The following is a 111022-nucleotide window of genomic DNA, read 5'->3' on the forward strand; positions in this document are numbered from 1 at the left end:
CGCCGTGCTCGAACAGGCCCCACCCCTCCGCACCGTCCGGTACGCCGGCGCCGGGCCCGTGCACGGTCGCGCGGCCGACGTGGTCGATCACGCCGAACATCACCCGTCCGGCGACGGCCGGGTCGTCGAGGTCGTAGGTCAGCCGCTCGGTGAAGCCGGCGCCCTTCCACATCCCGTGGGTCCAGTCGGAGTCGCCGCCGTAGCCGCCGCCGACGTGAATCGGCACGGCCAGCCTGGACTCCACCTCCAGCACCAGCTCCTCGCCGGCGGGGGTGGTGCACACGATCGTGGCGCCGGTGGGCACGCGGGTGCCGGGTGTGTAGCGGATCGTGACCCGCGGCCAGCCGAGCTGCTCGACCCGGCCGTCGCGCCACACCCGCGTGCAGTCGTTGAGCGTGCGGAAGCCGTCCGGCGTCTCCTGGATGATCAGCACGACGCAGAACTCCTCGAAGCGCATCGGCACGTAGAGCCACCACATGCCCTCGAACGCCGGGTCGGCGGGCTTGCCCGCCGGCGCCGCCTCCCCGACCGGGCGGATGCCCCACGACCGGTCCCGCGACCCGACCCAGCGGTCCGGGGTGACCGCGAGGTCGGTGCCGTCGACGCTGATCGTGCCCTCCCAGGTGCCGACCTGGGCGAAGCGCTGCGCGTCGAGCGTCGTCCCGCTGCCCTGGCGCATCACGTGCGGCAGCTCCTGGACGACGTCGAAGGAGCCCTCCCAGGACAGGTCGAGCGCGATCCCCTCGGTCTCCTCCAGCACCACCCGCAGCCGGCGCAACGGCTCGGTCACCTCGATCCGGTAGGCCCCCACCTGCTGCGCCATCCGGTCCGCCCCACGCGGGTCGGCGGCGTCGCCCAGGTGCACGGCCGTCTGCTCGTCGCCGCGGCGGAGCAGGACGAAGGCGTCCTTGGTGCCGAGGTTCGAGTAGAAGCCGAGCCCGGTGATCAGGAAGAGGTCACCGGTGCGGTCGTGGGCGTTGAGGTAGCACCGGTCGTAGAAGTTGCGGTCGCTGCTGCCGGCCCAGGCGACGGGGCGCGGCAGCTGGTGGATCGGGAACTCGTCGAGGGGCCCCAGGCCGATGTACTCGTCGTGCAGGCTCATGCGCCCACCTCGTGGAGGAGACGCTCGAAGAGCGGGCGGTGGTGGAAGACCGAATCCGGGTCCTCGGGCACCTCGATCTCGCCGAAGTGGATCTGCCGGGCGCTGGTGCGCAGGAAGACGCACCCCCAGTTGACGGCGGCGTGCACGAGGTACCAGGTCAGGTCGCCCGGGGTGACCCCGCTGACCTCGGCGTACGTCGACACGACGTCCTCGGGCGTCAGGAAGTCCGGCATCCCCGGCAGCCCCAGCATGGTGGCGATCTCCTGGAAGACCTGGTGGGCGAACACCATCCAGGCGATGTCGAGCTCGCGCGGGCCGAGGGTCGCCATCTCCCAGTCCAGGACGGCGACCGGAGCGAAGTCGCGGTACATCATGTTGCCGATCCGGGCATCGCCCCAGACCAGCACCGGCTCGCCCTCGTCGGCGGGCAGGTTGGCCTCCAACCAGGCCAGTCCGCGCTCGACGAGCGGCGAGCGCGGGCTCGCCTGCGTGGTGGTGGTCGCGTAGTCGTACCAGTGGCGCGTCTTGGCGAGGTTGCGGGCGAGCGCCGTGTCCCCGAGGTGGCCGGTCACGCCCGGGTCGAGGAAGCCGAAGGTGCTCTCCGCGTCGGGGATCGCGTGCAGCTTCGCCAGCACCTCGACGCTGGTGCGCTGGAGCCGCGCCTGCTGCTCGGGCGAGGCGTCGAAGAGCCAGTTGTCGCCGAACGGGTAGGGCAGCACGTCCGGGGGCACCGCACCGTCGAGGCGCTCCATCAGGAAGAACGGCGTGCCGAGCACCTCCCCCGTCGGCTCGTTCAGACCGACCGGCGGCACCGGGACGCCGGCGAGCCGGCCGGCGAGGCGCATCGCGTCGTACTGGTCGGTGAGGCGGTACTCGGGGAAGACCGGCAGGTCGCTCGCCGCGGGGGCCACGCGGGCGACGTACTCCCGGGTGGTGCGGGCGCCGTCCTCGGTGCTGGTGACCGCGAGGAGCACGGTCTCGCTCGACATGCCGTTGGTCTGGATGCCCTCGTGCACGGCGACCACCGGTTGGGCGCCCTCGGGCAGCAGCCGGGTCAGCCAGCGGGTGAGCCGCGCACGCATGTCCTCGGCGTCGCGGCTGGACCGCTGCAGGGTCATGTCGGCGGGTGGGGGCTGCTGGGTCACGGCGTCCTCCTGGGGCTCCAGCCTGTTAGAACGTGTTCTAACTTGTCAACGGAGCGTTACGGTACCCTCGGTATCGAAAGAGGGGAAGAGGCATGGCGAACCCGCGCGGGACCGGCCGGCCGCGCGACCCGCGGATCGAGGCCGACGCGCACGCCGCGGTCCGCGCGCTGCTCGTCGAGGGCGGGTACGCCGCCGTGACCGGGGCCGCCGTCGCCGCCCGGGCCGGGACGACGAAGGCCGCCCTCTACCGCCGCTGGCCCGCGCTCCCCCACCTCGTCCACGAGGCCGTCTTCCCCGGCGAGCTCGCGCTCGACCTCAGCCTCGGCGCGGACCTGCCCACCGATCTCGCCGGTGTCGTGCGAGGCGCCCGCGACGCCCTCTGCACGCCGGTCGCCGCCGCCGCGCTGCCCGGCCTGCTCGCCGAGATCGGCACCTTCCCCGACCTGCACGCCGCGATGCTGCAACGCTTCGCCGGCGTCTTCACCGCCCTCGACGACCGGCTCCGGGTCGCCGTCGCGGCCGGCGAGGCGCACCCCGAGGCCCGCGCGGACGACCTGCTCCGGCTGGTCATCGGCGCCGTGATCGCGGGACTGCTGCTCACCCCGGGCGCGCTCGACGACGGCTGGGTGGACCGGCTCACCGGGACACTGGTGCGAAGCCTGCGGTCCTGATCTGTTCAGTTTTTGTTTGTGTTCAACCATTCTGAACGTATCCATGAACTGAACGGACGACCATGAGCCGTATCGACGTCGCCAGCGACGCACTCGCCCGCCTCGGGATCGACCTCGCCGTCGAGAAGGGGGCACCGCCGACCGCGCGCTTCGGCGAGCTGGTCGCGACCCTGACCCGCGGCCGCTCCTCCGCGCAGTACGTCCTCGCGCTCGGGACCGACCTCCGCCTCGACGACATCTCCCGGGCCGGCCGCTCGCAGCACCTCCCCGTGCTGGCGGCGAGCACCCTCGTCCGCCCCAGGACCGCCGACGGGCTCCGCAGAGCCGGGATCCAGTACGTCGACGAGGCGGGCAACGCCTGGCTGGAGTTCGGCGATGTCTTGATCGACATCCGGGGACGGCGGCTGCCGAAGGAGCGCCAGCAGCCGACCACCGGCCACCGGGGGAACCTGTTCAGCGCCGGTCGGTCGCAGGTGATCATGGCCCTCCTGGCCTGGCCCGAGCTGTGGTCGGCTCCCACCCGCGAGGTGTCCGTCGCCGCCGGGGTGTCCACGGGGTTGGCCCACGACGCGCGCCACCTTCTCGCCGGTGCGGGCTTCGGCCCGAGCGCGCCCTCCGCACGCCTCGACGAGCTGCTGGAGCACTGGACAGCCGCCTTCCCCACCGGCTTGGCGCAGCGGCTGTCACTGGCCAGCTTCACCGGAGACCCGACCGTGGTGCACACCCTGGACCACGCGACACCCCTCTTCCTCAGCGGCGAGCGGGCGGCCGAGGATCTCGTGGAGGCCACGACCCTGACGGTGTACGTCGAGGACCTGGACCACCGCCTGCCGATCAAGAACCGATGGCGCTCCGACGGGCCGGCCAACATCTTCGTGCGCCACAAGTTCTGGCAGTCACCACCCGGGGACCGGCCCGAGACCGGTGTCCGGACGGCTCCGTGGCCGCTGGTCTACGCCGACCTGTGCTCGACCGGCGATCCCCGGCTCCACGCCGTCGCGGAGGAGTGGAAGCGGCGCCATGCTGGACCTGCCTGAACCGGGCGATCCGCGGCTGGACGTCCTCACACCGCGGTCGTGGCCGATGCCGTCGAGGTCGCGCCTCGGCTGGGCGCCGACCGGCTGATGGTCGTCGGCGCGCACGCCCGCGAGATCCTCCACCGGTCCCTGGGCCACACCCTTCCCACCCGCGCGACCCGCGACGTCGACCTGGCGGTCGCGCTCTCCACCTGGGACGACTACCGCGCACTGAGCGACGCCTTCCCAGCATCGGGACGAACGGCATCTGCCACCGCATCGGCGAGGTGCCGGTCGACCTCCTCGCCTTCGGCGAGGTCGAGGACCCGGAGGGCACGGTCACTCCACCTGCGAGGGGCGAGGAACCGAGCGTCTGGGCCTTCTCCGAGATCGACGCCACCTCGCTCTCGCTCTCGCTCTCCCTCGGCACCGGCCTGTCGGTCCGGATCCCGACGGTGGCCGGATATGCGGCGGCGAAGCTCGGGGCGTGGCTCGACCGATCGGCGTACGGCGAGCTCAAGGATGCTCGCGACCTCGCCCTGGTGCTCCACTGGTACGCCGAGTCCGAGCCCGTCCAGGACCGGCTCTACCAATCCGAGGAGGGGCACGCGATCCTCGAACGGACGGAGCTCGACGTGCGGAATGCGGCCGCGCACCTCCTCGGCCGCGACATCGCGACCACCATCGGCCGACGCCGACTCCACGAGCTGCTTCAGCGGTGGTCCGCCTCCGACCAGAGGCTGATCGCCCAGCTCACCGTCGAGGACAAGCAGACCTGGTCGCCCCAACGGCGCGCCGCCATCCTCGCTGCACTGACCGCCGGACTCACCGCAGCCTGGCTCCTGCTCCGGCCTCAGAGCCGCGCCACCCGATCGGTGGCGGCGAGCGTGGACGGCCGGTGGGAGACGACCAGGACGGTGCCTTCGTAGGACCGCAGCAGGGCCTCGACCCGGGCCGCCGCCTCGGCGTCGAGGTCGGCGGTGGGCTCGTCGACGACGAGCACCCGCGGGCGGCGGAGCAGGGCGCGGACCAGCCGCAGCCGGGCCCGCTGGCCACCCGAGAGCCGTACGCCGGACTCCCCCAGCGTGTCGTCCGGGCCGATCACCCCGGCGAGGCCGACCGCGTCGAGCAGGCGGTCGAGGTCGGCGGGCGCGGCGTCCGTGCCGGCGAGCAGGCCCTCGGCGAGGGTGCCCGCGAACAGGGCCGCGTCCTGCTCGACCACCGCCACGGCGGCGCGGAGGTCGGCGTCGGCGATCCGGTCGAGCGGGACGTCGCTGCCAGCAGCGGTCAGTGCGACGACGCCGGAGCCGGGGTCCCAGAGCCGGCCGGCGAGGGCGACCACGGTGGACTTGCCGGCACCGGAGGGACCGGTCAGCCCGACGTGCTCGCCGGGGGCGAGGACGAGGTCGAACCCGTCGAGGACCGGACGGGCGTCGTACCGGAAGGTGGTGGCGCGGAAGGCCAGTCCCAGCGGCCCCTCGGGGAGCACCAGCGGCGCGGAGACCGGCGCGACCACCGGCGGGCGGAGCAGCTCGGCGCGCACCCGCTCGGCGCTCGCGACGAGCGGCTGGAGCTGGGCCAGGGTGGCGGCGGCATCGGCCGCGGGGGCGAGCGTGACGAGGGCGAGGACGACGAGCGCCGCCGCATCGGCAGGAGGTACGTCGCCCAGCGCGACCACCACCAGCACGGCGGCCGCCGCGAGCACCGTCACCGCCTCCCGGAGCCCGGTCAGCAGTCGGGTCAGCACCTCCACCCGGCCGGCGGCCCGGGCCGCCGCGGCGCCGCGCGCGGCGACCTCGTCGCGGACCCGGCCGCCCAGGCCGTAGCCGAGCACCTCGCGCAGCCCGCCGAGCACGTCGACCACCCGTGCCGAGAGGTCGGCCGCCAGGGTGGTCGACTCGGCACCGCGCGATCGCAACCGGGCCCGGCCCAGGCGGGAGGTCGCGGCCACCACCGCCAGCGCGAGCAGCACGACGCCGGCCAACGCGGGCTCGACCAGGGCGAGCAGGGTGACGCCGAGCAGCGCGTTGACGACGGCCGCGACGAGCTGGGCGACGGTGTGGGCGTAGAAGAACTCCAGCCGCTCGGTGTCGGTGAGCGCGGTCGCGGCGGCGTGCCCGGTGTTCTCGCGACGGCGGGTGGGCAGCGCGACGGCGTACCGGTCGAAGAGGGCGGTCCGCAGCCGGGCCAGCACCCGGAAGGCGAGCGCGTGCGAGAGGTCCATCTCCGCCCAGGTCAGCAGTGCGCGGAGCAGCACCAGCACGCCGAGCAGCAGCCATACCGCCGGGCCGGGCGTGCTGCCGTCGACCACCGCGTGCCCCACGACGTACGCCGACCCGACGGCCAGCCCGCCCAGGGTGACCAGGCTCAGCGTCACCACCAGCACGGTCGCCGCGATCGCCCGCCGCTCGTGCCGCAGCTCCGCGCCCAGCGCGCCCAGGGCGCTCATCGCGTGGCCTCGACGGCCGGCAGCAGCCGGCCCTCGCGCAGCTCCAGCACGCGGTCCACCCCGTCGAGGGACTCCTCTCGGTGGGCGACGACCAGCACGATCCGGTCCCGGGCGAGGCGGGACAGGGTGGCGGTCACGGTGGCGGCGGAGGCGGCGTCGAGCGCGCTGGTGGGCTCGTCGGCGAGCACGATCGGCCGGTCCGCGACGAGGGCCCGGGCGAGCGCCAGGCGCTGGCGCTGGCCTCCGGAGACGTTGGCGCCGCCCGCAGCGACCGGGGTGGCGAGCCCGTCCGGCATGGCCCGCACCTCCTCGAGGATGCCGGCGTCGGCGCACGCCCGCAGCACCTCGGCGTCGCTCGCACCGGGCCGCCCGGCGGCGATGTTGTCGCGCACCGATCCCTCGAAGAGGAGCGGCCGCTGGGTGACCACCGCGACGTCCGCGCCGCGCACCGGACGCCCGTCGCAGTGCACCCGCCCGCGGTCCGGCACGAGGTGGCCCAGGACCAGGTCGAGCAGGGTGCTCTTGCCCGCGCCGCTCGGCCCGGCGAGCGCGGTGACGGTCCCGCTCTCGAACCGGGCGTCGACGCCGTCGAGCACGCGCGTCCCGCCCGGGTAGGCGAAGGACACCTCCTCCAGGACGAGCGCGGCGGGCCGGGGCCCCGGCGCGGCAGAGGCACCGGAGCGCGGCGCCGCCGCGTCGACGCCCAACGCGCGCAGGCCGGCCGTGGCCGACGTACCGAGGTAGCCCGCGTGCCAGGCCCGCGACAGCTCCCGCACCGGCCGGAAGGCCTCGCCGGCGAGCAGCAGGACGAGGTACGTCGAGGTGGGGGTCCCGGCGTCGAGGACCGCCACGACGACCGCGGCCAGGCTGCCGCCCTGGACCGCGAGGTCGATCAGCGCGGTGTCGAGCAGCGAGACTCGCATGACCCGCACCGTGGCCCGGTGCAGCGCGGCGGTGCGCGCGGCGACGCGGGCCCGCATCGCGTCCACCGCGCCGAGCACGCGCAGCGTGGTCATCCCGCGCAGCGCCTCCAGCAGGTCGGAGCCGAGGGCCTCGTAGGTGTCCCAGTGGTCGAGCGAGCGGCGGGCCATCAGCCGCTTCCAGCCGAGCGGGCCGAGGACCGCGGCGAGCACGGCGAGCCCGGTGAGCAGCCCGGCGAGCGGGTGCACCGCGACGAGCAGCAGCACGACGAGGGGCGAGAGCACGAGGACCTGCGCCAGGGCGGGCAGGTAGCGGGTGACGTAGGCGTCGACGCCGTCCACGCCCTCGACCAGCGTGGCACGCAGGGCACCGTCGCGGCGGGCCGGGTCGTGCAGGGCGGCCGGCACCAGGGCACCGGCGAGGGCGCGGTCGCGCAGCCCGACCCGGACGGCGACGCCCAGCCGGGCGGCGGCCCGCGCCTGGACCACGGTCAGCAGCCAGCGCGCCGCGACCAGGGCGGCCACGACGAGCGCGGACGTCACGGCCCCGCGACGCTCACCGGCGACGACCGCCGCGAGGGCGTGCGCGAGGAACCACGCCTGGGGCAGGTACGACGCGCCGACCGCCACCTGCAGCCCGGTCGTCACCAGCCAGGCCCGCCGGTGCCGCCGGGCGACGGCGAGCAGGGTCCGGTCGAGCATCATGCGACGTCCTCCAGCATCGCCAGGGCGTGCAGCAGCGGGGGTCCTCCGGCGCGCAGCACGAAGCCCGAGACCGGCCGCACACCGAGACCGGCGGCGCTCGCGGCGTAGCACTCGCGCGCGGCCTCCCGGTGGGCCCGCCAGAGCGCGGCGTAGTCGGTGAGGGCCGGTCGTGCCCAGCACCGGACCCGCGTCGCGCCGCGCACCCACGCCTGACCGCTCTGGTCGGCCGGCTCCCTCGCCTCCGGGCAGCCGGCACCGGCCGCGAAGCGCGCCAGGGCCGGGCTCCGCCGCGCCCCGAGAGCGGCGCGGCGGAGCGGATCGACGGCCCAGCCCCCGGGCAGGTCCACCCGGGCGAGGGCCAGCTCCGGGACCAGGCCCTGGCCCAGCCACCAGTCGGTGGCGCCGGCCCGTGCGACCCCCAGCGCCTCGCGCACGACGACCAGGTCGGTGCTCCCCACCTCCGCACCCGGTACGACGAAGCGCACCGCCTCCACGGCGTACGCCGCGTCCGCGACCCACAACGGCCAGGCGCGGTGGCGGTAGCGCCCGAAGCTCCGGCCGGGCTGCACGCTCACGACCAGCGCCACCGAGGACCCGGCCGGCACCGGGCCCGGGCGGCGCAGGAGTCCGGTGGCGCCGAGGGCGTAGCGGCCCGGCGGCAGCGCGCTGTCGGTGCCGGCCGGGACCAGCACGTGCCACTGGACCGGGTACGCCGCGCCCGCGGAGGGCACCGCCCGGCAGGGCACGGCGGTCGTCGTGCCGTCCGCACGGAGGTGGTGCCCGCGCGCACCCCACAGGTCGGCGAGGAGCACCGCCTCGGCGCTGCGACCGAGGACCGGGAGCGCACCGGCGCGGGTCCAGGTGTTCGTGGGTGGGCCGGGCGGCAGCGGCGGGCCCGGCGGCTCGGGGGCGAAGGCGCGGGCGAGGAGGGACGGGTCGGGCACGGGACCTCCTACATGTGCGGCGGCGGGCAGAGCGCCAGCGGGTCGGTGGGATCGGCGAGCGGCCAGCCGCGGCGGCGGGCGGCCTCGTCGAGGCGCGGCATGCCGAGGTAGCGGAAGGCGGCCGGGGCGTTCGGCACCAGGCCGGTGACGAAGGTGCGCACGACCCGGAGCGAGGTCTGCGCGACGTCGCGCGTGGTGAGGTCGCGGGTGACCACGCGGTGCCCGTCGGCGTCGAGCGTGCGGCGTACGGCGTCCAGGTCGGTGGGCTCCACCTCGTCGAGCGCCACCACCGAGGCCGGTGCGGTGAAGCGCTCCGCGAGCCGGTGGGTGCGCGGGTCCAGCCAGACCTGGACGTGGGCGCCGAGGTCACGCACGTGCGCGAAGGCGGGGCCGGCGGCGTCGAGGTAGGTGCGGTCGGCCCGGTGCTCCAGCATCAGCCCCTCGGCCATCAGCCGGGCGGCGACGGCCTGGAAGACCCACCCGTCGGCCTCGACGCAGCCGAGGGTGTAGATCCAGGTGTGCACCGCCTCCAGCACCGCCTTGCGCGCGGCCCGGGCCGGGTCGGTCGAGGCGGAGAACCCGGCGGCGTGGACGCCGGTCTCGCGGTCCCGGACCAGCGCGGCCATCGCGGGCGCCAGCTCGCTCGGCATCCGGACCAGGTGCACGTCGAGGGGCGCGCCGGCGAGGTCGTCGAGCAGGCCGGGCACGGACGCCAGGTCGATCCCGGTCGCCGGGCCCCCGTGGTGCCACCAGACCTCCAGCGCGTCGCGCTCGACGACCTCCAGCAGGCCACGGTCGTGAGCGTCCGCGGCGCCCTGCCCGGTCGCGATCCCGGCGTAGTTGAGGTGGTGCACCCGCGGCAGGTGGCGGAAGCGGCGCTGCCGCCAGTTGAGCCCGACCAGCGAGTGCGGCAGCCACAGGTCGCGCGGCGCGCCGTCGTAGGGGCGCTCGGTGCAGCGCGACCACAGCGTCGGGGTGTCCTCGCCCAGCGCGACGTACGGGAAGCCGTCGCGCGCGAGCTGCCCGGCGTTCCACCGCGGCAGCTCGTCGAGACCGATCACCGGCAGCCCGGCGGAACGCAGGTCGGCCCGGGTGCCGACTCGGTGGTCGTCCGGGTCGAGGTCGCCCGGCACGAAGTTGCCGCAGTAGCGCTCCACGCCCTCGGCGATCGCCGCGATCCGGGCGCCCGCCGGGTCGCCGAAGGTGGTGCCGAGCGAGACCCGGTCGGCGGGCCAGTCGCCGAGCCAGCGGGCGTCGGCGACCTCGGCGGTGAGCGAGGTGTAGCGGTGCGGGGCGCGCTCGGGGCGCAGCACCTCGCGCACCCGGCGGATCACGCCGGTCACCGGGTCGACGAGGTCCTCGGCGTCGAGGGTCGTGGTGGGGGTGGTCATGCGGGTGCCTCCGTGCGGTCGCGGAGCCAGGCCAGCATCCGCGGGCCGGGCGAGGAGTCGGTGCCGATGCCGAGGTCGTGCCCCCACGGGCCGCTCAGCAGGTCGGCCCCGGTGGCGGCGGCCAGGGCGCGGGCGTGGTCGTCGAACGGGTCGGTGTCGCCGGTGACGACGAGGAGCGGGAGCCCGGCGTAGCGGCCGAGATCGACCGGCTCGGCCGCCCAGAGCCGCGCCCACGCGGCCCGGCGTTCCTCCGGCCAGCCCAGGAAGTCCGGCACCGCGAGCGGGCCGTCCTGCTCGGCGACGGCCGTCGCCGCGGCCAGCCGCCGCGGCGGCAGCGCGGGCTCGTCGGTGCGGGCGAAGCCGTGGATCGTCCACCACCCGATCCGGTCCCGGTGCCGGGGTACACCGGCCCGCGACCACGCGGTCTCGTGCAGCCCGAGCGCGGGCACCGCGGCGAGCACCCCCGAGACGAGGTGCGGCACCGTGCGTGCCGCCTCGAGCGCGGCGTGGGCCTCGTACGACGCCCCGTAGAGCAGGTAGGGGCCGGGGATCCCTGCGGAGGCGAGGTCGCGCAGGGTGGCCGCGCCGTCCTCGGCCTCGTGCCGGTAGGGCACCCAGGAGCCGGCCGCGCGGTGGCGCCCGCGCACGTCCTGGACCAGGCAGTCGAGACCCCGCGCGGCGAGCGAGCGAGCCAGGTCGTGGTGGCACCGGGCGTCGTAGGGGGTGCGGACCAGGACCAGGCCGCGCCGCTCGCCCTGGGCCGCGAACAGGTCGCCGTGCCTCACGGCTGCTCCCGCGGGGCGGGCTCGTCGAAGCCCAGCACGACGTGGCCGTGGGCCCGCAGGTCGGGCTCGAGGATCCACAGCGTGCGCCGGTGCGTGGCGAGCGCGGGCGCGTCGGCGGCCCAGTCGGTGAGCACGGTCAGGCAGCGGGCGGCGACGACCGCGCGGAGCGGGGCGCGCAACGGCCGGGTGCGCACGGGAGCGGCCAACCAGGTGGCCAGCTCGGGGGCAGCGGGCGCGGCAGCGAGCCGCCGGCGGCGTACCTGGTCGGGGGTGGCCTCGGTGCCGTCGAGCACCAGCGGGAGAAGGTGGAACTGCTCGCCCTCGCGGTGGCCGCGGAGCACCGGGGTCGCCGAGTGCGGCCGCCGGTCGGGGGCTCCGGGCGCGTCGCGGACGTCGAGGACCAGGTCGGCGCCGTCGGCGCAGACCTCGGCGCCGCTGCGACGCAGCTCGTCGGCGAGCAGCCGGCTCAGCCGGTCCCGGCCGGGGACGGCGATCCGGCGGCGCCCGACGGGCCAGCGGGTCGCGGCGGCGGCGCGCTCGCGCTCGGCCACCACGTCACCGACCCGGTCGAGGTAGCGGCGCAGCGCGCGGCCGCGTCCGGCGGGGACCTGGTGCAGCCGGAGGAAACGGCCGTCCGGCGCACGCAGGGCGGGCGGCTCGCCGAGCAGCACGTACCCGCCGCGGCGCAGGGGACGGGGTTCGGTGGGGGTCATCGGGGGCTCCGAGATCGCTGGGCGGCGGTACGCCGGGCTGGGGGGAACCGGCCCGGCGTACCGCCTGGGTGCTCAGTCGAAGGGGTTCTCGACCAGAGCGTTGGAGTGCGAGGCCGAGAGGTGCGCGAGCTGCTCGGTCTCCTGGATGTCGCTGACGATCACGTCGTTCATGACGGGATTTCCCTTCTGTGATGGGCTTTCCGGCCCCGAGAGGCCGGCCCGCACGGTGCGGGCGGCGCCCACCCTAGACGATAATGATTCTCATTCTCTAGTAGGGTCTCCCGCCATGACCTCCTCGCTGCTGCTCGCCGACCACCGCGCCGGCTGGTGGCGGGTGCTGTCGGAGACCGGCGACCCGCTCACCGATCCGGCCCCCGCCCACCTGGCCGAGCACGCCGGCGTGCTGCGCCTGCCGAGCACCGCCCCGGGTGGTGCCCGGGCCCTCTTCGCCGACGACCTCACCGGCAGGCTCGTCGGCGTCGGTGCGCCGCTCGCGGTGCCGGTCGCGATCCCCGCCGAGCACCTCGCCGCCGACCCCGAGGGCCGGTACGTCGCCTGCAGCACCGGCCTCGGCGCGTCCTTCGAGCCGTGGAGCGACCTGCTCACCGTGGCCGACCTCGGCACCGGGACCGCGGTGCGGGTGCGGGTCCGGGTCGGCGAGCCCGGGGTGCTGGTCGTCCGCGACGTGGCGACCGGCGTACCGACCGTCGTGCTGCGCCACCGCGAGCCCGGCGAGGTCGAGGCGATCCCGGTGCCGGCCGCCCTGGCCGCGGGTCCGCACTGCCCCGCCCTCCGCGGGTCGCGGCTCGCGACCAGCGGCGACCTCGGCCATGGCGACGCCGTCGACCCGGTCACCGGCGTGGTCCACCTGGCGACCGAGGCCGGGATCGAGCGGTTCGTGGTCGACGGCGGCGCGCCCCGCCGCCTGGAGACCTGGCCGTGGCCGGCGCCGGGGCGCGCGTACTTCCTGCGCTTCGACCCCGCCACCCGCCGCGTCGTCGCCGCCCTCCGCGACGGCGCGGACCCGCACGCCTGGCACACCTGGCGCAACCACGTGGCGACCTGGGCGCCGGACGGAACGCCGCAGGTGGTCGCCGCCGGCGACGGGCTGGTGTTCCGGCCCGACGTGCACGCCGGCACCGTGGCCTGGACCGTGGTGCACCCGGACGGTGACCGGCTGGTCGTCGCCGGTGCGGACGGCACGACGGAGACCGCGCTGCCGGCGATGAGCGCGGGTCCGCGCCCCGGAGCGACGCCCTGGGACGCGGTGGACGGGCGACCCGCGCAGCGCCGCGCCCTCGCCCTCCTCGGTACGACGACCGCCGCCGTGACACGCGGCGGCGACGGCGAGCTGCACCTCGTCGGACCGAGCGGGATCACCCGCACGGTCACCGTCGACAGCCCGCTCGACGAAGGCGGTCACCTCGCGGCGCTCCCCGAGGCGGACGCCACCGAGGTCGACGGGGTCGGCCGGTGAGCCGGTCGTCGGCCGCCCTCGCCCGCGCTGAGGCGGTGAGCCGTCCTGGCCTGCCCTTCGCCGGGTTCCGGGTCTCGCGCCCGGTCGGCACCCGGCACCCGGTCGTCCTCGACGCAGCCGGGAGGGTGGTGCACGACCCGGGTGCCCGCGTCCAACGTGCCAGTGCGTCGCCGGACGGCCGCACGATCGCCCTGGAGGTCGCCGACGACGGCACGGAGCGAGCCCGGCTGGTGCTGCTGCGCGACGGCGCCGTGCTCGACGTCCCGCTCCGGCTCCGGTACGCCGCTCACCGCTGGTCCGGCGAGCACCTCCACCTGACCGACACCGACGGACGGCACTGGCGGGTCGGCGCCGACGGTGAAGCCGAGCCCGCCGCGGCGCTCGCGGCTCCGCCGGGCCGGCGGGTGCCCGGCGCGGTCCATGCGGTCGCCACCGCGGACGGCGTGCTCGCCCACGTCGTCGAGCAGGACCACTCGGTGCTGCTCGACCTCGACGCCGACCTCCGGGTCCGCGGTCGGGTCCCGGTCAGCACCGACGCCCGTGTCCGCACGGTCACCGGGCTGGCCTGGGACGCCGGCGTCGCCTGGGTGCGGGTGGAGGCTCCGGCCGAGCCGCCGGTCGTCGTACCGCTGCCGGAGGTGGGCGACCTGCCCGGACCGGCCCTCCCCAGCCGGCTGGTCCGGGCGGGCGACGTCGCCCTGGTGGTGACCGGCGAGGGCCCCCGCCTGGTGGAGGTCTACGGCGGCTTCGGGCTCGTCGAGCTCCCCGTCTACGAGCCGTCGGTGCCGGCCTGGTGCGCGCTCGGCGGGCAGCACGTCACCGCCCGGGTCCGCAGCGCACCCGGCGCCGCCAAGGCCCGCACGGTCGCCGACGCGGTCGCCGTCGTCCGCCACCTGGGCGGGCCGGTCGCGCTGGCCGGTGCCTCGCACGGCGGCCTGGTCGCGGCCTCCGCCGCGCTCGCCGAGCCCGGGCTGGTGGCCGGGGTGGCCTGCACGGCCGCGCCGCTCGACCCGTTCCGGATCGCGGAGCACCCCCTCGGCGCCGCCTGGTACGACGAGCTCGGGGACCCCGCTGACCCCGCCGTGCGGGCCGCGATGGAGGACTACGCCCCGCAACTGCGGGCCGTGCGCTGGCCCGCGCGTGCGTCGTACCCGCGCTTCCTGCTGACCACCTTCGACGAGGACACCCGGGTGTCCCCCGGTGCCACCGACCGGCTCACCGCCGTGCTGGCCGCCCGCGGCGCGCCCGTCGAGCGCGTCCGGCGCCCGGCGATGGGGCACGGCGGCAACGCCCTCGACGACGTGCACGCCTTCGCCGCCTCGGTCCTCGACTTCGCCCTCGACTGCACCTCAGACAGCACCTCAGACAGCACCTCCGACAGCACAGGAGCACCATGAACCGCCATCGCCTCCGAGCGCCGCTGCTCACCGCCGGATCGGCGCTCGCGCTGGTCGCCGTGCTGATGACCTCGGCGTCCACCGGCACCGTCGACCTCGGCGCCGGGGACGCCGCCCGGCTCACCCTCGGCCACCTCGTGCCCGGCATGCCGTGGATGGACGACGGCACCTACACCCCGCTCCAGGACCAGGTCGTCTGGCAGTTCCGGCTCCCCCGGGCGCTGCTCGCCGCGCTCGCGGGCGCCGCGCTCAGCCTGGCCGGGGTGTTCCTGCAGACCTCGGTGCGCAACCCGCTCGCCGAGCCCACCATCCTCGGCGTCTCCTCGGGCGCGAGCGTCGGCGCGGTCGGGGTCGTCGTGCTCGGCGCGGCCGGCACGCTGTCCATCAGCACCGCCGCCTTCCTCGGCGCCGCCGTCGCGACCGTCGCGGTCTTCCTGTTCGCCCAGAAGGGCGGACGGATCGCGCCGCAGCGGCTGATCCTGGCCGGGGTCGCGCTGGGGACGCTGTTCAGCGCGGTCACGTCGTACCTCACCCTGACGACCGACGCGCAGAACGTCTTCAGCCTGATGTTCTTCCTGCTCGGGTCGGTCTCCGCGGCCACCATGTCCAGCCTCGTCGCGCCCGCCGTCGCGCTGGCCGTGGGGATCGTCGTCGCCTGCTGCGCGCTGCGCTCGATGAACGCCCTCGCCGTCGGCGACGAGTCGGCGCTGGCGCTCGGCACCCCGGTCAACCTGGTCCGCACGGTGCTGCTGCTCACCGCCGCCCTGCTCACCGGCGCCGTCGTCGCGGTGGCCGGCAGCATCGGCTTCGTCGGGCTCGTCGTACCGCACGTCGCCCGACTGCTCGTCGGCCCCGACCACCGCCGCCTGGTGCCGCTCAGCGTGGCCGGTGGCGCGCTCTTCCTGTGCTCGGCCGACCTCGTCGCGCGCACGGTCGGCGCACCCGCCGAGGTGCCGCTCGGGATCGTCACCGCCCTCGTCGGGGCGCCCTTCTTCCTGTGGCTGATGCGCGGCCACGACGCCGACGCGCAGGGGATCGGCCGATGAGGCTCACCGTCGAGTCGCTCACCGTCGCCCGCGAGGGGCGCCCGGTCGTGCGCGACGTCTCGCTCGACGTACCGCCGGGCAGCGTGGTCGGCCTGCTCGGCCCCAACGGCAGCGGCAAGTCCACCCTGCTGCGGGCCTGCTTCCGCGCCCTGCGCCCGGCGTCCGGGCGGGTGCTGCTCGACGGCGCCGACCTGGCCGGGCTCTCGCGCCGGGTGATCGCCCAGCGGGTCGCCGTGATGACCCAGGAGCCGCCCGACGAGGTCGGGCTGGACGTCGCGGCCACCGTCCTGCTCGGCCGTACGCCGCACCAGCGCGGCTTCGGCCGCGACAGCGCCGAGGACCGCCGGCTGGCCGCCGACGCGATGGCCCGGGTCGGCGTCGACCACCTCGCCGGCCGGCTGGTGCACACGCTCTCCGGCGGGGAGCGTCAGCGCGCCCTGCTCGCCCGCGCCGTCACCCAGCAGGCCGGGCTGCTGCTGCTCGACGAGCCGACCAACCACCTGGACCTGGCCTACCGCTTCGAGCTGATGCGGCTGGTCACCGGGCTCGGCGTGACCGCCGTCGTCGCGCTGCACGACCTGGAGCTGGCGCTCGCCTACTGCGACCAGGTCGCCGTCCTCGCCGGCGGTCGCCTCGTCGCCGCCGGGCCGCCCGCCGACGTGCTCAGCGCCGACCTCGTGCACGCCGTCTTCCGCGTGCACGCCACCCCCACCGTCCACCCGGCCACCGGCCGGAGCCACCTCCTGCTCACCCACCACGAAGGAACCCCATGAACCACCGCACCACCCTCGCCCTCTCCTCCACGCTCGTCGCCGCCCTGGTCGGCGGGCTGGCCGCCGGCTGCGGCAGCGGGGTCGCCGACGACAGCACGCCGGCCGCCGCCTCCGGCGCCTACCCGGTGACCGTGGAGAGCTGCGGCACGAAGCTCACCGTCGACCACGCCCCGCGGCGGGTCGTCGGCCTGATGCCCTCGCAGACCGAGCTGCTGGTCCGGCTCGGGCTCGCCGACCGCCTCGTCGGCCAGGCGCAGACCGCCACCCACGACCTGCCCGCCGACGTGGCGGCCAAGGTGTCCGGCGTACCGGTGCTGAGCACGACCACGCCACCCGCCCGCGAGGACCTGCTCGCCGTCGCCCCGGACGTCGTGGTCTCGCCGACCATGTACGAGTTCACCGCCGAGCAGGGCTTCGCCACCCTCGACCAGCTCCGGGCCGCCGGTGCGGTGGGCTACGTCGCGGCGGGCGGCTGCCCCGATCGTCGTACGACGGCGACGGTGGACGACCTCTTCACCGACATCACCGCGCTGGGCACCGTCTTCGACGCCGCCGACGAGGCCGAGGCGCTCGCCGAGGAGGGCCGCAGCCGCCTGGCCGCGGTCGCGAAGGCGATCGACGGCAAGGAGCGCCCGAGCGTCGCCCAGCTGTACGTCGAGGGCAGCTCCGTCTCCGCGATCGGTGCCGGCGTCGAGCACGACATCATCCGGGTGGCCGGCGGGGACAACCTGTTCTCCCCCGACGAGCCGCTGTTCGACGACTTCTTCGCCGCCGTCGTCTCGCCCGAGGAGGTCGCCGCGCGCAACCCCGACGCGATCGTCTTCGGCGTGACCGGCCCGGCGCACGAGAAGCAGGTCCGGGCCTACCTGGAGCGGACCTTCCCGCGGGTCACCGCGGTCGCCGAGGACCGGCTGGTCGCCGTACCGGCCTCCGACATGTACCCCGGCACGCTCGGCAACATCAGCGCCGTGGAGAGGATCGCGGCCGCGCTCTACCCGGACTCCTTCTAGCCCGAGTAGGGGTTTTCGGACCCGCGAGTAGGGGTTTCCGGACCCGCCAGTGGGCGCTTTCTCCTCGGCGGGTGCCGCAAGTATCCACTCGTCGGGAGGAAGGCCCCACTCATCGGGCCGGAAGTCCCTACTCGGCCGCCGGAAGTGCCCAGTCGACGTCGGTGACGGCCACGCCCTCCTCCTCGCCCAACCGGGCGAGGGGCGTGGCGTCGGGGCCGTAGACCGCGGAGCCGCCGATGAAGCCGGGGCCGGTGAGGCCGGCGACCACGACCGGGAAGCGGTGGTCGAGGGCGCGGGCGGCGTAGGTGACGTCCATCCGGCGCTCACCGCCGGGGAAGTACGCCGCCGAGCAGAGGTATCCCACCGCGCCGGCCGCCGCGGCCTCCGCCGCGTGCGTGGGGACGCTGCCGTCGCGGCACACCGAGAGGGCCAGCGGGTGGCCGTCGACGTCGAGCAGCACCGGGCCGGGGACGCCCGGCACGAACCAGTCCGGTTCGTCGCCGTCGAGGTGCTGCTTGTCGTAGGGCACGTCCACCTCGCCCGACGGCGCGACCACCACCGAGGACAGGGTCCGGCCGTGCGGGCGACGCACCGCCGCCGAGGCGACCACGGTGGTCCCGCACGCGGCGGCCGCCGCCCGGAGCGGGTCGAGCAGCGGGCCGGCCAGGTCCTCGGGGGTGGGCAGGGCGCCGGCGAAGACGCGGGCGTCGTACCCGGTCAGGAAGGCCTCGGGCAGCACGACCACCCGCGCCTCCGCCCGCCGGACGAGCCGGGCGGCACTCGCGACGTTGGGGGCGAGCGCGCCCGGGCGGGCCTCGGCCTGCGCCGCGGCGACGCGCATCGCGGTCACCGGGTCAGTGGGCGACGATCTCGATGCGCTGGAACTCCTTGAGCTCGGTGTAGCCCGTGGTGGCCATCGAGCGCTTGAGCGCACCGACCAGGTTCATCGTGCCGTCGGCGACGCGGGAGGGCCCGAACAGGATCTCCTCGATCGTGCCGACCTGCTCGAACTGCACCCGCTGGCCGCGCGGCAGGTCCGCGTGGTGCGCCTCGGCGCCCCAGTGGAAGCCACGCCCCGGCGCGTCCGTCGCGCGGGCGAACGGCGAGCCGACCATGACCGCGTCCGCGCCGCACGCGATCGCCTTGGCGAGGTCGCCGGAGGTGCCGATCGAGCCGTCCGCGATGACGTGGACGTAGCGGCCACCCGACTCGTCGAGGTAGTCGCGGCGGGCGGCGGCGACGTCGGCCACCGCGCTCGCCATCGGTACGGCGACCCCGAGCACCGTGCGCGTGGTGTGCGCCGCGCCGCCGCCGAAGCCGACGAGGACGCCGGCCGCGCCGGTGCGCATCAGGTGCAGCGCGGCCTGGTGGGTCGCGCAGCCGCCGACGATGACGGGCACGTCGAGCTCGTAGATGAACTCCTTGAGGTTCAGCGGCTCCGCCTGGCTGGAGACGTGCTCGGCCGAGACCGTGGTGCCGCGGATGACGAACAGGTCGACGCCGGCGTCGGTCACCGTCTTGGCGAACTCCTTGGTCCGCTGCGGCGACAGCGAGCCCGCGACGGTCACCCCGGCGTCGCGCATCTCGCGCAGCCGCTCGCTGATGAGCTCGGCCTTGATCGGCTCGTCGTAGATCTCCTGCAGGCGGCGGGTGGCCTCGACCCCCTGCAACCCGGCGACCTCCTCCAGGAGCGGCTCCGGGTCGTCGTACCGGGTCCAGAGGCCCTCGAGGTTGAGCACCCCGAGACCGCCGTGCTGGCCGAACTCGATCGCGGTCCTCGGCGACATCACCGAGTCCATCGGCGCGGCCAGGATGGGCAGCGAGAAGCGGTAGGCGTCGATCTGCCAGTCGACACTGACCTCCTCGGGGTCGCGCGTGCGCCGGGAGGGCACGATCGCGATGTCGTCGAAGGAGTACGCGCGGCGGGCCCGCTTCGCGCGGCCGATCTCGATGTCGCTCACCGGAGCAGACTATCGGCCCGCTGCGCCCGGGCTCGGGTCGCCAGGCACGATGGCGCCATGACAACGCGTCCCCTGCGTCGCCTCGGCTTCCTCACCATCGGCCTGTTCGACCCCGCGGACCCCGGCCCGGGTCACGCGAGCACGCTGCGCCTGATCGAGCTCGGCGAGCGGCTCGGCATGGACTCGGCGTGGCTGCGGCACCGCCACCTCCAGCACGGCATCTCCTCCCCCGTCGCCGTCCTCGCCGCCGCGAGCCAGCGCACCCGGCGCATCGAGCTGGGCACCGCCGTCACGCCGCTCGGCTGGGAGAACCCGCTGCGCGTCGCCGAGGACTGGGCGACGGTCGACGTGCTGTCGGGGGGCCGGCTCAACCCCGGCTTCAGCGTCGGTACGCCGATGCAGTGGGAGCACGTGCGGGGCGCGCTCTACCCCGACACCGCCGAGGCCGAGGACTTCACCTACGCCCGCGTCGAGCGGGTGCTCGCCCTGCTCCGCGGCGACCGCGCGTCCTCCTTCGCCGGCACCCAGGGCATCGAGACCTTCTCCGAGCGCGTCGAGCCGCACTCGCCCGGCCTGCTCGCCCGGTGCTGGTACGGCGGCGCGTCGATCGCCTCCGCGCGCTGGGCCGGCAGCCAGGGGCTCAACCTGCTCACCAGCAGCGTGGTCAAGGCCGAGGACCACGGGCTCACCGGAGAGGGCGACTTCGGCCGGATCCAGCGCGCCCACATCGACACCTTCCGCGCCGCCCACCCCGAAGGCGAGCGGGCCCGGGTCTCCCAGGGCCTGGTCGTCATCCCGACCGACTCCGCGAGCGCCGACCAGCGCGAGCGGTACGCCGCCTACGCAGCCTCCCGCCTGGAGCGCACCCGCGCGCCGCAGGGACCCGGCCGGCTGCTCTTCGCCCCCGACCTGGTCGGCCCCAGCGACGAGCTCGCCGAACGGCTGCGCGCCCACCCGGGGTTCCAGGCCGTCGACGAGGTGGCCTTCGCGCTGCCCTTCACCTTCGGCGAGGCGGACTACGAGCAGATCCTCACCGACCTGGCGACCCGGCTGGGCCCGGCGCTCGGCTGGAGCCCGGCACCGTGAGCCACCCGGCCCTCGACGGCACCTGGTACGTCGTGCGCACCAGCCTGCCCTTCTGGCGGCGCCGGACCGACCCCGCGATCACCTACAGCCCGCTGCCGGACGGCCGGGTCACCGACACGGTGACCTACCGCCGGCGCGGCCGGGAGCGGGTCGTGCTCGGGCTCGACTCCGCCGAGCCGGACGGGACCTGGCGCTGGCGCGGGGTGGGCGCGACCCGCCTGCTGACCTCGCGCTGGCGGGTGCTCGCGCACGAGGAGCCCTGGCTGGTCACGCTGTTCGAGCGGACGCCGTTCACCGCGGCGGGGCTGGACCTGTGCTGGCGCACGCCGGACCCGGACGTCGCGGCGGTCGAGCGGGTGGTGGCGTCGCTGGCGGGCCTGGCGGACGCGGCGCCGTACCGCGAGCGGCTGTTCGGGCCCGCCCACGGCGGCTGAGCGGCCTCAGCGCAGGTCGAGGAACATCACGTGCAGCCCGGCGTACGAGCCGTCGGGCCGCCGGAAGGCTCCGGGCACCGTGCCGAGGATCGCGAAACCCAGCGCCTGCCACAGCGCCACTGCGACCGTGTTGGTGGTGACGACCGCGTTGAACTGGATGCCCGCGAAGCCCTGCTCCCGGTGCCAGGCGACCACGTGCTCACCGAGCGCGCGGCCCACGCCGTGCCCGCGGGCCGCGCCGGCGACCATGAACGACGCCGTGCCGATGTGGCTGCCCTGCGCGGGCCGGTTCGGCCCCATCTTGGCGGTGCCGACGACCGTGCCGTCGACCTCCGCGACGACGACCGCACCCGGCTGGTCCAGCCAGAACTCGCGGGCGGAGGCGTCGTCGAGCACCGGCATCGCGTAGGTCTCGCCGGCGGCGAGCACCTCCTCGACGATCGCCGCGACGGCGGGCCAGTCGGCGTCGGCGTAGGGCCGGACCACCGCGCTCATCGGTGGTAGTTCGGCGCCTCGACGGTCATCTCGATGTCGTGCGGGTGGCTCTCCTTCAGCGAGGCGGAGGTGATCCGGACGAACCGGCCCTTCTCCTGCAGCTCGGGGATCGACTGCGCGCCGACGTAGAACATCGACTGGGACAGGCCGCCGAGCAGCTGGTGGGCGACGCCGGCGAGCGGGCCCTTGTAGGCCACCCGGCCCTCGATGCCCTCGGGGACGATCTTGTCGTCGCTGGTGACCTCGGCCTGGAAGTAGCGGTCCTTGGAGTAGGACTTCTTGCCGCGCGAGGACATCGCGCCGAGCGAGCCCATGCCGCGGTAGGCCTTGTACTGCTTGCCCTGGTGGAAGACCACCTCGCCGGGCGACTCCTCGCAGCCGGCGAGCATCGAGCCGATCATGACCGACTCGGCGCCCGCGACGATCGCCTTGGCGATGTCGCCGGACTGCTGGAGGCCGCCGTCGGCGATGACGGGCACGCCGGCCGGGCCGGCCGCCAGCGACGCCTCGTAGACCGCGGTGACCTGGGGGACGCCGCAGCCGGTGACCACGCGCGTCGTGCAGATGCTGCCGGGGCCGAAGCCCACCTTGACCGCGTCGGCACCGGCGTCGACGAACGCCTGGGCCCCCTCGCGGGTGGCGACGTTCCCGCCGATCACCTGGACGTGCTTGGTCGCGGGGTCCGACTTGAGCCGGCGGACCATGTCGAGCAGGAGGGTGACGTGGCCGTGCGCGGTGTCGGCGACGAGGACGTCGACGCCCGCCTCGATCAGCCCGGTGGCCCGCTCCCAGGCGTCACCGAAGTAGCCGATGGCCGCACCAACCATGAGCCGGCCGTCGGCGTCCTTGGAGGCGAGCGGGAACTGCTCGGACTTCACGAAGTCCTTGACGGTGATCAGCCCGCCGAGGCGACCCTCGGCGTCGATCAGCGGGAGCCGCTCGCGCTTGTGCTTGCGCAGCAGCGCGGTGGCGTCGTCGCGGCTGATGCCGACGTCGCCGGTGAACAGCGGCATCGGGGTCATCACCTCGTCGACCTTGGTCGTCGCCCACTCCGCGACCGGGGTGAAGCGGAGGTCGCGGTTGGTGCAGATGCCGAGCAGGTGGTTGTCGGCGTCGACGACGGGGAGACCGGAGACGCGGTACTCGCCGCAGATCCGGTCGAGCTCCTCGAGCGTCGCGTCCGGGCCGATGGTGACCGGGTTGGAGATGATGCCGGTCTGGGTCCGCTTCACGAGGTCGACCTGGTAGGCCTGCTCCTCGGCGGAGAGGTTGCGGTGCAGGATGCCGATGCCGCCCTGGCGTGCCATCGCGATGGCCATCCGCGACTCGGTCACGGTGTCCATGGCGGCGCTGATCAGCGGCGACTTCAGCGAGATCTCGCGGGTCAGCCGCGAGGTGGTGTCGATGTCGTCCGGCGCCAGGTCGGAATGACCCGGGAGCAGGAGGACGTCGTCGTAGGTGAGACCCAGGGCTGCGAACTTGTCCGGTACCTCCACTCGACCATCGTAGTGCGTGTCCGGGGTCACGCCCTTGACGGGCCGGGCAGGCTGGGGGACGTGAGCTCCGAGCTGCCTCCGCACGTCCTCGTCCTGTTCGGCGCGACCGGCGACCTCGCCGCTCGCAAGCTGTTCCCCGGCCTCTACCGCCTCTCGGCGGCCGGGCGACTGCCGGACCACTTCGCGGTGATCGGCAGCGGCCGGCACTCCCCCGGCTCCGACGAGGAGTTCCGCGAGACGGTCCGCACGGCACTGGAGGAGTTCGTCGGCGAGGTCGACGCCGAGGTGGCGGACGCGCTGCTGGAGCGGGTCCGCTTCGTGACCTCCTCCGCCGACGACGGCCACGAGCTCGGCGAGGCGGTGCGCGAAGCCGAGGACCGGCTGCTGGAGGACGCGGGCTGCCTGCTCGGCGACGTACGACGCCTGCTCTACCTCTCCGTCCCGCCCGGCGCCGTCAAGGGCATGGTCGGCATGCTCGACCGCGAGGACCTGGTGAGCCGCTCGCGGCTGGTCACCGAGAAGCCCTTCGGCGTCGACCTCGCCACCGCCCGCGACCTGCAGGCCGTCCTCGCCTCGGCGTTCGACGACGACCAGGTGTTCCGGATCGACCACTTCCTCGGCAAGGAGGCGGCGCAGAACATCCTCGCGCTGCGCTTCGCCAACGGCCTCTTCGAGCCGGCGTGGAACCGCCACTCCATCGAGTCGGTGCAGATCGACGTGCCGGAGAAGCTCACGGTCGAGGGCCGGGGCAGCTTCTACGAGGGCACCGGCTGCCTGCGCGACATGGTCACCACCCACCTCGCCCAGCTGCTCGGCTTCGTCGCGCTGGAGGACCCGCACGCCTTCCGCGCCTCCGCGATCCGCGCCGCGAAGGCGGCCACCTTCTCCGCGGTCCGGCCGATCGACCCCGAGCGCGTCGTCTTCGGCCAGTACGACGGCTACCGCGAGGAGCCCGACGTCGCCGAGGACTCCACCGTGGAGACCTTCGTCGCCGCCGAGATGTGGATCGACAACGACCGCTGGCGCGACGTCCCCTTCTACCTGCGCACCGGCAAGGCGATGGCCGAGGGCCGGCGCACGATCACGGTCCGCTTCCGCGACCCGCGGCACCGCTGGCTCAAGCCCGAGGACGGCGGCGTGCCCGAGCCGAACGAGCTGGTCATCGAGCTCGCCGACCAGCCGCGGATCGCCATCGACGTGCGCGCCAAGCGGCCCGGGCCGGACATGGCACTGGTGGAGGGCGTGTTCCGCCTGGACCTCGTGTGCGACGTACCGGGGGCCGACCCGCTGGAGGCCTACGAGCGGCTGCTGCTCGACGTCATGCGTGGCGACCGGACGCTGTTCATCAGCGCCGAGGAGGTCGACCGGCTGTGGGAGATCTTCCAGCCGGTGCTGGACCGCCGGCCGCCGACGCTGCCCTACGAGCCGGGCACCTGGGGCCCGGCCGCGGCGATCGACCTGCCGCTGGGCGGCTGGCGGCTCGGCAACCACCCGCCCGACGCACGCGTCAGTGGCGGGTCCACTCCTCCGACTGGGTGAGCTTGAAGAGATAGGCCAGCGGCGGTACGACGACCACCACCGCCAGCCCGACCGCCACGAGCAGGCCCTGCAGGGTGGCCCGGGCACCGGCGGCGTCGGCGATGGTGACCTCGTCGACGAGGAGCCAGGGGTACTGGCCCACGCCCCACCCGGACACCACGGCCGCGACCGCGAGCACGGCGGTGATCCGGGCGACGGCGTAGCGGCGGCGCCAGAGCAGGTACATCGTCGCCGCGCCCGCCAGCCCCGCGACCACCACCAGCGGCGCGGCCCGGCCCTCCAGGCCGTCGGACAGCGTGTGCGCGTCGTGCTCCAGCGGCAGCAGGGCCGCGAACACGAGGGCACCGGTGAGCGCGCCCACCGCGAGGGCGCGGACCCGGATCTCCCCCGCGAGCCGGTGCTGGCCGCTGCGCTCGGCGTCGGCCACCAGGAAGCAGCCGGCGAGGAAGGCACACGTGCCGACCGCGATCAGGCCGCCGAAGAGCGAGGTCGGGTTGAGCCAGGACGACCACCGGTCGCCCGAGCCGTCCATCGGCACCCGGCCCGAGGCGATCGCGCCGGCGACGGTGCCGAGGAAGAACGGCGTGATGATGCTGGAGGCGGCGAAGACGGAGCCGAAGAGCCGCGCCTGGCCGAGCGTCTCGGCGTACTTGCGGAAGGCGAAGCTCGCCCCGCGCAGCACGATCCCCAGCAACGCGAGCAGCAGCGGCAGCACCAGGGTGGACATCGCGGCCGCGAAGGACTCCGGGAACCCGGTCCACCAGATGACGAGCACGTAGATCAGCCAGACGTGGTTGGCCTCCCACACCGGGCCGATGCTGTGGTCGACCAGGGTGCGCAGCTCCGCCCCGCGCCGCGCGCTGCCGGCGGTGAGGTCGAAGAAGCCGGACCCGAAGTCGGCGCCCCCGAGCACGGCATAGGCGATGACCCCGACGAAGAGGGCGGCGGCGACCGCCAGCTCGAGGCTCATCGCTCGTCCTCAGCGCTGGTCGAGCCCGCTCCGCTGGTCGAGCCCGCTCCGCTGGTCGAGCCTGTCGAGACCGGCGCATAAGGACTCGGCAGGTCCACCGCGCCCTCGCGCCAGCGCCGGGCCATCGACCGCAGGACGACGACCGCGCCCACCGTCATCCCGGTGTAGACGACCGTGCTGATGCCCAGCAGCCACCACAGGCTGGCGGTGTAGTCCCCGACGGCCTCGGTGGTGCGCATGACGTCGTAGACGATCCAGGGCTGACGGCCCACCTCGGTCGCGATCCAGCCGGCTTCGAGGGCGATCACGGCGAGCGGCCCGGCGCCGGCCGCGAAGCGCAGGAACCAGCGCTTCTCCAGCAGGTCCCGGCCGCGGCGCCGCTGCACCCAGAACAGCACGACCGCGCCGGCGAGCAGGGTGCCGATGCCGACCATCGTCTGGAAGGCCAGGTGGGTCATGTTGACCGGCGGGTGGTCCTCCTCGGGGATGGTGTCGAGGCCGGGCACCGGCTTGTCGGGTGAGTTCATCGCGATCAGCGAGCCGAGGAAGGGGATGTCGACGGAGTACTTCACCTCCCCGTCGACCAGGATCCCGCCCAGCCGCAGCGGCGAGGGGCTCTCGGTGGTGTCGGCGAGCTCGAAGGCCGCGAGCTTCGCGGGCTGGCGCTCGTCGAGCCCGAAGCCGAGCACGTGCCCGACGAAGGGCTGGGTCACGGCGGCGATCGAGGCGAAGACGAACGGGACCATGAAGCCCAGCCGGTGGTGGGCGTCGCGGCGACCGCGGAGCATGCCGACGGCGTACACACCGGCGATGGAGAAGCCGACGAGCATGTAGGCGCCGACCCACATGTGCGCGAACTGCAGGAAGGCGTGGCCGTTGAAGAGCACCTTCCACGGTTGTACGTCGGTCACCTCGCCGTCGACGAGCCGGAAGCCGGTGGGGACGTTCATCCAGGCGTTGACCGCGAGCACGCAGTAGGCACCGATGATCCCGGTGATCGCCATCGGCAGCACCATGAGCACGTGCCGTTTCGGGGGCATCCGGTTCCAGCCGTAGAGGTAGATCCCGAGGAAGATCGCCTCCAGGAAGAACGCGAGCCCCTCGAAGGCGAAGGGCAGGCCGAGCACGTCGCCGTAGGTGCCCATCAGCCCGGGCCAGAGCAGGCCCATCTCGAAGCTGAGCACGGTGCCGGACACGGCGCCGATCGCGAACAGCACGGCCGAGACCTTGGCCCAGCGCTGCGCGAGGCCGAGCGCCACCGGGTCCTCGCGCCGGATGCCGCGCAGGTGCATCACGAAGATCATCGCCGGGAAGGCGACGCCGAAGCAGGCCAGGATGATGTGCCAGCCCAGGGAGAGGGCCATCTGCTCGCGGGCGGGCAGCAGCCCCGCGGGCTCGGCCTCTGCGGCCAGTCGGACGAGGGCACCGGTGACGACGTCGGGGGTCAGCACGTCACCGACGCTACTCCTTGTGAATACTTTCACAAAGTCCGCGGAGGTGAGAGCCTGCTCACCCCCGCGGGCCGGGCACGCCGGTCACGAGGACGAGCCGGCGGGCTCCTCGTCCTTGACCTGGTCGATGACGTCCTGGAGCTCGTCGAGCGCCTTGCCCGACGGGGCGCCCTCGACACCGGTCCAGTCCGGCGACGGCAGGATCTGCTCGGTCGTCTCGCCCTGCTGGACCTGCCGGATCGCGTCGACGATCGCGTCGATGTTGTTGGGCACCGCCCGCCCGCAGGCGTTCAGCTCCGACTCCAGCTTCAGCGTCAGGCGCGGCTTGCCGTCGGCCACCGCCTCGGCGGTGGTGCCACTGGTGACCGCGCTCTTCGACAGGTCCGAGACATTGCCGCAGACGTGGTAGACCTCGCCGCCGCCCGCCCAGTAGACCTTGTCCTCGCCGAGCAGCTGGACCACGGCCATCTTCTCCGCGGTGTACTTCTCCACCGACGGCGGGTCGTAGTTGACGCCGAGCGCGACCGCGACGAGGGCCAGCACGATGCCGACCCCGCCGGCCCAGCCCTTCTGCTGCTTGGACATGTCCTTGTTGAGGAAGATCAGCACGATGATCGGCACGAAGGCGATCAGCGGGACGATCGCGCCGAGCTGGCTCTTGAAGAAGAACGAGACGCCGTTGGCGCTCGACGGCGGGTCGAGCTCCTGGGCCTTCTTCCACAGCTGCGAGCCGATGACGGTCAAGATCGCCATCACCACCAGCAGGCCGATCAGCGTCGCGAAGGCCCAGGTCGGGAAGCTCTCGTCCGCGATCACCTCGCCGCGGTCAGTGACCGACGTACTGGCCTCGAGGATGTTCTTGTTGAGGAGCAGGCCGAAGATGCCGCCGATCTCGATCGCGATCGAGACCGCCCACAGCACCAGCGCGACGATGCGGAGCTTCTTCGCCCGCGCCTCGGCCTCGGGCGTGGCGTGCCACGTGTTGTCGGCAGCGGCCTTCTTGCTGGCGTCACGAACCATGTCTGCTACTCCCCCATGAGGTCAGGTCGGGCGGCAGCAGCCTAGAGCAGGACCTCTCCGGGGCGCCTCAGCCGCGCAGGTCGGTGATCGCGATCCGCACGGTCAGGGTGTCGCCGGCCATCCGGATCCGCCCGCGCATGCCCGCCGCGAGCACCATCGGCAGCACCGCCTTGGTGTCCGAGGGCGCGGTCAGCACGATCTCGTCGGCGCCCGCCGACCGGGCCGCGCGGGCCACGTCGGTGAGCAGCCGGGTGCCGACGCCACGGCGGTGCCAGGCCGGGTCCACCCACAGGTCGACGGGCCACGGGGCGTCGCCCTCGCCGGTGCTGTACTCCGCGCGCCCGGCGACCTTGCCGCCCGCCAGCGCGGAGACCACGGCTCCGGAGGTGACGTAGTCCGGGTCGCCCGTGCCCGGCTGGTGCGGTGCGGGCGGCGCCTGGGCGCCGAGCACCTCCCCGACCAGCTCGGCCAGGGCGCCGGCCCGGGCCCGCTCGGTCGGCGTGAACGGGGTGTCGCGGCGGATCTGGATGGTCGCCGATCCGCCCACCGTCATCTCCAGCACGTCCTCCTCGCCCGCCTGCGGCGCCACGTCGGCGTCGAAGAGGTGGGCCGCGACCTCGGGGAAGCGCGCCGGCTGCGCGATGATCGCGCGCACCGCCTGGACGTAGCGCGTCGGCTGGTCCTCCAGCGCCGCCGTGGTGACGGGTACGGCGGACACGGCCGTGCCGCCCGCGCCCGACACCAGCTGCCCCAGCTGCTCACGAGTCCAGTCCTGGGGCACCTGCAGCACCAGCTCGTCGGTCACCGTCGTGCCGTCGGGGAAGACCTGGACGGTCTGGATGTTCACGCCGGCACGACCGCACGCAGCCGCCAGCTCGGCGAGCGCCCCCGGTCGATCGGCCAGTCCGGCACGCACTCTCCACAACATGTGTCCACTATGCCGGAGTCGGGTCACGCCCCGCGATCACCGATATTTCGGCCCGGGAAATGACACCGGCCCGCCACGCGGAGCGTGACGGGCCGGTGAAAGGTACGACGGCTCAGTGGCCGTGCCCGTGGCCGTGGCCGGCCGCGGCGGCCGGCTCCTCCTCCTCGGGCTTGTCCACGACGAGGACCTCGGTCGTGAGCAGCATGCCCGCGACGGAGATCGCGTTGGCGAGCGCCGACCGGGTCACCTTGACCGGGTCGATGACGCCCTGGGCGACCAGGTCGCCGTACTCGCCGGTGGCGGCGTTGTAGCCGTTGCCGACACCGAGCTCGCGCACCTTGTGCGTGACGACGTAGCCGTTCTCGCCGCCGTTCTCGGCGATCCAGCGCAGCGGCTCCTCGACGGCCTTGCGGACGATCCGGACACCGGTCGCCTCGTCACCGCCGAGTCCGAGGTCGTCCGCGAGCACGGAGGAGGCGTGGATGATCGCGGAGCCACCGCCGGAGACGATGCCCTCCTCGATCGCGGCGCGGGTCGCGGAGACCGCGTCCTCGATCCGGTGCTTCTTCTCCTTGAGCTCGACCTCGGTGTGGGCGCCGACCTTGATCACCACGACGCCGCCGGAGAGCTTCGCCAGCCGCTCCTGGAGCTTCTCGGTGTCCCAGTCGGAGTCCGACGCCTCGATCTCGCGCTTGATCTGCTCGACGCGACCCGCGACCGCGGTGTCGTCACCGGCACCGTCGACGATCGTGGTGTTGTCCTTGGTGACCACGATGCGGCGGGCCTGGCCGAGCTCCTCGAGACCGATCTGGTCGAGCTTGAGGCCGACCTCCGGGGAGATGACCTGACCACCGGTGAGGATCGCGATGTCCTGCAGGATCGCCTTGCGGCGGTCACCGAAGCCGGGGGCCTTGCCCGCGACGGCGGTGAAGGTGCCGCGGATCTTGTTGACGACCAGGGTGGAGAGCGCCTCGCCCTCGACGTCCTCGGCGAGGATGAAGAGCGGCTTGCCGGTCTGGATGACCTTCTCCAGCAGCGGCAGGAGCTCGGCGATCGCGGAGATCTTGCCCTGGTTGATGAGGATGTAGGGGTCGTCGAGGACGGCCTCCTGACGCTCCGCGTCGGTCACGAAGTAGGCCGAGTTGAAGCCCTTGTCGAACTGCATGCCCTCGGTGAACTCGAGCTCGGTCGAGGGGGTGTTGGACTCCTCGACCGTGATCACGCCGTCCTTGCCGACCTTGCTGAAGGCCTCGGCGAGCAGGTCGCCGATGTGGCTGTCACGCGAGGAGACGGTCGCCACGGAGGCGATGTCCTTCTCGTCGTCGACCTCGCGGGCGGCGGCGGTGAGCGCCTCGCTCACGGCGGCGGCGGCGGCGTCGAGGCCGCGCTTGAGACCCAGCGGGTTGGCACCGGCCGCGACGGCGCGCAGGCCCTCGTGGACGAGCGCCTGGGCGAGCACGGTCGCGGTCGTCGTACCGTCACCGGCGACGTCGTTGGTCTTGGTCGCGACCTCCTTGGTGAGCTGGGCACCGAGGTTCTCGTACGGGTCGTCCAGCTCGACCTCACGCGCGACGGTCACGCCGTCGTTGGTGATCGTCGGGGCGCCCCACTTCTTGTCGAGGACGACGTAGCGGCCCTTGGGGCCGAGGGTCACCTTGACGGTGTTGGCGAGGGCGTCGACGCCGCGCTCCAGCGCGCGCCGGGCGTTCTCGTCGAACTCCAGGATCTTGGGCACTGCTTGCTCCTTGGGGTGGAAAGACGTCCGCCCGGGGCGTCGACGGGGACGGCCCGGGCGGACGGTGGGTCGAAGATCAGGCCAGGACCGCGAGCACGTCGCGGGCCGAGAGGATGAGGAACTCCTCGCCGGCGTACTTGACCTCGGTGCCGCCGTACTTGCTGTAGATGACCTTGTCACCCACGGCCACGTCGAGCGGGACGCGGTTGCCGTTGTCGTCGATGCGGCCGGGGCCGATCGCGAGGACCTCGCCCTCCTGGGGCTTCTCCTTGGCGGTGTCGGGGATGACCAGGCCGGAAGCGGTGGTCTGCTCCGCCTCGACGGCCTTGACGACGATCCGGTCCTCGAGCGGCTTGATGTTGACCGACACGATGTCGACCTCCACTTTCTAGGGCTGACGTTGAGTGCTGCTGTTCGCGGTCCGGCCCGGAGGCCGGCTGGCACACTCGGTCCGAGAGTGCCAGTGACGAAACTAGCACTCACCGCAAGTGAGTGCCAGAGCACCCCGTGCTCCGGGCGGCGCAGGTCCCTACCAAAGTCGGTTGCAGCCGAGGGCCGTCGACCGGCAGCGTTCTCACCATGTTCGCTGCGCTGGGTCGGTTCGTGACCCGTTTCCGTTGGTTCATCATCGCCGCGTGGATCGTGCTGGCGGGCGTCGTCGCGACGCTCGCGCCCGCGCTGGAGTCCACCCAGGACAACTCCGAGTTCCTCCCCGACCACTACGAGTCGATCCAGGCCGCGAAGCTGCAGGACGAGAAGTTCTCCGACGCCTTCTCCCCCGGGGCGATCCTCGTCGTCGAGCGCAAGGACGGCGCCAAGCTGACGGCCGCCGACCAGGCCGAGGTCGGCACGCTGGCCAAGGACCTGGCGCCGAAGCTGGGCACGAAGACCTTCCAGCAGCTGGTCGTCGCCCAGGGCCAGGACGGGAAGCCGAACCTCTCCGACGACGGCACCGTCATGTTCGCCATCGTGCCGCTCGCGGAGGACGCCACGGGCTACGACAGCCAGGCGATCGACGACGGCAAGGACATGCGCTCGGAGATCAAGGAGCTGACCAAGGGCAGCGACCTGGAGGTCAAGACCACCGGCGCGGTGCCGCAGAGCCTGGACTCGCAGGAGTCCGGCGAGGACACCCTGACCATCGTCGCCATCGCCACCGTCGTCCTCATCGTCGGCCTGCTGGCCCTCATCTTCCGCAGCGTTCTGATCTGCCTGCTGCCCCTGGTCGTGGTCGGCGTCGTGTCCACGATCGCCACCGGCGCGATCGCCTGGGCCAACGACCTGTTCGACCTCAAGGCCGACGCCTCGGTGCAGCAGATCCTCGTCGTGGTGCTCTACGGGGTCGGGACCGACTACATCCTGTTCTTCCTCTTCCGGCACCGCGAACGACTGCGCCAGGGCGCGGCCGTCAGGGACTCGGTCGTGCACAGCCTCGACCGCGCCGGCGAGGCCATCGCCTCCGCCGGCGGTGCGGTGATCGTGGCCTTCATGGCGCTGATCCTCAGCTCGCTCAGCATCTTCCGCGCGATCGGCCCGGCGCTCGCGATCGCCGTGTTCGTCACCCTCGTCGCGGCCCTGACCCTGGTCCCGGCCATCGTCTCGCTGCTCGGCAAGGCCCTGTTCTGGCCCTCGAAGTCGTGGCAGAAGGAGCCCAAGCACGGAACCTTCGTCAAGCTCGGCAAGGCCGTCGGCAACCGCCCGGGCCTGACCGCCCTGGTCTCCGGTGGTGCGATGGCGGTGCTCGCCGTCTTCGCGCTCAGCTTCAACCCGTCGTTCGACTTCAACTCCAGCCTGCCCAAGGGCGTGGAGTCGACCGAGGCGATGAACGAGTTCCAGGAGCACTTCTCCGCCGGCGCGGCCGAGCCCGTGCCGGTGCTGGTCGACGCCAAGGACGCGACGCCGAGCCAGGCCGACCTGGCGGCGTTCGGCACCGCGCTCGGCAAGGCCAAGGGAGTCGACGCGGTCGCCGGACCGGTGCCCTCCAAGGATGGCAAGGCCTTCCAGTACTACCTGACCCTGGCCGACGACCCCGTGTCCGACGCCGCGCAGGACAACGTCGCGGGGCCGATCCGGGACACCGCTCACGACGCGGCACCGAAGGGCACCGAGGCCTACGTCGGCGGCACGCCCGGCATCTTCGCCGACATGTCGGCGGCGATGGCCCGCGACTACAAGGTGGTCTTCCCGGTGGCGGCCCTGGTCATCCTGCTGATCCTGGCGCTGCTGCTGCGCAGCCTGGTCGCGCCGTGGTTCCTCATGGCCGCGGTCGGCCTCGGCTTCGCGGCCACGCTCGGCATCACGGTGATCGCCTTCCAGCACATCGGGGGCGAGTCGGGGCTGATCTTCATGCTGCCGATCTACATCTACCTGTTCGTCACGGCACTCGGGACGGACTACAACATCCTGATGATCGCCCGGCTCCGCGAGGAGGCCCGCGAGGGGCACGACCCGCACACCGCGGCGTCCCACGCGGTCACCCACGCGGGTCCGACCATCGCGGCCGCGGGCGTGATCCTCGCCGGGACGTTCGCCTCGCTCATGCTCGGCGGCAACACGCTGATCGTGTCCATGGGCTTCGCCCTCGCGGTGGGCATCTTGATCGTGTCCTTCGTGATGTCGATGTTCTTCACCCCGGCGCTGACGTCGCTGCTCGGGCACGCCGCCTGGTGGCCCGGCCACGGCGACGAGGCGAAGGACGAGCACGACCAGGTGGCATCGACGCACTGAGGTACGACGCCTGACAGGATCGGGGTGTGGACCTCGAGACCTTCCGATGGCTGCTGACCGACGACGGGCAGGCGCTGCTGGGTGAGGCCACGGCGCTCGTCGAGGGCGGGGCCGACGCGCTGAGCGCCGGCTCCGCCCTTCGTCGTACGACGACCGGGGAGCGGGCCGCGGCCGCGCTCACCCAGGTGGACCTGCGGGCCCGGGCGGTGGCGAAGCTCGGGGCGGACGGCGCGCGGATGTACTTCACGCCCGACGCGCTGGAGCAGGCCACCCGGTCCCGGGTCGCGACCCACCGCGCGGGCCGCGCGGCGGCGTTCGGCACGCGGACGCTGGTCGACCTCGGCTGCGGGATCGGTGGCGACCTGGTGGCCGCCGCCCGCGCCGGCATCGTCTGCGCCGGCGTCGACCTGGACCCGGTCCGGGTGGCGATGGCGGAGGCCAACCTGGCGGCGCTCGGCCTGCCTGGTGCCGTGCAGGTCGCCGACGCGACGACCGTCGACACCACCGCCTTCGACCTGGCCTTCGCCGACCCGGCCCGCCGCGGCGGCGCCGGGCGCACCTTCCGGGTCGAGGACTGGAGCCCGCCGTGGTCGTGGGTCGAGGGCCTGCTGACGCGCGACGCCTGCGTCAAGGTCGCCCCAGGCATCCCGCACGACCTCGTCCCCGCCGGGGTCGAGGCGGAGTGGGTCAGCGACGAGGGCGAGGTCAAGGAGGCCGCCCTCTGGTCGGGACGCACCGCCACCGTCGCCCGCCGCGCGACGGTGATCGGCGCGGGCGGGCTGGCCACGCTGACCGACGAGGACGACCCGGGCCTCGCGGCGGTCGGGATCCGGCCGGTGGGCGGCTTCCTCTACGAGCCGGACGGCGCCGTCATCCGGGCCGGCCTGGTGACCGCGGTGGCCGCCGGTGTCGGCGGCGCGCTGGTCGACCCCAAGATCGCCTACATCACCGCCGACGAGGCCTTCCACAGCCCGTTCGCGCGGGGCTACCGCGTGCTGGAGCGGCTCCCCTACCGCGAGAAGCAGCTCAAGGCCGCCCTGCGGGAGCGGGACGTCGGCCGGCTGACCATCAAGAAGCGGGGCGTGGACGTCGTGCCGGAGGTGCTGCGCAAGCGGCTCGCGCTGCAGGGCGACGCCGAGGCCACGATCGTGCTGACCCGGGTGGCCGGCGAGGGCACCGCCCTGCTCGTCGAGCCGTTCTAGCGGCCGAGCGCGGCGGCCTCGGCGCCGATCGTCGTGTCCTCGCCGTGCCCGGTGTGCACGACGGTGTCCTCCGGCAGCGCGAACAGCCGCGCCCGGATCGAGGCCTCCAGCGTCGGCCGGTCGCTGAACGAGCGGCCGGTGGCGCCCGGCCCACCCTGGAAGAGGGTGTCGCCGGCGAAGACGCAGCCCAGGTCGGGGGCGTGGAGGCAGACCGCACCGGGCGCGTGGCCGGGCGTGTGGATCGCCGTCAGCACCGTGCCGGCGACCGGGATCTCCGCGCCGTCGGAGAGGTCGAGGTCCCAGAGGTGGTCGGTGTGGGTCAGCTCCCACAGCGGCTTGTCGTCGGGGTGCAGCAGGATCGGCGCGACGACCGCCTCGCGCAGCGCGGGCGCGACCCGGACGTGGTCGTCGTGGGCGTGGGTGCAGATGATCGCCTTCACCCGGCGCTCCCCCACGACGGCGAGGATGTCCTCGACCGAGTGCGGCGCGTCGATGACGACGCACTCGTCGTCGTCGCCGACGACCCACACGTTGTTGTCGACGTCGAAGGTCTCCCCGTCGAGGGAGAAGGTGCCGCTGGTGACGGCGTGGTCGACGCGCAGCGGGCCGGCCATCAGAGCACCACCACCGAGCGGAGCACGTCGCCGCCGTGCATCCGCTCGAAGGCCGCCTCCACCTCGCCCAGGCCGATCTCCTCGGTGACGAAGGCGTCGAGGTCGAGCTTCCCCTGCCGGTAGAGGTCGACGAGCATCGGGAAGTCGCGGGAAGGCAGGCAGTCGCCGTACCAGCTGGACTTGAGGGCGCCACCGCGGCCGAAGACGTCGATGAGCGGGAGGTCGGGGACCTTCATGTCGGGGGTCGGTACGCCGACGAGGACCACCGTGCCGGCGAGGTCGCGCGCGTAGAACGCCTGCTTCCAGGTCTCCGGGCGGCCGACCGCCTCGACGACCACGTCCGCGCCCTCGGCGCCGTCGTAGGTCTCGGCGCAGATCCGCTTGATCTCCTCGACGGGGTCGGTCGCCGAGGAGTCCACGGTGTGCGTGGCGCCGAGGGCCTCGGCCTTCGCGAGCTTCTTGGCGTCGATGTCGACGGCGATGATCGGGTGGGCGCCCGCCAGCGCGGCGCCGGCGATCGCGGCGACACCGACCCCGCCGCAGCCGATCACGGCGATCGACTTGCCGCGGGTGATCGCACCGGTGTTGATGGCCGCGCCGATGCCGGCCATCACACCGCAGCCGAGCAGGCCGACCGCCGCCGGCCGGGCCTCGGCGTCGACCTTGGTGCACTGGCCGGCGGCGACCAGGGTCTTCTCCGTGAAGGCGCCGATGCCCAGGGCCGGGGAGAGCTCGGTGCCGTCCTCCAGGGTCATCTTCTGGGTGGCGTTGTGGGTGTTGAAGCAGTAGTGCAGGTCGCCGCGCTTGCAGGCGCGGCACTCGCCGCAGACCGCCCGCCAGTTGAGGACGACGAAGTCACCCGGTGCGACACCGGTGACGTCCGGGCCGACCGCCTCGACGATCCCGGAGGCCTCGTGGCCGAGCAGGAAGGGGAACTCGTCGTTGATCCCGCCCTCGCGGTAGTGCAGGTCGGTGTGGCACACCCCGCAGGTCAGCACCTTGACGACGGCCTCACCCGGACCGGGGTCGGGGATGTTGATGGTGACCAGCTCGACGGGCGCTCCCTCGGAGCGGGCGATGACGGCCTTGACCTGCTGCACGGTGCCTCCTGAGACGGGGTTCTCTCGGACGCAGCCAATCTAGTGGGCGGGGTGCGACGCCCGTCACTGCCACTGGAGGCTGGCGAGCACCGGCTCGACCCACTCCTCGAGGTCCAGGCCGTTGGGCACGACGAAGGCGACCGTGGTCAGCACGTTGTCGGCGTCCAGGCCGCCCCACTCGTAGAACTGGCCGTTCGGCCCCTGGCCCTCCAGCACGAAGCCCTCGACCCCGGCGATGGTCCGGTTGGCACCGACCTTGAGCGGGATCTCGCGGGTGCCCTCCTGGCTCTCGCGCGCAAGCTCGGCCATCCGGGCGAGGTTGTCGTCGATCTGCGGGAACTCGGTGACGTCGACGTAGTAGAACTTCTCCGTGCCCGGCGCGAAGTCGACCGACTTGATGGTGACGACGGTCGTCTTGTCGCCGTAGGTGCGCCACTTGACGCTGGCAGGCAGCCGGAGGGTGGCGGTGCTGTGCAGCGTGACCAGCGGGCCGGTCGCCGGCTCCACCTCCGTCGGGCCCGACGACGTCGGGTCGGCCGAACCGCTCGTCGTCTCGCCGGGGGTCCCGCTGGACGTCGAGGGTGAGCTCTTCGGCTCGTCCTTGCCGTCGTCCGAGCAGGCCCCGAGGGCCACGACCAGGAGCGCTGCGGCCAGCAGCGAGGTCATCCGGCGAGCGCGCATGGCTCCGTCGTCCTTCCACCCGAGATCGCGAACGCGCCTACCCTAGAGGACGAACCAGAACTCTCGATCTCCTCGGTTTCGACAGCCGTACGGCGGGGCAAGGGTCGGGGGTCCACCCACACGTCCTCTCGGGAAGGTTCCCCAGATGATTCCGGAGCTCGCCGGGTACACCCCCGCCGCGCTGGCCACCGCGTCGCCGAAGGGCCTCGCGCTCGTCGAGGAGCGCATCAGCGCGGTGATCAAGACGATCGACTACCAGATGGACGTCCTCGACGAGGTCGACTTCCCCGTCAAGGGGCACATCGGCAAGCAGTCGTTCGGCGGCGGTGGCCACCCGGCCCTGCTCGCCCTCCACCACGCCCGGGCCCACGGGGTGGTCACGACCACGCTGAAGGACCTGCGCAGCGACCTGGTGAAGTTCCGCACCGCGATCCGCGAGGCGCGCACCCTGCTCAAGGACAAGGACGAGCAGGCCCGAGCGGACGTCGCCACGATCCTGCAGCGCACCGAGGACCTCGACCTGGGCACGCAGGCCCGCCCGGAGGCACAGGTCCAGCACGCCAACGACGTCGCCACCGACGAGCCGGTGCCCGCCGGAGCGGGCACCACCGGAACCGAGGAGCAGCCCTGATGGCCGGACAGAACATCGCCGAGCTCCAGCAGTGGACGGCCGGGATGAACGAGAACGACGTCGCCACGTCGCAGATGGCCTGGTTCAACGTGGCCGGCGTGCTCCAGACCGTGAGCACCGCCCTCAAGGGCGTCGCCCCGGCCCTGAAGGAAGGCTTCGGTGACTCCGACATCGCCGAGACCGCCCCGGTGGCGTTCACCAACGCCGCCGACAAGCTCGAGGAGCAGCGGCCGCCGATGCTCAAGGCGTCCAAGGCCCTGGACGAGGTCCAGACCGCGATGAAGAACGCGACCGCGACCAGCGGGACCAAGGTCGACGAGCCCGGTCCGGCGCCCCAGCAGGAGAACTACCCGGGCATCCCGATCGTCGCGGACCTCAAGTTCGCCGCCGACACGGCCAAGCACGTCGCGGACGTCGCGGCCTACAACGCCCACGACGCGCAGGCCGGCGAGCGCCTCGCCGCGCTGAAGAAGTCGTACACCGCCGCGGTCACGGTGTTCAAGGAGATCCACGGCGACCCCTACATCCCGGTCGACCCCGACGACAGCACCGGCGGCAACGGGCCGACCGGCCGCCGGCCGAGCCCGGGCGGCGGCGTCAAGCCCGTGCGCCCGATCGGCACGATCATCGGCGACGACGACGACCCCGGCAAGGACGACGACCGTCCCGACCGCCCGGACCCGGTCGACCCGCCGCTGCCGCCGCGTCCGCCCATCGACAACGGTGTCGACGAGAACTGGCCGACCTTCGACCCCGACCCCACCGACCCCGTCGGCCCCTACCCCGGTGGCCCGAACGCCGGCGGTGGCGGCGGTGGTGGCGGTGGGATCAGCCCCGGCCTCATCGGCGGCGGGCTGGCCGCGGGCGGTGCGCTCGCCGCACCCGGTGCGATCAAGGGCCTCAGCGGGATGCTGTCCCGCGCCGGCCTCAGCGGCGGCGGCACCATCGGTGCCAGCTCGCGCGCCGGCGGACCGGGCGCGCTCGGCCGCAGCGGCGCCGGTACGCCGGGATCGCCGACCTCGCGCGGAGCCGGCGGCCGCGGGGCGGGCGGTCGCGCCGGAGCCCCGGGCGCGCAGGGCGGTCGCGGTCGCGGCGGCGCTGGTGGCCGCGGCGGTCGCGGTGCGGCCGGTGCCGGTGGCGGCCGAGGTCGCGGCAAGAAGGACCAGGAGAACGGCGCGGACCAGGAGCTCTACGACGACGGCCAGGACTGGCTCGACGACGAGGGCGCCGGCCCGAGCGTGCTGGGCTGAGGCGTTCGCCGGCTGGGGCGGTCGCCTCAGCCGGCCAGCACGTCGGTCACCGGCAGGCTCGAGTCGGCCGGCAGGTCGAGCGAGGACGGCGTACGGCCGCGGGCGACCATGGTCGAGCCGAGGGCGGCGACCATGGCGCCGTTGTCGGTGCACAGACCCGGCCGCGGCACCCGGACCCGGATGCCGAGCTTGCCGGCGCGCTCCTCGGCCATCGCCCGCAGCCGGGAGTTGGCGGCGACCCCACCACCGATCATGAGGTCCTCGATGCCCTCGGCCGCGGCGGCGTCGAGCGCCTTGCGGACCAGGACGTCGCACACGGCCTCTTGGAACGACGCGGCGACATCGGCGACCGGCACCGGCTCCCCGGAGCGCTCGCGGGCCTCGACCCAGCGCGCCACGGCGGTCTTGAGCCCGGAGAACGAGAAGTCGAAGCGGTGCCGTTCGAGGTCGCGCCGGCTGGTCAGCCCGCGCGGGAAGTCGATCGCGACGGAGTCTCCCTCGCGGGCGACCCGGTCGATGTGCGGGCCGCCGGGGAAGGGCAGGCCGAGCAGCCGGGCGACCTTGTCGAAGGCCTCGCCCGCGGCGTCGTCGATGGTGGCGCCCATCGGGTCGACCCCCGCGTCGGTGCCGGTGATGTCGGTGACCCGCAGCAGGCTGGAGTGCCCGCCGGAGACCAGCAGCGCCAGGCTCGGCTCCGGCAGCGGGCCGTGCTCGAGCTGGTCGACGGCCACGTGCGCGGCGAGGTGGTTGACGCCGTAGATCGGCTTGCCCAGCGACAGCGCCAGCGCCTTGGCGGAGGCGACGCCGACGAGCAGCGCGCCGGCGAGGCCGGGCCCGTGGGTGACCGCGATCGCGTCCACGTCGGACAGCACGATGCCGGCGGTGTCGCAGGCGCGCTGGATGGTGGGCACCATCGCCTCCAGGTGCGCCCGGCTCGCCACCTCCGGTACGACGCCGCCGAAGCGGGCGTGCTGCTCGACGCTGCTGGCGACGGCGTCGGCGAGCAGGGTGTGGCCGCGCACGATGCCCACACCGGTCTCGTCGCAGGAGGTCTCGATGCCGAGGACGAGCGGTTCGTCGCGAGTCATGGGTCCATTCTGACGGGTGTGCTGAGGACGAGCGCGGTGGCACCGTCGCGGTAGTAGCGCGCGCGGCGGCCCAGCTCGTCGAACCCGTGCCGGGTGTAGAACATCCGCGCCGACAGGTTGTCCTCGCGCACCTCCAGCAGCAGTCGTCGCGCGCCGAGGCTCGCGGCGTGCACGTGCACCGCGTCGAGCAGGGCTCCGGCGACGCCGGTGCGACGCAGGTCCTCGGGGACCGCGATCCGCTGCAGCTCGGCGTCCACGTCGACGACGCTGACGACGGCGTAGCCCGCGAAGCCGGTGTCCCGCTCGGCCACCAGGATCCGCACGGTCGGGACGGTGCCGTCGACGGCCTGCTCCAGCAGGGTCGGCGACCACGGGTCGAGCGGGAAGGCGAGAGCCTCCAGCGCGGCCACGTCCGCCACGTCGACCGGGGCCGCGGCGCGGACCAGGGTCACGGGGTCGGGGTGACGTCGGGCAGCACGGCCTTGGGCGCGTGCGGGATCTCCGCGTCGGGGCGGCGCAGGTAGAGCGGCTCGGGCGCCACCAGCGGCACCCGCTGCCCGGCCACGGCGCGCGCCAGCCAGGCGGCGTCCGGGCGCAGCGGGCTGCGCCCGTCGGGGAAGGCGTCGGGGTAGAGCGTCGCGCCCTCCCCCACCACCGGGCGTCCGGTCGCCAGCGCGGCGGGCCGGTCGACGACCGGCTCGGAGGTGCGCACCCCCCGCCCGTCGTACGACGCCAGGTAGACCTCCTTGCGCCGCGCGTCCGTGGCGACCACGAAGTCCCCGTCGACCACCCCGGTCTCGACCGCTTCGATCGCCAGCGCGTCGAGCGAGCAGACCCCGTGCACCGGCACGTCGAGGACGTGCCCCATGGTACGCGCGGTGACCAGCCCGACCCGCAGCCCGGTGAACGGGCCCGGCCCGACGCCGACCGCGAGCGCCGTCAGGTCGGCCGGCCGGGCGCCGGCCTCGGCCAGCACCCGCTCGACCAGCGGGGCGAGCTGCTCGCCGTGCCGCATCGCGACGGCGGCGGTCGCGGAGGCGAGCACCTCGGTGCCGTCGTGCAGGGCGACGGTCACCGTCGGGGACGCGGTGTCGAGGGCGAGCAGCACGGTGCGAGGTTACTCGCCGGGCCTCACTGCCACGCCTTCACGTAGTCGACCTCGGTGGTCGAGGGCAGGGAGACCCGGCCGTCGTAGGCGTTGCTGCCGACCCCGAGGTACTGGGTGAAGCTGACGATCATCCGCTTGCGGAAGCTCGGCGCGGCGTCGGTGCTCACCAGGCAGGTCCGCCCGTCGACGACGATCGCGATCCGCGAGGCGGTCCACTCCAGGGTGTAGGTGTGCCAGAGCCCGCGTGGGGCCCGGCAGCTCCAGGAGGTGTTGAAGCCGTCGACCGGGCCCAGGCTGTCGGCGGAGTAGTGCAGGAACGGGACGGAGAGGTTCGGCATCACCGAGTAGGTCTCCATGACGTCCATCTCGCCGGAGGCCGGCCACGGGCTGTCGGCGCCGTAGCGCACGTCCGGCCACAGCCAGAACGCCTCGTGCAGGCCGGGCAGCGAGGTGCCGCGCACGCGGATCCGCGCCTCCATCCGGCCGTACTGCTGGCTCCACCGGCCGTAGCTGGTGACCGTGGCGCCGGCGTACTTGCCGCGGGTGCCGTCGGCGCGCAGCGGGCACGGGGTGCTGGTGCCCTGGGCCCGGACGACCGAGAGCCGCAGGCTGCCGTAGGCGACCTGGACGGTGCGCGGGTTGTTCAGCACGCACAGGTCGCCGCCGCCGTACTGGTCGAGGCCGATCCACTTCGTGCGGTCGAGGGTGGAGCCGGAGAAGTTGTCGACGAAGGTGCAGGACCAGTAGCCACCGGCGGCCCGGTAGACCCGGGCGCCGCAGGCGTCGGTGGTGGCGGCCGCCGCGGGCGCGTCCGGTGCCGCCGGGCCGAGCGGTGCCACGAGCGCGGCGGTGAGCAGGCAGACCGTCACCAGGGCAGACTTCACAGAACGCATTGGACCCCCATGTCCGTGCGAAAGGTCGGAGAGGGGAGTCCCCCCGAGGTCCCTTAACCTAGCGATCCGCGGCGTCGAGTGGAACAGGTATCAGTTCACAGGTTTGCCCCAGGCTCGCCACAGGAACGCGGCCGTCAGCGCCACACCTTCACGTAGTCGACCTCGGTCGTCGCGGGCAGCGGGACCGAGCCGTCGTACTGGTTGGGACCGCCGCCGAGGACCTGCGAGAAGGCGATGATGAAGCGCTTCTGGAAGCTGCTCGCCCCGGCCGTGTTGACCAGGCAGGTCTTGCCGTCGACGAGGATGGTGAGCCTCGAGGAGGTCCACTCCAGCGTGTAGGTGTGCCACAGCCCGCGCGGGGCGGAGCAGTCCCAGGCGGTGTTGAGCCCGTCGACCGGGCCCTTCTCGTCGTCGCTGTAGTGCAGGAACGGGATGGCGAGCTCGGGCGCGGAGGAGTAGGTCTCGGCGACGTCGATCTCACCGGAGTAGGGCCAGTCGGCGTCCGAGCTGTAGCGGGTGTCGGGCCACATCCAGAACGCCTCGTGCAGGCCTGGGCCGTCGGCGTCGGTGACCCGCATGCGGGCCTCGAACCGGCCGTACTGCTGGCTGAACCGGTAGTAGGAGCTGACCCAGGCGCCGGCGTAGCTCCCCCGGGTGCCGTCCTCGCGAGTCGGGCAGGTCAGGCTCGCATCGGTCGCCCGTGCTGTCAGCCGCAATGCGCCGCCGGAGACCGCAACCGTGCGCGACGTGTTGCGCACGCACTGGTCTCCGGCGCCGTAGAGGTCCATGCCGACCCAGTACTTGTTGTCGAGGCTGGTGCCGGAGAAGTAGTCGGCCAGCGTGCAGGTCCAGCTGCCCCCACCCGGCTTGGCGACCCGGCCGCCACAGTCCGGGCCGTAGCCCGGTGGCGCGGCCGAGGCGGACGGTGTCCCCGGCGACAGCGGTACGACGAGCGCGGCGGCGAGCAGGCCGGCCGCGAGGACGACGGCGTGACGGATCGGACGCATGACTCCCCCTGTGGTGATGCGAGATCCCGAGAGGTGGCTCCCTGTGCTCGCAAGGTAGCCCTCCGAGGGCTCCTCGGGACAGGGCCTCGAGGTGAACATGACCAGGAGGACGACCGGAGATGGCCCGATCAGACCATGGTGGTCACGGCAACCGTCGTCAGCGCCAGGCGCGCACCCAGTCCACCTCCATGGTGGCCGGCAGCGGGACCCGGGCCGGGTCGCGCAGGTTGTCGCCGGTGCCCATGAACTGGGTGAGAGCCACGATGAACGGCTTGCGGAAGGTCGCCGCCAGGTCCGTGCTGTCGAGGCAGCGCTTGCCGTCGATCGCGATCCGCAGTCGCTCCGCGGACCACTCCAGGGTGTAGGTGTGCCACGCGCCGCGCTCGGCGACGCAGCCGGTGGAGGTGTTGAGCCCCTCGACCGGGCCGCCCGCGTCGGCGCTCGAGTGCAGGAACGGGATCGCCCGGTCGGGACGGACCGAGTAGGTCTCGGCGACGTCGATCTCGCCGGTCTGCGGCCAGGGCCGGTCGGCGCCGTGCCGGACGTCGGGCCACAGCCAGAACGCCTCGTGCAGCCCGGGGCCGTCCACGTCGGCGACCCGGACCCGGGCCTCGAACCGGCCGTACTGCTGGCTCCAGCGGCCGTAGGTGCTGACCTGGCCGCCGGCGTACACCGCCCGGGTGCCGTCGGCGCGCAGCGGGCAGGGGGTCGCGGCATCGGTGGCGATCAGCGAGAGGCGCAGCCGGCCGCCGGACACCGCGACCGTGCGCGGGCTGTCGATGAGGCAGAGGTCCTCGCTGCCGACCTGCTCGGCAGCGGTCCAGGTGCCGTCGTCGAGCGCGTCGCCGTCGAAGTCCTCGGCCAACGTGCAGGCCCACCACCCGCCGCCGGGCTTCGTCAGCCGCTCACCGCAGCGGTCCCGCTCCGGCTCGCTCTGCGCCCACCAGAACGCCAGCGCGACCACCGAGACCAGGACCAGCAGGCTGGCGCCGAGGACGACGACCGTGCGGGAGGGGCGCATGATCCGCCAAGGTAGTCATCCCGGCGCCCCGGCGGGGCATTTCGGGGTCACTGCCAGGCCTTGACCCAGTCCACCTGCATGGTCGCGGGGAGCGGGACGCGGCCGTCGTAGTCGTTGGCGTTGGAGCCGAGCAGCTGGGTGAAGGCGATGATGAAGCGCTTGCGGAAGGTCGGCGCCCCGGCCGTGTTGACCAGGCAGGTCTTGCCGTCGACGAAGATCTCCAGCCGGTCCGCGGTCCACTCCAGCGCGTAGTTGTGCCACTCGCCGCGGGTGGTCCGGCAGTTCCAGGCGGTGTTGAGGCCGTCGACCGGACCCTTGACGTCGTCGCTGTAGTGCAGGAACGGCACGGCGAGGTGCGGCTTCTCCGAGTAGGTCTCGGCGATGTCGATCTCCCCGGTGATGGGCCAGTCGGTGTCCGAGCCGTAGCGGGCGTCGGGCCACATCCAGAAGCCCTCGTGCAGGCCGGGCAGGCTGGTGGCCTGGACCTTCATCCGGGCCTCGTAGCGCCCGTACTGCTGGCTCCACGCGCCGTAGGTCGAGACCCAGCCCGAGGAGTAGATGCCCTGGGTGCCGTCCGGGCGGACCGGGCAGGCGTTGGCGCCGGTCGCCTTGACCGCGCTGAGCCGCAGGGTGCCGCCGGACACCGCGATGGTGTCGTTGTTGTCGAGCACGCAGCGGTTGCCGGCGCCGTAGAACTGGTGCCCGCTCCAGCGGGTGCGGTCCAGGCTGGTGCCGTTGAAGTTGTCGATGAAGGTGCAGGAGTACCACCCGCCGGTCCGCTTGGCGGGCCGCGCACCGCAGGCGTCCGCCGCGGGCGGCTTGGGCTTGGCGGCCACCGGGGCCTGGACGAGCGGCTGGACCACCCGGGCGCCGCTCGCGCGTCCGGCGGCGACGACCCGGAACCTACGGGGCGCACTGGCGGCCGAGACGACCGAGCGGTAGCGGCCGGACTTGGCGGCGCGGACCTTGCGCACGGTCACCCAGCGGCTGGTGCGCACCTGCACGGAGACGACCGAGCGGGGCTTGGCCCGGCCGGTGAGCACGACGAGCCGCGAGACCGGCGTGGGCCGGTCGAGCACGGGGGCGGAGGCCCGCTTCGCCTCCGCAGCGGGTACGCCGACGAGCAGCAGTCCTGCTGCCACGACGACCGCGAGAAGACACCTGAGCGAACGCATCCGAAAGACCCCCTCCAGGTCCGATTTCCTTGCCCCTCGAGGCTAGGAATTCGGGCCGGGGTGCCGGCACCTGCGCGCGGGCGGACCTGGCGCACCGGAGGACCACGAACCGGGGGACCGGGGTCCGCGGGACGGGGGTCCGCGGGACGGGGGTCCCGGATCAGGCGTGGAGGTCGACGCCGAGCCAGCGCAGCCCGACGGGGTCGATCTCGACCAGCCGCGGGTCGGCGTCCGGGTCGACGTCGGTGGCCGCGGTGGCGCGCACGATGCGCACCTCCAGCCGGGCGTCGGCCAGGCTCTCGGCCACCCCGCTGCCCCACTCGACCACGGTCACCGCCTGGTCCAGGTCGGCGTCGAGGTCGAGGTCGTCGAGCTCGGCCTGCCCACCGAGCCGGTAGGCGTCCACGTGCACCAGGGCCGGCCCGTCGCCCAGCGACGGGTGCACCCGCGCGATCACGAAGGTCGGCGAGGTGATCCCGCCCCGCACGCCCAGGCCCTCCCCGAGGCCCTGGGTGAAGGTCGTCTTGCCGGCCCCGAGCTCACCGGTGAGCACGAGCACGTCCCCCGCCCGCAGGTACGACGCCAGCCGCTCCCCCAGCGCCCGCATGTCCTCGGCCGAGGGCACCTGCGCGGTGAGCGGGACGGGGCGGGCCATCTCGACGTACGGGTCGTGCCGGGCGGTCTCCACGAAGCCCATCTCGCGCCAGAACCGGATCGTGCGCGGCAGCTCCTGGCGGGCCAGGATCACCGCGCGTCGTACGCCGGGGCGGCCGGCGGCCTCGGCGAGCGCGGCCCGCACCAGCTCGCGGGCCAGGCCCCGGCCCTGGGCGTCCGGGTCGACGCCGAAGCGGCGCAGGTAGACCGCGTCGTCGACCGGGTCGAGCACGACGGCGCCCACGGGCCTGCCGTCGTCGAGGGCGAGCAGGCCGCCGCCGGGGGTGAGCAGGGTGGCGATCGACTCCGCCGACTCGCCGAGCGCGTCGGCGGGCGGGTCGAGGACGGGCCGGGCCGCGAAGGCGGCGCGGACGACGGCGAGGACGTCGGCGGCGCGCTCGGGGCCGACGGGGTGGATCGCGATGCTCACGACGTGGTCGTCCTCGCGGTGGCCGCGGTGATCAGCTGGTCGAGCTCGGCGTTGACGAGCTCGTGACGCTCCATGATCACCATGTGCCCGGCGCCCTCGCACTCCAGCAGCCGGGCGCCGGGGATCCGGGACTGGAGCTTGCGGGAGTGCCCGATGGACGTGAGCCGGTCGGCGGTGCCGCAGATGACCGAGACCGGTACGGCGCCCAGGGCGCCCACGGTGTGGAACTTGTCGAGGCTCGCGAAGTTCGGGAAGAAGTCGGCGACCACCTCGAACGGGGTGGCGGCGAGCATCTCGTCGACGAACTCGACGTAGCCCTGCGGCACCTCCTCGCCGAAGGCGAACCGGTCGGTCGCGACGGTCGCCACGACGGAGCCGGCGCGGCGCAGGCCGTCGATCGCGCGGTGGCCGAGGTGCAGGGTGCGCATCGCGCGGCTCGCCAGCGGCCCGGTGAGCCGGGCCGGCAGCATGGGCAGCAGCATCCGGCCCGGATCGAGCCCGCCGGCGGTCGTGGAGACCAGCGCGATCCCGACGACGCGGGTGCCGACCAGCTCCGGGAACAGCTCGGCGAACGCCATGATCGACATCCCGCCCATCGAGTGCCCGACCAGCACGACCGGCCCCTCGGGCGCGGCCGCGTCGAGCACCGCGCGCAGGTCGTGGCCGAGCTGCTCGATCGTCGAGTGCGCGCGATCGGAATTGCCCGAACGACCGTGCGAGCGCTGGTCGTAGTAGACCGTGCGGACCAGGCCGCGGTAGGCCGCGCGCTGGAAGTGCCAGCAGTCCAGGTTGAGGCAGTAGCCGTGCACGAAGACCACGGTCACCCGCGGGTTGCCCTGGTGGGCGCGGCGCAGCAGCCGGTCGACGGCGCCGGCCTGGGCCGGGGTCTCCAGGTCGTCGACCTCCACGTGGAGCCGCACGCCGTCGTCGGCGACGACGCTCAGCGGCTCCGCGCGCAGCGTCCCGAACGCGATCGACTCCCCCGCCCGGCGGCTGATCTGGCGCTGCTGGCGCAGGATCCCGACGGCGGCGGTGCCGGCGGCCAGCCCGAGGGCGCCTGCCAGCGAGCCCGCGACGCGGCGACGGCGGCTCATCGGGCGGACTCGCTGTCGACGTACCTCCGGGTCATCCGGCCCCCGATCCTCGTCACGATCTCGTAGTTGATGGTGCCGCACGCCTCGGCCCAGTCCTGCGCCGTCGGTACGCCGGGCGCGGGCGGGCCGAGCACCACGACCTCGCTGCCGACCGGCGGGTGGTCCGCGCCGAGGTCCACCACGACCTGGTCCATGCACACGGTGCCGCGGATCGGGCGGAGCACACCCGCGATGCCGACCCGGGCGGCGGCCTCGGGCGCGTCGGCCCGGAAGGCGTGGCGCGGGATGCCCTCGCCGTAGCCGACCGGGACGACACCGACCGTGGTGGGCGTCGCGGCCGTCCAGCGGTGGCCGTAGGAGACGCCGTCGCCGGGGGCGAGGTCCTTGACCAGGACCAGCGGGGCGCGCACGGTCATCGCGGGGACCAGGCCGATGTCGGTGGCCTCACCCGGCGCGGGGTCGAGGCCGTAGACCGCGATCCCGCAACGCACCGCGTCGAAGCGGGACGACGGCCGCAGGATCGCGGCGGCCGAGTTGGCGAGGTGGCGCAGCCCGGGACGCAGGCCGGCCTGCTCGGCGAGCGCGATCGCGTCCCGGAAGGCCGCCTCCTGCGCGTCGTTGGCCGGGTGCGCGGGCTCGTCGGCGCAGGCGAAGTGCGACCACAGCCCGGTGATCCGCCATGTCCCCTGCTCCTCGCCGGCCCGGGCCCGGGCGAAGACCTGGGGCCAGGTCGCCCGCGGTGCGCCACCGCGGGAGAGACCCGTGTCGACCTTGAGCTGGATGCGAGCGGGCTCGGCACGGCCCCGCAGGGCGCCGGCGATCTCGTCGAGCTCGGCGACGGAGTAGGCGCTGACGTCGATGCCGGCCTCGGCCGCGGCGGCGTACGGCGCCCCGGGGGCGGTGATCCAGCACAGCAGCGGGCCCTCGACCCCGGCGGCACGCAGCGCGAGCGCCTCCTCGATGGTCGCGGTCGCGAGCCACTCCGCGCCGCCCTGCTGCGCCGCCTGGGCGCTCTCCACCATGCCGTGCCCGTAGCCGTCGGCCTTGACCACCGCGATCAGCGGGACGCCCGCGGTCTCACGCAGCAGACGGGCGTTCGACCGGATCGCGGCGAGGTCGACGACGACCTCGGCAGGGCCGAGCGGGTGGGACATGCGTCTCATCGTCCCACTACGTGGTGGTCAGGGTGGCCAGGAGGTCCGGCAGGGCGGCCGCGACGTCGGTCGCGACGATCGGGCCGCGCTGTGCGGCCAGGGTCGCGGCGGCACCGTGCAGCCACGAGCCCACCGAGGCGGCGTCGAACGGGTCGAGGCCGGTCGCGAGCAGCGCCCCGACGAGACCACCGAGCACGTCGCCGGCACCGGCCGTGGCCAACCAGGGCGTGCCCGTGGTGCTGACCCGGACCGTTCCGTCGGGCCGCGCGACGACCGTGTGCCGGCCCTTGAGCAGGACGACGGTCGCGTAGCGCTCGGCGGCCACGCGGGCGTGGGCCAGCGGCTCCGCTTCGATGGCCTCGCGGTCGACGCCGAGCATCCGGGACAGCTCACCGGCGTGCGGGGTGAGCACCGCCGGCCGGCCGTGCGCGAGGTCGGCGAAGGCGAGCGCGTCCGCGTCCACCACCACCGGTACGCCGTCGTCGACCGCCGAGCGCAGCGCCGGCTCCGCTGCGGTGTCGCTGCCCGAGCCCACCACCCAGGCCTGGACCCGGCCCGGCCCGACCACCTCGGGGTGCTGCGCGCGGATGAGCTCGCACACGGCGTCGTCGCCGTCGTAGCGGACCATGCCGGCCAGGCCGCTGGAGGCACCGGCGACGCTGAGCAGGCCGGCGCCGGGGTAGGCCGCGGAGCCGGCCCGGACACCGACGACGCCGCGGGTGTACTTGTGCGCGTCCGGTGCCGGGCGCGGCAGCAGCGCCGCCACGTCGGCGGCCTGGAGCGCCTCGATCCCGGCCGCCGGGAGCTCCAGGCCGATGTCGACGAGCTCGACCGCGCCACAAGCTAGGGCCGCGGGATCGACCAGGTGGCAGGCCTTGTGGGTGCCGAAGGTGACGGTCAGCTCGGCCCGCACGTGCGGGCCGGGGGTGGCGCCGGTGTCGACGTCGACGCCCGAGGGGGTGTCCACCGCGACGACCGGCGTCCCGGCGACCAGCGCGAGGGCGGCCTCCGCGTCGGGCCGCAGCCCGGGCCGGCCGCCGATGCCGACGATCCCGTCGAGCACGACGTCGAAGGCCACCGCCCGGGGCGCACGCACCCGGCCCCCGGCGGCGCGCAGCGCGGCCAGCCCGGGCTGGTGGGCCGCCTCGGAGAGCAGCCACGCCTCGACGAGCGCACCGCGCCGGGCGAGCACCGCGCCGGCGTAGAGGGCGTCGCCGCCGTTGTCCCCGGATCCGACCAGCAGGAGGACCCGCCGGCCGTAGCCGCCGCCCAGCAGGCCGAGCACGGCGTTCGCGAGCCCGTGCGCCGCACGCTGCATCAGCGCGCCGTCGGGCAGCGTGGCCATCAGCGCCGCCTCCGCGGCACGGACCTCCTCGACGGTGTGCGCGCGGATCACGACTCGAGCACCACCATCGCCGAGGCGATGCCGCCGTCGTGGGTGAGCGAGAGGTGGACCGAGGTCGCCCCGAGCCGCTCGGCCTCGGCCAGCACCGTCCCGCGGATCACGAAGCGCGGCCGGCCGGTGTCCTCGGAGACCACCTCCGCGTCGTGCCAGGACATCCCGCGCGGTGCGCCGAGCGCCTTGGCGAGAGCCTCCTTGGCCGCGAAGCGCGCGGCGAGCGAGCTGATCGGCCGGGACCGCTCGGCCTCGACGAACAGCTTCTCCACCAACGCGGGCGTACGACGGCACGACTGCTCGAACCGGGCGATCTCGCACACGTCGATCCCGACGCCGACCACCGCCATGCCGACCTGCCTACTCGACCGTGACGGACTTGGCGAGGTTGCGCGGCTGGTCGACGTCGTGCCCCAGCGCGGTGGCGAGCTCGCAGGCGAACAGCTGCAGCGGCAGGATCGCGACCAGGGGCTGGAGCAGCACGGGCACCTTGGGCAGCCGGATCAGCTCGTCGGCGTACGGCTCGATGGAGGTGTCGCCGGCCTCGGCCAGGCAGATCGTCCGGGCGCCACGGGCGCGGACCTCCTGGATGCCGCTGAGCATCTTGCCGTGCAGCTGGTCGCGGCCCTTGGGCGGCACCACGCAGAGCACCGGCAGGCCCTCCTCGATCAGCGCGATCGGGCCGTGCTTGAGCTCGCCGGCGGCGAAGCCCTCGGCGTGCAGGTAGGCGAGCTCCTTGAGCTTCAGCGCGCCCTCCAGGGCGACCGGGTAGCCCGCGTGGCGGCCGAGGAAGAGCACCGAGCGGGTGCCGGCGTGCGAGCGGGCCAGGGCGTAGACCTCGTCGGCACCGGCGAGCACGGACTCGATGTGCTCGGGCATCGCCTCGAGCTGCTCCATGATCTCGTCGATCTCGTCGCCGAAGCGGGTGCCCTTGACCTGCGCGATGTAGAGCGCGAGCAGGTAGCAGGCGACCAGCTGGGTCAGGAAGCCCTTCGTCGACGCGACGCCGATCTCCGGGCCGGCGTGGGTGTAGATCACCGCGTCGGACTCGCGCGGGATCGAGGAGCCGTTGGTGTTGCAGATCGCGAGCACCTTGGCCCGCTGGGCGCGGGCGTGGCGGATCGCCTGCAGGGTGTCCGCGGTCTCGCCGGACTGGCTGATCGCCACGATCAGGGTCGTGGAGTCGATGATCGGGTCGCGGTAGCGGAACTCCGAGGCCAGCTCGACCTCGACCGGGGTGCGCGTCCAGTGCTCGATGGCGTACTTGGCCACCATGCCGGCATAGAAGGACGTGCCGCACGCGATGATGATGATCTTGTCGACGTCGCGCAGCTCCTCGTCGGCCAGGCGCATCTCGTCGAGCTGCAGCTGCCCGCTCGCCGTACGACGGCCGAGGAGGGAGTCCGCGACGGCCCGGGGCTGCTCGAAGATCTCCTTGCGCATGAACCAGTCGTGGCCGTCCTTCTCCGCGGCGGAGAGGTCCCAGTCGACGTGGAACTGCTTCGTCTCCACGGGCCGGCCGTGGAAGTCGGTCACCCGGACCTCGTCGCGGGTCATCACCACGATCTGGTCCTGACCCAGCTCCAGCGCCTCGCGGGTGAACTCGATGAACGCCGCCACGTCGGAGCCGAGGAAGTTCTCGCCCTCGCCCAGGCCCACCACGAGCGGGGAGTTGCGGCGGGCCGCGACCACCGTCTCCGGGTCCGCGGCGTCGATGGCGACCAGGGTGAAGGCGCCCTCGAGCTGCTGGCAGACCCGCTGCATGGCGACGGTCAGGTCGACCCCGGACTGCACCTGCAGCTCCACCAGGTGGGCCACGATCTCGGTGTCGGTGTCGGAGAGCAGGACGTGGTCGTCGGCCTCCAGGCGCTGCCGGAGGTCCGCGAAGTTCTCGATGATCCCGTTGTGCACCAGCGCCACCCGCCGGGCGCCGCCGGCGTGGGGGTGGGCGTTGACGTCGTTCGGCGGGCCGTGGGTCGCCCACCGGGTGTGGCCGATGCCGATCCCGACGACCGGGAGCGGCGTCTCGTCGAGCACCTTCTCCAGGTTGGCCAGCTTGCCGGCCCGCTTCTGCACCGCGATCGCACCGCCGTCGACGACGGCCACGCCGGCCGAGTCGTAACCGCGGTACTCCAGGCGCCGCAGGCCGTCGATGACCGTGTCCGTGGCCGACCTGGGCCCGACATATCCGACGATCCCGCACATGAGTGCCCACTCTAGACGCTGAGGGTGCCCGAGCCCGCGCCGCCGCGGGTGCGTCGTGGGTCGCACCTTCGCCCCGGCATCCCGCGATCGGGACGCGCCGCACCGGCGCCGGGTGCCGGCTGGAAGAATCCCGGCCATGGTCACCGCGCCCGAGGGGACCCACGGCGACGAGACGCCGCGGGAGTCCTCGCCGTACGTCGAGCTCGACCGGGCGACCTGGGCGATGCTCGCCTCGGAGACCGAGAGCCCGTTGACCAACGACGAGGTGCTGCGCCTGCGCGGCATCGGCGACCAGCTCGACCTCGCCGAGATCCGCGACGTCTACCTGCCGCTCTCCCGGCTGCTCAGCCTGCGGGTGAGCGCGGCCACCCAGCTGCACCGGGCGCAGCAGGAGTTCCTGCACGGGCTGACTCCCCCGCGCACGCCCTTCGTCATCGGCCTCGCCGGCTCGGTCGCGGTCGGCAAGTCGACGGCCGCCCGCGTGCTCCAGCAGATGCTGGCCCGCTGGCCCGAGCACCCGAACGTCTCGCTGGTCACCACCGACGGCTTCCTCTACCCCAACGCCGAGCTGGAGAAGCGCGGCCTGCTCCAGCGCAAGGGCTTCCCCGAGTCCTACGACCGCCGGGCCCTGCAACGCTTCGTCGTCGACATCAAGTCCGGCAAGGACGAGGTGGAGGCGCCGGTCTACTCCCACCTGGTCTACGACGTGGTGCCCGAGGACAAGGTCGTCATCAAGCACCCCGACATCGTCATCGTGGAGGGCCTCAACGTCCTCCAGCCGGCTCGCGCCCGCGGCGACGGCCGCACCGGGCTGGGCCTGTCGGACTTCTTCGACTTCTCCATCTACGTCGACGCCAACACCAACCACATCCGGGAGTGGTACGTCGACCGGTTCCTCCGCCTGCGCGAGACCGCCTTCCGCGACCCCAACTCCTACTTCGCCAAGTACGCCGCGCTCAGCCACGACTCCGCGGTCGACGAGGCGCGCCGGATCTGGGACTCCATCAACGGGCCCAACCTGCAGGAGAACGTCCTGCCGACCCGGTCCCGGGCGACCCTGGTGCTGCGCAAGTCCGCCGACCACTCGGTCGAGTGGGTCCGGCTGCGCAAGATCTAGCTAGACCGCCAGCCGCTCCCGGACGACGTCCGCGAGCCGCTGGGCGACGGCCTCCGCCTGCTCGGCGGTCGGCGCCTCCACCATCACCCGGACCAGGGGCTCGGTGCCGGAGGGCCGCAGCAGCACCCGTCCGGTGCCGGCCAGCTCCGCCTCGGCCTCGGCGACGGCCGCGACCAGCGCGACGTCGTCGGTGCGGGTGCGGTCGACGCCGGGGACGTTGACGAGCACCTGTGGCAGGCGGGTCATCACGCCGGCCAGCTCGCGCAGCGACTTCTGGGTGCGCACCATCCGGCGCAGCACGTGCAGCGCGGTGAGCAGGCCGTCGCCGGTGGTGGCGTGGCGGCTGAGGATGACGTGCCCGGACTGCTCCCCGCCGAGCACGAAGCCGTGGGTGTTCATCTGCTCCAGCACGTAGCGGTCGCCGACCGCGGCCCGGCGCACGGTGATCCCGGCGGCGTCGAGGGCCTGGATGAGGCCGAGGTTGCTCATCACGGTCGCGACCAGGGTGTCGTCCTTCAGCTCGCCGGCCTCGTGCAGGGCCAGGGCCAGGATCGCCATGATCTGGTCGCCGTCGACGGGCGTGCCGGTGTGGTCGACCGCGAGGCACCGGTCGGCGTCCCCGTCGACCGCGAAGCCGGCGTCGGCACCGTGCGCGAGCACCGCCTCGGCCAGCGGGCCGAGGTGCGTGGAGCCCACCCCGTCGTTGATGTTGAGCCCGTCCGGCTCCGCGCCGATCGTGATGACCGTGGCACCGGCGGCCTCGAGGACCTTCGGGCCGACGGTGCTGGCCGCGCCGTGGGCGCAGTCGAGCACGATCCGCAGGCCCGACAGCGGCTTGCCGTCGGGGTCGTCGAGGGTGCGCAGCAGGTGCTCGGCGTACTCCTCGTCGGTGCCGGCATAGGCCGTCACCCGGCCCACCGCGGCGCCGGTGGGGCGCTCCCACTCCTGCCCGAGCGCGGCCTCGATGAGGCTCTCGTGGTGGTCGTCGAGCTTGACCCCGCCGCGGGCGAGGAACTTGATGCCGTTGTCGGGCATCGGGTTGTGCGAGGCGCTGAGGACGACGCCGAGGTCGGCGTCGAGGGCGTCGGTGAGGTAGGCGACGCCCGGCGTCGGCACGACGCCCAGCAGCAGCACGTCGACGCCGGCCGAGGCGAGGCCGGCCACCACGGCGCCCTCGAGGAAGTGCCCCGAGACGCGGGTGTCGCGACCGACGACGGCCAGCGGCCGGTGGTCCTCGATCTCGCGGCGCAGGACACGCGCGGCGGCGACGCCGAGGTCCAGGGCCAGCTGGGCGGTCAGCTCGGCGTTCGCGAGACCGCGGACGCCGTCGGTGCCGAAGATGCGGGGCACGTTCACTCCCTCGTGTGCTGGAAAACGGGCGACGGGGCCACGGACCGCGGCAGCGGTGCGTGGCCCCGTCGACGACTCGCCTGGGGCGAGATCAGCGCTTGCTGTACTGCGGCGCCTTGCGGGCCTTCTTGAGACCGGCCTTCTTGCGCTCGGTCGCACGCGCGTCGCGGGTCAGCAGGCCCGCCTTCTTCAGCGTCGGGCGGTTGGCGTCGAGGTCGATCGCGTTGAGCGAGCGGGCCACGCCGAGCCGCAGCGCGCCGGCCTGGCCGGTGATGCCGCCGCCGTGGATGCGGGCGATCACGTCGAAGCGGCCCTCCAGGCCGAGCGCCGCGAAGGGCTCGTTGACGACCTGCTGGTGCAGCTTGTTCGGGAAGTAGTCCTCGATCGTGCGGCCGTTAATCGTCCAGGTGCCGTTGCCGGGCACGATGCGGACGCGGGCGACGGCCTCCTTGCGGCGGCCGGTGGCGGCCCCCGGGGCGATGGTCGCCGGACGGGCGTCGACCGCGGCGGACGGGGAGGTCTCGCTGGTGTAGGCGACACCCTGCTCGTCGGACTCGAAGGTCTCCTCGACCTCGGTGGTGTTCTCAGTCATCTTGGGGATCCTCGAAGTCGATTACTGGGAGATCTGCTTGATCTCGAACGGGACGGCCTGCTGGGCCTGGTGCGGGTGAGCCGGGCCGTTGTAGACCTTCAGCTTCTTGATGATCTGCCGGCCGAGGCGGTTCTTCGGCAGCATGCCCCACACGGCCTTCTCGACGGCCTTGCGGGCGTCCTTGTCGAGGACCTCGCCGATCGGGGTCGCGGTCAGACCACCCGGGAAGCCGGAGTGGCGGTAGACCATCTTGTCGGCACGCTTGTTGCCGGACAGGGCGACCTTCTCGGCGTTGATGACGATGACGTAGTCACCGGTGTCGGCGTTCGGCGCGAAGATCGGCTTGTGCTTGCCGCGCAGCAGGTTGGCAGCGGTCACCGCGAGCCGGCCGAGGACGACGTCGGTCGCGTCGATCACGAGCCACTGGCGCTCGATGTCGCCCGGCTTCGGAGCATAGGTACGCATGGAAGGATCCATTCGTTCGTGTCGGACTCCGCCCAGTGCTCTGGCCGGAGGCATCTTCTGACGAACACTGCACCCACCTTCTGGCGGGCGACTGCCCTCGCGAGGAGAGCGGCAGGAGACGCAGCGAGCAGCGTACGGCGAGCGGGACCGCGGGGCCAAATCAGCGCCCTCGGCCCGGGGCCGTCGTACCCCTCCGGGAAGGGCGGCGGAACCACGCTTCGGGACACCGCCTACCGGCCATGTGACCCGGGCGACTAGGTTGCAAGGGTGACTGAATCTCTGACCGTACGCGACAACCGCACCGGCGCGGAGTACGAGATCCCGATCGTCGACGGCACCATCAAGGCCGCGGACCTCGGGCAGATCAAGCTCAACGACGACGAGCCCGGCCTGGCGACCTACGACCCTGGCTTCGTCAACACGGCCTCGTGCCGCAGCGCCATCACCTTCATCGACGGTGACAAGGGCATCCTCGAGTACCGCGGCTACCCCATCGAGCAGCTGGCGGAGAAGTCGAACTTCCTCGAGGTCGCCTATCTCCTGATCCACGGCGACCTGCCCTCCAAGGAGCAGTACGACGCGTGGGTCCACGAGATCACGTTCCACACCTTCGTGCACGAGAACGTCAAGGGCTTCATGGAGGGCTTCCGCTACGACGCGCACCCGATGGGGATGCTCATGGCGTCGGTGGGGGCCCTCTCGACGTTCTACCCCGAGTCGAGCAAGATCGCGGACCCCGACAACCGCCACATCCAGATCGTCCGGATGATCGCGAAGATGCCGACGCTGGGCGCCTGGGCGTTCCGGCACGCGCAGGGCAAGCCCTACGTCTACCCCGACAACGAGCTGTCCTACGCCGAGAACTTCCTCTCGATGCTCTTCAAGATGAGCGAGACGAAGTACGCCGGTGACCCGCGCATCGTCAAGGCGCTGGACACCCTGTTCATCCTCCACGCCGACCACGAGCAGAACTGCTCGACCAACGCGGTGCGCTCGGTCGGCTCCTCCCAGGTCGACCCGTACTCCGCGGTCGCGGCCGGCATCGGCGCCCTCTTCGGCCCGCTGCACGGCGGCGCCAACGAGGCGGTGCTCAAGATGCTGCGCCGGATCGGGACCGTCGACAACATCCCGTCGTTCATCGAGGGCGTCAAGAACGGCGAAGAGCGCCTGATGGGCTTCGGCCACCGGGTCTACAAGAACTTCGACCCGCGCGCGAAGATCATCAAGAAGGCCTGCGACGACGTCTTCGAGGTCACCGGGGTCAACCCGCTCCTCGCGGTCGCCAAGGAGCTGGAGCGGATCGCGCTCGAGGACGAGTACTTCGTCAAGCGCAAGCTCTACCCCAACGTCGACTTCTACTCCGGCCTGATCTACGAGGCGCTGGAGTTCCCGCCGGAGATGTTCACCGTCCTCTTCGCGATCGGCCGGGCGCCCGGCTGGCTCGCGCAGTGGCTGGAGCTGGTGCAGGACAAGGAGCAGAAGATCGCGCGCCCGAAGCAGATCTACACGGGTCCGCGCACGCTCGACTTCGTTCCCGCGGAGGAGCGCTGGGCCTGAGCCCGGTGCGCTGAACCATGCGGGTGGCCGTGGTCGGCCTCGGCACTGCCGGGGCGGCCACGGCCGCGCTGCTTTTCGACCGTGGCCACGACGTCGTCGTGCTGGAGCAGGCCGACGACCCGCGCCCGGTCGGCGCCGGGATCTGGCTGCAGGCCCTGGGCCAGCAGGTGCTGGACCGGCTCGACCTGCTGGAGCCGATGCGCGCCGCGTCCCGGGTGGTCTCCCGGGTGCGGATGGAGGGCCGCGGCGGACGCCGCCTCCTCGACCTGGGCTACGACGCCCGGCCGGCCTCGACGCCCGCCCTGGGCGTGCACCGCGGCGACCTCTTCGCGCTGCTCTTCGGCGCGGTTCGCGCCCGCGGGATCCCGCTCGAGCTCGGGGCACGGGTCACCGCGGTGGAGCCGCGCACCGGCGGGATCGCCGTCACGGTGGCCGATCCCGGCGGCCCCGACGCCCGCGACCTGGGCCGCTTCGACCTCGTGGTCGGCGCCGACGGCACCCGCTCCGAGGTCCGCGCCGCCCTCGGCCTGGGCCACCGCGACCGGGCCTACCGCTACGGCGCGCTCTGGGCGATCGTGCCCGACCCCGACGGGCTCACCTCGGACACCCTGCACCAGCGCTTCGACGGCACCCGCCGCACCCTCGGCGTGCTGCCCACGGGCGCCGACCGGGCCTCGATCTTCTGGTCCCTGCGCACCGACCGCCACGCCGCCGCACTGGCCGCCGGCGTGGAGCGCTGGCGGGCGGACGCGCGGGCGATGGCCGGGCCCTACGCGCCCCTGGTGGACGCGGTGGAGGAACTGCTGCCGGCGACCTACCGGGCGGTGAGCGTGCGCTCGTCGTACCGGGTGGGCGGTGGGGGTGCCGGCGTGCTGGTCGGCGACGCCGCGCACGCGATGAGCCCGCAGCTCGGTGCCGGCAGCTCGCTGGCGCTCGCCGACGCCTGGACCCTGGCGGTCGCGCTGGAGCGCGGCGGCAGCCTGGCCGAGCGCCTGGAGTGGTACGACGACCAGCGCCGCGCGCACGTGCGGTGGTACCGCTGGTGGACCCGCGCGATGATGCCGCTGTTCCAGAGCGACCTGACCCCGCTGGGCCCGCCCCGCGACGCGCTGCTGCCGGTGGTCGGTTGGGTGCCGGGGATGCCGCGGGTGATGGCCGGCACGCTGACAGGCGACCGGCGCTCGCTGAGGCGGACCTGGCGGCTGCCGTGAGCGGCGCTCAGGCGAGGAGGGCGTCGATGTCGACCGGGACCTCGACGTCGCCGTAGCGCAGCGTCGCCTCACCGCGCTTGAAGCGGCCGGTCTGGACGTAGATCCCGTCGGCCAGGTCCATCGTGACCACCTCGTGGTCCCGCGGGTCGACGACCCAGTAGCAGGGAGCTCCCCACCGGGCGTAGCGCTGGACCTTGGCCACGTAGTCGTTGGCCCGGTTCGACGAGACGATCTCCACGACGAGGTGCGGGACGCCGGACAGCGCCCGCTGCTCGTCGGTCTCGTCGTGGACCATCAGGTCCGGTCCGAGCTCCTCCCGCACCCCGGTGGGGATCCAGCCCCAGCCCTGGGTGACCTTGGTGCCCGGCAGGAGGCCTTGACGCAGGGCGAGGTACAGCCGGATCTGGATGTCCTGATGCCGTTGCGAGGGTTGTGCGGCCACGACGAGTGCTCCTCCGTAGTACTCACTCGGGACCACGTCCGCCTCGATGTACTCCTCCCACGACATGGGGAAGCGCTGCAGCTCATCACTCCGGCGGATCGACTCGGCCGCCACGGTCATCGCTGCTCCTCTCCGAGAGTTCGGCATCGGCGTCTCCCGAGAATCGTCGCCGACGCGATCAGTGTCCGCAACCGGGGCGAGAACGCCAAGCGAGTCGCTCAGGCCTGTGGAAAAGGTGGCAGGTCCGTCTCGTGCAGCCAGGGCCGCAGCAGTCCGGCGACGTCCGCGCCGGTGCGCTCGGTCGCGAAGGCCAGGAAGTCCTCGGTCGTCACCGAGCCGCCCGCGTGCTCGGCCACCCAGCCGCGCAGGAGGTCGAAGAAGGCGTCGTCGCCGACGGCGACCCGGAGAGCGTGCAGCGTCAGCGCCCCGCGCTTGTAGAGCCGGTCGTCGAACATCAGCTCCGGCCCCGGGTCGGCCAGGAGGAGGTCCTGGTCGGACTCCTCCAGCCGCTCGTGGTGGTGGCGCGCCCAGCCGTCGCACGAGCGTGGGCCGCCGGACTCCTCCGACCACAGCCACTCGGCGTAGCAGGCGAAGCCCTCGTGCAGCCAGATGTCCTGCCAGCGCCTGAGCGTCACCGCGTTGCCGAACCACTGGTGCGCCATCTCGTGCGCGACCAGGCGCACCTGGGACCAGTCGGGGCTGCAGAAGTTACGGCCGAAGGTCGACAGGCTCTGGCTCTCGAGCGGGATCTCCAGCTCGTCGTCGGTGATGACGGCGGCGTACGCCTCGAACGGGTAGGTCCCGAAGACGTCCTCGAAGTAGGCCATCATCGCGGCCTGCTGGTCGAAGGAGCCGTCGAGGTCGGCGTCGGCCGGCGCGACCGTGGTGACGCTCGGACCGTGCTTGGTGGTGGTGTAGCGGCCGATCTGCACGGTGGCGAGGTAGGTCGCCATCGGCCGGTCCATCCGGTAGTCCCAGCTCTCGACGCTGGCGCGGCGCTGGTGCGCGACCAGCTCGCCGTTGGAGACCACGACGTAGCCCGCGGGCGCCGCCACCGCGATCCGGTACGTCGCCTTGTCGTCGGGCCGGTCGTTGCAGGGGAACCAGGTGGGGGCGCCGTGCGGCTGGGCGGCGACGATGACGCCGTCGGTCAGCTCCTCCCAGCCCGCGTCGCCGTGGTGCTTGTCGATGACCGGCTGCGGCTGCCCGCCGTAGGCGATGGTGAGGGTGAGCTCGGCGCCGGACGCGACCTCGCCGTCGAGCTGCAGCACCAGCCGGTGGTGGCGCTGGGACCACTTCTTGAGGCCGGCGCCGGTCACCCGGACCTTGTCGGCCTGCAGGTGCGCGAGGTCGAGCACCAGGCGGCCGGTCTCCTCCAGCACCTCGACGCTCAGCGTGGCCGTGCCGCGCAGGCGGTTGCCCTCGAGCGTGTAGGCCAGGTCGAGGTCGTAGTGCCGCACGGCGTACGACGGGTCGCCGTGGCCGGAGAGGTACGGGTCGGCGGTGGGGAGGTGACGGATCACGGCGTCACTCCGCCCACGGGCCGATCGGGTTGCCGATCCACCGGGTCTTGTCCGGAACGGTCTCGCCTCTCATCACCAGGGACACCGGCCCGACGGTAGCGTGCTTGCCCAGCGTGGCCGCAGGCAGCACCACGGAGTTCGGCCCCAAGGTCGCGCCGCGGCGCAGCCGCACGGCGTCGGTGGCGAGCAGCCGGTCGTGGAAGAGGTGGGTCTGCACGACGCTGCCCTGGTTGACGGTGGCGCCGTCGCCGAGCTCGACGAGGTCGGCCTCGGGCAGCCAGTAGGACTCGCACCACACGCCGCGGCCGACCGTGGCGCCCATCGCCTTGAACCAGGTGGTGATCAGCGGGGAGCCGGTCGCCAGGCCGGCGAACCACGGGGTGGCGACCACCTCGATGAAGGTGTCGGCGAGCTCGTTGCGCCACACGAACGAGCTCCACAGCGGGTGCGAGCCGGCGCGCACCCGGCCCACGAGCAGCCACTTCGCGGCGACCGCGACGACGGCGGCGACCAGCCCGGCCACCCACAGCAGCACCGGTACGGCGAGAGCACCGGCCCAGGCGCCGTGCTCGCTCCCGATCGCGAGCGTCCCGGCGACGACGCCGAGGTGCAGGCACACGGCCAGGGTCAGCGGCACCAGCCGGGCCACCTCCCAGCACGCCCGCGCCACCTTGAGCCGGGTGGGGGGCGCGTAGGTGCGCTCGTCCGCGGAGCCCTGCTCGGACCGGCGCAACGGCGCGGGCGGGCTGCCCAGCCAGGACTCTCCGGCCTTGACCGTGCCGCGCGCGGGGGCCGCCGAGAGCACGGCGACCAGCGAGCGCTTGGGCACCTTGCGGCCGGGCGCGGCCATCGCGGAGTTGCCGACGAAGGCCCGCTTGCCGACCTTCACCCGCTCCGCGCGCAGCCAGCCGCCACCGAGCTCGTAGCCGCCGATGAGGGTGTCGTCGGCGAGGAAGGCCTGGTCGCTGACCGTGGTGAGCGAGGGGATCATCAGCACCGTGGACGCCTCGACGTCCTCCCCGATCCGAGCGCCGAGCAGGCGCAGCCACGTGGGCGTGAGCTGCGAGGAGTAGAGCGGGAACAGCCAGGTCCGGGCCTCGTCGAGCACCCGGATCGTCGCCCACACGCACAGCGCCGGCCGGCTCTGCAGCGGGTGCGCGCCCGCCACGATCCCGCGCGCGAGCAGCCGGACGGCGAGCAGGACCAGGCCGGCGAGGGCCACGGCACCGACCAGCACGCCCGGCACGACCCACGGCAGCAGCGCGCGGACCGCGGCGCCCGGGCCGTCGGTGGCGCCGAGGTCGGCGAGCAGCAGGGCGGGCACCAGCGCGAGGGCGATGGCCAGGGCCGGGAGCAGGGAGAGCCCGGCCGCGACGGCGGCGTACCGGACGGCCCAGGAGCGCAGCGTGCGGGGCGTCGCCGCCGGACGCTCGGCCCACGGGCCCCGGGCGGCGGCGCTGGCCCGGGTCGCAGGTGCACCGGACCAGAACTCCCCCGCCGGCACCTCGCCGAAGACCGCCGAGCCCGGCGCGACCTCGGCGTCGTCGCCGACCACCGTGCCGGGGCCGAGCATCGAGCGGGTGCCGACCCGGGCGCGGCGCCCGACCCGGATCCCGCCGACGTGCAGGGTGTCGCCGTCGATCCAGTAGCCGGTGAGGTCGACCTCAGGCTCCACCGAGGCGCCCTTGCCGACGGTGAGCAGCCCGGTGACCGGCGGCAGCGAGTGCAGGTCCGCACCCTTGGCGACCTTGGCGCCGAGCAGCCGCGCGTACCAGGTCATGTACGGCGCCCCGGACAGCCGCGTCGCGCCGAGCTCGTCCGCGATCCGCTCGGCCATCCAGATCCGCAGGTGGACCTTGCCGCCGCGGGGGTACTCCCCCGGCCGCACACCGGCCCGGACCGCCTGCACCAGCTTGGCGGCGAGCAGCATCCGGCCCGGCGGGCTGGAGAAGAGCAGCAGGAGCGGCGCCAGCACCCACCACGAGACGGCGGGCAGCCAGGCCACGTCGAGCAGGTCGTGGACCACCCGGGAGAAGGCCAGCGTGCCGGCCAGCCAGCGCGGCGCGGCGAGCGCCCGCAACAGCGGGACCGCGACCACCTGCCCGACCTGGGTCTTGCGCGGGATGGGCAGCACCCGGCGGCTCTGCTCGGCCAGCGCCGTCGGCTCCAGGGAGTCGAGGAAGCCGGCGAGGGCGCCGACGGTCGGGTGCTCGTAGAGGTCGGCGACCGTGAGCTCGGCGTGGTCGGCGCGGAGCAGGGTGACCACCTGCGCAGCGGTGAGGCTGCCGCCGCCGAGGTCGAAGAAGTCCGCGTCCGGGCCGTCCGGTGCGGCGCCGACCACCTTCTGCCACACCTCGGCGATCACCGCCGCGGTGCCGTGCAGCCCGGCGTCCGCGGGGTCCGCGGTCGGCAACGGCCAGGGCAGCGCGTCGCGGTCGACCTTGCCGGAGGTGCGGGTGGGGATGTCGTCGACGACCGCGAGCCGGGGCACGAGCGCGGCGGGCATGGTCGCCCGCAGGTGCGCGGTGGCGGCCGCGCCGTCGTACGCCGCGGTGGTGGCGAGGTAGCCGACGAGCAGCTGGTTGCCGGTGTCGGTACGACGCACGGCCGCCGCCGCGGCGCTCACCCCCGGCAGGGCGAGCAGCGCCGAGTCGATCTCGCCGAGCTCGATCCGCCGGCCGCCGAGCTTGACCTGGTCGTCGGCACGGCCGGCGAACAGCAGGCCCGCCGGGTCGTTGACCACGATGTCGCCGCTGCGGTAGGCCCGGTCCCAGCCGAGGGTGGGCATCGGGGCGTACTTCTCGGCGTCCTTGGCCGGGTCCAGGTAGCGCGCCAGCCCGACGCCGCCGATGATCAGCTCGCCCCGCTCGCCCTCCGCGACCGGCTCGCCGGTCGCGGGATCGACCACGACCAGGTCCCAGCCGGCGAGCGGCAGACCGATCCGGACCGGGCCGTCGGCGCCGACGAGGGCGCCGCAGGCCACGACCGTCGCCTCGGTCGGGCCGTAGGTGTTCCACACCTCGCGCCCCTCCCGGACCAGCCGTGCGGCCACCTCCGGCGGGAGCGCCTCGCCGCCGAGGATGAGCAGCCGGACCCGCTCCAGCGCGTCGTCGGGCCACAGGCTGACCAGGGTGGGCACCGTGGAGACCACCGTGATGTCGTTGGCGGTGAGCCAGGGCCCCACGTCGACGCCGCTGCGCACGAGCGCGCGGGGCGCGGGGACCAGGCAGGCGCCGTAGCGCCAGGCGAGCCACATCTCCTCGCAGCTCGCGTCGAAGGCGACGCTCAGCCCGGCCATCACCCGGTCCGCCGGTCCGACCGGGGCGTCCTGCAGGAACATCGTGGCCTCGGCGTCCACGAAGGCCGCGGCGTTGCGGTGGGTGACCGCGACGCCCTTGGGCGTGCCGGTGGAGCCGGAGGTGAAGATGACCCACGCGTCGTCGTCGACGCCCGGGTCCTGGCGCTGCCGCGGTGGCGCCTCGCGCCGGGACTCGATCACCAGCCCGGTGCCGACGACCGCCGCCACGGCGGCCTCGCCGAAGACCAGCCGGGCACGCTCCTCCGGGTCGTCGGCGTCGACCGGGACGTAGGCGGCGCCGGCGAAGAGGATGCCCATGACGGCGACGTAGAGGTCGGTGGTGCCCGACGGCAGGCGCACGCCGACCTTGTCGCCCGGGCCGATGCCGAGGTCCGCCAGGTCGGCGGCCACGCTCTCGGCGGCCTCCGCGAACTCGGCGTAGGTCACCGTGTCGTTGCCGCTGTCGAGCGCCATCGCGTCCGGGTGCTCGGCGGCCGTACGACGGAGCACGTCGACGAGGGTCCGCGGCGGGGGTGCCTCGTCACCGCGGAGCAGGGGCGACGACGCTGGATTCACCTCTCCATCCAACCGACTCCAGGTGAACGCGCGGTGTCGCCACCGCGCCGGGTCCGTTGTGCGCCCTTGTGATGTGAGCCACAATCGGGCGCGTGAGCGCGACGACGGAGTCCCCCGCCCCCGACCAGCACCGGGCCTGGCCGCCCGCCAACCCGCCGGAGCCGACGTACGTCGACGACCGGCTGAACTACTGGGCGGAGGCCACCCCCGACGCGGAGGCGATGACCTACCTCGGGCGCACCTGGACCTGGCGCGAGTGGCACGAGCGGGTCCACCGCGCCGCCGGCGGACTTCGTGACCTCGGCATCGCGCGCGGCGACGTCGTCTCCTTCCTCGACAAGAACCACCCGGCCTGCGTGGAGATCAGCCTCGCCGCCGGCTCGATCGGCGCCGCGAACGCGATCATCAACTGGCGCTCGGCCGGTGACGAGATCGACTACGCCGTCAACGACTCCGGCGCGAAGGTGCTCTTCGTCGGCCGCGAGCTGATGCCCACCATCGAGGCGATCCGGGACCGGCTGCCGAACGTCGAGAAGATCATCGAGGTCACCCCGGACGGCGGCGCGGACGACGAGTACGAGCAGTTCCTCGCCGCCTCCACCGCGTGCGCCGACGGCCCCGACGTGCTCGAGGACGACGTCTGCCTCGTCATGTACTCCTCCGGCACCACCGGGCGGCCCAAGGGGGTCATGCTGACCCACCGCAACATGGTCAAGCACACCGTCAACTCCCACGACGGCTGGGTCTTCGAGCCCGGCGACAAGTCGATGGTGGCCATGCCGCTCTTCCACGTGGGCGGCTCGTCGTACGTCCTGATGGGGATCCACGACGGCGTGCCGAGCGTGATGACCCGCGAGCCGGACGCCGGCTCGCTCGCCGGCGCGATCCTCGCCGGCGCCAACCGCACCTTCCTGGTCCCGGCCGTGCTCGCCCAGGTGCTCCAGGCCGGCCCGGACGCGGTCAAGCTCTTCGGCCTGCTCAAGACCTACACCTACGGCGCCGCGCCGATGCCGCCGCCACTGCTGCGGGCCGCCATGGAGGCCTGGCCCGACACCGACTTCATCCAGGTCTACGGCCTGACCGAGGTCGCCGGCGTCGCGACCCACCTGATGCCCGAGGACCACCGCACCGCCGAGGCCGACGGCCACCCGGAGCGACTGGTCTCCGCCGGCAAGCCGATCCCCGAGGTCGAGGTGCGCATCGTCGACCCGGCCACGCTCGCGGACGTGGGCGTCGGCGAGCACGGTGAGATCTGGCTGAAGACCCCGCAGCTGATGAAGGGCTTTCACAACTTGCCCGAGGCGACCGCCGAGGTGGTCACCGAGGACGGCTGGTTCCGCACCGGCGACATGGGCCACGTCGACGAGGGCGGCTACGTCTTCGTCTCCGACCGACTCAAGGACATGATCATCACCGGCGGCGAGAACGTGTACTCCCCCGAGGTCGAGCGGGTCCTCTCCGAGCACCCGGGGGTGCTGGAGGTGGCCGTCATCGGCGTACCGGACGAGCGGTGGGGTGAGTCCGTCAAGGCCGTCGTCGCGCTGAAGGAGGGCTCCGACGCCTCCGAGACCGAGCTGATCGAGTGGACCCGCGAGCGGCTGGCCCACTTCAAGGCGCCGAAGTCGGTGGACATCATCACCGCCCTCCCCCGCAACCCCACCGGCAAGATCCTCAAGCGCGAGCTGCGCAAGCCCTACTGGGACGACGCCGCCCGGCAGGTCTAGCGCCCTTGTAACTACGTGTTCATGCCTCTACCAGGGTGGTCTACCACCCTGGTAGAGGCCACAACACCCGGGTAGTGGTCGGGCCGCGACGAGTCGAGCTCCTACGCGACCCCGGGTGCTTCCCACCCGCGCGCGCCGCTGCCGCGCAGCGCGTGCGGCACAACTACCAGGGCGTTGTGGCATCTACCCGGGTGGTCTACCACCCTGGTAGAGGCCACAACACGTAGTTACAAGCGGATCAGTGCGCGATCGCCGCCCGCACCCGGGCGGCGGTCGCGGCGAACTCCGGCAGCGCCCGCACCTGGTCCGGGGCGAGCGAGGCGTCGGAGGAGAAGGGCACCTGCTCGTCGAGCACGATCCGGCCCGGGCGCGGGCTCATCACCAGCACCCGGGAGCCGAGGAAGACCGCCTCGTCGACGCTGTGCGTGATGAACAGGATGGTCTTGCCGGTCTCCCGCCACAGCGTGAGCAGCTCGTTCTGGAGCCGTTCGCGGGTGAGGGCGTCCAGGGCGCCGTACGGCTCGTCCATCAGCACGACCTCGGGGTCGCCGGCGAGCACCCGGGCGATCTGGGCGCGCTGCTGCATCCCGCCGGAGAGCTCGTAGGGCCGGCGGTCCGCCGCGTCGGACAGGCCCACCAGCGACAGGTAGCGCTCGGCCGTCGCGAGCCGCTCGGCCTTGCCGATCCCGCGCAGCTTGGGCCCGAGCGCGACGTTGCGGCGTACGTCGAGCCACGGGTAGAGCGTCGGCTGCTGGAACACCACGCCACGGTCCACGCCGGGCCGGGTGACCGGCCTGCCACCGACGGTGATCGCACCGGCCGAGGGCTGGACGAAGCCGGCGATCATCCGCAGGAAGGTGGTCTTGCCGCAGCCCGACGGCCCGGCGAGGGTGACCAGCTCACCGGGCGCGATGTCGAGGTCGATCCGGCCGAGGGCGGCGACGTCGCCGCCGCGGGACCGGAACACGTGCTCCAGCCCCGCGACGGCGATGTCCTTGCTCATCGAGCGCTCACCCCACCGAGCCGGCGACGGTCGCGTCGACCCCGTCGCGGTACGTCGCGGCCGGCGCCACCGCCGAGATGCCGTCCTGGGCGAGCAGGAACTGGGCCGTGGCCAGCAGGTCGGTGCCGAGCTTCTTGCCCAGCCAGTCCGTGCCGGCCTGGTCGGCGGCGCGCAGGTAGGTGAGCCCGGCGAACTGCTTCTTGGCCTCCTCGGTGCTCACGCCCACCTCGACGGCGACGCTCTCGGCGGCCTTGTCGGGGTCGTCGAGGATCTGCTGCACGGCGTGGTCCTGGGCCTTGGCCCAGGCCTCGAGGACGGCGGGATTCTTCTCGACGTACGCCGTCGAGGCCAGGCCGAGGTCGTAGGTCGGCTTGCCGGCCTCGGCGGTGTCCTTGCTCGACAGGATGACGGTGCCGCCCTGCTTCTCCAGCTCGGACAGGGTCGGGTCCCAGACCCAGGCCGCGTCGATGTCGCCCATGGCCCAGGCCGGCGCGATCTGCTCGGGCTCGCTGTTGATCAGCTTGTAGTCGGCCGGGTCCTCGCCGGCGTCGGCGATGGCCTGGAGCAGGGAGTAGTGCGCGGTGGAGCCGAAGGGCGTGGCGATGGTCTTGCCCTTCAGGCCCTCGATGTCGGTGGCGACGCCGTCGCGGACGACGAGCGACTCGGCCTCGCCGATGACGTCGTGGATCCAGATCACCTTCACGGGCAGGCTGAGCGGGGCCGAGAGCGCCTTGGTCGACGGCGAGGAGCCGGCCAGGCCGATGTCGATGCTGCCGGCGCCGAACGCCTGGACGACGTCGCCGCCGGAGGCGAAGTTGTTCCACTCGATCGTCGCCTTCGGCAGGCAGTTCTCGAGGATCTTCTGGTCCTTGACGACGACGTCGCCGTTGGGGATCTTCTGGTAGCCGATGCGCACGGTCCCGGTGACCGAGTCGTCGGCCTTCCAGGGGCAGTCGCCGGCGCTGGCCTGCTCGTCCTCGCCGAGGCTGCAGGAGGAGAGCGGGAGGGCGACGGCGGCCAGCAGGGCGCCGGCGGTCCAACGGGAGAGCTTCATGGGATCAGGCCTTTCCTCGCCACGGGACGACGAGCTTCTCGATGGTGCGGATGACGGCGTCAAGGGCGATCGCGGTGAGGCCGATGACGAGGATGCAGGCGACCGACAGCGCGATCTTGTTCTGCGTTCCCGAGAGGTAGGCCAGGCCTCCGATGCCCGGCAGTCCGTTGACGAGCTCCGCGGCCACGACGGTGGTCCACGCGAAGCCGACGGCGACGCGCAGGCCGGACAGGATGTCCGGCAGCGTCGCGGGGAGGATGACCTGGGTGGTCAGCTGCAGGCCGGAGGCGCCGAGGCTGCGGGCGGCGTTGAGCTGGTCCTCCCGCACGCCGCGCACGCCGTTGACGGTGGCCAGCGTGATCGGCGGGAAGGCAGCCAGCACGAGCAGCCAGACCTTCGAGGTGTCGTAGATGCCGAACCAGGCGACCAGGAAGCCGATGTAGGCCAGCGGCGGCAGCGAGCGGAGGAAGTCGACGTACGGCCCGGCGAGGTCGCCGACCCAGCGCACGGTGCCCATCAGCAGCCCCAGCGGTACGCCGACCACGACGCCGAGCAGCAGGCCCAGCCCGATCCGGCGCAGGCTCACCACCAGGTGCTCCCACAGGAAGTAGTGCTCCTCGCCGCGTACGACGCGGTCCACGCCGTCGCCGATCGGGTGATAGCTGTTGGCCCGGACGAAGGCGTCCCACACCTCGCGCGGGCTCGGCGTCAGGTAGTGCGGCTCGACGAGGTCCGCGCCGGCGACGACCGACCAGACCACGAGCAGCACGACCAGGCTCGCGACGAGGCCGATCCAGCGGCGGGGTCCGGGGACCTGGGATCGGGGGAAGGGCACGAGGCGGCAATGTACAGTGTTTCACGCGACATTGTTCACTTGGTCCACGCCCGGCCGGTTTGTCGGATCCGGGACCGGCGGGTCGCCGGGGCTCGACACTCCCCGGCAGGGTTCGGGCGGCCCGGTCACCAACGGATACGGTGGTCCGGTCCACGATCGCGGAGGCACGACAAAGGGGGAGCACAGGCATGGCGAGCAGGCCACGGGAGCTGGTGCGCCGCGTCGCCAGGAAGGCACGTGCGCGGATCCGGCCGACGATCGAGCCGACGCCGGTCGCCGACACCGTCGCGAAGGTCAAGGACCTGCGCGACCACCGCGAGTGGGACGAGGCGCTCGCCGTCCTCGACGCCGCCCTCGCCGAGCGCCCCCAGGCCATCCGTCTCCACGTCTCCCGGGCCCAGCTGCTCGCCGCCCGCGGCCACTGGGAGCAGGCCCGCTCCGTGTGGGAGGACCTGATCGCCCTGCGCGGACCCGACCTCAGCGGGCAGCACTGGGCCCAGGCGGTCGCGTCCAACCGGATGGTCGGCGACCTCGACGGCGCCCGAGGCGTCCTCGACCGGGTCCCCGAGGTGCGCCAGGCGCATCCCGCGATCATCCGCCAGCGGGCCGAGATCGCGATGGCCTCCGCCCAGTGGGACGCGGCGACCGACCTCTGGGCCGCCTACTTCGACGAGCGCCACGCCGCCTTCCCCGGGCTGCGCTTCCCCCGCCGTCCCTCCACCAGCGACTGGTTCGAGGCCGCGTGGCACGAGGTCGCGTTGTCGCTGACCCGGCGCGGCCTCCCGCACCAGCGACCGTTCACGCCGGCGTTCTACCGCGCCGTCGCGCAGGTCCTCGACGACGCCGGTCTCGCCCACGACGCGATCGCCCTGCTCGCCGGCCTGGTCGAGGTGATGCCCCAGGACGCCAGCGACGACCTGCTCGCCGTCCGGCACCGGCTCACCGCCCTGCGCTCCATCACCCGCGAGGAGCTGCCCACCACGATCGACCCCGAGCACGCGGCGACCCTCGACGCGCTCCCCCCGCTGCCCGCGGCCTGGGACGGCCTCGGCCCGCTGCGGGTGCTCCGGGTCCCGGCCGGGTCCAGCGTGGAGACCGCGCTGCGCTCGACCCGCTACCTCAACCAGAGCTGCCTCGACCGCTTCGTCGAGCGGCTGGAGGCCGCCGACGGCTGGCCGGACGCCGCGCTGGGCCGCGACCCGCTGGTCGACGCGGCACGCGAGTGGTCCGACCGCTACGGCGAGCAGTACGCCGTCGAGCCGCACCTGCCGGCCTCGACCCTCTCCGACGCGATCTTCCTGAGCATGTACCACGAGGCCAGCCAGCTGCGCCCGATGGAGCGCCTGGCCGACGACCTGGCCGCCGCCTCGACCGATGCGCCGGTGGTCATCGAGATCCCCTCGATGATGGTCAACTACCTCGTCGACCCCTCCGCGGCGGCGTTCAGCCTCTACTACCTCTACTTCGCGCTGCTCGAGCGCAAGGTCAACGCCTTCCTGTGCTTCTACGAGCGCGAGCCGATCGAGGAGGAGGCGCAGACCGTCGCCTTCCAGTCGCGCTGGCGGATGGCGCAGAAGGGCACCCGGCTCGAGCCGCGCCCGCCCGCGCCGGGCGAACCGGGCGCCGACGTCGCGCTGGTGCCGGCCGGCATCCGCTCGTTCCCGCTGCTCGTCGCGCAGCACCCGGGCGCGACGGTCTACGAGTCCGGCATGGTCGTCGGCGAGCTCGCCTACGACCGCCGCGCCTCCCGGACCCAGGTCGTCGCGGCGCACGCCCCGCTGCACCCGAAGGGCTACCAGCTGCCGACCTTCGAGTTCCCGCTGACCCGGATCGCGGTGCTGCCCGGCACCGACTCGCTGTCCGCGGCGGCCGCGCCCCTGGACGCCGTGCTGGAGCAGAGCGAGCCGCTCGGCGACGGCTGGGCGGCCTGGCTGCACCGCGCGACCGCGCCGTTCCTGGAGCACATGGCCTGGACGGCCCACAAGGACGTCGCCCGGCGCGGGATCCGCGAGGCGCACGTGGCCGACTACCTCCTCCCGGAGGGCGTCATCGTCGGCGACGCCGTACGACGCGCCGGTGGGCGGGTCGTGCTGCACCCCCACTCCAGCAACCCGGTGCACCTGCAGGCCCGGCGCGCCGACACCTTCGACGAGGTCGAGGCGGTCACCGCGACCGGCGTGGAGATGTGGCGCGAGCAGTTCCCCGAGCACGTCGTGCGCCACGTCCCGGCCTCGGTGATCACCCCCGGGCCGGCCCGCCCGTTCGTCGCGGACGCCCCGCTGTCGGTGGTGATCTTCGGCGGCATGGCCACCATGGGCCGCACCCCCTGGATCGACCTCGACCGGCACGCGCAGAGCTATCGCGACCTGTTCGCCGGCTTCGAGGAGCTGCAGCGCCAGCAGCCGATCGACATCTACTTCAAGCCGCGGGGGCCCGCGGGCGACACCGAGCACTGGCTGTTCCGCACGGTCGGGCGCACGGCCGCCTGGCAGCCGGTCTACATCCACGGCCGCCGCCTCGACCTGCCCAACCAGGTCTTCGTCTCGGTCTCCGTCGGCACGACCGCCCTGCTGGAGGGCATCGCCGGCGGCACGCCCGGCTTCGTGGTGCGCGACTTCCCGGTCCGCGACTACACCACCCTCGACGCCGACGCCTTCCCCACCCTCACCGTGCCGGACGCGCTGGACCTGCTGCGCGACCTCGCCACCGCCGAGGGGTACGACGGCCTGCTCCAGCGGGAGCGGGCCTGGGCCCGCACCGAGCTGGACCTCGACTGAAGGTCTGAGCGAACCCTCAACCCGGTCTCAGGGGCTTCACAGTCGCGCCTCCCACGATGGAGGACATGACCCAGGCCCTGCCCCCGGCGCCGTCCTCGCCGCCGCCGACCCCACCGGCACCGTCGTACTTCCCCTCCGGGCCGCCGCAGCCGGCGCGGCCGCGTCGTGCGGGCTTCGCGGCCCTGGTGCTGACCGGCGCGCTGCTCGTCGGGGGCGGTGCCGGGATCGGCGGCGCGGCGTTCTACGACGCGGTCGACGGCGACACCAACGGCTCCGGCGGCAGCTCGTCGGCGCCCCTGCAGGTCGCTGACAACGGCGACAAGCCGGCGGCGACGGGCAGCGTGGAGTCGGTGGCGACGAAGGTGCTGCCCTCCGTCGTCGCGCTCGACGTGAGCGGCGGCGGTGCGTCCGGCAGCGGCTCGGGCGTGGTGCTCGACGCCGACGGGACGATCCTCACCAACGACCACGTGGTCACCCTCGGCGGGCAGATCGACGCCAAGCAGGCCGAGGTGACGGCCTCCTTCAGCGACGGGACCAGGACCCGGGCGACCGTGGTCGGCGTCGACCCGCTGACCGACACCGCGCTGGTCAAGGTCGAGAAGACCGACAACCTGACGCCGGTCACCATCGGCAAGTCCGACAACCTCGACGTCGGCGAGCAGGTCGTCGCGATCGGGTCGCCGTTCGGCCTCGACGCCACGGTCACCAGCGGCATCGTGAGCGCGCTGAACCGCCCGGTCGAGGTGGCCCGCGACCAGCAGGGCAACGTCACGGCGTACCCCGCCATCCAGACCGACGCCGCCATCAACCCCGGCAACAGCGGCGGGCCGCTGGTCAACATGGACGGCCAGCTCGTCGGCATCAACGCCTCGATCCGTTCCACCGGCTCGGGCTCGGGCGCCGGCGCGGAGTCCGGCTCGATCGGCCTCGGCTTCGCGATCCCGATCGACGAGGTGCTGCCGATCATCGAGCAGCTCCGCTCGGGCGAGACCCCCACGCACGCGCGGCTGGGCATCCAGGTCCGCGACGTCACCGGTACGGCGGGCTCCAGCGACACCACGCTCGCCGGCGCCCGCATCGCCGAGCTCGAGAAGGGCTCGGCCGCGGCCGGCGCGGGGCTGGAGAGCGGCGACGTGATCACGGCGATCGACGACCACCGCATCGACGACACCGAGGCACTGATCGCGACCGTGCGCGCCTACCGGCCCGGCGAGACCGTGAAGGTGACCTACCTGCGCGGCAGCAAGCAGGACAGCACCGAGCTCAAGCTCGGCTCGGACTGACTCAGGAGCCGCCGCCCCCGGCCTTGCGGCGGTGCATCTTCGGAGCACCACCGACCACCTCGGAGCCGTGCGCCTTCTCCGGCACCGGCCCGTCCTCGTGGACGCCCTTCTCCTTGCGGTTCTTGCGGTCCAGGGCCTCGCGCATCTTGGCCTTGAGATCGTCGTTGGCCGAGTCAGCCATGGGGGCGGTCCTTCCCTCGCGGTGATGAACCCCTCCACCGTGGCACCCGCGGGCGCCGGAACCAAGCGATTTAGCGGTCGAGCCGCTTCTGCATCTCCGCGAGCCGCGCGGTGGGGACGAACCCGAGCAGCTCGTTGATCGCGATCATCGGGCCGTTCTCCTCGGCGTTCCAGGTCACCACGCGGCGACCGCTCACGTCGGCCCCCGCCTGCAGCGCGCGGTGGTTGGCGACCTTCACGGCGGTGCCCAGCCGGTGGCCGCGGTGGTCGCGCCGCACGAGGGTGCCCCACTGGAAGACCGACCGGTCGTCGTACGACGGCACGACGAGCTGGGTGTAGGCGACCACCTCGCCGGTGCGGTCGAGCGCGACCGTGCACCACGGGACCCGTCCCTGGGCCGCGAGCAGGGCCTCGTCGTCACGGTGGCCGGCGACGTCGACCGCCTCGGCCTCGCGCTCCATCGCGCCGGTGGGCGCCTCGGTCATCAACGTGCTCGCGACGGCGAGCCACCCCTCGACCAGCGCGTCGGGCACCCGGCCCGCCCACGACTCGATCCGGTAGTCGCGGTGGTGCGGCGCGGCGTCGGCGGCCAGCGCCGCCAGCACGTCGTCGTCGAGCGGCAGCGCCGCCGAGCGCTGCACGTCGCCGATGCCGAAGGTGTAGCCGCGGGCGCGCAGGAAGTCCACGCCCACCACGCCTGCACCCTGCGGCGAGCCGGCCTCGGGCCACTGCGCCTCGGCGTCGAGCCGCACCCGGCCCTCGGCCGCGGCGACCGCCTCCAGGTGGTCCAGCAGCAGCGAGCCGATGCCGCGCCGGCGCCGGTCCGGACGGACGTGGAGGTCGACCTCGGCCGCGTCCAGGTTGTCCATCAACGGCACTGACAGCCAGGCGGTGCCGACCGCGACACCGGCCTCGCGGGCCACCCAGAGCCGCTCGCGACGCTTGACCGGCGGGTGCCGGAGCAGGGCGAGCAGCTCCTCGGCAGCCCAGGGGGTCGCGGCGTCGCCGACCTCGTGGGCCTGCGACGCCGCGCTGACGGCCGCCCACTCCCGCACCGCCACGGCGTCTGCGGCCGTGACCTCGACCAGCTCGACGCTCATCGCGCCCGCGCCACCCGTCCCTCGTCCCAGACCGGCGCGTCGGACTCGTAGACCGAGCCGTCGGCACCGAAGACGCAGAACCGGTCGAAGCCGCGCGCGAACCACCGGTCGTGGGTCACCGCCACCACCGTGCCGTCGAACGCGGCCAGCCCCTCCTCCAGCGCCTCGGCCGACTGGACGTCGAGGTTGTCGGTCGGCTCGTCGAGCAGCAGCAGGGTCGCCCCCGACAGCTCCAGCAGCAGGATCTGGAAGCGGGCCTGCTGCCCGCCGGAGAGCGACTCGAAGGCCTGCTCGGAGCTGGCCGCCAGCTCGTAGCGGTCGAGCACGCGCGCCGCCTGCTCGCGGCCCATCCCCTTGCGCCCGTTCGGGTCGCCGTCGCCGCGGTGCAGGATCTCCAGCAGGGTGCGCCCGACGAGCTCGGGGTGCTCGTGGGTCTGCACGAACCAGCCCGGGCGCACCCGCGCGCCGAGCCGGGCCCGGCCGGTGTGCGCGACCGGGGCGATCTCCGCCTCGCCCACCGGGCGGTGCTCCACGTCCGGGTCGCTCCCCCCAGCGGCCAGCAGCCGCAGGAAGTGGGACTTGCCCGAGCCGTTGGAGCCGAGCACGGCCAGCCGGTCGCCGTACCAGACCTCGAGGTCGAAGGCCTTCATCAGCCCGGTCAGCTCCAGGTCCTCGCAGACCACCGCACGCTTGCCGGTGCGGGCGCCGGACAGGCGCATCGTCACCTGCTGCTCGCGCGGCTGCTCGGTCGGCGGCCCGGCCTCCTCGAACTTGCGCAGCCGGGTCTGCGCGGCGCGGTACTGCGAGGACATGCCGTCGTTGTACTCCGCCTTGATCTTCAGCCGCAGCACCAGCGCCTTGAGCTTGGCCTGCTCCTCGTCCCAGCGCCGGCGCAGCTCGGCGAAGCGGGCGAAGCGGTCCTTCCTCGCCTCGTGGTACGACGTGAAGCCGCCCGCGTGCGTCCACGCGCTGTTGCCGCCGCCACCCGCCCCGAGCTCGACGGTCACCACGTGGGTCGCGCAGTTGGCGAGCAGCTCCCGGTCGTGGCTGATGAACAGGATCGTCTTGTCCGAGGCGGCGATCCGCTGCTCCAGCCAGACCTTCCCCGGCACGTCGAGGAAGTTGTCCGGCTCGTCGAGCAGCAGCACCTCCTCGGGACCGGCGAGCAGGTACTCCAGCACCACCCGCTTCTGCTCACCCCCGCTCAACGTCGACAGCTCGCGGTACTTGGCCCGGTCGTAGGGCACCGCCAGCGCCTTGACGGTGCACACGTCCCAGGTCACCTCGACGTCGTAGCCGCCCGCGTCGGCGTACTCGGCCAGGGCGCCCGCGTAGGCGAGCTGCGTGGCCTCGTCGTCGGTGTCCATGAGCGCGAGCTCCCAGCGGTCCACCTCGGCCGCCGCGGCGCGCACCCGGGCCGGCGCCAGCGCGAGCAGCAGGTCGGCGACCGTCGGGGGCCCCTCGCTGGTCGAGCCCGCCGAGACCCCGCGGTCGACCATCTGGCTCATGATCCCCAGCCCGCCCGAGCGCACCACGGTGCCGGCGTGCGGGGCCAGCTCACCGGTGATGATCCGGAACAGCGTGGTCTTGCCCGCGCCGTTGGCGCCGACGAGCGCGACCTTGGCGCCCTCACCGACCCGGAACGAGACGTCGTCCAGCAGGACCCGCCCGTCGGGCAGCTCGTAACGGACACCGGCGACCTCGACATGACCCACGATCGTCGATTGTCCCGTGACTCGGCCGCCGAGGCGAGTCGATTACGCGGGGCTGCGAGGATGCGCCCATGGAGTGGATCGACCTGCTGGAGGACACCACCGGCCGCTTCGCCGAGGTGCTGGAGACCGGCGACCTGGCCGCGCCGGTCCCGACCTGCCCCGGGTGGAGCCTTGCCGAGCTCGGCGAGCACCTGCGCTGGACCCACGCCTGGGCGAGCCACGCCGTCACCGCCGGTACGCCGGACGGCGACTCCCCCGCGCCCGGCACCGAGCGCACGGCGCTGGTCGCGGGCTACCGCACGGCCGCTGCCGACCTGCTCGACGTGCTCCGCGGGACCGACCCGGACGCGCCGGCGTGGACCTTCGGCACCGACAAGGTGGCCGGGTTCTGGCGGCGCCGCCAGGTGCACGAGGTCACCCTCCACCTGTACGACGCCCTCGCCGCCCAGCAGGCCACCGACTCCTGGCAGCCGGCGGCCGAGCTGGCCTGGGACGGCGTCGAGGAGGTGGCGACGTTGTTCTACCCGCGCCAGGTGCGCATCGGGCGGAGCCCGTCCCTGACGGCGCCGTTGCGGCTGCGGGCGAGCGACACCGGCCGGGAGACGATGCTGGCCAACGACGTGGTGGCGCCGGAGGTGGTGCTGGAGGGCACCGCCCGCGAGCTGCTGCTCACGCTGTGGGGCCGGGTGCCCGCGACCGGCCCGGCGGCGGACCTGCTGGGCGCGGCGACGGTGACGCCCTGAGCCTCAGCCGACGACGAAGCGCGCGTCGACCTGCGAGCTGACCTCGATGTCCTCGGGCGAGAGCTCCAGCTCGGCGCCGCCGGAGTCCTTGGCCGCGGCCATCCGCGCGAAGGGCGCGCCACCGCCACCGCCGGCGGGGTGCAGGCCCTCGCCGAGCATGCCGGCGTCGGCGATCGCGACCGGGCGGACCGGGCCGAGGCCGAGCGCCTCGGCGTACTCCTGCGCGCGGCGCGCGGCGTCCTGCACCGCCCGGGTGCGCACGGAGCGCTCGAGGTCCTGGCGGTTGCTCTCGGTGAGCGCCCACACGACCCCGTCGACGGAGAACCCCCGGGTCGAGGAGACGTGCTGGCTGACCCAGCGGCCGAGCGCGACGAAGTCGCGGAACTTCACCTCGACGCCGACGCTCGCGTGGTGGACGAGCGGGAGCTGCTTGCCGTCCTGGTTCCACGGGCGCTGCGCCCAGGTGCGCACGTGCGTCGTCGACCACCAGGTGACCGGACCCTGGCTCGGGTCGTGCAACGCCTTCACCGAGGTCTGCACGGTCTCCAGGTCGGCGACGACGCGGTCGTAGACCGGCTTGGGCTGGGGACCCTCGAACGACAGCTTGACGTGCACGGTGCCGCGCTCGGGGCGCTGGAAGGCGCTGTAGGACCCGCGCACGGTGAACTCGGTGGCCATGCGGCCACTCTAGGCAGGCTCCCCCGGACGACGCGTCTGGAGCACGCGGAAGCCCTTGGCGCTGGCGAGCCGCTCGGTCGGGAAGCCCTGCTCCCCCAGCCAGCGCTGGAGCGAGTCGGCGCCGAGGTTCTTCCCGACGACCATCACCGCACGACCCCCGGGCGTCAGCCGTGGCAGCCAGGTCAGCAGCAGCTCGTGGAGCGCGGCCTTGCCGATCCGGATCGGCGGGTTCGACCAGATCTCGTCGAACGTCGCGTCCGATGCGACCTCGTCCGGCCCGAGCGCCCGGAAGCGGTCGCCCAGTCCCAGCGCGGCGGCGTTCTCGTTGGCGAGGAGCACGGCGCGCTGGTTGACGTCCACGGCGGTCACCACCGCCTCCGGGGCGGCGAGCGCGCAGGCGAGCCCGATCACGCCGTACCCGCAGCCGAGGTCGAGGATCCGCCCGCCCGACGGCGGCGGGGTCTCCCGGAAGAGCACCGACGTACCGATGTCGAGCCGGCCCTGGGCGAACACCCCGGACCCGCTGACGAGGCTCATCGGGTGTCCCCACACCTCGGCCTCGACCGGCGCGCGCTGGAAGGCGACCGACGGGTCGGCGGAGAAGTAGTGCTCCTCGCTCATCCCTCGACCTCCGTGCCGCTACGACGCGCCGAGGTCAGCTCCACCCGGGCCGCCAGCGCGGCGTCCTCGGGGTAGGCGACCTCCTCCAGGGTCAGCCCGTGCGCCGGCACCACCACGACGTTCGGGTCGCGCCGGAGGCCGGTGAGGATCTCGGCCGCCCAGCCGGCCTCCTTGCGGCCCTCGCCGACCGCGATCATGCAGCCCACCAGGGCCCGCACCATCGAGTGGCAGAAGGCGTCGGCGCGGACGTGCCCCACCAGCATGCCGTCCTCGGCGCGGGTCCAGCCGAAGTCGAGCAGGGTGCGGATCGTGGTCGCGCCCTCCCGCTTCTTGCAGAACGCCGCGAAGTCGTGCAGCCCGACGAGCGTGCCGGCGGCCTGGTCCATCGCGGCGACGTCGAGGGCGCGTGGCCAGGACAGCACGTGGTTGCGGGTCAGCGGGTCGACCCGCGCGGGGTCGTCGACGATCCGGTAGGCGTAGCGCCGCCAGAGCGCGGCGAAGCGGGCGTCGAAGCCTGCGGGGGCCTCGGTGACGCGTCGTACCCGCACGTCGCGGGGCAGGAAGCCGTTGAGCCGCCGGGCCAGCACCTCGAGCTGGGTCACCTGGCGGGCGGCGGTCTTGGAGACCTCCGGGTCGACGTCGACGTGGACCACCTGGCCGCGTGCGTGCACGCCGGAGTCGGTGCGCCCGGCGCAGGTCACCTGCGCCTCCTCGGGCAGCCGCAGCACGGTCGTCAGCGCGGTCGTCAGCTCGCCCTGGACCGTGCGCAGGCCCGGCTGGGCCGCCCAGCCACGGAAGTCTCCGCCGTCGTAGGCGAGGTCGATCCGCAGGCGCACCCGAGCAGCCTAGGAGCATTGCGTCGGAGGGATGAAATAGGCTCGCGGCCGTGGCCCTGGAGACCTCCCTCGAGAAGCCGGCTCCGGTCCGGGCGATCGCCAACGCGATCTCCGGCTGGATCGACCGGCTCGGCCCCGTGTGGGTCGAGGGCCAGGTGACCCAGGTCAGCCGGCGTCCGGGCCTCGCCACGGTCTTCCTCACCCTGCGCGACTCGGTCGCCGACATCTCGGTGCCGGTGACCTGCTCGCGGGTGCTCTTCGACGGCCTGGCCGCCCCTCTGCAGGAGGGCGCGAGCGTGGTCATCAACGCGCGGCCGTCCTACTACGCCAACCGCGGCACGCTGTCGCTGCAGGCCCGCGAGATCCGGATGGTCGGCCTCGGCGAGCTGCTCGCGCGGCTGGAGCAGCGCCGTCAGCTGCTCGCCGCAGAGGGGCTGTTCGCCCAGGAGCGCAAGCGCGCGCTGCCCACGCTGCCCCGGCGCGTCGGCCTGGTCACCGCGCCGAAGTCCGCCGCCGAGCGCGACGTCGTCGAGAACGCCACCCGTCGCTGGCCGGCCGTCGCCTTCGAGGTCGCCTACGCCGCCATGCAGGGCCACCGCTCCGCCGCCGAGGTGATCGAGGCGGTCCGGCGGCTCGACGCCCACCCCGAGGTCGACGTGATCGTCGTCGCCCGCGGCGGCGGGTCGGTCGAGGACCTGCTGCCGTTCTCCGACGAGGGGCTGGTCCGGGCCGTCTCCGCGGTGCGCACCCCGGTCGTCTCCGCGATCGGCCACGAGCCCGACAGCCCGCTGCTCGACCTGGTCGCCGACGTCCGCGCGTCCACCCCGACCGACGCCGCCAAGCGGGTCGTGCCGGACATGGCCCAGGAACGCGGCCGGGTCGCCGAGGCCCGGACCCGTGTGCGCCAGGCCGTGCTCGCCCGGCTCGACCGGGAGCAGGCCCACCTGGACGCGATCCGTTCCCGCCCGGTGCTCGCCGAGCCGACCACGCTGCTCGACGCCCGGGCCGACGAGCTCGACGACTGGCGGGCCCGGATCCGCCGCCAGCTGGAGTGGGGGCTCGACCGGGCCGCGGACGACGTCCACCACCACCGGGCCCGGGTGCAGGCGCTGTCCCCGCTCGCCACGCTCCAGCGCGGCTACTCCGTGCTCCAGGACGCCGAGGGCCACGTCGTCACCAGTGTCTCCGGCGTCGTTCCCGGCGCCGCCCTGACCGTCCGGGTCGCCGACGGCCGCATCCACACCGAGGCGAGAGCCACCGAGGAGAGCCATGACTGACGAGACCGCCGAGAAGCCGTCCTACGAGGAGGCCCGTGCCGAGCTCGTCGAGGTCGTGCGCCAGCTCGAGGCCGGCGGCACGACGCTCGAGGAGTCCCTCGCGCTGTGGGAGCGCGGCGAGCGGCTGGCCACGGTCTGCCAGGAGTGGATCGACGGTGCCCGGGAGCGGCTCGAGGCCGTGCTCGCCGAGGGCGACGAGGACTAGCTCGCCGTCTTCTCCGGCTTCTTCTCCGGTGCCGGAACCGGCGTGGTGACGAGGCTGTCGACGATCGTGCGCAGGTCGGCGGCGGGCGCCGAGCCGAACACCAGCACCGTGCCACCGGCCACCTCGGCGGCGTACGCCGAGTCGCCGCCGTCGTCGGTGTAGCCCTTCCACTCCCGCGCCACCGGGCGCGCGATGCTCGCCGGGACCGTGTAGCCCGCCGCGGTCGCGGTGTCCTCGTCCACCCAGGCCGCGAGCAGCGCGCCGACCGAGGTCTGCTCCAGGCGCACCGCGACGAAGCGGTCGTCGTCGGTGAGCATCCGCAGCATGAAGAGCTGGGGCTTCTCGATCGACACCTCGACGCCGGTCGCGATCCAGCCCTCCGGCAGGCTCGGCGGGTACGGCGGCCGGAGGCCCGCGCCCTGCACCGACTGCACGGTCTCCAGGTAGTCGACCGCCTCGGGCTTGGCCTCGAAGTCCGGCCGGAACAAGCCCATGAAGTAGAGCAGCGCGAGCACGCCGATCACGGTGACGACCAAGGAGGCGACCAGGCCGGCCGCGGAACGCTGGTAGCGCCCGGGCTTGCCCGCGGGCTCGGCGTGCTGGTTGCTCATGACCGTGCCAGTCTCCCAGCCGGCGGCGCAGGCCCCCAGCCAGGGGCCTCGGAAGGCGCAGATACGTCACAATTCGTGCATTTCGGCCGCAAGTGCGACAGAGTTGCGTCATGACCGACTACCGGGTCGCGGAGGCCGCCGAGCTCCTCGGCGTCAGCACCGACACCGTGCGCCGCTGGATCGACAGCGGCCGGGTCGCCGCGAGCACCGCCGAGGGGCGCACCGTCGTACCGGGTGCCGACCTCGCCGCGCTCGCCGCCTCGCTCGTCGACGACGCCGAGAAGGAGCGCACCCGCTCCGGCGAGGTCAGCGCGCGCAACCGGATGACGGGGATCGTCACCCGGGTGCTCGCCGACACCGTCATGGCGCAGGTCGAGATGGTCTGCGGTCCCTACCGGGTGGTGTCCCTGATGAGCGCCGAGGCGGCGGCCGAGCTCGGCCTCGAGCCCGGCGCCCGCGCGATCGCGTCGGTCAAGTCCACCAACGTCGTCGTCGAACGACCCGTCCCGAGGAAGCACGCATGATGAAGAAGACCTGGGCGACCGCCGGAGCACTCGTGCTCCTCACCCTCCCGCTGGCCGCCTGCGGCGACGACGGCGACGACAAGGGCGGGAGCGGCTCGAAGGACAAGACCACGCTCACGGTGTTCGCGGCGGCGTCGCTGAAGACGTCCTTCGAGGAGCTGGAGAAGACCTACGAGAAGGCCCACCCCGACGTGGACGTGAAGCTCTCCTTCGGCGGCTCCTCGGACCTCGTCGCGCAGATCACCGACGGCGCCGAGGCCGACGTCTTCGCCTCCGCCGACACCAAGAACATGGACAAGCTCACCGGCGCCGACCTGGCCGACGGCAGCCCGCAGGAGTTCGCGACGAACACCCTGACCATCGCGGTCCCGCCCGGCAACCCGGCCAGGATCACCGGCCTCGCCGACCTCGCGAAGGCCGACCTCGACATCGTGGTCTGCGCCCCCGAGGTGCCCTGCGGCAGCGCCGCCGAGCAGGTCGCGGAGAAGGCCGGCGTGAAGCTCGCCCCCGACAGCGAGGAGCAGTCGGTCACCGACGTGCTCGGCAAGATCGAGTCCGGCGAGGGCGACGCCGGCCTGGTCTACGTCACCGACGTCGAGGCCGCCGGCGACAAGGTCGAAGCGGTGACCTTCCCCGAGGCCGACGAGGTCGTCAACCACTACCCGATCGTCACGGTGAAGGACTCCGAGCACGCCGGCCTCGCCCAGCAGTGGATCGACCTCGTGCTCGGCGACGGCCAGGCTGTGCTCACCGCCGCAGGGTTCGGTCCGCCGGCCGCATGAGCCGCACCCGGCACGTCGGCCTGCCGCGCTGGGTCTACCTGCCCGCGCTGCTGGCCGGCGTGCTCGTGGTCCTCCCGGTCGCCGCGCTCGCGACCCGGATCGCCTGGGCGGACTTCCCCGCCCTGGTCACCTCCGACGCCGCCCGCTCCGCCCTGGGGCTGAGCCTGCGCACGTCGGCCGCCAGCACCGGGCTCTGCCTGGTGCTGGGGATCCCGCTGGCCGTCGTCCTCGCGCGGAGCGAGGCACGCTGGCTCGGCCTGGTCCGCTCGCTCGTGCTCCTGCCGCTGGTGCTCCCGCCGGTCGTGGGCGGCATCGCGCTGCTCGCGGCCTTCGGGCGCAAGGGCCTGCTGGGCGAGCAGCTCGACGCGTGGGGCGTGCAGATCGCCTTCTCGACCATCGCCGTCGTGATGGCGCAGACCTTCGTCTCGCTGCCCTTCCTCGTCGTCAGCCTGGAGGGCGCGCTGCGCACCGCCGGCGAGCGGTACGACGTCGTGGCCGCCTCGCTCGGCGCCGCCCCGACCACGGTCCTGCGCCGGGTGACGCTCCCGCTGGTGCTGCCCGGCCTGGCCTCGGGCGCGGTGCTCGCGTTCGCCCGCTCGCTCGGGGAGTTCGGCGCGACGGTCACCTTCGCGGGCAGCCTCGAGGGCACCACCCGCACCCTCCCCCTGCTGATCTACAACCTCCGCGCCACCGACTCCGACGCGGCCGTGGCGATGTCGCTGCTGCTCGTCGCCGTCGCGATCCTGGTCATCGGCCTGGTCCGCCCGCGAGGTGCCTCGTGAGCCTGGTCGTGGACCTGCGCGTGGCCGCGCGCGACGTCGAGGTCGCCTTCGAGCTGGCCGACGGCGAGACGGTCGCCCTGCTCGGGCCCAACGGCGCCGGCAAGTCGACCACGCTCGACGTGCTCGGCGGCCTGCTGCGCCCCGACGCCGGACGGGTCGTGCTCGACGGTGACGTGCTCACCGGCGACGGCCGGTGGCTGGCGCCCCACCGGCGTCGTACGGCGCTGCTGGCGCAGGACCCGCTCCTGTTCCCGCACCTCAGCGTGCTGGAGAACGTCGCCTTCGGCCCGCGCAGCCGTGGCGCCGGCCGGTCCGCGGCCCGGGCGGCCGCCGAGCAGTGGCTCGCCGAGGTCGGCGCCACCGAGCTCGCCGGACGTCGCCCGGCCCAGCTCTCCGGCGGCCAGGCCCAGCGGGTCGCCGTGGCCCGGGCGCTCGCCGCCGACCCGCGGCTGCTGCTGCTCGACGAGCCGATGGCCGCGCTCGACATCGCCGTGGCACCCGCGCTGCGCCAGCTGCTGCGCACCGTGCTCGCCGAGCGGACCGCCGTCGTGGTCACCCACCACGTCCTCGACGCGCTGCTGCTCGCCGACCGGGTAGTCGTCCTCGACGGCGGTCGCGTGGTCGAGGACGGGCCTGCCGCCGACGTGCTCTCCCGTCCGCGCAGCGCCTTCGCGGCGCGCTTCGCCGGGCTCAACCTGGTCGGTGGGACCGCCACCCCCGACGGCGTACGACGACCGGACGGGTCGATCCTGCACGGCACCCTCGGCGATCCCGCCCCGGCGGACGGCGCCGACGCCGTCGCGGTCTTCCGGCCCTCGGCCGTCGCGGTCCACCGGGAGCCGCCCGGCGGCAGCCCCCGCAACGTCCTGCCCGCGCGGATCGAGGAGCTGGAGCCGCTCGGGGACGTGGTCCGGGTGCGCGCAGGGGACCTCGCCGCGGACGTCACCATGGCGGCCGCCGCGGAGCTCGGGCTGGCCCCCGGACAGGCCGTCAGCTTCGTGGTGAAGGCGACCGAGGTGTCTGTCTACGCGCGCTGATCACCGCGCACGTCGTACGACCGATAAAGTTCGCCCCATGAACGACGCCCTCGCCGTGGAGCCGACCGCCCCCGACCGCAACCTCGCCCTGGAGCTGGTGCGCGTCACCGAGGCCGCGGCCATGGCAGCGGGGCGGTGGGTCGGCCGTGGTGACAAGAACGGCGCCGACGGCGTCGCGGTCCAGGCCATGCGCGTGATGATCTCCAGCGTCAGCATGAACGGCACCGTCGTGATCGGCGAGGGCGAGAAGGACAACGCCCCGATGCTCTACAACGGCGAGACCGTCGGCGACGGCACCGGCCCCGAGTGCGACGTCGCCGTCGACCCGATCGACGGCACCACCCTGACCGCCAAGGGCATGGCCAACGCGGTGGCCGTGCTGGCCGTCGCCCCGCGCGGCACCATGTACGACCCGTCCGCGGTGTTCTACATGGAGAAGCTCGTCACCGGCCCCGAGGCCGCCGAGGTCGTCGACATCCGCTATCCCGTCGCCGAGAACATCGCCCAGGTCGCCAAGGCCAAGGGCTCCAACCCCTCCGACGTCACCGTCGTGCTGCTCGACCGGCCGCGCCACCAGCAGCTCGTGGACGACATCCGCGCCACCGGCGCCCGGATCAAGTTCATCACCGACGGCGACGTGGCGGGCGCCATCATGGCCGCCCGGGCGGACACCGGCATCGACCTGCTGCTCGGCATCGGCGGCACGCCCGAGGGCATCATCGCCGCCTGCGCGATGAAGGCCATGGGCGGCACCATCCAGGGCCGGCTCTGGCCGACCGACGACGAGGAGCGCCAGCGCGCCATCGACGCCGGCCACGACCTGGACCCCGACCACATCCTGACCACCGACACCCTGGTGACCGGTGACGACTGCTTCTTCGTCGCCACCGGCATCACCGACGGCGAGCTGGTGCGCGGCGTGCGCTACCGCGGCGGCGGCGCGGTCACCCAGTCGCTGGTGATGCGCTCGCGCACGGGCACGATCCGAACGATCACCTCCGAGCACCAGCTCTCGAAGCTGCGCGGCTTCTCCGCGATCGACTTCGACTGAGGGCTCAGGCGGTCTCGACCACGCGGTACGGCGTCGCGACCGCCGCGCTCTGGCGCAGCAGCGACGCCGCCACCAGGTCGCCCACCCGCGGGTCGACGGCCATCCCGATGTGCGAGGCCCGCACCTCGACGGCCTCGCCCTGCGGGTCGATGCAGGCCTTCCAGTCGACGATGCCGTCGCGGCGGGAGTAGATGTTGGTCATCGCCACGTCCGCGCGCAGCGGCTCCTGCGACTCGGTGAAGCTGAGGTGGGCGCACTCGCCGGCCACGCAGTCCTCCGACATCAGCGTCGAGAAGCCCACGTCGGAGAGCCGGTTGAGGACACGGACACCACGGGTGAGCACCGCGTGGTGCGCCGCGGGCGCCCGCATCGGGCTGCCCATGGTGACGATCCCGGCCACCAGGTCGGGACGCCGCGCGGCCAGGCCGCGGGCGATCATCCCGCCGAGGCTGTGCCCGACGATCTGCACCCGCGCGTCGCGCCGCTCGGCGATCTGCTCGATCCGGGACTCCAGGGCCAGCGCGGAGCTCAGCGTGCAGCCGATGTTGGCCGAGATCTGCGAGCGGTAGGTCCGGAAGCCGCGGGCGCGCAGCTCGGCGGCCATCGCGGTCAGCGTCCAGTCACCGGCCAGGAAGCCGGGGATGAGCAGCACGGGCTCGGCGACGCGTGCGGCCTGCCGGGCGGCGTACGGCGTGCGGCGGCGCTCACGACGGCTCGTGCCCCGCCGTACGGCGAAGCGGCCGGCCTCGGTCACCAGACTGCCCTCGCGCAGCAGCGCGGCCAGTGCCGGGCGGCCGTAGCCGTCGGGCAGCAGCCAGGGCGCCAACGTGTTGCTCACGTCACAGACGGTACCCAGTTGAAACGGCAACTACACGGGATTGGGCACACTGGGAGCATGTCGTCGCGCCCCCTGAGCCCCGAATTGCCGGATGTGGAAACCTCCGACGAGCTCCTCGCTCCGGTCTGCTCCGGTGTCGAGATCTGCTACCAGACCTTCGGCAGCGCCGAGGACGAGCCACTGCTGCTCGTGATGGGCCTGGGCGGGCCGATGACCTGGTGGGACTCCGAGCTGTGCGCGCAGCTGGCCGCCGCCGGCTTCTTCGTCATCCGCTACGACAACCGGGACACCGGGCGCTCCACCCGGTCCTCGAGCCGGGTCCGGCGCGACCACGTGGTCCGTGCCTTCCTCGGGACGCCGACCCGCGCGCCGTACTCGATCTCCGACCTCGCCGCCGACGCCTTCGGCCTGCTCGACCACCTCGGCATCGCCGCCGCGCACGTCGCGGGCATCTCGATGGGCGGCATGATCGCCCAGACCATGGCCGTCGAGGCGCCGGAGCGGGTGCTCAGCCTCGCCAGCATCATGTCGACCACCGGTCGCCGCGGCGTCGGCGGGCAGCACCCCGCGCTGCTCCCGACCCTGATCGCCACCCGCGGACCCTCGCGCGAGGACTACGTCCGCGGCGGCGTCGCGGTCTGGAAGGCGATCGGCTCGCCACGCTTCCCGCAGCCCGACGACAAGCTGCGCACCCGGGCCGGCGACACCTGGGACCGCGGGATCTCCCGCGCGGGCGTGCTGCGCCAGATGATGGCCGTGCTCACCCAGCCGGACCGGACCCGGGCGCTGGCCGCGCTGAGGGTGCCCACGCTGGTGATGCACGGGCTCGCGGACAAGATGGTCCACATCTCAGGCGGCCGGGCGACCGCGGCCGCCGTACCGGGGGCGCGGGTGGTGTTCATCGACGGCTGGGGCCACGACCTGCCGGCTCCCCTGTTCCCGACCTTCGTCCGGGCGATCCGTGCGAACGCCGACCGGGCCGCCACACCCGCCTCCTGAGCCTCACCGGGCGCCACTTCCCGTCCACAGGCAGCGCCCCAGGCCGCTTCCTCCACAGGTGCGTGCCCGCCGCGACCGCCACGTCACCTCCCTCTCCTACCGTCTGCCTTCCCGCCGGACCTACCGGCGGACGACGACTCGGGAGACCCGGATGAAGATCAGAGCCCTCTGCCTGCTGCTCCTCGCGCTGCTGGCCACCTCGCTGGGTGCGACCGGCGGCGCCGCCGCCCGCGAGCGCCCACCCGCACCTCGCTGGGAGCCGCCGCCCGACACGATCGTGGCGGTCGACGGCGACGCCGAGCTCGGCTTCACGATCCACCGCTACGACGGCTCGACGCTGTCGCCACCGACGCTGTCGGAGACCACCGCGGAGTGCACCGAGTACGACACCGCCGTCCGCGTCGCCGCGTGCCGGGCCGAGGCGGAGACCTGGTTCCGCGACCTCGCGGACCTCCAGGTCGCCCTCACCTGGGCACGCTACGACGCCGCGCGCACCCCGCACGGCCCCCGGCGCGACCGAGGGAGCCACGTCGCTGAGGCTCCTCAGCCCGCGCTGACCTCGGCACCCGGGATCCGCCCGGCGCGCTCGCGGTCGACGGTGAGGTTCTCGCCCGTCGCCGGGTCGAAGAGGTGGATCCGGCTGCCGTCGACCCAGATCTCGGCCTCCTCGCCCTCGCGGATCCGGCTGGCGCCGTCGAGGGAGACGACGAGCTGGGTGCGCATCGCCTCGCCGTCGAGGTCCTTCTCCAGCTGGTGCAGCTGGGCCGTGACCTCGTCCGGCGACTCGAAGGGCAGGTAGGCGTAGGTCTCGTTGCCGAGCCACTCGACGACGTCGACCTGGGCCCGGAAGGTCGAGCCGCTGCGGCCCTCCGCCGAGGCGAGCGAGGCGTCCTCGAAGTGTTCGGGACGGATGCCCGCGATGAGCAGGCCGCGGCCCTCCGCGCGCGAGGCCTTCTCGGCGGGGATCTCGACACTGCCGAACGGGAGCTTCACCGCGCCGTTCTCGACGGTCGCCGGCAGGAAGTTCATCGGCGGGGAGCCGATGAAGCCGGCGACGAAGAGGTTGCCCGGGTTCTCGTAGAGCTCGCGCGGCGTGGCGAGCTGCTGCAGGACACCCCGCTTGAGCACGGCCACCCGGTCACCGAGGGTCATCGCCTCGGTCTGGTCGTGGGTGACGTAGACGGTGGTGATCCCCAGCCGCTTCTGCAGCCGGGCGATCTCGGTGCGCATCTGGCCGCGCAGCTTGGCATCCAGGTTCGACAGCGGCTCGTCGAAGAGGAAGGCGTCGGCCTGCCGGACGATCGCCCGGCCCATGGCGACGCGCTGGCGCTGGCCGCCGGACAGGTTGCCGGGCTTGCGGTCCAGGTGCTCGGTGAGCTCCAGGGTCTCGGCCGCGTCGCGCACCAGCTTGTCGACCTCGGCGTCCGGCGTCTTGGCGAGCCGGAGCGGGAAGGCGATGTTCTCGAAGACGGTCAGGTGCGGGTAGAGCGCGTAGTTCTGGAAGACCATCGCCAGGTTCCGCTCGCGCGGAGCCAGGTCGTTGACCCGGCGGTCGCCGATGATCATGTCGCCGGAGGTGATGTCCTCCAGGCCCACGATCATCCGCAGCAGCGTCGACTTCCCGCAGCCGGACGGCCCGACGAGGATCATGAACTCCCCGTCGGCGACGTCGATGGAGACGTCGTTCACGGCCGGGAAGCCGTCGCCGTACTTCTTGACGATGTTGTTCATCGTGATGGCAGCCATGTGCACCTCACCCCTTCACGGCGCCGGAGGTGAGACCGGCGACGATCTTGCGCTGGAAAATCAGGACGATGACGATGATCGGGATGGTCGCGATGACCGCTCCCGCGGCGAGCAGGGAGGCTGGCCGGTTGAACGGGTCGGCGCCGACGAAGAAGGACAGCGACGCCGGGATGGGACGGGCGTTCTCGGTCGAGGTGAGCGAGATGCCGAAGACGAAGTCGTTCCACGCGAAGAAGAAGGTCAGGATCGCCGCTGTGAACACGCCGGGAGCGGCGAGCGGGACGATCACCTTGCGGAACGCCTGCCACGACGTCGCCCCGTCGACCTGGGCCGCCTGCTCCATCTCCCACGGGATCTCGCGGAAGAACGCCGACAGCGTCCAGATCGCGAGCGGGAGGGTGAAGGACATGTACGGGATGATCAGGCCGGGCCAGGTGTCGTAGAGCCCGACCGCACGCCACATGTCGAACAGCGGGCCCACCAGCGAGACGACCGGGAACATCGCGATCGCGAGCGCGATCGTGAGGACGGCCTTCTTCCCGCGGAACTCCAACCGGGCGATGGCGTACGCCGCGAGCGTGGCCACGATGACCGAGAGCAGCGTCGCGATGAGGCTGATCCCGATCGAGTTGAAGATCGCCCGGCGGAACTGGTCGTTCTCCCAGACGGCCTTGTAGTTGTCGAAGCCGACGCTCGTGCCCTCGCTCGGCAGGAAGCCGGGGTTGCCGGCCGTGATCGAGGCCTCGGACTTGAACGACAGCGAGATGATCCAGGCGACCGGGAGCAGGCACCAGATCAGGATGAGGAGGCAGCCGACGACGGTACCGATGCGGTTCTTCATGTCACGACTCCTGCCGGGCCTGCGCCAGGTCGACGCGGAAGAGCTTCACGATGCCGAACGCGACCACCAGCACCGAGAGGAACAGCAGCACGGAGAGCGCCGAGCCCATGCCGAGCTGGAACTGCTCGATCGTCTGGCGGTAGGTGAGGAAGCTGATGGACTCGGTGTTCTGCGCGCCGTTGGTCATCACGAAGATGTTGTCGAAGATCCGGTAGGCGTCCAGCGCCCGGAACAGCACCGCCACCATGATCGCGGCGCGCATGTTCGGGAGGATCACCATCGTCAGGCGCTGGGTCCAGGTGGCGCCGTCGACCTTGGCCGCCTCGATCATGTCCTCGCTCACCTGGGCGAGCCCGGCGAGCAGCAGCAGCGACATGAACGGCGTGGTCTTCCAGATCTCGGAGACCATGATCGCGATGACCGCGGACGGTGTCTGGCCGAACCAGTTGAACTCGTCGCCGACGAAGGGGAGCCACCCGTTGACGAAGCCGTTCTGGAACGAGAAGGCGAACTGCCAGGCGAAGCCGGAGACGACGGTGATGATGCCGTAGGGCACCAGGATCGAGGTCCGGATGATCCCCCGGGCGAAGATCACCCGGTGCATGACCATCGCGAACGCGAAGCCGATGACCAGCTCCACCGCGACGGTGACCACCATGTACAGGATGGTCACGCCGGTGGTCTTCCAGAAGAGCGGGTCGCTCAGCGCGGTGAGGTAGTTGCTCAGCCCGATGAACTTGCGGTCGTCCGGAGCGGTGAGGGCGTAGTCGAAGGTCGACAGGTAGAGCGCCCGGAGCATCGGGAAGGCGGTCACCAGCAGCATCAGGATGATGGCCGGGGCGACCAGCTTCTGCCCGAGCCGGGTCTCGGCCTTGGCCCGGTCGCTGACGGCGGCCTTGCCCCGCGGGGGTGCGGTCGTGGTGCTCACAGCAGCGACTTCCCTTCCAGCACGTCCTTCAGGTACTTCGCCGACTCCTCGGGCGTGCTGTCGGGGTCGACGGAGGTGGGCGAGTGCCACCTCGCCTGGATCGCGCCGGAGATCATCGCGTAGAACGCGCTCTTCGGTCGGGGGCCGCCCTCGTCGACGCTGGTGCGGAAGAGCTCGATGAGGTCCTTCGGGTAGTCGCCACTGGCGGCGACCTGGTCATAGGCGCCGTTCGTCGATGGCATCAGCCCGGCCTGGAGCGCGAGGTCGACCTGTGCCTTCTCCGAGGTGATGCACCGAGCGGCCTCCTGCGCCCAGTCGGCGTGCTTGGTGTAGGCACCGATGCCGATGTCGATGCCGCCGACCGGCGGCTTGGAGGGCGTGCCGGCCACCGTCTGCGGGTAGCGGGCCCAGCCGAGGTCGGCGAGCTGCTGCTTGGTGATGCCGTCCGGCGTGCCGGCCGTCCCGGCGTAGTTCTTGTAGACGAAGGTCCAGTTCGTCATGAACTCGCCCGGCCCCTTCTTGGGGAACATCTGCCCGAGGCTGGTGCCCTCGTTGGAGACGGTCAGGTCGGGCTGCGCAGCCTTGTCGGCGAGCTTCTGGATGATGGCGGCGGCCTTGCGCCCTGCCTCGGAGTCGATGTCGACCTTCGCGTCCCGCCCGGCCTCGGTGTCCGAGACGAGGTCGCCGCCAGCGCCCTGGACGAGCGCGTTGATCCACACGACGTAGGCCTCGTACTTGTTGGCCTGCACGCCGACCGTGCCGCCCTCCTTGCTCGCGGCGTCGATGACCTGGTCCCAGGTGACCGGCTTGGTCATGTCCAGGCCGGCGGCCTTGGCGAGCGACTTGCGGTACCAGAGCACCTGGGTGTTGGCCCAGAGCGGGATCGCGAACACCTTGTCGTCCCAGGTGACCGTGTCGGCGGCACCCGAGAGGTAGTTGCCGCTGCCCTCGATGCTCTTCTCGACCTCGGCCGCGACGTCGCCGGTGACCTCCTCGAGCCAGCCGGCGTTGGCGAACTCGGCGACGAACACCGGGTCGAGGTTCATCAGGTCGGTGGAGGAGTCGTTGGCCGCGAGCCGGCGGGCCAGCTGGGTGCGCTGGTCCGTCGCCGAGCTGGGCAGCTCCTGCACCGCGATGTCGTACTTGTCGGTGCTGCACTGCTTCGCGTACGTCTTGAAGACGTCCACCCCGTCGGGGTTCACGTACCAGTTCAGCACCGGCTTGCCGGAGTCGCCGCACGCGGCGAGCGCACCCGCCGCGAGCACACCGACCGCCACTGCCGCGACCGCCCTGCGGCGCCTGCCCTGTCTCGACCTCATCGTCCAGATCACCCCTCCCGAGTGTGGCTTGCGTCACCCAGTGCTACCCCACCGGTGGGGTGCTTGTCCACGTCCTCGTGCGCGCGGAGGTACCCGTGACGACTCGGTTCAGACCCCGTAGGTTGCGGTCATGGCGCTTCACGTCGTCGCGGCGCGCACCGACCCGGCCCTCTTCCGGCTGCCGTGGTCGAAGCCGCTCGCCCAGTGGGAGGACTGGTACGTCGTACCGCTCCCGCTCGGGCTGTCGCGGCACGTCGTGCGGGTGGTCCAGGTCAACCGCCAGTTCCTCGCCGTGAAGGAGACCGAGGAGGCGATCGCACTGCGGGAGTACGACCTGCTGCGCGACCTGCAGCGCCTCGACCAGCCCTGCGTCGTCCCGCGGGGCGTGGTGACGGGACGGGTCGCCGAGGACGGCTCGCCGCTGCCCGCCGCGCTGCTCACCGAGCACCTGCACTACTCGCTGCCCTACCGCACGGTCTTCCAGCACGGCCTGCGCGCCGAGCAGGTGCCGGCGTTGATCGACGCCCTCGTCGTGCTGCTGGTCCGGCTGCACCTGGCGGGCTTCTTCTGGGGCGACGTGTCGCTGTCGAACGCCCTCTTCCGCCGCAACGCCGGGGGGTTCGCTGCCTTCCTCGTCGACGCCGAGACCGCCGAGCTGCGCGAGAGCGTGTCCGACGCGATGCGCGAGCACGACGTGACGGTCGGGGTGGAGAACATCTTCGCCGAGCTGATGGACCTGCAGGCGAGCGGCGACACCGACATCGAGGTGGACGGCCAGGAGGTGGTGACGCACCTCGCCGAGCAGTACCACTCGCTGTGGGAGGAGCTCACCGCCGCGGAGGAGTTCGGCGCCGACGAGTGGTTCCGCGTCGAGCAGCGGATCAGCCGGCTCAACGACCTCGGCTTCGACGTCGACGAGCTGGACGTGCAGACCGACTCCGACCGGGTCCGGATCCAGCCGAAGGTCGTCGAGGCCGGCCACCACCGCCGCGAGCTGCGCGACCTCACCGGGCTGGTCGCCGAGGACAGCCAGGCTCGCAAGCTGCTGAACGACCTGGCGGCGTACACCGCCCACTTCGGGTACGACGACGAGGACCGCGAGGTCGTCGCCCGCCGATGGTTGAGCACGATCTACACCCCCATCGTCGCGCTGCTGCCGGACGACCTGCGCAGCCGGATCGCCCCCGCGGAGTACTTCCACGAGGTGATGGAGCACCGGTGGGCGCTCTCGGACGCGGCCGGGCACGAGGTCGACATCATCGAGTCCGCGCGCGACTACGTCGCCAACGTGCTCCCGCACCGTCCGCCGGACTCGCCCACCGGGCTGCGCTGACGTCAGCCCGTGGGGAGGCTCCCCCGCACCTCGAACGCCGCGGCCAGCTCGTCCCGGCCCACCGGGCCGCGCGACGCCAGCGCCCACAGCAGCAGCCGCGCCTTGAGCGGTGACAGCCAACCGGCCCCGACGGCACCGCGCGCGGCGAGGTCCACCTCCGAGCCGGGATAGCCGTAGATCGCGCGGCCGGTGGGGCCCGCCCCGGTGCGCGAGGCGAACACGACGGGGATCCGGGCCGCGGCCCGGCCGACCGCCTCGGCCATGCTCGCCGAGACGTGGCCGGCGCCGAAGCCGGCGACCACGACGCCGTCGGCACCACCCGCGACGACCGTGTCGAGGACGCTCCCGTCGTCGCCGAGGTAGGTCGTCAGCAGCGGCACCCGTGGGTTCGCGGTGTCGTCGGTGGGCGGCGCGAGCGGGGCGAGGCGGACAGGCGGGGCGACGTACCGGACCTCGCCCTCGACGCAGCGCCCCACCGCTCCGAACGACGGCGAGCGGAAGGCCCCGGTGGACAACGCGTCGGTCTTGGCGACCCAGCGCGCCGCGTGCACCTCGTCGGCGAAGGCGACCAGTGCGCCACGCTCCCGGGAGGCCGGCGCGAGCGCGGTGAGCACCGCGGCCAGCAGGTTGGCCGGGCCGTCCGCACCCGGCGCCTGGGCCGAGCGCATCGCGCCGGTGAGGACCAGCGGCTCGGGGCGGTCCCAGAACAGGTCGAGCAGGTACGACGACTCCTCCAGCGTGTCCGTCCCCTGCGTCACCACGACCCCGGCGGCCCCCGCGTCGACGGCCTCGCGCGCCCAGCGCAGCGTGCGCAGCAGCGTCGCCTCGTCGAGCGAGGGGCTCGGCACGGTCGCGAGGGTCTCCGCGCGGATCTCCGCGACATCCGCCAGACCCGGCACGGCGGCCGCGAGCGACTCCGCCGTCAGCGTCGGCACGATCGCGCTCCCGTCGGCCGCGCTCGACGTGGACGCGATGGTGCCGCCGAGCGCGGCGATCGCCACCGTCGGCCTCCCGTTGCTCATGCGGCCATCTTGGCGGATCCGGGCCCGCTGTCGGCGAGCGGTGACAGGCTGGCGCCATGGCGGAGGATCAGGCACCCGGACGGATGGGCGGCAGCGCGGAGCGGCCGGCCCGCTTCTTCGCCGGTCCCGGCGAGTTCGACGCGTGGCTCGCCGCGCACCACGCCACCGAGACCGAGCTGTGGATGGGCCTGCTGAAGAAGCACGTCCCCGAGCGCGGCCTGACCTGGGAGCAGGCCGTGCCCGTCGCCCTGTGCTGGGGCTGGATCGACTCGGTCGCCCAGCGCATCGACGAGGACGCCACCCGCCAGCGCTGGACCCCGCGCAAGAGGACCAGCAACTGGAGCAAGGTCAACCTCGACCTCGTCGAGCAGCTGCGCGCCGAGGGCCGGATGCAGCCGAGCGGGCTGGCGATCTGGGAGGCCCGCCGTCGCGACGTCGCGCCCTACACCCACGAGGCCGACCCCTCGATGGTGCTGCCACCGGCCTACGCCGCGCAGCTCGCCGCCTCCGCGGCCGCGAGCGCCTTCTGGGAGGCCGCGACCAACACCTACCGCCGGATCTGCACCAACTGGGTGCTCACCGCCAAGCAAGAGGCGACCCGCGACCGGCGGATGGCCCAGCTCGTCGAGTGCTCCGCGGCCGGCGAGGTGATCCCCAGCCAGCGCTACGGCGAGGTCCCGCGGTGGGTCGAGCGCGCGGCCGCCGCCGCTCAGGAGGCCTCCGGCTCGACGTAGACCGTCCCGCCGAGCTCGACGAATTCGGCGGACTTCTGGGCCATCCCGTCCTCGGCGAAGCGCTCCCGCACGTCCTGGCTGATCCGCATCGAGCAGAACTTCGGCCCGCACATGGAGCAGAAGTGCGCGGTCTTGGCGTTCTCTGCGGGCAGCGTCTCGTCGTGGAACTCCTCAGCCGTGACCGGGTCGAGGGAGAGCGCGAACTGGTCGTGCCAGCGGAACTCGAAGCGTGCCTTCGACAGCGCGTCGTCCCAGTCCCGGGCACCGGGGTGGCCCTTGGCGACGTCGGCGGCGTGCGCGGCGAGCTTGTAGGTGATGACCCCGGTCTTCACGTCGTCGCGGTTCGGCAGGCCGAGGTGCTCCTTGGGGGTGACGTAGCAGAGCATCGCGGTGCCGTGCATGGCGATGGTGGCGGCGCCGATCGCGGAGGTGATGTGGTCGTAGCCGGGCGCCACGTCGGTCGCGAGCGGCCCGAGCGTGTAGAACGGCGCGCCGTGGCACCACTCCTGCTGGAGGCGGACGTTCTCCTCGACCAGGTCGAGCGGCACGTGGCCGGGGCCCTCGACCATCACCTGCACGTCGTGGGCCCAGGCCCGCTCGGTGAGCTCGGCGAGGGTGCGCAGCTCGGAGAGCTGGGCCTCGTCGTTGGCGTCGGCGGTGCAGCCGGGGCGGAGCCCGTCGCCGAGCGAGAACGCGACGTCGTACGCCGCGAAGAGCTCGCACAGCTCGTCGAAGTGCGTGTAGAGGAAGTTCTCCTGGTGGTGGGCCAGGCACCAGCCGGCCATGATCGAGCCGCCGCGGCTGACGATGCCGGTGACCCGGCGCGCGGTCAGCGGGACGTAGCGCAGCAGCACGCCGGCGTGGATCGTCATGTAGTCGACGCCCTGCTCGCACTGCTCGACCACCGTGTCCCGGAAGACCTCCCAGGTGAGCTTGTCCGCCTCCCCGTTGACCTTCTCCAGTGCCTGGTAGATCGGCACCGTCCCGATCGGGACGGGTGAGTTGCGGATGATCCACTCCCGGGTGGTGTGGATGTCGTCGCCGGTGCTGAGGTCCATCACCGTGTCCGCGCCCCAGGTGATGGCGTGGGTGAGCTTGTCGACCTCCTCCGCGATCGAGGAGGTCACCGCGGAGTTGCCGATGTTGGCGTTGATCTTCACCAGGAACCGCCGGCCGATGATCATCGGCTCGGACTCCGGGTGGTTGACGTTGACGGGGATGATCGCCCGGCCCGCGGCGACCTCCGAGCGCACCAGCTCGACGTCGCACTGCTCGCGTGCGGCGGCGTAGCGCATCTCCTCGGTCACGATGCCCGCGCGGGCGTAGGCCATCTGGGTCACGGCTCGTCCGCCGGTCGCGCCTCCTCCGCTGGTCGAGCCTCCTCCGCTGGTCGAGCCTCCTCCGCCGGTCGAGCCTGTCGAGACCGCGCGCAGCGGCCGGCGCCGCTCACCGCGCCACTCGTCGCGGGCCTCGCCCCGGCGGAGCGCGCTGCGGCCGTTGTCGACGAGCTGCGTCTCCCGGCCGTCGTACGGCGCGGTGTCGGCGCGCGCCGCGATCCACTCCGCGCGCCGGGGCGGCAGCCCGGTCTCCGGCTCGGAGCCGGGCCCGGAGGTGCAGTAGCGGTCGAAGGTCTCGCCGTTGGTGAGGGCGACCCGGGTGAACGGCACCCGGAGGTCACCGACCTCGATCCGGGTGTGGGCGGGGTGCACGGTCATGCGATCTCTCCTGTGTCGAGGGTGGGGTTGTGGAGGTGGGCGACGGGTCCTCGGCCGCGGCCGAGGGTCCAGTCCTTGCTGAGGTGGAGCTGCCGGGCGACGTAGGCGTCGGCGAGCGGGGCGGCGTCGGCGAGCGGTACGCCGAGCGCCAGGTGGGCGGCGAGGGCGGCGCTGTGGGTGCAGCCGGTGCCGTGGTCGTTGGTGGTCGGGATGTCGCCACCGCGGGTGACGAGGACGTGGTCGCCGGCGGGCCGGCCGAGCGCCACGAACTCGTCCTCGTTCGGCGTCGCCACGGTCGCGACCGGCAGCAGCCACGACCGGTAGGCCGCGACGACCTCGGCGCCACCGAGCACCGCACCGGAGGTCGCGACCAGGACCGGGTCGACGACCAGGACCCGGCCGGCGCAGCGCTGGGCGACGAGCCTGACGACCTCGGGGGTGGCGAGCATGCCGGTCTTCACGGCGACCGGGTCGAGGTCCTCCAGCACGGCGTCGAGCTGGGCGGCGACGACGTCGAGCGGCACCGGGTGGATCGCCCGCACCCCGGTGGTGTCCTGGGCGGTGACGGCCGTGACCACGCAGGCGCCGTGCACGCCGAGGGCGGCGAAGGTGGTGAGGTCGGCGGCGATCCCGGCGGCACCGCCGGAGTCGGTGCCGGCGATGGTGACGACGACGGGCGGGCTCATCCGGCCTCCCGGAGCAGTGCGGCCACCACGGCCGCCGGATCCTCGGCGCGCATCACCGCACCCATCACGGCCACCCCGTGGGCACCGGCGGCGCGAGCGGCAGCGGCGTTGGCGGGCGTGATCCCGCCGAGCGCGTACGTCGGCAACCGCAGCCCGCGGAAGGCGGAGGCCGCGACCGGCGGGCCGTGGCCCGGCTTGCTGTCCGTCGCCGCGAAGGGCGACAGGGTCGCCCACGACGCACCCTCGGCGGCCGCCCGGTCCACCTCCACGCGGTCGTGGCAGGAGCGGCCCCAGGCGCCGGTGACCGGGGCGGGGTCGGCGGCCCGGGCGTGGAGCCCGGCACAGCCGGGGACCGGGCGGTGGGCGGCGAGCACCGTGAGCCCCGCGTCCTGCGCGGACCGGGCCAGCTCGGCGCGCGGGCCGTCCGGCAGGTCGGACTCGCGGAGCAGCACCGTCGAGGCACCGCCGGCCGCGACCGCGCGCAGCACCTCGGCGAGCGAGCGCCCGGCGGGCACCAGCCGGCGGTCGGTCAGCACCAGCAGCCGCGACATCATCCGACCCGCCCCGCGACCGGGCTGGAGGCGCGGGCGACGGCCTGGCGCGGGATCCGGCCGGCACCGCGCGCCATCCGGCCGGCGAGCACCGCCAGCCGCAGCGCACCGGCCATGGCGACCGGGTCGTCCGCGCGGGTGACGGCGGTGGCGGCGAGGACCGCGTCGCAGCCGAGCTCCATGGCGAGGGCGGCGTCGCTCGCCGTACCGACCCCGGCGTCGAGGACCACCGGCACGGCCACCGCCGCGCGCACGGCCGCGATCGCGTGCGGGTTGAGGACACCGAGCCCGGAGCCGATCGGCGATCCCAGGGGCATCACCGCGGCACAGCCGGCGTCGACGAGGCGACGGGCGACGACCGGGTCGTCGGTGGTGTACGGCAGCACGGTGAACCCGCGCCGGACCAGCTGCTCGGCGGCGTCCAGCAGCTCGACGACGTCGGGCAGCAGCGAGTGCTCGTCGCCGATCACCTCGAGCTTGACCCAGTCCGTGCCGAGCGCCTCGCGCGCCAGCTCGGCGGTCAGCACCGCCTCCCGCGCGGACAGGCAGCCGGCCGTGTTGGGGAGCAACCGTACGCCGTGGGCGCGCAGCGCCGCGAGCAGCCCGCCGTCCGCGAGCGAGGACGCGCGTCGCATCGAGACCGTGACCAGGGCCGGCTCCGCGGCCTCCAGCACCGGACCGAGGAGGGAGACCCGCGGCAGACCGCCGGTGCCGAGGAACAGCCGCGAGCCGAGCTCGACCCCATCGACGACGAGCGCGCTCATCGGGGTCCCCGCTCGACTCGTCCGTCGGAGGAGCGCAGCGGGGGAGCCGGAAGATCGAGTGGGGTGATCATCCTCCTTGCACCGCCGTCACGATGTCGACGACCGCGCCGTCGGCGAGCAGCGGTGCCGACCACACCGAGCGGGGCACCACCTCGCCGTCGATCGCGACCGCCACCCCGTCCGGGTGGGCGCTCCCGAGCCGCTCGCCCAGCAGGTCGGCGACCGTGCGGGCCTCCGTCCGCAGCGGCTCTCCGTTGCAGGTGATCGTCATCGCGCTCCTTCCATCGCACGGCGGGGATCGAGGACGGGATCGACCCGCCCGGTCTCGAGGTGGTCGGCCACCAGGCGTGCGGTCAGCGGTGCGAGCAGGACGCCGTGCCGCCCGTGCCCCGCCGCCAGCACGACGTCCGCCACCCCGCTGGGCCCGACGAGCGGCAGCCCGTCGGCCGTCGCGGGCCGGTCCCGCGCGGTGCCCTCGACGAGCTCGGCGCGGTCCAGCGCGGGCCAGAGCCGGCGGCCCGCGTCGAGCAGCCGGAGGGTGCCGCCCGCGGTGAGCACCGGTGGCGCGTCGTGCCGCTCGGAGGTGGCACCGAGCACGACCCGGCCGTCACCGCGCGGCACGAGGTAGACCGGCTCCCCCGCCACCCAGCCGCGCACGGTGCGCTGCGGCGGGTCGTCGGAGCGCAACCGCAGGACCTCCCCCCGTACGCCGGAGACCAGGCCGGTCCACGGCTCCGGCAGGTGCGCCCCGGTCGCGACGACGGTGACGTCGGCGCCGCTCGCCGCCTCCCCCACCGGCACCCGCTCCAGCAGGGCCGCGCACACCGCCCGCGGGTCCACGCTGGCCTCGCCCGGCAGCAGCGCGCCCCCGGCCACCCGGCCCAGCGCCGGTTCGGCCTGCCGCACGGCCGCGCGGTCGAGCGCCACCACGTCCCGGCCGTGCCGGGCCAGCAGGGCGGCCTGCCGCTCCACCTGCTGGAGGTCGCCGGCGTCGTGACCCACCAGCAGGGTGCCCTCGCTCCGCAGCGCCACCCCGAGCCGCGCGGCCAGGTCCGGCCACAGGTCCAGCGAGGCGAGCCCGAGCCGGAGCAGGTCCTCCTCGCCGTACCAGACCTCGGCGGCGGGGCTCAGCATCCCCGCGGCGGCGTACGACGCCCCGCGGGCCGGGCGCGGGTCGACCACCGTCACGGCGTGCCCGCGGCGGGCCAGCTCCTCGGCGACCGTCAGCCCGACGATGCCCGCCCCGAGCACCTCCACGCGCATCAGCCGACCGCCGTCACGAGCTCCTTCGCTGCTGCCACGGGATCGGGTTGTCGCCAGATCGCACCGATGACGGCCACGCCGTGGGCCCCCGCGGCGCGGGCCTCGGCGGCCGTCGCGGCGTCGAGGCCGCCGATGGCCACCAGCGGCAGCACACCGACCGCCTCCCGGACCGCCGCGATGCCGAGCGGCGCGGGCAGGCCCGGCTTGGACACGGTCGGGAGGAGCGGCCCGAAACCGGCGTAGTCCGCGCCCGCCTCCGCCGCGGCCTCGACCGCCGCGCGGTCACGGCAGGTGGCACCGACCACCAGCCCCGGCGCGAGCCGCCGGGCGTCGGCGACGGCGAGGTCGTCGGCGCCGAGGTGGACGCCGTCGGCGCCGGCCGCCAGGGCCACGTCGAGCCGGTCGTCGACGAGCACGCGGGCGCCGTGCGGGCGGACGGCGGCCAGCACCGCCGCCGTCAGCGCGACGAGGTCGCGGGTGGTCAGGTCCTTGGCGCGGACCTGGAAGCCGTCGACCCCGGCGCCGGCCAGGGCGGGCAGCAGGGTGAGGTCGTCCCGTTCGGACACCAAGCAGAAAAGCCGAGCAGTCATCTCAGTCCGTTCCTTCGCCGGCATGATCCGGATCAGGTGTGACGGTCGGAGCGGCTCCAGCTCCCTCTCAGCCCGCTGCCGCGGACTCCCGTGGGTGGTCGTCCCTCACGCTAGCGCACGGTCTCCAGCGGCCAGGTAGCGGCGCACGGCCAGCGCCGCGGCACGGCCGGCCCGGTTGCCGCCGATGGTGCTCGCCGAGGGTCCGTGGCCGACCAGCTGGACCCGCGGGTCGCGCTCGGCCGTGGTCGCGGTCTGCACGTCGGAGCCGCTCTGCAGCAGGGCGATCCCGCCGTGCTCGCTGCGCAGGTGGAGGGGCGCCAGGTGGCCGACCGCGGGCCGGAACCCGGTGGCCCAGAGGATCACCTCGACCGGCTCGAACGTGCCGTCGGCCCAGCGCACGCCGTCCGGCTCGATCCGCTCGAACATCGGCCGCCGCCGTTCGTAGGTCCCCAGCCGCGCGGCCTCCTGCTCCTGCGGGCGCAGCCCCAGCCCGGTCACGCTGACGACGCTCGCCGGCGGCAGCCCGGCACGGACCCGCTCCTGGACCAGCTCGATCGCGTGCCGCCCGACGCTCTCGTCGAAGTGCTCGCGCCACACCGGCGGGCGCCGGGTCACCCACAGCACGTCGGTGCGCGGAGCGAGCTCGCCGAGGAACTGCACCGCCGAGGCGCCGCCACCCACGACGAGGACCCGCTTGCCGTCGAAGTGCGCCGCACCGGGGTAGTCCGCCGTGTGCAGCTGCTCGCCGCGGAACTCCCCCGCCCCCGGGTACGACGGCACGAACGGCCGGGTCCAGGTGCCGGTCGCGTTGACCAGCGTCCGCGTCGTCCACTCCCGCGCACCGGCGTGCACCACCAGCAGCTCGCCGGCGGAGGTCACCCGGTCCACGCGCACCGGCCGGACCACCGGCAGGGCGTGCTCGCGCTCGTAGCGCGCGAACCAGTCCGCGAGCACCACGTTCGCCCGGTCACCCGACCCGCCCGGCGCCGGCGCGTCCGGGAGGTCGGCCACCCCGTGCACGTCGTTCATCGTCAAGGAGTCCCAGCGGTGCTGCCAGGCGCCGCCCGGACGGTCGTTCGCGTCGAGGAGGACGTGATCGATGCCCAGCCGCGCCAGGTGGTACGACGCGGAGAGCCCGGCCTGGCCGGCTCCGACCACCACGGCGTCGTACACGTGCATGCGGGTCGAACACCCCCGGTTGACCTGTCGAGTCCCGGGCACCGGTGCGACATTGGTCACGCATTCGCAGCAGCCGGGCCGCAACCGATAACGTTCGGCCAGGAGCGTGACCACCGGGGAGAGCGTTCGTTAAATCTCCGGGGGATGCTCGGCTTTCCGGCCTCGAAGGCGGAGAGTGGTTCCTGGGGGAGCCAGGTAAAGACAAATCAATCTGAATGGGAATGGGGTCCCAGACCGTGCGCAAGCTCGTCTCTCTCGCCGCCTTCGTCCTGATGGGCGTCGGCCTTGTCGCCGTGCCCTCACCGGCACATGCCGCGACGACCGAGTGGTACTTCTCGGCCAACACCGGTGCCACCTACGTCAAGGCGCTCGGCGGCGCCGTGTCCTCCGACCTGACCGCGGCCAGCGGCATCAGCGGCGGCCCGGACACCACGTCGAAGAACAGCACCCTCTCCGCCAACGTCGCCAACCTGCTCAGCGCGGGTGCCGCGGAGACGAGGACGACGGCCACGCGCAACAGCGCGCGGGACCTGACCCTCAACTCCTACGCGCGGGTGGCCGGGGTCAACCTGCTCAACGGCCTGATCAAGATCGACGCCGTCGAGACCGACATCAACACCATCGCGAAGGCCGACGGCACGCACACCGTCAACGGCGGCACGAAGTTCCTCGGCATCAAGATCGCCGGCGTCAACCTGCCGGCCACGATCCCGCTCAACTACGGCGTGAGCATCCCCGGCGTCGCGGCGATCAGCCTCAACAACGTCACCCACGCCTCCAAGGACGGCCTGACCGCCACCCTCGGCTGGGGCCTCGCGGTCCAGCTCCTCGGTGAGTACGGCGGCTACGACGTGGGCACCACGATCGTGCTGAACCCGGTCAACCACTACCTGACCGAGGTCATCCCGGCCTCCGACGGCCCGCGTCTGGGCGGCTTCGCCTACGCCACCAAGGTCCAGGCCAACGTGACCAACCAGGTCAAGGTCATCAGCGACCCGACCGCCATCGTCTACACGCCCTACGGCGGCAGCCAGGGCAAGGAGCTGACCAACAGCACCGCCTCGGTCAACCTGCCGGGCCTGCTCACGGTCGGTGCGATCAAGTCCACGAGCACCTCCTCGAAGGACAACGCGACCGGCAACGCCGAGATCCGCAACAGCAACGCCACGGCCAAGGTCAACGTCCTCAACGGGCTGATCAAGGCCGACGCGATCGAGGTGATCGCGACCGGCAAGCGGACCAACGGCGTGTGGTCGCACACCGAGCAGATGAACCTGGTCAACCTGGTCATCGCCGGCAACGCCATCCCGATCAACGTGTCCCCGAACACGGTGATCAACGTGGCCGGTCTCGGCAAGGTCGAGATCAACGTGCGCAGCGCGCTGCCGAGCTCGATGATCAACGGCATCGTCGGTCTGCGGATCACGCTCGACACCGCGAAGGCGGGCCTGCCGGCCGGCGCGGTCGTGGAGCTGGCCTTCGCCGCCACCCAGATGAGCCTCAGCTGATCTGAGCACAGCACCGAGAGGGCCGGGTCGCGATGCGACCCGGCCCTCTCTGCGTCCCCGGACGGCGATATCCTCGGTGGTCGTGGCTGAAGCAGAGTTCCGGTACTCCGACCTCCTCCCCGCGTCGCACGACGACACGCCCTACCGCCTGATCACGACGGAGGGCGTCGAGACCGTCGAGGGGCCCGGCGGCGAGACGTTCCTCAAGGTCGATCCCGCCGCCATCCAGCGGCTCACCGCGGAGGCGATGCACGACATCAGCCACTACCTGCGGCCCGCGCACCTGGCGCAGCTGCGCAAGATCATCGACGACCCCGAGGCGTCGGGCAACGACCGCTTCGTCGCGCTCGACCTGCTCAAGAACGTCAACATCTCCGCCGGCGGCGTGCTCCCGATGTGCCAGGACACCGGCACCGCCATCGTGATGGGCAAGAAGTCCGAGGGCGTGCTCACCGGCGCCGAGGACGGCGAGTGGATCAGCAAGGGCGTCTACGACGCCTACACCAAGCTGAACCTGCGCTACTCCCAGCTCGCCCCGTTGACGACGTACGAGGAGAAGAACACCGGCACCAACCTGCCGGCGCAGATCGAGATCTACTCCACCGCGCAGGGCGAGAAGGGGCCGGAGTACAAGTTCCTCTTCATGGCCAAGGGCGGTGGCTCGGCCAACAAGTCGTTCCTGTTCCAGGAGACCAAGGCCGTCCTCAACCCGAAGCGGATGCTGGAGTTCCTCGACGAGAAGATCCGCTCGCTCGGCACGGCCGCCTGTCCGCCGTACCACCTGGCGGTGGTGATCGGCGGCACCAGCGCGGAGTTCGCGCTGAAGACGGCGAAGTACGCCTCCGCGCACTACCTCGACAACCTCCCCACCGAGGGCTCCCTGAGCGCGCACGGCTTCCGTGACCTCGAGCTGGAGGAGGAGGTCGTCAAGCTGACCCAGTCGTTCGGGATCGGCGCGCAGTTCGGCGGCAAGTACTTCTGCCACGACGTCCGCGTCGTCCGGCTCCCCCGCCACGGCGCCTCCTGCCCGGTCGCGATCGCGGTCTCCTGCTCGGCCGACCGCCAGGCGCTCGGCAAGATCACCGCCGACGGGGTGTTCCTGGAGCAGCTCGAGACCGACCCGGCGCAGTACATGCCCGACGCGGGCGTGGCCGAGGACATCTCCGGCGGCGAGGTCGTCGAGGTCGACCTCAACCGGCCGATGAGCGAGATCCTGGCCCAGCTCTCGTCGTACCCGGTCAAGACGCGGCTCTCCCTCACCGGGCCGCTCGTGGTGGCCCGCGACATCGCGCACGCCAAGATCAAGGAACGCCTCGACGCCGGCGAGGAGATGCCGGACTACCTGAAGAACCACCCGGTCTACTACGCCGGTCCGGCGAAGACCCCCGAGGGCATGGCGTCGGGCTCGTTCGGGCCGACCACGGCCGGCCGGATGGACTCCTACGTCGAGCAGTTCCAGGCCGCCGGCGGCTCGATGGTGATGCTCGCCAAGGGCAACCGCTCCCGACAAGTCACCGAGGCGTGCGGCACGCACGGCGGGTTCTACCTCGGCTCGATCGGCGGTCCCGCCGCGCGCCTCGCGCAGGACTGCATCAAGAGCCAGGAGGTCATCGAGTACCCCGAGCTCGGGATGGAGGCGGTCTGGAAGATCCAGGTCGAGGACTTCCCCGCGTTCATCGTGGTCGACGACAAGGGCAACGACTTCTTCACCGACCCCGGCGGAGCGGTCACCGTGCCGATCTCGGGCATCCGGGTCCGCTCGCGGGAGTGACCCCGGGAACCCGCGCGCGACGCGGTCCGTTGACCAGGCATGCGCTGCCCCGTTGACGAGACCACGCTGGTGATGAGCGACCGGAACGGCATCGAGATCGACTACTGCCCGCAGTGCCGTGGCGTCTGGCTGGACCGCGGCGAGCTGGACAAGATCATCGACCGCTCGGTCGGCCAGGCCGCACCGGCACCGCAGCAGGCTCCCCAGCAGTACGACCGCTACGACGACCACCGTCGCCGCGACCAGGGCTACCCCCAGCAGGGCTACGGCAAGAAGCGCAAGCGGGAGAGCTGGCTCTCCGAGCTCTTCGACTGATGGACCTCGGCGACGTCCCCTGGGGCGTGGCCGTCGTGGACCGGGGCGTCGTCTCGCTGTCCGCGCACCTGCTGCCGGACGACGGCGACGTCGAGATCGGCTCGGTGTCCAAGGGCGTGACCGGGCTGCTGTACCGCGACGCCGTCGCCCGGGGCGAGGTCACCCCCGAGGACCTGTTGCAGCAGCACCTGCCGCTGGCCGGGTGCCCGGCCGGCGGCGTCACCCTGGGCTCGCTGGCCCAGCACCGCTCCGGCCTGCCCCGGCTGCCCGCCATCCCCGGGATGCTCGGCCGGTCCTGGCGGCTGTGGCGCCACCAGGCCAACCCGTACGGCGACACGCTCGCCGCACTGCTGGAGCAGACCCGTGCGACGAAGGTCGGCCGGCCCCGGCCCGCCTACTCCAACCTCGGCTTCGAGCTGCTCGGCCACGCCGTCGCGGCCGTCGCGGGCCTCGCCTACGCCGAGCTCGTGCGGACCCGGATCGCCGAGCCACTGGGCCTGGCCAGCTGGTACGTCCCCGCGAGCCCCGCCGAGCTGTCCGCGCACGCGGTCACCGGGCGCGCCCGCGGCGGCCGGCCCGTCGAGGCGTGGACCGGTGAGGGCATCGGCCCCGCCGGCGGGATCCGCTCCACGCTGCCCGACCTCGCCACCTTCGCCGCGGCGCTGCTCGACGGCAGCGTCCCCGGCGCCGACGCGCTGGACCCCACCGCCCGCTTCGCCGGTCCGGCCGTGCGGATCGGCGCCGCCTGGCTCACCACCTCGGCCCGCGGCCGGACCACGACCTGGCACAACGGCGGGACGGGTGGCTGGCGGTCCTACGTCGGGCTGGACCGGGACGCAGGGCGCGCCGTGGCCGTCGTACGGGCGTCGACCCGGTCGGTCGACCGGATCGGATACGACCTGCTCCGAAGCTCCCCGTAGCGGCTCCACCCCACCTACGATCGCGCCATGCGCCGTCTCCTCTCGGGCCTGCTGCTGGCGTGCCCGCTCGTCGTCGGGGTCGCCCCGGCCCACGCCGCCACCGCCCCGGTCATCAGCTCGCTCGACTGGACGACCACGCCCGGTCACGTGACCGGCACCGTCACCGCCGACACCGCCTGGGTCCACGTCGTCTTCGGCTCCCACGGCAGCTGGCCCGGGGACAGGGACTTCTTCCCCGTCGACCCGGCGACGCACCAGGCGAGCTTCGACCTGGAGACGTGGGGCATGCGCGAGCCCTCCGGCCCACAGAGCCAGGTCGGTGTCACGCCCTGCACGGCCGAGGTCTACAGCTCCTGCTCCCCCAACGGCGACCAGCCGGCCGTCGTCTCGGAGAAGTTCCAGCCCACGGACTCCCGCCCGGAGGTCACCTTCTCCCCCGCCGACGGCACCCTGGACGCCGGAGAGCAGCTCACGGTGACCGTCTCGGACCCGCACGGCGGCGGCCTGCTCAAGGCCTGGTGGGACGGGAGGAGCGGCAGCTCGACGGCCGCCCAGGTCCTCGACCGGGCGGGAACGACGACGGTGTCCGTCCGTGAGGGCGCCGGCACCGTGCGCGTCCAGCGGTGCACGGGCGTGGTCTCGAACGTGAGCGAGTACTACTGCGACGAGTTCGAGCCGCCGATCGCGTACGACGCCGTCGTCGACACCCACGCCCCGATCGTCCGGGACAGCTCACCGGCCGACCCGGTCGTGCGGCCCGAGGCCACCGACGCGACCAGCACCGTCGACATCACCGCGATCGGCCCCGACCCGGCGCCTGACGACGTGTTCGTCGTCCACGACCCGTCGGGCGCGCCGGTGCGCACGCTGGAGGCGTGGATCGAGCCGGAGACGGCCTGGCACACGACCTTCGACGGGCGCGGCGCCGACGGCCAGCCGCTCCCCGCCGGCACCTACGACCTGCGGCTGAGGGACGCCGCCGGTCACGTCAGCACGGTCGACATCCCGGTCCGCGTCGAGCGGCTCGTCACCAAGACGTTCACCTACTCCACGAGCGCTCGCACCACCACGTCCGCCCGGGTGGTCGGCGTGTGCTCGACCCTGGCCAGTCCCGCCTCCCGCGGGTGGAGCGGCTCGCTGGGCTATTACGCCAACACCCGCTGCGGCACCACGACGCCCTCGGCCTCCACCGTGACCACCTCCCACCTGCAGGCCGTCCCGGCCGCGGTGTCCTACCTCGACGTCCAGGTGACGGCCTACGGCGGCGCCTCGCTCGGCCACGGGTCCTCGACCGCCGTCCTGGTCTACGACGGCCCGGTGGCGCTCGCCCCCCGCGGGCTGGGCGCGCCCCTCGGCTTCTACGCCGCGCCCCGGGTGCCGGCGAAGGACGCGCTGCGCACGATCGGTGGCCGCCCGTTCGTCGCGTGGAAGGTCGGCACCAACGCCGGGCGCCGCTATGACGTGAAGGCGTTCACCGTCAGCGTGCGCTACCTGGTGTGGGGCTGATCAGGAGCGCGCTAACGTCGGTGGGGTGAGCACCGAGGACTTCCGCATCGAGCACGACTCCATGGGCGAGGTCCGGGTCCCGGCCGCCGCGCTCTGGCAGGCCCAGACCCAGCGCGCGGTCGAGAACTTCCCGATCAGCGGCACCCCGATCGAGCCGGCGCTCGTGCACGCGCTCGGCGAGGTCAAGGCCGCCGCGGCGCGGGCGAACGCCGACCTCGGCGTGCTGCCGGCCGACCTGGCGGCGGCGATCACCGAGGCGGCGCGGGCGGTGGCCGACGGCGAGCACGACCACCAGTTCCCGATCGACGTCTTCCAGACCGGCTCGGGGACCAGCTCGAACATGAACGCCAACGAGGTGATCGCGACCCTCGCCGGCCGCACCGGTGCCGCGGTCCACCCCAACGACCACGTCAACGCCAGCCAGTCGAGCAACGACACCTTCCCGACCGCCCTGCACGTGGCGGCGACCCTCGCCGTCGTACGGGACCTGCTGCCGGCGCTCGACGTGCTGGCCGGCTCGCTGGAGGCGAAGGCGACGGAGTTCGCCGACGTGGTGAAGTCCGGGCGCACGCACCTGATGGACGCCACCCCGGTGATGCTGGGCCAGGAGCTCGGTGGCTACGCCGCGACCGTGCGCTACGGCGTCGAGCGGCTGGAGTCGGTGCTGCCGCGGGTGCGCGAGCTCCCCCTGGGCGGCACGGCCGTCGGCACCGGCATCAACACCCCGCCGGGGTTCGCGCAGGCCGCCATCACGGCACTCGGCGAGGCCACCGGCCAGCCGTTCACCGAGGCGCGCAACCACTTCGAGGCGCAGGGCACCCGGGACTCGCTGGTCGAGCTGAGCGGGGTGCTGCGCACGATCGCGGTCGGGCTGACCAAGATCTGCAACGACCTGCGCTGGATGGGCTCCGGCCCGACCACCGGCCTGGCCGAGATCCACCTGCCCGACCTGCAGCCGGGGTCCTCGATCATGCCCGGCAAGGTCAACCCGGTGCTGCCGGAGGCCACCTTGATGGTCTGCATGCAGGTCATCGGCAACGACGCGACCGTGACCGCCGCGGGCGCGAGCGGCAGCTTCGAGCTGAACGTCGCGATGCCGGTCATCGCGCGCAACCTGCTGGAGTCGGTGCGCCTGCTGTCCACGGCCTCGACCACGCTGGCGCGACGCTGCATCGACGGGATCACCGCCGACGTCGAGCGGATGGCCCGCTACGCCGCGTCCTCACCGTCGGTGGTGACGCCGCTCAACCGCCACATCGGCTACGAGGCCGCCGCCAAGATCGCCAAGCAGGCGCTCGCGAACGGACGCACCATCCGCGAGACCGTCCTGGAGCTGGGCTACGTCGAGCGCGGCGACCTCACGCTGGAGGAGCTGGACGCCGCGCTCGACCTCCCGTCGATGACCCGGCCGTAGGGGCTAGGCCTTCTGCCGGCCGGTCAGGGCGGCGGCGGCGATCACGGCCACCGCGGCGACGCCGATCTGCCACAGGTGGCGCAGCCAGTCGATGCCGTTGGTGGCGTTGTCCCAGGTGGCCTCGTGGCCGTCGAAGGGCTTGTTGTTGTGGCCGAACAGGCCCCAGTAGACGAAGCTGCCGACGAGCATGCCGACGATGCCGCAGAGCACGGTCAGCCAGAGCGGGAACTTGGTGCGGTCCCCCGGTGCCACGGCCTTGCCGATCAGGCCGATGACGGCACCGCCGACGATGGTGACGATGATGGTCCAGAGCATGCGGGAGTCCTTCCGTCGTGGCGGGGCACCCGTGCCCCCCTCCCTGCATCATGCACCTCCGGGCGGCCGGGCGGGTGGCGCCGCACGCGCCCGGGCGTGGCGTCCACCGCGCCGCGCGGCAGGATGGGGCCCGTGACCGACCTCCTCCGCGCCCTCGTCGCCGGCACCGGCCGCCCGGTCAGCGTCGACGGCACGACGATGGACGCCGCCGACCTGCTCGGCGCCGCCGCCGCGCTCGCGCCGGCGCTCGCCGGGCGTGAGCGGGTCGCCGTGCACGCCACGCCCACGCTGGAGACCATCGTCGCGGTGGTCGGCGCGCTGCTGGCGGGTCGGACCGTCGTACCGGTGCCGCCGGACGCGGGCGCCGGCGAGCTGCGCCACGTGCTGACCGACAGCACCCCCGACTGCTGGGTGGGCCCCGTGCCCCCCGCCCCGCACGACCTGCCCCACGTCGCGGTCGACCTCGCCGCCCGGTCGCCGTACGACGCCCCCGAGGTGGCGCCCGGCGCCATCGCCTTCGTGCTCTACACCTCCGGCACCACCGGCCTGCCGAAGGGCGTCCTGCTGTCGTACGACGCCCTCGCGGCCGGCCTCGACGGCGTGGCCGACGCCTGGGCGTGGACCGGCAACGACGTGCTCGCCCACGGCCTGCCGCTCTTCCACGTGCACGGCCTGGTGCTCGGCGTGCTCGGCGCGCTGCGGCTCGGCAGCGGCCTGGTGCACGTGGGCAAGCCGACCCCGGAGCGGTACGCCGCTGCGGCTCGCGCCGGTGCCACCCTCTTCTTCGGTGTGCCCACCGTGTGGAGCCGGCTCGCCGACGCCCCCGAGCACGCCGACGCGCTGCGCGCGGCCCGGCTGCTGGTGTCCGGCAGCGCCGCGCTGCCGGCGCCGGTCTTCGAGCGGCTGCGCGCCCTGACCGGTCACGAGGTCGCCGAGCGCTACGGCATGAGCGAGACCCTGATCACCGTCGCGACCCGAGCCGACGGGCGGCGCGAGGCCGGCTGGGTCGGCGTGCCGCTCGCGGGGGTGGAGACCCGGCTCCGCGACGACGAGGGCGCACCGGTCCCCCACGACGGCGAGTCCGTCGGCCAGCTCGAGGTCCGCGGGCCCGCTCTCTTCTCGGGCTACCTGAACCGTCCCGAGGCCACCGCCGCCGTGCGGACCCACGACGGCTGGTTCCGCACCGGCGACGTCGCCTGCATCTCCCCCGACGGCCGCCACCGCATCGTCGGACGCGCCTCGGTGGACCTCATCAAGTCCGGTGGCTACCGGATCGGGGCCGGCGAGATCGAGTCCACCCTGCTCGGCCACCCGGCGGTCGCGGAGTGCGCCGTGGTCGGCGTACCGGACGACGACCTGGGGCAGCGCATCATCGCCTTCGTCGTGCCGCGTCCAGCCGTCGCGCCCGAGGCGGCGCTGGCCGAGGAGCTGGTCGCCCACGTCGGCGCGGAGCTGAGCGCCCACAAGCGGCCCCGCCAGGTGCGCTTCCTCGAGGACCTCCCCCGCAACGAGATGGGCAAGGTCCAGAAGAGGCGGCTGGTCTAGTGGTGCGGACCCGACGCGCGCTCGCTCCCGTGGCCGCCCTCGGCGTCCTCGTGGCCGCGCTGAGCGGCTGCGCCGCACTCCGCAACGAGTGGTCGGGCAAGCACGGCGGCCCGGATGTCGACGGCGAGGTCCGCGCTGCCGTCTCCGGCGCCCTGCCCGACGCGACGGGGGTGGCCGTCAGG

Annotated in this window: 107 protein-coding genes and 1 riboswitch (2 of these 108 cut by a window edge); of the genes, 40 read left to right on the plus strand and 67 right to left on the minus strand. The window is 73.4% G+C overall.

What is annotated here, in order from left to right; genetic code table 11:
- On the minus strand, window positions 1–1102 hold the 5' portion of the coding sequence (locus MRBLML1_RS00245) for a hypothetical protein (RefSeq protein ID WP_364509799.1). 65 nt of this gene lie to the left of the window's left edge; only the first 1102 of its 1167 coding nucleotides appear in the window; it begins with the start codon at window positions 1100–1102; the stop codon falls past the left edge of the window.
- Window positions 1099–2247, minus strand: a complete 1149-nt coding sequence (locus MRBLML1_RS00250; RefSeq protein ID WP_364509801.1) for a phosphotransferase family protein — start codon at window positions 2245–2247, stop codon at window positions 1099–1101. Before MRBLML1_RS00250 ends, MRBLML1_RS00245 begins: the two co-directional genes overlap by 4 nt.
- Before the next feature lie 92 nt (window positions 2248–2339).
- On the opposite strand from MRBLML1_RS00250, the gene MRBLML1_RS00255 reads away from it, so the two are divergent.
- From MRBLML1_RS00255 to MRBLML1_RS00265, 3 genes are all read left to right on the plus strand, one after another.
- Window positions 2340–2918: a TetR-like C-terminal domain-containing protein gene (locus tag MRBLML1_RS00255; RefSeq protein WP_364509803.1), complete on the plus strand. Its 579-nt coding sequence runs from the start codon at window positions 2340–2342 to the stop codon at window positions 2916–2918.
- 62 nt (window positions 2919–2980) lie between these two features.
- Window positions 2981–3955 carry a type IV toxin-antitoxin system AbiEi family antitoxin gene (locus MRBLML1_RS00260; protein ID WP_364509805.1) on the plus strand — a complete coding sequence of 325 codons (975 nt, stop codon included), beginning with the start codon at window positions 2981–2983 and terminating at the stop codon, window positions 3953–3955.
- 266 nt (window positions 3956–4221) lie between these two features.
- Window positions 4222–4863 (plus strand): hypothetical protein, encoded by a 642-nt coding sequence (locus MRBLML1_RS00265; RefSeq protein WP_364509807.1) that lies wholly within the window; start codon window positions 4222–4224, stop codon window positions 4861–4863.
- Here MRBLML1_RS00265 and MRBLML1_RS00270 read toward each other — a convergent pair.
- From MRBLML1_RS00270 to amiA, 7 genes are all read right to left on the minus strand, one after another.
- The gene (locus tag MRBLML1_RS00270; RefSeq protein ID WP_364509809.1) at window positions 4788–6383 is read right to left on the minus strand and encodes an ABC transporter ATP-binding protein; all 1596 of its coding nucleotides are present in this window, start codon (window positions 6381–6383) and stop codon (window positions 4788–4790) included. The genes MRBLML1_RS00265 and MRBLML1_RS00270 overlap by 76 nt on opposite strands.
- Entirely contained in the window at window positions 6380–8008 is a 1629-nt protein-coding gene (locus tag MRBLML1_RS00275; RefSeq protein ID WP_364509811.1) for an ABC transporter ATP-binding protein/permease, read from the minus strand. Before MRBLML1_RS00275 ends, MRBLML1_RS00270 begins: the two co-directional genes overlap by 4 nt.
- A complete protein-coding gene (locus tag MRBLML1_RS00280) occupies window positions 8005–8952 on the minus strand; it encodes a hypothetical protein (RefSeq protein WP_364509813.1) in 948 nt (315 codons plus the stop codon). The genes MRBLML1_RS00275 and MRBLML1_RS00280 overlap by 4 nt, the downstream gene beginning before the upstream one ends.
- A gap of 8 nt (window positions 8953–8960) precedes the next feature.
- Entirely contained in the window at window positions 8961–10343 is a 1383-nt protein-coding gene (locus MRBLML1_RS00285) for a YcaO-like family protein (RefSeq protein WP_364509815.1), read from the minus strand.
- Entirely contained in the window at window positions 10340–11128 is a 789-nt protein-coding gene (locus MRBLML1_RS00290; RefSeq protein ID WP_364509817.1) for a CocE/NonD family hydrolase, read from the minus strand. The genes MRBLML1_RS00285 and MRBLML1_RS00290 overlap by 4 nt, the downstream gene beginning before the upstream one ends.
- Window positions 11125–11841 carry a hypothetical protein gene (locus MRBLML1_RS00295; protein WP_364509819.1) on the minus strand — a complete coding sequence of 239 codons (717 nt, stop codon included), beginning with the start codon at window positions 11839–11841 and terminating at the stop codon, window positions 11125–11127. Before MRBLML1_RS00295 ends, MRBLML1_RS00290 begins: the two co-directional genes overlap by 4 nt.
- 72 nt (window positions 11842–11913) lie before the next feature.
- Entirely contained in the window at window positions 11914–12012 is a 99-nt protein-coding gene (gene amiA, locus MRBLML1_RS00300) for a streptamidine family RiPP (protein WP_364509821.1), read from the minus strand.
- Between the two features lie 115 nt (window positions 12013–12127).
- On the opposite strand from amiA, the gene MRBLML1_RS00305 reads away from it, so the two are divergent.
- The 5 genes from MRBLML1_RS00305 to MRBLML1_RS00325 are packed head-to-tail and all read left to right on the plus strand — an operon-like array spanning window position 12128 to window position 17544.
- Window positions 12128–13318, plus strand: a complete 1191-nt coding sequence (locus tag MRBLML1_RS00305) for a hypothetical protein (protein WP_364509823.1) — start codon at window positions 12128–12130, stop codon at window positions 13316–13318.
- 35 nt (window positions 13319–13353) lie between these two features.
- Window positions 13354–14715 carry a prolyl oligopeptidase family serine peptidase gene (locus MRBLML1_RS00310; protein WP_364509824.1) on the plus strand — a complete coding sequence of 454 codons (1362 nt, stop codon included), beginning with the start codon at window positions 13354–13356 and terminating at the stop codon, window positions 14713–14715.
- On the plus strand, window positions 14712–15761 hold the full coding sequence (locus tag MRBLML1_RS00315; protein WP_364509826.1) for a FecCD family ABC transporter permease: 1050 nt from the start codon (window positions 14712–14714) through the stop codon (window positions 15759–15761). The genes MRBLML1_RS00310 and MRBLML1_RS00315 overlap by 4 nt, the downstream gene beginning before the upstream one ends.
- Entirely contained in the window at window positions 15758–16534 is a 777-nt protein-coding gene (locus MRBLML1_RS00320) for an ABC transporter ATP-binding protein (RefSeq protein WP_364509828.1), read from the plus strand. The genes MRBLML1_RS00315 and MRBLML1_RS00320 overlap by 4 nt, the downstream gene beginning before the upstream one ends.
- Window positions 16531–17544, plus strand: a complete 1014-nt coding sequence (locus MRBLML1_RS00325; protein WP_364509830.1) for an ABC transporter substrate-binding protein — start codon at window positions 16531–16533, stop codon at window positions 17542–17544. The genes MRBLML1_RS00320 and MRBLML1_RS00325 overlap by 4 nt, the downstream gene beginning before the upstream one ends.
- A gap of 127 nt (window positions 17545–17671) precedes the next feature.
- On the opposite strand, the gene MRBLML1_RS00330 is transcribed toward MRBLML1_RS00325, so the two are convergent.
- Both MRBLML1_RS00330 and MRBLML1_RS00335 read right to left on the minus strand, forming a co-directional pair.
- Window positions 17672–18385, minus strand: coding sequence for a carbon-nitrogen hydrolase family protein (locus tag MRBLML1_RS00330; RefSeq protein WP_364513075.1), 714 nt, complete (start codon window positions 18383–18385; stop codon window positions 17672–17674).
- Between the two features lie 13 nt (window positions 18386–18398).
- Window positions 18399–19505, minus strand: a complete 1107-nt coding sequence (locus tag MRBLML1_RS00335; protein WP_364509832.1) for a GuaB3 family IMP dehydrogenase-related protein — start codon at window positions 19503–19505, stop codon at window positions 18399–18401.
- Between the two features lie 57 nt (window positions 19506–19562).
- Between MRBLML1_RS00335 and MRBLML1_RS00340 the strand changes: the two genes are divergently transcribed.
- Entirely contained in the window at window positions 19563–20591 is a 1029-nt protein-coding gene (locus MRBLML1_RS00340) for an LLM class flavin-dependent oxidoreductase (protein WP_364509834.1), read from the plus strand.
- Window positions 20588–21025, plus strand: a complete 438-nt coding sequence (locus tag MRBLML1_RS00345; RefSeq protein WP_364509836.1) for a hypothetical protein — start codon at window positions 20588–20590, stop codon at window positions 21023–21025. Before MRBLML1_RS00340 ends, MRBLML1_RS00345 begins: the two co-directional genes overlap by 4 nt.
- A gap of 6 nt (window positions 21026–21031) precedes the next feature.
- Here MRBLML1_RS00345 and MRBLML1_RS00350 read toward each other — a convergent pair whose 3' ends face one another.
- Both MRBLML1_RS00350 and guaB read right to left on the minus strand, forming a co-directional pair.
- Complete coding sequence (locus MRBLML1_RS00350; RefSeq protein WP_364509838.1) at window positions 21032–21520, minus strand: GNAT family N-acetyltransferase; 489 nt, start codon at window positions 21518–21520, stop codon at window positions 21032–21034.
- A complete protein-coding gene (gene guaB, locus MRBLML1_RS00355) occupies window positions 21517–23016 on the minus strand; it encodes an IMP dehydrogenase (protein WP_364509840.1) in 1500 nt (499 codons plus the stop codon). The genes MRBLML1_RS00350 and guaB overlap by 4 nt, the downstream gene beginning before the upstream one ends.
- 60 nt (window positions 23017–23076) lie before the next feature.
- Between guaB and zwf the strand changes: the two genes are divergently transcribed.
- Entirely contained in the window at window positions 23077–24555 is a 1479-nt protein-coding gene (gene zwf / locus MRBLML1_RS00360; protein WP_364509842.1) for a glucose-6-phosphate dehydrogenase, read from the plus strand.
- Here the strand turns inward: zwf and MRBLML1_RS00365 are convergent.
- The 6 genes from MRBLML1_RS00365 to groES all read right to left on the minus strand — a co-directional run bounded on the left by MRBLML1_RS00365 (window position 24524) and on the right by groES (window position 31029).
- Window positions 24524–25525: a cytochrome d ubiquinol oxidase subunit II gene (locus MRBLML1_RS00365; RefSeq protein ID WP_364509844.1), complete on the minus strand. Its 1002-nt coding sequence runs from the start codon at window positions 25523–25525 to the stop codon at window positions 24524–24526. The two genes, zwf and MRBLML1_RS00365, sit on opposite strands and share 32 nt — an antisense overlap.
- A complete protein-coding gene (locus MRBLML1_RS00370; RefSeq protein WP_364509846.1) occupies window positions 25522–26976 on the minus strand; it encodes a cytochrome ubiquinol oxidase subunit I in 1455 nt (484 codons plus the stop codon). The genes MRBLML1_RS00365 and MRBLML1_RS00370 overlap by 4 nt, the downstream gene beginning before the upstream one ends.
- 84 nt (window positions 26977–27060) lie before the next feature.
- On the minus strand, window positions 27061–27996 hold the full coding sequence (locus MRBLML1_RS00375) for a hypothetical protein (protein ID WP_364509847.1): 936 nt from the start codon (window positions 27994–27996) through the stop codon (window positions 27061–27063).
- 67 nt (window positions 27997–28063) lie between these two features.
- On the minus strand, window positions 28064–28912 hold the full coding sequence (locus tag MRBLML1_RS00380) for a GNAT family N-acetyltransferase (protein WP_364509848.1): 849 nt from the start codon (window positions 28910–28912) through the stop codon (window positions 28064–28066).
- Between the two features lie 124 nt (window positions 28913–29036).
- Window positions 29037–30659: a chaperonin GroEL gene (groL, locus tag MRBLML1_RS00385; RefSeq protein ID WP_364509850.1), complete on the minus strand. Its 1623-nt coding sequence runs from the start codon at window positions 30657–30659 to the stop codon at window positions 29037–29039.
- Between the two features lie 76 nt (window positions 30660–30735).
- Window positions 30736–31029: a co-chaperone GroES gene (gene groES, locus MRBLML1_RS00390; protein ID WP_364513077.1), complete on the minus strand. Its 294-nt coding sequence runs from the start codon at window positions 31027–31029 to the stop codon at window positions 30736–30738.
- A 209-nt stretch (window positions 31030–31238) separates the two neighbouring features.
- Here groES and MRBLML1_RS00395 point away from each other — a divergent pair, with 209 nt between their 5' ends.
- On the plus strand, window positions 31239–33386 hold the full coding sequence (locus tag MRBLML1_RS00395) for an MMPL family transporter (protein ID WP_364509852.1): 2148 nt from the start codon (window positions 31239–31241) through the stop codon (window positions 33384–33386).
- 26 nt (window positions 33387–33412) lie between these two features.
- Window positions 33413–34588, plus strand: coding sequence for a class I SAM-dependent methyltransferase (locus tag MRBLML1_RS00400; RefSeq protein ID WP_364509854.1), 1176 nt, complete (start codon window positions 33413–33415; stop codon window positions 34586–34588).
- On the opposite strand, the gene MRBLML1_RS00405 is transcribed toward MRBLML1_RS00400, so the two are convergent.
- The 3 genes from MRBLML1_RS00405 to MRBLML1_RS00415 all read right to left on the minus strand — a co-directional run bounded on the left by MRBLML1_RS00405 (window position 34585) and on the right by MRBLML1_RS00415 (window position 36983).
- Window positions 34585–35202, minus strand: coding sequence for an MBL fold metallo-hydrolase (locus MRBLML1_RS00405; protein WP_364509856.1), 618 nt, complete (start codon window positions 35200–35202; stop codon window positions 34585–34587). The genes MRBLML1_RS00400 and MRBLML1_RS00405 overlap by 4 nt on opposite strands.
- Window positions 35202–36302 (minus strand): S-(hydroxymethyl)mycothiol dehydrogenase, encoded by a 1101-nt coding sequence (locus MRBLML1_RS00410; protein WP_364509858.1) that lies wholly within the window; start codon window positions 36300–36302, stop codon window positions 35202–35204. The genes MRBLML1_RS00405 and MRBLML1_RS00410 overlap by 1 nt, the downstream gene beginning before the upstream one ends.
- A 63-nt stretch (window positions 36303–36365) precedes the next feature.
- Window positions 36366–36983 carry a hypothetical protein gene (locus tag MRBLML1_RS00415; protein WP_364509860.1) on the minus strand — a complete coding sequence of 206 codons (618 nt, stop codon included), beginning with the start codon at window positions 36981–36983 and terminating at the stop codon, window positions 36366–36368.
- A gap of 145 nt (window positions 36984–37128) precedes the next feature.
- Between MRBLML1_RS00415 and MRBLML1_RS00420 the strand changes: the two genes are divergently transcribed.
- Window positions 37129–37614 (plus strand): hypothetical protein, encoded by a 486-nt coding sequence (locus MRBLML1_RS00420; protein WP_364509862.1) that lies wholly within the window; start codon window positions 37129–37131, stop codon window positions 37612–37614.
- Complete coding sequence (locus MRBLML1_RS00425) at window positions 37614–38864, plus strand: hypothetical protein (RefSeq protein ID WP_364509864.1); 1251 nt, start codon at window positions 37614–37616, stop codon at window positions 38862–38864. The genes MRBLML1_RS00420 and MRBLML1_RS00425 overlap by 1 nt, the downstream gene beginning before the upstream one ends.
- Before the next feature lie 26 nt (window positions 38865–38890).
- Here the strand turns inward: MRBLML1_RS00425 and tsaD are convergent, their stop codons facing one another.
- From tsaD to glmS, 13 genes are all read right to left on the minus strand, one after another.
- The gene (gene tsaD / locus MRBLML1_RS00430; protein ID WP_364509866.1) at window positions 38891–39952 is read right to left on the minus strand and encodes a tRNA (adenosine(37)-N6)-threonylcarbamoyltransferase complex transferase subunit TsaD; all 1062 of its coding nucleotides are present in this window, start codon (window positions 39950–39952) and stop codon (window positions 38891–38893) included.
- Window positions 39949–40404, minus strand: coding sequence for a ribosomal protein S18-alanine N-acetyltransferase (gene rimI, locus MRBLML1_RS00435; protein ID WP_364509868.1), 456 nt, complete (start codon window positions 40402–40404; stop codon window positions 39949–39951). The genes tsaD and rimI overlap by 4 nt, the downstream gene beginning before the upstream one ends.
- Window positions 40401–41060: a tRNA (adenosine(37)-N6)-threonylcarbamoyltransferase complex dimerization subunit type 1 TsaB gene (gene tsaB, locus MRBLML1_RS00440; protein ID WP_364509870.1), complete on the minus strand. Its 660-nt coding sequence runs from the start codon at window positions 41058–41060 to the stop codon at window positions 40401–40403. The genes rimI and tsaB overlap by 4 nt, the downstream gene beginning before the upstream one ends.
- Before the next feature lie 23 nt (window positions 41061–41083).
- Complete coding sequence (locus MRBLML1_RS00445) at window positions 41084–41944, minus strand: glycoside hydrolase family 16 protein (protein WP_364509872.1); 861 nt, start codon at window positions 41942–41944, stop codon at window positions 41084–41086.
- 143 nt (window positions 41945–42087) lie between these two features.
- Entirely contained in the window at window positions 42088–42960 is an 873-nt protein-coding gene (locus tag MRBLML1_RS00450) for a glycoside hydrolase family 16 protein (RefSeq protein ID WP_364509874.1), read from the minus strand.
- 157 nt (window positions 42961–43117) lie between these two features.
- On the minus strand, window positions 43118–43981 hold the full coding sequence (locus MRBLML1_RS00455) for a glycoside hydrolase family 16 protein (RefSeq protein WP_364509876.1): 864 nt from the start codon (window positions 43979–43981) through the stop codon (window positions 43118–43120).
- A 47-nt stretch (window positions 43982–44028) separates the two neighbouring features.
- Window positions 44029–45123: a glycoside hydrolase family 16 protein gene (locus MRBLML1_RS00460; protein WP_364509877.1), complete on the minus strand. Its 1095-nt coding sequence runs from the start codon at window positions 45121–45123 to the stop codon at window positions 44029–44031.
- Window positions 45124–45316: 193 nt separating this feature from the next.
- Window positions 45317–46240 carry a tRNA (adenosine(37)-N6)-threonylcarbamoyltransferase complex ATPase subunit type 1 TsaE gene (tsaE, locus tag MRBLML1_RS00465; RefSeq protein ID WP_364509879.1) on the minus strand — a complete coding sequence of 308 codons (924 nt, stop codon included), beginning with the start codon at window positions 46238–46240 and terminating at the stop codon, window positions 45317–45319.
- Complete coding sequence (locus tag MRBLML1_RS00470) at window positions 46237–47334, minus strand: alpha/beta fold hydrolase (protein WP_364509881.1); 1098 nt, start codon at window positions 47332–47334, stop codon at window positions 46237–46239. The genes tsaE and MRBLML1_RS00470 overlap by 4 nt, the downstream gene beginning before the upstream one ends.
- Window positions 47331–48488: an alanine racemase gene (gene alr / locus MRBLML1_RS00475; RefSeq protein WP_364509883.1), complete on the minus strand. Its 1158-nt coding sequence runs from the start codon at window positions 48486–48488 to the stop codon at window positions 47331–47333. The genes MRBLML1_RS00470 and alr overlap by 4 nt, the downstream gene beginning before the upstream one ends.
- Before the next feature lie 16 nt (window positions 48489–48504).
- Window positions 48505–49884, minus strand: coding sequence for an NAD(P)H-hydrate dehydratase (locus MRBLML1_RS00480; protein WP_364509884.1), 1380 nt, complete (start codon window positions 49882–49884; stop codon window positions 48505–48507).
- A complete protein-coding gene (locus tag MRBLML1_RS00485) occupies window positions 49881–50234 on the minus strand; it encodes a holo-ACP synthase (protein ID WP_364509885.1) in 354 nt (117 codons plus the stop codon). The genes MRBLML1_RS00480 and MRBLML1_RS00485 overlap by 4 nt, the downstream gene beginning before the upstream one ends.
- Before the next feature lie 10 nt (window positions 50235–50244).
- Window positions 50245–52089, minus strand: a complete 1845-nt coding sequence (gene glmS / locus MRBLML1_RS00490; RefSeq protein WP_364509887.1) for a glutamine--fructose-6-phosphate transaminase (isomerizing) — start codon at window positions 52087–52089, stop codon at window positions 50245–50247.
- Window positions 52090–52225: 136 nt separating this feature from the next.
- Here glmS and coaA point away from each other — a divergent pair, with 136 nt between their 5' ends.
- Window positions 52226–53206 carry a type I pantothenate kinase gene (gene coaA / locus MRBLML1_RS00495; RefSeq protein WP_364509888.1) on the plus strand — a complete coding sequence of 327 codons (981 nt, stop codon included), beginning with the start codon at window positions 52226–52228 and terminating at the stop codon, window positions 53204–53206.
- Here coaA and glmM read toward each other — a convergent pair whose 3' ends face one another.
- The 3 genes from glmM to rplM form a co-directional block, all read right to left on the minus strand.
- Window positions 53207–54556 (minus strand): phosphoglucosamine mutase, encoded by a 1350-nt coding sequence (gene glmM, locus MRBLML1_RS00500; RefSeq protein ID WP_364509890.1) that lies wholly within the window; start codon window positions 54554–54556, stop codon window positions 53207–53209. It lies immediately after the preceding gene.
- 91 nt (window positions 54557–54647) lie between these two features.
- On the minus strand, window positions 54648–55148 hold the full coding sequence (gene rpsI, locus MRBLML1_RS00505; RefSeq protein WP_364509892.1) for a 30S ribosomal protein S9: 501 nt from the start codon (window positions 55146–55148) through the stop codon (window positions 54648–54650).
- A 21-nt stretch (window positions 55149–55169) separates the two neighbouring features.
- Entirely contained in the window at window positions 55170–55613 is a 444-nt protein-coding gene (rplM, locus tag MRBLML1_RS00510; protein ID WP_364509893.1) for a 50S ribosomal protein L13, read from the minus strand.
- A 267-nt stretch (window positions 55614–55880) separates the two neighbouring features.
- Between rplM and MRBLML1_RS00515 the strand changes: the two genes are divergently transcribed.
- Both MRBLML1_RS00515 and MRBLML1_RS00520 read left to right on the plus strand, forming a co-directional pair.
- On the plus strand, window positions 55881–57170 hold the full coding sequence (locus tag MRBLML1_RS00515; RefSeq protein ID WP_364509894.1) for a citrate synthase: 1290 nt from the start codon (window positions 55881–55883) through the stop codon (window positions 57168–57170).
- Window positions 57171–57187: 17 nt separating this feature from the next.
- Window positions 57188–58381, plus strand: a complete 1194-nt coding sequence (locus tag MRBLML1_RS00520) for an FAD-dependent oxidoreductase (protein WP_364509896.1) — start codon at window positions 57188–57190, stop codon at window positions 58379–58381.
- A gap of 7 nt (window positions 58382–58388) precedes the next feature.
- Here the strand turns inward: MRBLML1_RS00520 and MRBLML1_RS00525 are convergent, their stop codons facing one another.
- From MRBLML1_RS00525 to MRBLML1_RS00535, 3 genes are all read right to left on the minus strand, one after another.
- On the minus strand, window positions 58389–58943 hold the full coding sequence (locus MRBLML1_RS00525) for a Uma2 family endonuclease (protein ID WP_364509897.1): 555 nt from the start codon (window positions 58941–58943) through the stop codon (window positions 58389–58391).
- Between the two features lie 98 nt (window positions 58944–59041).
- Entirely contained in the window at window positions 59042–60346 is a 1305-nt protein-coding gene (locus MRBLML1_RS00530) for a M1 family metallopeptidase (protein WP_364509899.1), read from the minus strand.
- 4 nt (window positions 60347–60350) lie between these two features.
- Complete coding sequence (locus MRBLML1_RS00535) at window positions 60351–64220, minus strand: Pls/PosA family non-ribosomal peptide synthetase (protein ID WP_364509900.1); 3870 nt, start codon at window positions 64218–64220, stop codon at window positions 60351–60353.
- Between the two features lie 92 nt (window positions 64221–64312).
- Between MRBLML1_RS00535 and MRBLML1_RS00540 the strand changes: the two genes are divergently transcribed.
- Window positions 64313–65944 (plus strand): long-chain-fatty-acid--CoA ligase, encoded by a 1632-nt coding sequence (locus MRBLML1_RS00540; protein WP_364509902.1) that lies wholly within the window; start codon window positions 64313–64315, stop codon window positions 65942–65944.
- A gap of 238 nt (window positions 65945–66182) precedes the next feature.
- Here the strand turns inward: MRBLML1_RS00540 and MRBLML1_RS00545 are convergent, their stop codons facing one another.
- The 3 genes from MRBLML1_RS00545 to MRBLML1_RS00555 are packed head-to-tail and all read right to left on the minus strand — an operon-like array spanning window position 66183 to window position 68836.
- A complete protein-coding gene (locus MRBLML1_RS00545; RefSeq protein WP_364509903.1) occupies window positions 66183–66947 on the minus strand; it encodes an ABC transporter ATP-binding protein in 765 nt (254 codons plus the stop codon).
- A 7-nt stretch (window positions 66948–66954) separates the two neighbouring features.
- Entirely contained in the window at window positions 66955–68001 is a 1047-nt protein-coding gene (locus MRBLML1_RS00550; protein ID WP_364509905.1) for an ABC transporter substrate-binding protein, read from the minus strand.
- A 4-nt stretch (window positions 68002–68005) separates the two neighbouring features.
- Window positions 68006–68836 (minus strand): ABC transporter permease, encoded by an 831-nt coding sequence (locus MRBLML1_RS00555; protein WP_364509907.1) that lies wholly within the window; start codon window positions 68834–68836, stop codon window positions 68006–68008.
- Between the two features lie 188 nt (window positions 68837–69024).
- Between MRBLML1_RS00555 and MRBLML1_RS00560 the strand changes: the two genes are divergently transcribed.
- Entirely contained in the window at window positions 69025–71613 is a 2589-nt protein-coding gene (locus MRBLML1_RS00560; protein WP_364509908.1) for a tetratricopeptide repeat protein, read from the plus strand.
- A gap of 65 nt (window positions 71614–71678) precedes the next feature.
- Window positions 71679–72896, plus strand: a complete 1218-nt coding sequence (locus MRBLML1_RS00565) for a S1C family serine protease (protein WP_364509910.1) — start codon at window positions 71679–71681, stop codon at window positions 72894–72896.
- Between the two features lies 1 nt (window position 72897).
- On the opposite strand, the gene MRBLML1_RS00570 is transcribed toward MRBLML1_RS00565, so the two are convergent.
- The 3 genes from MRBLML1_RS00570 to MRBLML1_RS00580 all read right to left on the minus strand — a co-directional run bounded on the left by MRBLML1_RS00570 (window position 72898) and on the right by MRBLML1_RS00580 (window position 75891).
- Entirely contained in the window at window positions 72898–73077 is a 180-nt protein-coding gene (locus MRBLML1_RS00570) for a DUF5302 domain-containing protein (protein WP_364509911.1), read from the minus strand.
- A gap of 70 nt (window positions 73078–73147) precedes the next feature.
- The gene (locus tag MRBLML1_RS00575) at window positions 73148–74176 is read right to left on the minus strand and encodes a GNAT family N-acetyltransferase (RefSeq protein WP_364509912.1); all 1029 of its coding nucleotides are present in this window, start codon (window positions 74174–74176) and stop codon (window positions 73148–73150) included.
- Window positions 74173–75891, minus strand: a complete 1719-nt coding sequence (locus tag MRBLML1_RS00580; protein ID WP_364509914.1) for an ABC-F family ATP-binding cassette domain-containing protein — start codon at window positions 75889–75891, stop codon at window positions 74173–74175. The genes MRBLML1_RS00575 and MRBLML1_RS00580 overlap by 4 nt, the downstream gene beginning before the upstream one ends.
- A gap of 68 nt (window positions 75892–75959) precedes the next feature.
- Here MRBLML1_RS00580 and MRBLML1_RS00585 point away from each other — a divergent pair, with 68 nt between their 5' ends.
- Window positions 75960–76634 carry a maleylpyruvate isomerase N-terminal domain-containing protein gene (locus MRBLML1_RS00585; RefSeq protein WP_364509916.1) on the plus strand — a complete coding sequence of 225 codons (675 nt, stop codon included), beginning with the start codon at window positions 75960–75962 and terminating at the stop codon, window positions 76632–76634.
- Between the two features lie 3 nt (window positions 76635–76637).
- Here the strand turns inward: MRBLML1_RS00585 and MRBLML1_RS00590 are convergent, their stop codons facing one another.
- The 3 genes from MRBLML1_RS00590 to truA are packed head-to-tail and all read right to left on the minus strand — an operon-like array spanning window position 76638 to window position 78769.
- On the minus strand, window positions 76638–77312 hold the full coding sequence (locus MRBLML1_RS00590) for an SIMPL domain-containing protein (protein ID WP_364509918.1): 675 nt from the start codon (window positions 77310–77312) through the stop codon (window positions 76638–76640).
- A 9-nt stretch (window positions 77313–77321) separates the two neighbouring features.
- Window positions 77322–77933 (minus strand): class I SAM-dependent methyltransferase, encoded by a 612-nt coding sequence (locus MRBLML1_RS00595; protein WP_364509920.1) that lies wholly within the window; start codon window positions 77931–77933, stop codon window positions 77322–77324.
- Window positions 77930–78769, minus strand: a complete 840-nt coding sequence (truA, locus tag MRBLML1_RS00600) for a tRNA pseudouridine(38-40) synthase TruA (protein ID WP_364509921.1) — start codon at window positions 78767–78769, stop codon at window positions 77930–77932. The genes MRBLML1_RS00595 and truA overlap by 4 nt, the downstream gene beginning before the upstream one ends.
- Window positions 78770–78819: 50 nt before the next feature.
- On the opposite strand from truA, the gene xseA reads away from it, so the two are divergent.
- A complete protein-coding gene (gene xseA, locus MRBLML1_RS00605; protein WP_364509923.1) occupies window positions 78820–80046 on the plus strand; it encodes an exodeoxyribonuclease VII large subunit in 1227 nt (408 codons plus the stop codon).
- A complete protein-coding gene (locus MRBLML1_RS00610; RefSeq protein WP_364509925.1) occupies window positions 80039–80251 on the plus strand; it encodes an exodeoxyribonuclease VII small subunit in 213 nt (70 codons plus the stop codon). The genes xseA and MRBLML1_RS00610 overlap by 8 nt, the downstream gene beginning before the upstream one ends.
- Here MRBLML1_RS00610 and MRBLML1_RS00615 read toward each other — a convergent pair.
- On the minus strand, window positions 80248–80862 hold the full coding sequence (locus MRBLML1_RS00615) for a DUF4245 family protein (protein ID WP_364509927.1): 615 nt from the start codon (window positions 80860–80862) through the stop codon (window positions 80248–80250). The genes MRBLML1_RS00610 and MRBLML1_RS00615 overlap by 4 nt on opposite strands.
- 110 nt (window positions 80863–80972) lie before the next feature.
- Here MRBLML1_RS00615 and MRBLML1_RS00620 point away from each other — a divergent pair, with 110 nt between their 5' ends.
- The 5 genes from MRBLML1_RS00620 to glpX are packed head-to-tail and all read left to right on the plus strand — an operon-like array spanning window position 80973 to window position 85038.
- A complete protein-coding gene (locus tag MRBLML1_RS00620; protein ID WP_364509929.1) occupies window positions 80973–81386 on the plus strand; it encodes a TOBE domain-containing protein in 414 nt (137 codons plus the stop codon).
- Entirely contained in the window at window positions 81383–82168 is a 786-nt protein-coding gene (gene modA, locus MRBLML1_RS00625) for a molybdate ABC transporter substrate-binding protein (RefSeq protein ID WP_364509931.1), read from the plus strand. Before MRBLML1_RS00620 ends, modA begins: the two co-directional genes overlap by 4 nt.
- The gene (locus MRBLML1_RS00630) at window positions 82165–82950 is read left to right on the plus strand and encodes an ABC transporter permease (protein ID WP_364509933.1); all 786 of its coding nucleotides are present in this window, start codon (window positions 82165–82167) and stop codon (window positions 82948–82950) included. Before modA ends, MRBLML1_RS00630 begins: the two co-directional genes overlap by 4 nt.
- A complete protein-coding gene (locus MRBLML1_RS00635; RefSeq protein WP_364509935.1) occupies window positions 82947–83987 on the plus strand; it encodes a sulfate/molybdate ABC transporter ATP-binding protein in 1041 nt (346 codons plus the stop codon). The genes MRBLML1_RS00630 and MRBLML1_RS00635 overlap by 4 nt, the downstream gene beginning before the upstream one ends.
- 37 nt (window positions 83988–84024) lie before the next feature.
- Complete coding sequence (gene glpX, locus MRBLML1_RS00640) at window positions 84025–85038, plus strand: class II fructose-bisphosphatase (protein ID WP_364509937.1); 1014 nt, start codon at window positions 84025–84027, stop codon at window positions 85036–85038.
- A 4-nt stretch (window positions 85039–85042) separates the two neighbouring features.
- On the opposite strand, the gene MRBLML1_RS00645 is transcribed toward glpX, so the two are convergent.
- Window positions 85043–85876: an esterase/lipase family protein gene (locus tag MRBLML1_RS00645; protein ID WP_364509939.1), complete on the minus strand. Its 834-nt coding sequence runs from the start codon at window positions 85874–85876 to the stop codon at window positions 85043–85045.
- Between the two features lie 93 nt (window positions 85877–85969).
- Here MRBLML1_RS00645 and MRBLML1_RS00650 point away from each other — a divergent pair, with 93 nt between their 5' ends.
- On the plus strand, window positions 85970–86875 hold the full coding sequence (locus tag MRBLML1_RS00650; protein ID WP_364509941.1) for an alpha/beta fold hydrolase: 906 nt from the start codon (window positions 85970–85972) through the stop codon (window positions 86873–86875).
- A 321-nt stretch (window positions 86876–87196) separates the two neighbouring features.
- Here the strand turns inward: MRBLML1_RS00650 and MRBLML1_RS00655 are convergent, their stop codons facing one another.
- The 5 genes from MRBLML1_RS00655 to MRBLML1_RS00675 all read right to left on the minus strand — a co-directional run bounded on the left by MRBLML1_RS00655 (window position 87197) and on the right by MRBLML1_RS00675 (window position 91667).
- Window positions 87197–87343 carry a hypothetical protein gene (locus MRBLML1_RS00655; RefSeq protein WP_364509943.1) on the minus strand — a complete coding sequence of 49 codons (147 nt, stop codon included), beginning with the start codon at window positions 87341–87343 and terminating at the stop codon, window positions 87197–87199.
- 75 nt (window positions 87344–87418) lie between these two features.
- Entirely contained in the window at window positions 87419–88621 is a 1203-nt protein-coding gene (locus MRBLML1_RS00660; RefSeq protein WP_364509945.1) for an ABC transporter ATP-binding protein, read from the minus strand.
- Window positions 88622–88628: 7 nt separating this feature from the next.
- Window positions 88629–89462: a carbohydrate ABC transporter permease gene (locus tag MRBLML1_RS00665; protein ID WP_364509947.1), complete on the minus strand. Its 834-nt coding sequence runs from the start codon at window positions 89460–89462 to the stop codon at window positions 88629–88631.
- Window position 89463: 1 nt separating this feature from the next.
- Window positions 89464–90390, minus strand: coding sequence for a carbohydrate ABC transporter permease (locus MRBLML1_RS00670; protein WP_364509949.1), 927 nt, complete (start codon window positions 90388–90390; stop codon window positions 89464–89466).
- Window positions 90387–91667 (minus strand): extracellular solute-binding protein, encoded by a 1281-nt coding sequence (locus tag MRBLML1_RS00675; RefSeq protein WP_364509951.1) that lies wholly within the window; start codon window positions 91665–91667, stop codon window positions 90387–90389. The genes MRBLML1_RS00670 and MRBLML1_RS00675 overlap by 4 nt, the downstream gene beginning before the upstream one ends.
- Window positions 91668–91839: 172 nt before the next feature.
- On the opposite strand from MRBLML1_RS00675, the gene MRBLML1_RS00680 reads away from it, so the two are divergent.
- Window positions 91840–93042: a DUF4032 domain-containing protein gene (locus MRBLML1_RS00680; RefSeq protein ID WP_364509953.1), complete on the plus strand. Its 1203-nt coding sequence runs from the start codon at window positions 91840–91842 to the stop codon at window positions 93040–93042.
- Window positions 93043–93044: 2 nt separating this feature from the next.
- Here MRBLML1_RS00680 and MRBLML1_RS00685 read toward each other — a convergent pair whose 3' ends face one another.
- A complete protein-coding gene (locus MRBLML1_RS00685; protein WP_364509954.1) occupies window positions 93045–94064 on the minus strand; it encodes an asparaginase in 1020 nt (339 codons plus the stop codon).
- 56 nt (window positions 94065–94120) lie between these two features.
- Between MRBLML1_RS00685 and MRBLML1_RS00690 the strand changes: the two genes are divergently transcribed.
- On the plus strand, window positions 94121–94798 hold the full coding sequence (locus MRBLML1_RS00690) for a YdeI/OmpD-associated family protein (RefSeq protein ID WP_364509956.1): 678 nt from the start codon (window positions 94121–94123) through the stop codon (window positions 94796–94798).
- Here the strand turns inward: MRBLML1_RS00690 and thiC are convergent.
- The 8 genes from thiC to MRBLML1_RS00730 all read right to left on the minus strand — a co-directional run bounded on the left by thiC (window position 94774) and on the right by MRBLML1_RS00730 (window position 101546).
- Window positions 94774–96513: a phosphomethylpyrimidine synthase ThiC gene (thiC, locus tag MRBLML1_RS00695; RefSeq protein WP_364509958.1), complete on the minus strand. Its 1740-nt coding sequence runs from the start codon at window positions 96511–96513 to the stop codon at window positions 94774–94776. The genes MRBLML1_RS00690 and thiC overlap by 25 nt on opposite strands.
- Window positions 96510–97199, minus strand: coding sequence for a bifunctional hydroxymethylpyrimidine kinase/phosphomethylpyrimidine kinase (locus MRBLML1_RS00700; protein ID WP_364509960.1), 690 nt, complete (start codon window positions 97197–97199; stop codon window positions 96510–96512). Before MRBLML1_RS00700 ends, thiC begins: the two co-directional genes overlap by 4 nt.
- Window positions 97196–97750 carry a thiamine phosphate synthase gene (locus MRBLML1_RS00705; RefSeq protein ID WP_364509962.1) on the minus strand — a complete coding sequence of 185 codons (555 nt, stop codon included), beginning with the start codon at window positions 97748–97750 and terminating at the stop codon, window positions 97196–97198. The genes MRBLML1_RS00700 and MRBLML1_RS00705 overlap by 4 nt, the downstream gene beginning before the upstream one ends.
- Window positions 97750–98514, minus strand: a complete 765-nt coding sequence (locus MRBLML1_RS00710) for a thiazole synthase (protein WP_364509964.1) — start codon at window positions 98512–98514, stop codon at window positions 97750–97752. The genes MRBLML1_RS00705 and MRBLML1_RS00710 overlap by 1 nt, the downstream gene beginning before the upstream one ends.
- 67 nt (window positions 98515–98581) lie before the next feature.
- Complete coding sequence (gene thiS / locus MRBLML1_RS00715; protein ID WP_364509966.1) at window positions 98582–98785, minus strand: sulfur carrier protein ThiS; 204 nt, start codon at window positions 98783–98785, stop codon at window positions 98582–98584.
- Window positions 98782–99771 carry an FAD-dependent oxidoreductase gene (locus MRBLML1_RS00720; protein WP_364509968.1) on the minus strand — a complete coding sequence of 330 codons (990 nt, stop codon included), beginning with the start codon at window positions 99769–99771 and terminating at the stop codon, window positions 98782–98784. Before MRBLML1_RS00720 ends, thiS begins: the two co-directional genes overlap by 4 nt.
- A gap of 5 nt (window positions 99772–99776) precedes the next feature.
- On the minus strand, window positions 99777–100367 hold the full coding sequence (gene thiE, locus MRBLML1_RS00725; protein WP_364509970.1) for a thiamine phosphate synthase: 591 nt from the start codon (window positions 100365–100367) through the stop codon (window positions 99777–99779).
- Window positions 100360–100469: riboswitch (TPP riboswitch) on the minus strand. Its footprint overlaps the gene before it by 8 nt.
- A 3-nt stretch (window positions 100470–100472) precedes the next feature.
- Complete coding sequence (locus MRBLML1_RS00730; RefSeq protein WP_364509972.1) at window positions 100473–101546, minus strand: FAD-dependent oxidoreductase; 1074 nt, start codon at window positions 101544–101546, stop codon at window positions 100473–100475.
- Window positions 101547–101767: 221 nt separating this feature from the next.
- On the opposite strand from MRBLML1_RS00730, the gene MRBLML1_RS00735 reads away from it, so the two are divergent.
- The 6 genes from MRBLML1_RS00735 to MRBLML1_RS00760 all read left to right on the plus strand — a co-directional run bounded on the left by MRBLML1_RS00735 (window position 101768) and on the right by MRBLML1_RS00760 (window position 108980).
- Window positions 101768–103054, plus strand: a complete 1287-nt coding sequence (locus MRBLML1_RS00735) for a choice-of-anchor P family protein (protein ID WP_364509974.1) — start codon at window positions 101768–101770, stop codon at window positions 103052–103054.
- Window positions 103055–103136: 82 nt separating this feature from the next.
- Window positions 103137–104825, plus strand: coding sequence for a fumarate hydratase (locus MRBLML1_RS00740; RefSeq protein ID WP_364509976.1), 1689 nt, complete (start codon window positions 103137–103139; stop codon window positions 104823–104825).
- A 39-nt stretch (window positions 104826–104864) separates the two neighbouring features.
- Complete coding sequence (locus MRBLML1_RS00745; RefSeq protein ID WP_364509978.1) at window positions 104865–105140, plus strand: zf-TFIIB domain-containing protein; 276 nt, start codon at window positions 104865–104867, stop codon at window positions 105138–105140.
- On the plus strand, window positions 105140–106060 hold the full coding sequence (locus tag MRBLML1_RS00750) for a serine hydrolase domain-containing protein (protein WP_364509980.1): 921 nt from the start codon (window positions 105140–105142) through the stop codon (window positions 106058–106060). The genes MRBLML1_RS00745 and MRBLML1_RS00750 overlap by 1 nt, the downstream gene beginning before the upstream one ends.
- A gap of 27 nt (window positions 106061–106087) precedes the next feature.
- A complete protein-coding gene (locus MRBLML1_RS00755) occupies window positions 106088–107566 on the plus strand; it encodes a hypothetical protein (RefSeq protein ID WP_364509982.1) in 1479 nt (492 codons plus the stop codon).
- 25 nt (window positions 107567–107591) lie between these two features.
- Complete coding sequence (locus MRBLML1_RS00760; protein ID WP_364509984.1) at window positions 107592–108980, plus strand: class II fumarate hydratase; 1389 nt, start codon at window positions 107592–107594, stop codon at window positions 108978–108980.
- A 3-nt stretch (window positions 108981–108983) separates the two neighbouring features.
- Here MRBLML1_RS00760 and MRBLML1_RS00765 read toward each other — a convergent pair whose 3' ends face one another.
- The gene (locus tag MRBLML1_RS00765; RefSeq protein ID WP_364509986.1) at window positions 108984–109295 is read right to left on the minus strand and encodes a hypothetical protein; all 312 of its coding nucleotides are present in this window, start codon (window positions 109293–109295) and stop codon (window positions 108984–108986) included.
- A 132-nt stretch (window positions 109296–109427) separates the two neighbouring features.
- On the opposite strand from MRBLML1_RS00765, the gene MRBLML1_RS00770 reads away from it, so the two are divergent.
- Both MRBLML1_RS00770 and MRBLML1_RS00775 read left to right on the plus strand, forming a co-directional pair.
- A complete protein-coding gene (locus tag MRBLML1_RS00770; protein WP_364509988.1) occupies window positions 109428–110840 on the plus strand; it encodes an acyl-CoA synthetase in 1413 nt (470 codons plus the stop codon).
- A gap of 2 nt (window positions 110841–110842) precedes the next feature.
- Window positions 110843–111022, plus strand: partial view of a hypothetical protein gene (locus tag MRBLML1_RS00775; protein ID WP_364509990.1) — the start only. The gene runs 264 nt beyond the window's last position; 180 of the gene's 444 nt are visible here — the first part of the coding sequence; its start codon is at window positions 110843–110845; its stop codon lies off the right edge, out of view.

This window comes from Nocardioides sp. LML1-1-1.1 (assembly GCF_040676175.1).
Taxonomy (GTDB): Bacteria; Actinomycetota; Actinomycetes; order Propionibacteriales; family Nocardioidaceae; genus Nocardioides.

What these genes read in the sequence shown, in the direction of transcription:
- MRBLML1_RS00255 (WP_364509803.1), top strand. Translation starts at nt 2,340, where the DNA reads ATGGCGAACCCGCGCGGGACCGGCCGGCCGCGCGACCCGCGGATCGAG.
- MRBLML1_RS00260 (WP_364509805.1), top strand. Translation starts at nt 2,981, where the DNA reads ATGAGCCGTATCGACGTCGCCAGCGACGCACTCGCCCGCCTCGGGATC.
- MRBLML1_RS00270 (WP_364509809.1), bottom strand. Translation starts at nt 6,383, where the DNA reads ATGAGCGCCCTGGGCGCGCTGGGCGCGGAGCTGCGGCACGAGCGGCGG.
- MRBLML1_RS00275 (WP_364509811.1), bottom strand. Translation starts at nt 8,008, where the DNA reads ATGATGCTCGACCGGACCCTGCTCGCCGTCGCCCGGCGGCACCGGCGG.
- MRBLML1_RS00285 (WP_364509815.1), bottom strand. Translation starts at nt 10,343, where the DNA reads ATGACCACCCCCACCACGACCCTCGACGCCGAGGACCTCGTCGACCCG.
- MRBLML1_RS00295 (WP_364509819.1), bottom strand. Translation starts at nt 11,841, where the DNA reads ATGACCCCCACCGAACCCCGTCCCCTGCGCCGCGGCGGGTACGTGCTG.
- amiA (WP_364509821.1), bottom strand. Translation starts at nt 12,012, where the DNA reads ATGAACGACGTGATCGTCAGCGACATCCAGGAGACCGAGCAGCTCGCG.
- MRBLML1_RS00305 (WP_364509823.1), top strand. Translation starts at nt 12,128, where the DNA reads ATGACCTCCTCGCTGCTGCTCGCCGACCACCGCGCCGGCTGGTGGCGG.
- MRBLML1_RS00315 (WP_364509826.1), top strand. Translation starts at nt 14,712, where the DNA reads ATGAACCGCCATCGCCTCCGAGCGCCGCTGCTCACCGCCGGATCGGCG.
- MRBLML1_RS00320 (WP_364509828.1), top strand. Translation starts at nt 15,758, where the DNA reads ATGAGGCTCACCGTCGAGTCGCTCACCGTCGCCCGCGAGGGGCGCCCG.
- MRBLML1_RS00325 (WP_364509830.1), top strand. Translation starts at nt 16,531, where the DNA reads ATGAACCACCGCACCACCCTCGCCCTCTCCTCCACGCTCGTCGCCGCC.
- MRBLML1_RS00330 (WP_364513075.1), bottom strand. Translation starts at nt 18,385, where the DNA reads ATGCGCGTCGCCGCGGCGCAGGCCGAGGCCCGCCCGGGCGCGCTCGCC.
- MRBLML1_RS00340 (WP_364509834.1), top strand. Translation starts at nt 19,563, where the DNA reads ATGACAACGCGTCCCCTGCGTCGCCTCGGCTTCCTCACCATCGGCCTG.
- MRBLML1_RS00350 (WP_364509838.1), bottom strand. Translation starts at nt 21,520, where the DNA reads ATGAGCGCGGTGGTCCGGCCCTACGCCGACGCCGACTGGCCCGCCGTC.
- MRBLML1_RS00365 (WP_364509844.1), bottom strand. Translation starts at nt 25,525, where the DNA reads ATGAGCCTCGAGCTGGCGGTCGCCGCCGCCCTCTTCGTCGGGGTCATC.
- MRBLML1_RS00375 (WP_364509847.1), bottom strand. Translation starts at nt 27,996, where the DNA reads ATGGTTCGTGACGCCAGCAAGAAGGCCGCTGCCGACAACACGTGGCAC.
- MRBLML1_RS00395 (WP_364509852.1), top strand. Translation starts at nt 31,239, where the DNA reads ATGTTCGCTGCGCTGGGTCGGTTCGTGACCCGTTTCCGTTGGTTCATC.
- MRBLML1_RS00405 (WP_364509856.1), bottom strand. Translation starts at nt 35,202, where the DNA reads ATGGCCGGCCCGCTGCGCGTCGACCACGCCGTCACCAGCGGCACCTTC.
- MRBLML1_RS00415 (WP_364509860.1), bottom strand. Translation starts at nt 36,983, where the DNA reads ATGCGCGCTCGCCGGATGACCTCGCTGCTGGCCGCAGCGCTCCTGGTC.
- MRBLML1_RS00420 (WP_364509862.1), top strand. Translation starts at nt 37,129, where the DNA reads ATGATTCCGGAGCTCGCCGGGTACACCCCCGCCGCGCTGGCCACCGCG.
- MRBLML1_RS00425 (WP_364509864.1), top strand. Translation starts at nt 37,614, where the DNA reads ATGGCCGGACAGAACATCGCCGAGCTCCAGCAGTGGACGGCCGGGATG.
- tsaD (WP_364509866.1), bottom strand. Translation starts at nt 39,952, where the DNA reads ATGACTCGCGACGAACCGCTCGTCCTCGGCATCGAGACCTCCTGCGAC.
- MRBLML1_RS00450 (WP_364509874.1), bottom strand. Translation starts at nt 42,960, where the DNA reads ATGCGTCCGATCCGTCACGCCGTCGTCCTCGCGGCCGGCCTGCTCGCC.
- MRBLML1_RS00455 (WP_364509876.1), bottom strand. Translation starts at nt 43,981, where the DNA reads ATGCGCCCCTCCCGCACGGTCGTCGTCCTCGGCGCCAGCCTGCTGGTC.
- MRBLML1_RS00470 (WP_364509881.1), bottom strand. Translation starts at nt 47,334, where the DNA reads ATGAGCCGCCGTCGCCGCGTCGCGGGCTCGCTGGCAGGCGCCCTCGGG.
- alr (WP_364509883.1), bottom strand. Translation starts at nt 48,488, where the DNA reads ATGTCCCACCCGCTCGGCCCTGCCGAGGTCGTCGTCGACCTCGCCGCG.
- MRBLML1_RS00485 (WP_364509885.1), bottom strand. Translation starts at nt 50,234, where the DNA reads ATGGCGGTGGTCGGCGTCGGGATCGACGTGTGCGAGATCGCCCGGTTC.
- glmS (WP_364509887.1), bottom strand. Translation starts at nt 52,089, where the DNA reads ATGTGCGGGATCGTCGGATATGTCGGGCCCAGGTCGGCCACGGACACG.
- coaA (WP_364509888.1), top strand. Translation starts at nt 52,226, where the DNA reads ATGGTCACCGCGCCCGAGGGGACCCACGGCGACGAGACGCCGCGGGAG.
- rpsI (WP_364509892.1), bottom strand. Translation starts at nt 55,148, where the DNA reads ATGACTGAGAACACCACCGAGGTCGAGGAGACCTTCGAGTCCGACGAG.
- rplM (WP_364509893.1), bottom strand. Translation starts at nt 55,613, where the DNA reads ATGCGTACCTATGCTCCGAAGCCGGGCGACATCGAGCGCCAGTGGCTC.
- MRBLML1_RS00520 (WP_364509896.1), top strand. Translation starts at nt 57,188, where the DNA reads ATGCGGGTGGCCGTGGTCGGCCTCGGCACTGCCGGGGCGGCCACGGCC.
- MRBLML1_RS00525 (WP_364509897.1), bottom strand. Translation starts at nt 58,943, where the DNA reads ATGACCGTGGCGGCCGAGTCGATCCGCCGGAGTGATGAGCTGCAGCGC.
- MRBLML1_RS00545 (WP_364509903.1), bottom strand. Translation starts at nt 66,947, where the DNA reads ATGAGCAAGGACATCGCCGTCGCGGGGCTGGAGCACGTGTTCCGGTCC.
- MRBLML1_RS00550 (WP_364509905.1), bottom strand. Translation starts at nt 68,001, where the DNA reads ATGAAGCTCTCCCGTTGGACCGCCGGCGCCCTGCTGGCCGCCGTCGCC.
- MRBLML1_RS00560 (WP_364509908.1), top strand. Translation starts at nt 69,025, where the DNA reads ATGGCGAGCAGGCCACGGGAGCTGGTGCGCCGCGTCGCCAGGAAGGCA.
- MRBLML1_RS00565 (WP_364509910.1), top strand. Translation starts at nt 71,679, where the DNA reads ATGACCCAGGCCCTGCCCCCGGCGCCGTCCTCGCCGCCGCCGACCCCA.
- MRBLML1_RS00570 (WP_364509911.1), bottom strand. Translation starts at nt 73,077, where the DNA reads ATGGCTGACTCGGCCAACGACGATCTCAAGGCCAAGATGCGCGAGGCC.
- MRBLML1_RS00575 (WP_364509912.1), bottom strand. Translation starts at nt 74,176, where the DNA reads ATGAGCGTCGAGCTGGTCGAGGTCACGGCCGCAGACGCCGTGGCGGTG.
- MRBLML1_RS00585 (WP_364509916.1), top strand. Translation starts at nt 75,960, where the DNA reads ATGGAGTGGATCGACCTGCTGGAGGACACCACCGGCCGCTTCGCCGAG.
- MRBLML1_RS00590 (WP_364509918.1), bottom strand. Translation starts at nt 77,312, where the DNA reads ATGGCCACCGAGTTCACCGTGCGCGGGTCCTACAGCGCCTTCCAGCGC.
- MRBLML1_RS00595 (WP_364509920.1), bottom strand. Translation starts at nt 77,933, where the DNA reads ATGAGCGAGGAGCACTACTTCTCCGCCGACCCGTCGGTCGCCTTCCAG.
- MRBLML1_RS00610 (WP_364509925.1), top strand. Translation starts at nt 80,039, where the DNA reads ATGACTGACGAGACCGCCGAGAAGCCGTCCTACGAGGAGGCCCGTGCC.
- MRBLML1_RS00615 (WP_364509927.1), bottom strand. Translation starts at nt 80,862, where the DNA reads ATGAGCAACCAGCACGCCGAGCCCGCGGGCAAGCCCGGGCGCTACCAG.
- MRBLML1_RS00620 (WP_364509929.1), top strand. Translation starts at nt 80,973, where the DNA reads ATGACCGACTACCGGGTCGCGGAGGCCGCCGAGCTCCTCGGCGTCAGC.
- modA (WP_364509931.1), top strand. Translation starts at nt 81,383, where the DNA reads ATGATGAAGAAGACCTGGGCGACCGCCGGAGCACTCGTGCTCCTCACC.
- MRBLML1_RS00630 (WP_364509933.1), top strand. Translation starts at nt 82,165, where the DNA reads ATGAGCCGCACCCGGCACGTCGGCCTGCCGCGCTGGGTCTACCTGCCC.
- glpX (WP_364509937.1), top strand. Translation starts at nt 84,025, where the DNA reads ATGAACGACGCCCTCGCCGTGGAGCCGACCGCCCCCGACCGCAACCTC.
- MRBLML1_RS00660 (WP_364509945.1), bottom strand. Translation starts at nt 88,621, where the DNA reads ATGGCTGCCATCACGATGAACAACATCGTCAAGAAGTACGGCGACGGC.
- MRBLML1_RS00665 (WP_364509947.1), bottom strand. Translation starts at nt 89,462, where the DNA reads ATGAAGAACCGCATCGGTACCGTCGTCGGCTGCCTCCTCATCCTGATC.
- MRBLML1_RS00680 (WP_364509953.1), top strand. Translation starts at nt 91,840, where the DNA reads ATGGCGCTTCACGTCGTCGCGGCGCGCACCGACCCGGCCCTCTTCCGG.
- MRBLML1_RS00685 (WP_364509954.1), bottom strand. Translation starts at nt 94,064, where the DNA reads ATGAGCAACGGGAGGCCGACGGTGGCGATCGCCGCGCTCGGCGGCACC.
- MRBLML1_RS00690 (WP_364509956.1), top strand. Translation starts at nt 94,121, where the DNA reads ATGGCGGAGGATCAGGCACCCGGACGGATGGGCGGCAGCGCGGAGCGG.
- thiC (WP_364509958.1), bottom strand. Translation starts at nt 96,513, where the DNA reads ATGACCGTGCACCCCGCCCACACCCGGATCGAGGTCGGTGACCTCCGG.
- MRBLML1_RS00700 (WP_364509960.1), bottom strand. Translation starts at nt 97,199, where the DNA reads ATGAGCCCGCCCGTCGTCGTCACCATCGCCGGCACCGACTCCGGCGGT.
- MRBLML1_RS00705 (WP_364509962.1), bottom strand. Translation starts at nt 97,750, where the DNA reads ATGTCGCGGCTGCTGGTGCTGACCGACCGCCGGCTGGTGCCCGCCGGG.
- MRBLML1_RS00710 (WP_364509964.1), bottom strand. Translation starts at nt 98,514, where the DNA reads ATGAGCGCGCTCGTCGTCGATGGGGTCGAGCTCGGCTCGCGGCTGTTC.
- thiS (WP_364509966.1), bottom strand. Translation starts at nt 98,785, where the DNA reads ATGACGATCACCTGCAACGGAGAGCCGCTGCGGACGGAGGCCCGCACG.
- thiE (WP_364509970.1), bottom strand. Translation starts at nt 100,367, where the DNA reads ATGACTGCTCGGCTTTTCTGCTTGGTGTCCGAACGGGACGACCTCACC.
- MRBLML1_RS00730 (WP_364509972.1), bottom strand. Translation starts at nt 101,546, where the DNA reads ATGCACGTGTACGACGCCGTGGTGGTCGGAGCCGGCCAGGCCGGGCTC.
- MRBLML1_RS00735 (WP_364509974.1), top strand. Translation starts at nt 101,768, where the DNA reads ATGGGGTCCCAGACCGTGCGCAAGCTCGTCTCTCTCGCCGCCTTCGTC.
- MRBLML1_RS00745 (WP_364509978.1), top strand. Translation starts at nt 104,865, where the DNA reads ATGCGCTGCCCCGTTGACGAGACCACGCTGGTGATGAGCGACCGGAAC.
- MRBLML1_RS00750 (WP_364509980.1), top strand. Translation starts at nt 105,140, where the DNA reads ATGGACCTCGGCGACGTCCCCTGGGGCGTGGCCGTCGTGGACCGGGGC.
- MRBLML1_RS00755 (WP_364509982.1), top strand. Translation starts at nt 106,088, where the DNA reads ATGCGCCGTCTCCTCTCGGGCCTGCTGCTGGCGTGCCCGCTCGTCGTC.
- MRBLML1_RS00765 (WP_364509986.1), bottom strand. Translation starts at nt 109,295, where the DNA reads ATGCTCTGGACCATCATCGTCACCATCGTCGGCGGTGCCGTCATCGGC.